Raw genomic sequence first — 112,496 nt, 5'->3', positions numbered from 1 at the left:
CTGTCAGGGGCGGGCAATGGCCCGCCAATTCAGTGTTTGACGGTGGCCGTGGCGGCCGGCTTGCCGCCCTGGCCCTGCAGCACGTAGCGCGGCAGGCTCTGTTGTTCGTTGAGTTCGAGCACGCCGAGCAGGTCGCGCTGGTCGTTGAGCCAGCGGCTGGCCTCGTTGAACGAGGAAGTCAGGGCGTTCAGCGCCGTGCCGATCTGCTCCTCGTCGGTGGCCAGCAGGGTCTGCTCGCGGATCAGGGCGATCTGCTGATCGATGCGCGCAAGCTCCGCGTCCACATGTTCCTTGCGCCGCAACCCTTCGGCATGGGCGGCCTGGCGCGCGTCGATCACCTGCTTCTGCTGCTCCAGGCTGCGGCGCAGCTCGTCGCCGAGGTCGCTGGCGGCCAGGCGCTGGTCGATCTGCTCTTCCTGGCGCTGCAGTTCGGTGCTGTCCTGGGCGGCGGTGTCGACCACCACGCTGAGCGCCTGGCCGGCCACCAGCAGGCGCAGGTTGAGCCACACCAGCTGCTCCAGGCTGTCGGCGTGGGATGCCATCAGCGGCGAGCGGGAGAGCAGCTGCAGCACCTCGCGGGCGCGGCCCTCGATGCGCTGCTGGCGCTGGCGCTGGCTGTCGCCGAGCTGGGCCAGGGTGCTCTCGTAGCGCAGCTCGGCCGGATCGAGCCGCACCTCGCCGGCATCCACCGCGTTGCGAAAGCGCTTGCTGCTGGCCAGCAGGCCCAGGTAGGCCAGCTCCAGGCCGGCGCCCAGCACCCAGAAACCGGGGCTGATGAACGCGCCGAGCAGGCCGACGGCGGCCAGCGCCAGCCAGTTCGGCGGCAGCGGCATGCCCAGCGGACGGGCATTGAAGGCGGACCACAGATAACGCCCGACACTCATGGACTGACGGTCTCCTGGGCAAGGTGGCGCAGCGCTTCGGGGACGAAGGCGACGTCGGTAGCCTCGCGGATGGCGAGAATCATCTGCTGCCGTAGCACCTGCTCGGAAACCGGCGGCTGATAGCCCTGCAGGCACTGCTTGAGCGCGGCCAGGGCCGACAGCTTGCTGGTGCGCACCTGGCGGTAGACCTTCACCGCCAGCGCCTCGGCGGCTCCGGGCGTGAGCAACAGCGGCAGGTCGAGTTTGACCAGCTCGGCCAGCTCCAGCTTGAGGTCGAAGCGCTTGAGCAACGCCTTGAGCAGCGCCGCGCTTTCCTCGACCGTGGTGCTCGGCAGCAGCGGGATCTTCACGTCGACCCGGCCGGGGCGCTTGAGGTCGACCTCGATCAGGTCCGGGCGCGAGGAAGCGAGAATCCAGATCACCTTGCCGCGGTTGTCGGCGTCGCCCATCTCCTGGGCGATCATCGAGTAGATGCGCCCGGACAGGCCGCTGTCGCCGCTGCCGCCGTCGCGCTTGCCGAGGCTCTGGTCGGCTTCGTCGATGAACACGATGCAGCGCCCGAGGCCACGGATCAGGCGGAAGATCTTCTCCAGGTTGCCTTCGCTGGAACCGACCCAACGGTCGCGGAAGTTCTTCAGCTTGACCACCGGCACCCCGGCCTCGCCGGCCAGGCACTCGACCAGGTAGGTCTTGCCGGTGCCCACCGGGCCGCAAAAGATGTAGCCCTTGGGCAAGGCGCGCAGGTCGGCGGCCTGCCACAGCGCCATGTCCTGGCGCAGCCAGGTCTTCAACGCATCCTGGGCGTGGTAGTCGTCGAGGGTGCGCGCGGACTCGATGAATTCGACCAGGCCGGCGCTGTCGGCTTCGACCAGCTCCTTCTTCGCCTCGGCCCAGTCCTGCGCGCCGAGCACCTTGCCCTGCTGGGCGCGACGCTTGACCAGGCTGGCCAGGGCGCTGAGGCTGACCCCGGCCAGGGCCTGTACCGCACCCGCGTCCTCGGCGGCGAAGGCCTTGGGATGATCGAGCCGCAGCTGAGCCAGGCACTGTTCTAGGCTGGCGGCATCCGGCAGCGGCACCTGCACCCGGTCGATGCGCGGGTTGTTGGCCACCAGCGGATGCAGGTCGTTGAGGTTGTCGGCCAGCAGCAGGCTGGCGAAGGCCATGTCGCAGAACGGCGGCTCGGCGGCCCAATCGCGTACCAGGCTGGCCAGGCTGGCGGTGGCGAAGTCGCCCTGCAAGCTGGCCGGCAGCACCAGCTCGGCGCCCCGCAGGATCACCGCCACATGCTCGCTGTCGCCGCGGCCGAGGGCGCGCAGGTTGGCGCGGTAGCGCAGGTAGCGGCTGATCAGCTCCACCGCCTCGCGCGGGTCGTGCGGCCAGGGCTGGATCTGCGCCGCGGCCGGCCATTCGGCAAAACGCTCGCCGCCGCGCAGCAGGCTCAGGCCGTTGCCCGGGTCGTAGAGGAAGACGATGTCGAAGGTGGCGAGCAGCCTGGCGTCCAGGTAACGGGTCAGGCTGACCAGGCGGCCGTCCAGGGGGAAGCGGTCGGCGACGTTGCCGTACAGCACGAACTGGCCATGGGCGCCGCTTTCATAGGCCAGGCGCAGTTCGTCGAGCCAGTTGGGTACTTCCTGTGCCCCACTCATGGCTTACTGGCTTTCCGACTGCGGATTGCCGCCCATGCTGCGGCTGGCTGCCGGGGCCTCGCTGCTGGCTTCGGCGCCAGGCAGGGCGATGCCTTCCTTGGCCGCGAACTCGGCCAAGGCCTGGTCGGCGAGGGCATCCATCTCGGCTTCCTTGAGGTTCACTTCGCTCATGTCCATCGAGTCACGGGCCATGCGCGCGCGGCCGGCGGCCTTGGTGCGTTCTTCCTCGACCATCTCGTGCAGGCGGTTGAGGGTGTCGCCGGAGCCGCCGATGGTGCTGACCATGCCGGCGGCCATCTCGTTCATCTCGGCCATGGCGGTCTTCATGCGCATGTCGTTGATCGCGCCCTTGAGCGCCTCGATCTTGCTGCGCGCGGCGTTCACCGCCACTTCGCGGGCCTTGGTCAGGTTCTGGTAGGTCTCTTCGGCCTGGGCCAGCTGGCGGCGATTCTCTTCCAGCTCGCGGGCCAGGCTCTGCAGGCGCAGGGCGTTCTGTGCGGCGGCCGACTTGTTGCCGGCACGCAGGTGGGCGGTGGTGCGCGCATGCAGCTCACGCTCCTCGGCTTCCTGCTTGCGCACCTGGCTCATCAGGCGCTCGGCCAGGCCGGCGTGGGCGGCCAGGCCCTGGTTGAAGTTGGCGATCTGCTTGCGCAGGTTCTCCTGCTCCAGTTCCAGCAGGGCTTCCGGGTTCTGGCGCTCCAGATCCTTGATGAACAGGGAGAGGATGCCTTTGAAGACATTGGCGAGGCGGCTGAACATGAACAACTCCTTGCGATCTGCATGCAATCCATCGTGCACCGGCGCCACGGCCGGCAGGGCTTGGGGCATTCTTCGCGAGCGGGCGGGGAGATGCAACCTCGCGGCTGATTTGTGCGAAGCGGCACGCCCCCTGCGCGAGTGCCGCCAATAAGGGGCCCGGCGCCAATGCCCCGAGCTTGCGCAGCGGTAGACCACAAGTGCCGGCGCGCAGGCGCCCGCCCCGCACAGACCGGCAACCAAGGGAAAAAGCGTCATAAAACAGGCTGGTGGCAAATTGACGGCCAAGGCACTTTGCCATTAGTGTTCGCGGGTATTTGTGCGCTGCCACACATGATTCGTGCTTGAAACACAAGGAAAACGCAGGATGCGGGGTGCTTTGCTACGCAGCGGTAAGAGTCAGACTTTTACCGCGTTGGGGGAGACTGGCCAGCCGGTCTATCGCGCTGCACTGCAGTTGCGTGAAGCGATCCGTCGCAAGAACCCGCAGTTGGTCGACCATCTGGCGATCCCGCAGAGCAACGAACTGGGCGACCAGATCGACTGGTACAGCGGCATTGAGGGTGATGTCGTGCCCTGGACCTCCGCCACCGAGGAAGAACGTGCGCCCGCACGGGCGCAACTGGAAGCCCTGAAGAGCTCCCTCGACGAGCTCAGTGCCCGCTTCCTGAGCGCCGACCCGGCTGATCGCCCGGGCGACAAAGCGATCTTCGGCAAGCTGCTCAAGCGCGTGATCAACTTCCCCGACGAGAGCTTCGTCTATCTGGTCAACGGCAAGCCAATCCTGACCTTCTGGGGCTTCGAGCACGCCAATGCCGATCGCAGCCTGGAACCTCTGCACTGCCTGTATCCGCGCAACGAACCCGCGGTGCCGTTGCCGAGCAGCGCCGCGCCCCTGCTCGAAGCGCAGGGCATGCCTGCGCCAACCACTGCTGATACGACCGAGCAGCGCCCCTGGTGGCGCCGCTGGTGGTGGCTGCTGCCACTCCTGCTGCTGCTTTTGTTGCTGTTGCTCGGCCTGCGCGCCTGCGCGCCCAGCCTGGGCCTGCCAGGCCTGCCCGGGGTGACGCTGCCCAACCTGCCTGCTGCCGGCCTGCCGGATGTCTCGCTGGGCAATGGCCTGCAGCTGAACGGGCCGGGCGGCGCCGTCGGCGAAGGCGCGGGCAACGCCCCGGGCCTGCCAGGCGAACCCTCGCCCCCCGAAGCCCCACCGGCGCCGGAAGAAACGCCGCCCGTCCCGCCGGAAGAGCAGGCGGAACCAGCCACCGCAGAACCGCCGGCCAGCGAAGCGCCGCCTGCCGAGGAGCCACAAGCGCCGGCAGAACCGCCACAGCCTCCACAGCTGCCCAACGAGCCGGCCGAGCCCTTGAGCATTCCCGAGCAGGCCGGCAACGGCCCGGCTGACTTCCTCAATGGCGACTGGCGCGCCGGAGCCGGCATTCAGGATCGCCGCACGGGCAAGCCGCTGCGCCTGGAATACCGCTTCAACGACGGCAAAGGTGAAGTCACCGTACGCCGCCCGGATGGCGTGGCCTGCTCCGGCCCGGTGGTCGCCGCCATGAACGGCGGCAGCCTCGGCATCGACAGCCAGGGCCAGGCCGCCTGCGCCGACGGCAGCAACTACGACATGCCGCAGGTCACCTGCGCCCAGGGCGCACAGAGCATTGCCGACTGCACCGGCAGCTATGGAAACGAACGCTTCCCGATGTCCATGCGCCGGGCCGGCGAATAAGACTGGATGAACCACGATGTTGCCTGAAATTACCCAATTCGAAGAAACCGTCACCCTGGTCAGCGACACCGGCATCCAGTTCATGGACTTTGCCCTCGCCCTCGATCTGCGCAAGGAGCCGCCGGGCGAGTTCGCCCCGCTCACCCACTCGCTGCCGATCCGCCTGCTCTACAACGAAGAGAAGGATTTCTACTTCTACGAGCCGGAGCCGGAGAAGATCGAGAAGGCCAAGCCGGTGTTCAGCATCGACATGAAGAGCAGTCTCGAGCTGCTCGACGGTCTCTGGCTGCCGATTCCGTTCTTCCGCTTCATGCCGCCGCACCGTTTCGACGAGGGGCCGAGCAACTGGGCGCGCATGCGCCTGGTCAAACTGCCGAGCCCCGATATCGACGGCAACAGCCATCGCCTGACCCTGGCCTTCGACAGCCGGGTGATGCGCAAGCAGGACGGCACGGCCTACCTGGCGCCCAACGAGGAGGACGTCAATTCCGGGGTGGCCTTCCGCATTGCCTGCAACACCCGCGACACCCAATGGTTCCTCGACCGCGACTGGGTTCGCGAATGGCTGCTGGAAATCTTCAACGAAGGCAACGCCCATCGTCCGCGCGAGGAAGTCGACGTCGAGGTGCGCGAGAACCATCACCTGGCCCACTATCTCAATGTGCTGAGCCTGCTCGCCCGGCCTTCTGCCGCGCAGCAGACCCAGGCCCGCGCCAAGGTGGAAATCCCCGAACTCAAGGTGGTCGCCAACGAGACCAACGGTCAGGTCAAGCCGATTCCAGTGGACCTGGTGCTGGACGTCGGCAACTCGCGCACCTGCGGCATCCTGATCGAGAACCACGGCCAGGCCGGATCGGGCCTCAAGCAGAACTACGTGCTGGAACTGCGGGACCTGATCACCCCCGAGCACACCTACAACCAGCCGTTCGAGAGCCGCGTGGAGTTCGCCCAGGCGTACTTCGGCAAGGACCACTTCTCGGTCAAGAGCGGCCGCCACGACGCCTTCCAGTGGCCGACCATCGCCCGCGTCGGCAGCGAGGCCGGCCGCCTGGCCAGCCGCCGCCGCGGCACCGAAGGCTCGACCGGGCTCTCCAGCCCGAAACGCTACCTGTGGGACGAGAACGCCTACGGTCATGGCTGGCGCTTCAACTGCTCCTACGTCAAGAGCGACAGCGAGCCCTACGCCACCGCCGCGCCCTTCTCGCACCTGATCAACGAAACCGGCGAGGCGCTCTACAGCCTCGACGAGGACGACCGCCTGCCGGTCTTCATGCCGCGCTACTCGCGCAGCTCGCTGATGACCTTCATGCTCGCCGAGGTGCTGGCCCAGGCCCTGTCGCAGATCAACAGCCCGGCCCAGCGCTCGCGCCAGGGCCACACGCGGGTGCCGCGTCAACTCAACAGCATCATCCTCACCGTACCGCCGGGCATGCCCCAGGCCGAGCGCAGCATCCTCAACGAGCGCATGCTGCAGGCCATCGGCCTGGTCTGGAAAAGCCTCGGCTGGCACAACGGCGAGGACGACCCGCACGCAGAGGAAGTCAGCCGCGCGCGCACGCCGATCCCGAGCATCCGCGTCGAGTGGGACGAGGCCTCCTGCGGCCAGCTGGTGTACCTGTATACCGAGGTCAACGAAAATTTCGCCGGCCACCCGGAAGAGTTCTTCGCCACCCTGGCCCGCCCGGACAAGACCGATCGCGAACGCATCACCCTGGCCACCATCGACATCGGCGGCGGTACCACCGACCTGGTGATCACCGACTACCGCCTGGACCGTGCCGGCAATGCCGGCAGCGGCAGCAACGTGCACATCGTGCCGGAGCAGCGCTTTCGCGACGGCTTCAAGGTGGCCGGCGACGACATCCTCCTCGACGTGATCCAGGATTTCATCCTGCCGAGCTTCGACAAGGCCCTGCAGGCCGCCGGTGTGCGCGCCCCGGCCGCGCTGATGTCGCGCCTGTGCGGCGACGAATCGGTCAGTGCCCAGGACGCCATCCTGCGTCAGCAGCTCAACCTGCAGGTCTTCACCCCGCTGGGCCTGGCCCTGCTCAAGGCCTACGAGCAGTACGACCCGGAACAGCCGCAGGAAGTCACCCGCTACAGCTACGCCGAGCTGCTTGGCGAGCGCACGGTCAGCGACACCGTGTGGGAGTACGTCAACAGCGCGGTGCGCCGCGAAGTCGGCGGGCAGCAGTTCGACCTGCTACAGGTGCCGATCGGCTTCGACCTGCAGCAGCTGCATGGCTCCTTTCTCAATGGCCAGATCAACCTGACCAAGATCCTCGGCGCGCTGTGCGAAGTGATCTTCCACTATCCCTGCGACGTGCTGCTGCTCACCGGCCGGCCGTCGCGCCTGCCCGGCGTGCAGGCGTTCATCCGCAAGATGCTGCCACTGCCACCGGGACGCATCCTGCCACTGCAGAACTACCGCACCGGCGGCTGGTACCCGTTCCACAAGAGCGGCCTGATCGACGACCCGAAGAGCACCGCCTCGGTGGGCGCCATGCTCTGCCTGCTGTGCGCCAACCACAGCGTGCCGAACTTCTACTTCCGCTCGGCGGCGCTCAAGCCGTATTCGACGGTCAAGCATATCGGTGTGATCGACCTGAACAACGTCATTAAGGACGCCGACGTGCTCTACCGCAACATCGAGTCGGAAGACGGCAAGATCCGTCTGCCGCTGGTCGGTACAGGTGATGATGCCGACACCCCGCAGCTGGAGATGCGCGGCGACCTGCGCCTGGGTTTCCGCCAGCTGGCGGCCGAGCGCTGGGCCGCCTCGCCGCTGTACACCCTGCGTTTCACCGCGGCCGGACGCGAGAAGTTCTCCCGCGCGGTGGGCGAGAACGGCGAAGCGCCGCTGCTGAAGGTGCGCCTGCAGGTCAAGACCCCGGATCGCCACACCAAGAAGCAGGGCCTGATCAGCGACCGCCTGGCCATCGCCAGCATCGAATCGAATAGCAGCAGGGTCTCCTTCAACCCGCGCAGTGACCTGGAGCTGGAGCTCAACACCATGCTCGATGCCGGGCTGAGCGAGACCAAGTATTGGCTGGACAGTGGAAGTGTGAAGCGCAAATGAGCAACCTGACCCCGGAACAAAACCGCCTGGCCCATGCCTGGTCCGCCGTTCACCAAGGTGCCGGCCAGACCCTGGAATGGATTCGCGAAGTACGCGGCAACGCGCCGCGCCTGGACAGCGAAGCCGACAGTTTCAACCTCAAGCTGCACCGCGCGCGCAACCTGGCAAGCAGCCTCGGACGGGTCGCCGGCACACCGATGACCATCGGTTTCTTCGGCCTGTCCCAGGCTGGCAAGTCGTACCTGATCTCGGCCCTGGCGGCGAGCCAGAACGGCAAGCTGGAAACCCTGTTCGGCGACGCCCGCCTGGACTTCATCCAGCACGTCAACCCGGTCGGCGGCGGCAAAGAGGCCACCGGCCTGGTCACCCGCTTCAGCCGTAGCGCGCAGAGCGGGCCGGCGGACTTCCCCATCGAGTTCAAGCTGTTCAGCGAGATCGAGATCGCCAAGATCCTGGCCAACGCCTGGTTCAAGGACTTCGATCAGGACAAGATCGACTACGAGATCGACGAAGCCCGCATCAACCGCATCCTCAAGCAGGTCGAAGGCAGCAGCGGCACCGCTCAGGCCGGGGTCAACGCCGATGATGTGGTGTCGCTGATGGACTACATCCACGGCCTCGCCGAAAAGATGACGCGCAAGCTCGAGCACGGCTACTGGCCCAAGGTGCTGGAACTGGCCCCGCGCCTGAATCATCAGCAGCGTGCCGAGCTGTTCTCGATTCTCTGGGGCGAACTGCCGGAGCTGACCCGCACCTACAGTCTGCTGGCCGGCGCCCTGCAGCGCCTGGGCTCGGCACCGCGCGTGTACGCCCCGCTGCAGGCCCTGGTGAGCCGCGAAGGCGACGACTTCAAGCAGCGCGACAGCATCATGAACGTCGACATCCTCGGCCGCCTGGGCACCAGCAGCGACCTGCCGATCGACGTGCGCCCGGCCCAGGGCGACAACCTGCTGGCGCCGGTCAGCGTGCCCACCGCGCAACTGGCCGCGCTGACCGCGGAAATGATCTTCCCGCTGGTCAATCCGACCCAGGACCCGCGCGTCGAGCAGGTCGACCTGCTCGACTTCCCCGGCTACCGCACGCGCAAGGGCTACCGGGCGATGGCCGACATCCACCAGGATGACAACGCCATCTCCCAGCTGATCCTGCGCGGCAAGGTCGCCTACCTGTTCGAACGCTACACCGACAACCAGGAAATGAACGGCCTGGTGATCTGCACCCGTTCCGATGCACAGATCGAGGTCAAGGACGTCGAGCCGGTGCTGACCCGCTGGATCGAGAAGACCCAGGGGCGCAACGAGAGCGAGCGCAGCAAGCGTGCCGCCGGCCTGATCTGGGCCATCACGGTGTTCGACCTGCGCATCCAGAAGGCTCTCGACCAGAGTGAAAACCAGTTCGAGGAGTTCTGGGAAAACCTGATCAAAATGACCCTGCAGGAGCGCTTCGGTCACGCCGACTGGATGAAGAGCTGGGCCGGGCAACCGTTCAACAACACCTTCCTGGTGCGCAAGCCACGCCTGGTCACGCCTTTCCTCGAACTGGAAAACGGCGAGGAACTGGCGATCCGCGAAAGTTGCCGGCCGGCCATGCAGCTGATGGCCAGCACCTTCGCCCAGAGCGCCAGCGTACGCCAGCACATCCATGCTCCGAGCGACGCCTGGCAGGCCATGCTGACCCTCAATGACGGTGGCATCCGCCGGGTCAGCGAATACCTCGGCAACGTGGCGAGCATCGACTTCAAGCTGCAGCGCATCAACGAGCAGCTGGAGCACTGCCTGGACGACCTGCTGCACAGCCTCAACGGCTGGTACCAGAAGGACGGCGAAGGCGCCCTGGCTCTCAAGCGCGCCCAGGCGCAGATGATCCTCCAGGAGCTCGGACGCAAACCGGCGGTGCTCGGTGAACTGATCGAGCACCTGCAACTGCCCGGCGACACCGTGCGCGACCTCTACCTGAGTGGCGCCTACGAGGTCGGCGACGAGGCCGGCGAGCAGACCGACAGCGGACAGCCCGCCGCACCGCAGAGCCTGTATGGCAACGATGGCGGCTTCGACTTCGGTGACGCATTCGCCAGCGCAAGCGGCAGCGCCCCGACCGGCAAGGTCGTCGTGACCGAGCAGCACAACAGCGAACAGCGCTTCGCCAAGGCGGTGCTGGCACTGTGGATCGGCCAGCTGCGCGACCTCGGCAACCGGCAGAACCTGCTCAACCTGCTGGGTCTCAACCGCAAGGTGGTGGAGGCCGTGGTCGATGAACTGATCACCGGCGCCTACCGTCTGGGCGTGCCCGCACAACTCAGCCAGGCGCTGCAGCAACGTGCCCAGAGCGGTGCGCGGCGCGACCAGCTGGTGCAGCGCCAGGTGCTTGCCGTGCAACTGGTGCTGCGCGATTACGTGTCCTGGTTCGGCAACCTGGCCAAGCCGCTCGACCAGCGCCCCAAGAGCCTGGTCGGCAACAAGGATCACCTGTTCGCCTTCTACCGCAGCCCGCAGCCGGGCCAACTGCCCGAACTGCCGCCGCAGCCGGCCAACCAGGCCCAGCTGTTCCTCGGCGACTGGCTGTCCGGCCTGGCCTGGGTCACCCAGGAGAACGCCGGGCACAGCGCCGGCCGCGAAATCACCCTTGAACAGAACGAATGGCTGGGCCGCGTGCTCCAGACCTTCCCCGCGAGATAAGTCATGCCCATACGTGTAGATCTGCTGGCCCTGCAGCCGAGCGTGCCTGGCCAAGCGCGCCTGGCAGTAAAGAAGTGGCAAGGCGCCAGCGAACAGCTGGAGTTCTCCATTCAGCGCAATCAGGACCACTACTTCCTGCAGGATGGTCGGCAGTGGAGCAATAACGCGTTCTGGTTCAAGGTGGCGCGCTTCACCCCGAGTGGCGATGGCGATTCGCTGGAAGCGCTGGTCGGCGCGGAAGTGGTCGACCCTCTGCTGGAGGGCAGCAGCAGCTCCAACTATCGCTTCGAGCTACGCAGCCAGGATGGCAGCCACAGTGACCAGGGCGTGGTGCGGCCCGGCCCGGGGCTGCTGCTGTCGTCCTCGGAAGGCGATACCCGCTCGACCGGGGGCAGCACCGAACTCAGCGAACCCCTCGACATTCCGCGCCTGCCCGAGCTGAACCTGGCCGAAGTGGCGCCGCCGGCACCCGTCACCGAGCCGGTCGCGGAGCCTGCAACAGAGCCGACGGCCACGGCAAGCAGCGAACCCGCAGCGCTGCCGCCCCCCGCGGCCGAACAGCAGAAGAAGGCCTGGCTGCTGCCACTGATCCTAGTGCTGCTGGTCCTGCTGGGCGCGGCGGCCGCCGCCTGGTTCTGGTTCAGCAAAGACGTCGTGGAACCGAGCGGCAGCGTGCCAGTCGCCAGCGAAAGCAACGCCGTGGCGCCTGCCGCGGCGCCGGCCGCCCCGTGCGCGGTGGAGAACATGGGCAGCCTGTCCGAACTGGCCTTCGTCCAGGGCTGCGTGAAGCAGGCGCCGAGCAGCGCCGAGCTGCTGGAAGTGATCGCCAGGGCCAAGGCCGGCAAGCACTGCGGCATCGCCCAGCGCCTGTACGCCAACCGTTCGCAGGCCGGCGATGTGGAAATCGCCAGGGCCTATGCCCGCGAGTACGACCCCAAGTATCACCAGGCCAGCGAATGCTTTGCCGAGCCGGATGCCGCCACAGCCGCCTACTGGTACGAAACCATCCTCGGTTCCATGCCGGATGACGCCGAAGCCAAGCAACGTTTCGAGGAGCTGAAGCCGTGAGCCTGCGCCGCCTGAGTCTTTCTTCCGCCGCCTTGCTGGCCCTGTGTGCCAGCCCCCTGCTGCAGGCCACCGACAAGCCGCTGCTGCAGGAAGGCAAGCAGACCCTGTTCCAGCGCGTGCTGACCACCCCGGGCTGCCAGCTGAGCCCCGCCGCCGGTGGCGTGCCGGGCGGCGAACAGCCGCCGTTCAGCCGCTTCTACGTGTACGAACGGACCAGCGCGGCCAATGCCGAGTGGCTCAAGGTCGGCCCGGACAGCTTCGGCCAGACGGTCGGCTGGCTGCCGGCCAGCTGCACCGTGGACTGGAAGATGCAGCTGACCCTGGCCTTTACCAACCCGGCCAACCGCGACCGCCTGATGTTCTTCAAGGAACGCAGCACCCTGGAAGGCATCCTCGATGCGCCGGACCCAGTCAGCCATGTCGCGCCGCTGCGCGCCAAGCTCAAGCAGGGCAAGCTGGCCGAAGGCGTTCTGGCCCAGGAGCCGGAGTTCTTCGTCGACCTGCAGAAGGAGTTCTACCTGCTGCCGGTACTCAGCGGCGAAGAAGTGATGACCGAGGAAGGCTTCCGCACGCGCATCCTCAACGTCGCCTCGGTAAGCAAAGCCGAGGCCGAGGCCGCCAGCGCCTCCACTGCCGCTGCCGGCAACGGTGCAAACGCGCAGGCCGTCACCAGCCAGTTGAAGGAGTTCAGCGCGGCGGTGGTGTTCGTGATCGACTCGACCATCTCCATGGACCCCTACATCCAGCGCACCCGCGATGCGATCGGCAAGGTCTATGCGCAGATCGAGAAGGAAAACCTCGGCAAACAGGTCAAGTTCGGTCTGGTCGCCTTCCGCTCCAGCACCGATGCGGTGCCGGGCCTGGAGTACGTCAGCAAGATGTACGCCGACCCGAACAGCGTGAAGGACGGGGCCGACTTCATGAGCCAGGTCGCCGACCTCAAGCAGGCCAAGGTCTCCAGCAGCAGCTTCGACGAAGATGCCTATGCCGGGGTGATGCACGCCATCGACCAGGTCGACTGGAGCCAGTTCGGCGCCCGCTACGTGGTGCTGATCAGCGACGCCGGCGCCATCGAGGGCGACAACAAGCTGTCGAAGACCGGCCTCAGCGCCGAACAGGTGCGCATCGAGGCCAGCAACCCCGGCGTGGCCATCTACAGCCTGCACCTGAAGACCAAGGCCGGCCTGAACAACCACGGCAAGGCCGAAGCCCAGTACCAGGCGCTGTCGACCTACCCGGGCACCAACACCTCGCTGTACTACCCGGTGGATGCCGGTGACCTGGACGCCTTCGGCCGCAAGGTGGACGCCCTGGCCGCCGCCATCACCGGCCAGGTCAAGGCCGCCTACATGGGCGACGAGGCGATCGGCAGCGCGCTGAACGCCAAGCAGGAACCGGCCGAGCAGAAGATGCTCGAAGATGCTGCGCTGATCGGCCACGCCATGCGCCTGGCCTACCTCGGCGAAAAGACCGGCAGCCAGGCGCCGCCCGTGTTCCAGGCGTGGATCGCCGACCGTGATCCGATCAAGCAGAACGTGCCGACCACCGATGTGCGCGTGCTGCTGACCAAGTCCCAGCTCAGCGACCTGAGTGACGTCCTCAAGCAGATCCTCGACGCCGCCAACGAAGGCCTGATCTCGCCGGCCGAGATGTTCGAGCGTCTGCGTTCGGTGGCCGCCACCATGGGCGCCGACCCCAACCAGCTGAAACAGAATGGCAATGCCAAGCTGGCCGACCTCGGCATGCTCGGCGAATACCTGGAAGACCTGCCCTACCAGAGTGAAGTACTCAACCTGGACGAGGAAACCTGGAAGAGCTGGGACGGCCTGGCCCAGGAGAAATTCATCCGTACCCTGAGCACCAAGCTGCGTCACTACCAGCGCTACAACGCCGACGTCGACCGCTGGGTGGCGCTGGCCAAGGACAGCGATGCGCGCGACAACGTGTATCCAGTGCCCCTGGAAATGATGCCCTGACATGCTCGACATCCAGGGACTGGAGGTACAGCGCGGCACTGATGCGCAGGCTCACCGGGTGAGCCTGCCGCACCTGCATCTGGAACCCGGTGAAGTGCGCGCGATCACCGGCGAGAGCGGTTGCGGCAAGAGCACCCTGCTGGAGGCCATCGGCCTGCTGCTGGCTCCCAGCGACCTGGGCGAATACCGCCTCGGCCGCGAGCGCCAGGACATCCGCGCCCTGCTGGCCGCCGACGACCAGCCTACCCTGGCTGCGGTGCGTTCGCGCCAACTCGGCTTCGTCCTGCAGAACGGCGGCCTGCTGCCCTTCCTCAAGGTGCGCGACAACATTGCCCTGCCGCGGCACCTGCTCGGCATGCCGATGCGCAGCGCCATGGTGGACAAGGCCGTGCGCGCGCTGCGCCTGGACAACCTACTCGACAAGCTGCCGCAGGCGCTGTCCATCGGCGAACGGCAACGCGTCGCCTGTGTGCGCGCCATCGCCCACGAGCCGCAACTGCTGCTGGCCGATGAACCCACCGCGGCCCTCGACCCGCACAGCGCCCGGCGCCTGTTCCAGCTGCTGCTGGAGCTGGTCGGCGAGCTGCGCCTGAGTGCCCTGGTGGTGTCCCATGACTGGGCGCTGGTGGATGAATTTTCCCTGGCGCGCCTCGGCGCCGTCAGCGTGGCCGGGGAGACTCGCTTTGCCGCGCTGGACTGAACGCCTCGGCCTGCTCGCCTGGCTGGCCATGCAGGACCTGTGGCACGACCGCAAGGTGTCCTTCTGCATCGCGGCCTCGCTGGTCGCGGTGATCGCCCCGCTTCTGCTGCTGTTCGGCCTCAAGCACGGAGTGGTCAGCCAGTTGCAGAACGAACTGCTGCGCGACCCACGCAATCTCGAAGTGAAGATGCTCTCCAGCGGCAACTACGACGCCGCCTGGATCGCGCAACTGCGCCAGCGGCCGGAGGTCGGTTTCGCCATCGGCCAGACCCGCTCGCTGAACACCCAGGCCGACCTGTTGGCCGGGCAGCGCTTTGTGGAAAGTGCCGAAGTGCTGCCCAGCGAAGCCGGCGACCCGCTGCTGGGTAGCCAGGCGCAGAGCCTCGTCGGCCAGCAGACCATCCTCAGTGCCCGCGCCGCCGAACGACTGGCGGTCAAGGTCGGCGACAGCATCCGCCTGCGCGCGATCCGCCACCTGGACGGGGTCAGCGAACGTGGCGAGCTGAACCTGCAGGTGCTGGCAATCCTCGAACCGGCGCGTTTCGGCCGTCCCGCCGCTTTCGTCGCGCCGGCGCTGCTGCTGCAGCTGGAGCAGTTCCGCGATGGCTATCGGCAGGCCAGCTTCGGCGTCGCCAGCGGCAAGCCACTGGCCGGAACCGGCGAGCTGTATGCCCGCGCCCGCGTGTATGCCCGCGACATCGATGCGGTCGCGCCGCTGGAACGCTGGCTCAACCAGCAGAACATCGAAACCACCAGCCGCCTGGCCGACATCGAGAACGTCAAGGCGATCAACCATGTGCTCGGGCTGATCTTCGGCATCATCGCCGGCGCCGCCCTGATCGGCTGCATCGCCTCGCTGGTCGGCGCCTTCCTGGCCAACATCGACCGCAAGCGCAGGAGCCTCGCCGTACTGCGCCTGCTCGGCTTCGGCAGCCCGGCCGTAGCCGGCTACATAGTGCAGCAGGCGCTGCTGCTCAGTGCGGTCGGCTACCTGGGTGGGCTGGCCTTCTATTTCGCCGGCGCCCAGCTGTTCGACCATCTGCTCGGCGGCGCCCAGGCCACCGGCAGCTTCGTCTGCCGGATCACTGTATGGCATGGCCTGGCGGCCCTGCTGCTGTCTCTGCTGGTCGCTGCACTGGTCGCCATGGTCGGCGCCATCCGGGCGATCAGCATCCAACCTGCGGAGAGTCTGCGTGAACTCTAAACACTGCTGGCGCTTCGGCGCACTGCTGCCCCTCGGCCTTGGCTGCCTGCTGCAGGCCCATGCGGCCGGCTGGGAAGAAAAACACTACAACCCGATGCCCGCCGCGGACGACGTGCTGCTGCCGATGCCCTGCGACGGCGCGATGGTCTTTCGCAAGGTCTTCATCCCGCTGGCCGGGCCGCTCGACGACTACCCGATCAACATCGGCCAGGACAGCGCCGAGTGGGGCTACGTGGAGCAGAGCCGCCCGGCCTTCATCGCCGGCAGCTTCAGCGCCGAAGACTCCGAGAAGTCGCGCTACTACCTGCTGGCCAAGTACGAGATGAGCCAGCTGCAGTACCGCTCCCTGATGGACGAAAAGTGCCCGACGCCCTCCAACAAGCAGCGCCTGCCGGTGGTGTCGCTGAGTTGGCTGGACGCCCTGCAGGCATCTGAAAAATACAACCTGTGGCTACGCCAGAACGCGGCCGACCAGTTGCCCAAGGAAGACGGCGTGGCCGGCTTCGTGCGCCTGCCCACCGAGGTGGAGTGGGAGTTCGCCGCACGCGGCGGGCTGGAAGTCGGTACCGCCGAATTCCGCGACAGCCGCTACCCGATGGCCGAAGGCCTGAATGCCCACGAGTGGTTCGCCGGCGCGCAGTCCGCCAATGGCCAGCTGCAGCTGGCCGGCCTGCTCAAGCCTAACCCACTGGGCCTGCACGACATGCTCGGCAACGTCGACGAGATGATGTTCGAGCCCTTCCGCCTGAACAAGCTCGACCGCCAGCACGGCCAGGCCGGCGGCTACGTGGTGCGCGGTGGAGATTACCGCACCGCTCAGGGCGAGCTGCGCACCGCTCTGCGCAAGGAGCGCGGCTACTACGAAGACAAGGCCGCCTCGAAGAGCAAGACCACCGGCCTGCGCCTGGCCCTGGTCTCGCCGACCCTGACCAGCCGCGAGCGGGTCGCCAGCATCGAGAGCAGCTGGAAGAAACTCGGCACCCAGGCCTCCGCCGAAGGCGAACAGAAAGGCACCGTGCAGGAACTCGAAGCCCTCGCCTCGGGCGTCGAAGACCAGACCCTCAAGGACAAGCTGAAATCCCTGGAAAACCAGCTGCGCGCCAGCAACCAGCAACAGGAAGAGGCCCGCGACCAGGCCATCCGCGCCAGCCTCAACCTCGGCGCCTTCCTCTGCACCAAGATGCTCGACGACGGTCAGTACCTGGACTTCCTGCAGAAGAACTATGACCTCAACTGCGCCGCAGACAGTGAGCAGGACCCCAGCTGCCCGATGCGCAAGGGCAAGCTCGACGAGCAGCAGGCGCGCCTGCACAAGCTCAGCCGCTATTACGCCAGCAGCCTGGTGGAATCCGCCAGCCTGTATGGCCAGCCGCTGCTGGAAAAACAGGTGCCGGTGATGGAAGAGATCGTCAGCCGCAACAAGCAGTTGCAGGAGCTGACCCCCTACCTGCGCACCCACTGGGCCAACCAGCAGGCTTTCCTGCAGAAGCAGAAGATCGACACCCAGGCCTGGCTGGACAGCTGCAAGACCGTATCCCGATAAGAAGCACCCAACCTACGCAAGGAGCAACACCATGAAACCGAGCCAGTGGTCCCATTCCAAAGCCCTGCTGAGCTTTGTCATGAGCGCCAGCATTCTGCTCTCCGGCTGCGCCAGCACCGGCAGCTCCCAGACCGATGCGTCCGTACCCGCTGCCGACCCCCGCCTGACCCAGGGCAATGACGCCAAGTTCTTCAGCAAATCCGGCTACCAGGCCTGCGCCGTAGCGGCCGGTGTCGGCATCCTCGGCTGCGCACTGTCCAACACCGGCAACAAGGCGCAGTGCGCCATCGTCGCCGGCATCGCCGCCTGCGGTGTGGCCATGGGCGCCAACTACTACCTGGACCAGCGTCGCTCGGAATACGCCAATACCACCGAGCGCCTGCAGGTGATGAGCCAGGAAGTGCAGCAGGACACCCAGAAGGTCGCCGCCCGTACCGAAACCCTGCAACAGGTGATTCGTGACGACCAGGAGCGCCTGGCGCAGATCAAGCGCGACATGGACGGCAAGACCATCGACAAGGCCAAGGCCCAGCAGGAAATCGCCTCCATCGACGAGAACATCGGGCTGATGCGCAAGGACCTGACCAACATGAAGGCCAAGGTCAGCGAATACCAGAAGGTCGCCGATCAGGAGCGTACCCAGGGCGCCGGCGACGAAGTCGCCACGCTCGACCAGGAAATCAGCAAGATGAACCAGAAAGTCGCCGCGCTGCAGAGCGAAGTCGACGGTCTGTACAGCCAGCGTTCGGCAATCACCCTGGGTTGAGGTGCAGATCATGAAGGCACGTCCTCCCCTCGCCCTGCTCGCTCTGCTCGCCCTGGGTGGCTGTGCGACCCAGCCGGGCAGCTGCAACTCGGCCAACGCCGATGCCAGCCTGCTGACCAAGGCCAGCTGCGACTACTCGGGCGGTTATGCCGAGCAGGTCCGCCGCCAGGAGCAGGAGCTGGCCGACGCACGCGCCGAGAACGAGCAGTTCCGCCAGGTCTATGAGCAGATTGCCGCCCAGCAGAGCGCCACGCGCGAAAGCCTGCAGGTTCAGCAGCGCAAGCAGGCGGAACTGGATCAGTCGCTCGGTCAGCTGCTGGGTCAGCTGAAGAATCGCCACGCCAACAAGGGCTCGGTGCAACAGCAGATAGCCAGCCTGGAGCAGCAACTGCAGGCCTCGCGCAGCGCACCAGCCAGCAGCGACCCGGCGGCAGTGGCAGCCCGGCAAGAGGAACTCAAGGCGCTGCAGCAAAAGGTCAGCCGCCTGCAACTCAGCCTCGGCTACGAGTAACCCCTAGCAGGCACCTTGCTGGTGCCTGCGCCCCTTTTCAGGAATTCAGTTCATGCAACGGGTCATACGCGATCCTGAAGCCAGCCAGGACGGCCTGGCGGCGCTCGAGGGCAAGGTCGCCCTGATACGCCAGCACTTCCCGCCCAGTGTCGCCAACCTGTATGCCATTCCGCGGCAGGGCAGTGGTGGCGTACTGGAGTGGTGGAGCGAGCTGACCGGGCAGCCGCTGCGCTATCACGAACTGAAGCCCGCCGAACAGCAGGCCCTGCTCGACAAGTACCGGCAGCGCCAGGAGTCCGTCACCCACCTCGCCGACGCCCTGCAGGCCCGCGGCCAGGGTAACGAGGCCCTGGCACTGCGCAGCCTGGTCGGCAGTCCCGACCTGAACAACCTCTACAGCCTCAATGGCGCCCCCCTGGTGGTGCGCTGGGGTCTGGCCCCGCGCGTTGCGGCCACGCCAACACCAGCACCAACAGCAGCACCAGTACCTGCGCCGCCACGCCGGCTGAATCTGTGGCCCTGGCTGCTCGGCCCCCTGCTGCTGGCCCTGCTCCTCGGCCTGCTGTGGTGGCTGTGGACATCGCGCGCCTATTGGTTCGGCCTGTTCCAGCGTCCGGAGATCGTTTCCTACGCCTGCCAGAAGGATCCCCAGGCCTTGCCACCGGAGTTCGCCGTGGTGCTGGACACCTCGGGCTCGATGAACGTCAACATGGATATTTCCAAGGCTGACGAAGAATGGTTCATGGAAATCGGCCAGGACCTGCCCGAGGACAATCCGCGCCGTCAGCGCCTGACCAGCGGACTGACCCGGCTGGATGTCGCCAAGCAGTCGTTCGCCAGCATGGTCGGCAACCTGCATGGCGACATCGACATGCGCCTGATCACCTTTGCCGGTTGCGACGCGCAGGTCGACCACGGCATCTTCGGCCAGGCCCAGCGGCCGGCGCTAGTCGGCGGCATCAGTGCCCTGCGCGCTCGCGGCGGCACGCCACTGGCCTCCAGCCTGGAAGAAGCCTCCAGCCTGGTCGACGGCCGCGAGCGCGATGCGGTGATCGTGATGTTCATCGATGGCGCGGACGGCTGCGAGAAGGACGTCTGCAGCGTGTCGAAACGCATCGCCCGCGAGCAGCCGCGCCTGCGCGTCAACGTGGTGAACATCAGCGACAGCGACGGCTCCGACTGCATCGCCGACAACACCGGCGGCCGTGTCTATGCGGCGGACAACGCCGAGCAGGTGGCCAGCATGCTGCGCGAGGCGACCGAGGAGGTCTCGCAGACCGCCAGTTGCAAATGAAAAGGGCGAAGTGCAGTAAACGGCCTGCGCCCGCGCAGCCGTTTACCCCTCAGGTTGATTCACCCAGGCCAGCCAACGGCAAACAGCTACTCCGTTGGCTTCGCGTAGTCGCAAAATATTGAAGCTGGAGTGCGCTGAATGAAGATTGTTAAGTGGTGGTTCATCCTGACCCTGATCTCGATGAGCATCTACACCCCGGTCTACCTGGTGGCCAACGATGCGCTGGATGCGCTGGATGAGGCGACGCTCGTGGATCTGTTGCCAACCGTCGGCATCATCAATCGCGACTACGAACGGGAAGCCGCGAGCATGGCGCGTCTGGGCATCGATACCGGCAAGCAGCTGGGCGACGCCCTGGACGACAACCCGCTGATCGATGATTACGAGATCGACTTCGTCGACAGCGAAGAGGCCCGGCAGGTACTCATGCTGAAAGGCCTGAAACTGGTCGAGATCAAGGCCGAGACCGAGAATGGCAACACCCTGTCCCTGGTCTTCGCCACCCTGGACAAGAAATTCCTCAAGCATTACGCCGCCATCGGCCCCATGACCCACTTCAGCGTTTCCAACGGCGAGGACAGCTACAACGTCGGCCCCGAAGAGATGACCACCTACCTGTCGGTGCTGTTTGCCGATGAAGACGAACACGCCGCCGAAGCGATTGCCAAACTGGAGTCCTTCCTGCCGTCAAAGGCGCAGAAGGCCCAGCAGGCCTTTGCCCAGGCAATGGCCTCCACCGAGGCCAGCAGCCCGGCCATTGCCGGCACAGCGGAACAACAGGCTTCCGAGCCCGTGCAGGCCGAACCCGTGGCCGCCCTCCAGGCGGCGATTGACGCCCATATCCAGCAGGCAACCGCACGTGACGGCGGCGCCGAGTACAGGGAGGCCCGCGTGGTGCGGAACCTGGATCTCAATGGCGACGGCGAGCAGGATGCTCTGGTGCTGTACAGCATCGAAGGACAGGGCGGCGGCAACGGCTCCTTCCAGACCCTGGCGGTTCTCCATGCGCAGGACGGTGGCTATGCCCTGCAGGCAAGCACCGTGGTAAACGGCAGTGCCACGGACGTCAAGTTGCTCGCTGCGCAAACCATCGGGGTCTCCTCCCTGACCCTCGGCCCGGATGACGCCATGTGCTGCCCGACGGTCGAGAGCCTGCAGAAGTTCTCCTGGGATGGTCGGCAACTGGTCGAAGTTCGCTGATGGCAGCCGGCCGAAGCGCCATCTGCAACGCGATGGCCGGCTGAAGGCGGGGGGAAGGTTTCACCGCCCCAGCTCCAGCTCGGCACAAGACCGGGAAAACCGGGCAATCTCGGCAGTTTCTCTTCAGAACAAGAGGAACTGCCCCTGTCCCCCTTCCTTCGGCGCCGGCAACGCCCCGGCCTCGACGGCAGCAGCCACGACGCCCAAGCGTTCGGCCAGCCCCGCCGCGCGCTCGGCCTTGGTATTCACCGCCTCGGCCAGGCGCGCCGGCAGGCCCCAGATTTCCACCTGGTGCTTGGCACGGGTGATGCCGGTGTAGAACAGCGCGCGGGTCAGCAGCGGGCTGGGCAGTTCGGGCAGGGCCAGCAGCACTTCGCTGAACTCCGAGCCCTGGCTCTTGTGCACGGTCATGGCGAAGGCGCTGTCGTGGCTGGGCAGGCGCGCCGGGGCGAAGGCGCGATAGCCGTCTTCGCCTGAGCCCCCGCTTTCAAAAAAGACGCGCAGGCCGTGCTCACCGTGCAGGCACAGGCCGATATCGCCGTTGAACAGGCCCAGCGCATAGTCGTTCTGCCGCACCATCACCGCCCGTCCTGGATACCAGCGTTCGCGTTCGGCCAGGCTGTAACGGCGCTTGATCCGCGCCTCCAGCGCCTCGTTGAGGCCGCTGACGCCCCAGGGCCCTTCGCGCTGGGCGGTGAGCGCGCGGAAGGCATTGAAGGCGGCGAAGGCCTGGGCCGGATCACCCGCGCGGGCCGCCTGCAGGTAGGGCCGATAACCCTGGTCCAGGCGTTCCAGCAGGGCGGCCGGGGTCGGCTGCGCCTGCCAGTGCAGGTCGGCGCGCTGTTCCCTGAGCAGGTTCAGCGTGCCGGGCGCGTCGCCGCCATTGATTCGTCGCGCCAGCTCACCGATGCCGCTGTCGCCGGCGAAGCGGTGGCTGTGGGTCAGCAGCACCACGGCGTCGCCCAGCCTGGAGCGCGGCGGCTCGACCGGCACGGTTTGCCCGGTGAGGCGCTGCAGCTCGGCCACCGCCTGGGCGTCGAAGCCGCGGCCCTCGCACAACTCGGCGAACACCGCGCCGGCTTCCACGGCGGCGAGCTGGTCCTTGTCGCCGAGCAGGATCAGCCGCGCATGGGGCGGCAGGGCATCGACCAGCTTGGCCATCAGTGCCAGGTCGACCATCGAGGCTTCGTCGACCACCAGCACGTCCAGCGCCAGCGGCCGCGCCGCGTCGTGGCGCACCTTGGGTGTGTCGCCACGGCTGCCGAGCAGGCGGTGCAGGGTGCGCGCCTCTTCCGGCAGGGAGGCCTTGATCGAGTCGCTAACCGGCAGAGCGGCTTTGGCATTGCGGATCGCCTCGGCCATACGTGCAGCCGCCTTGCCGGTGGGCGCGGCCAGGCCGATGGCCAGCTGGGCGCCACCCGGTTGTTCGAGCAGCGCCGCAAGCAGGCGCACCACGGTGGTGGTCTTGCCGGTGCCGGGGCCGCCGGAGATCACCGCCAGGCGCCGGCGCACCGCCTGGGCGGCGGCCAGGCGCTGCCAGTCCGGTTGTTGTTGATTGAAGGCAAACAGGCGCGCCAGGCTCTCCGTCAGCACCGCCTCGTCGACCTCTGGCAGATCGCCGGCGCGGGCCAGCAGCTGGCTGGCTAGCTGGCTTTCGTAGGCCTGGTAGCGGGCCAGATAGAGGCGCGAACCGTCGAGGATCAGTGGCGCAAACTGGCCCGGCGCCCCGACCAGGGTTGAGGCTTCCAGCTGCGTGCGCCATTCGCTCAGCGGCGGCAGGACGAAGGCGAATTCCGGCCAGGGTCGCCGCCCGGCCAGGCGCGCCAGCGGCAGGCACACATCGCCCTGGCCCAGCGCCTCGCAGCACAGGGCGGCGGCTGCCAGCACGCTATCGGGCGCAGTGGCATCGAGACGGCGCAGGCTATCGACCAGGGCCCGCTCCAACGGGCCGAGAGGCAGATCGGCGAGACTCATTGGCTTGCTCCGGCAAACAGACGATCCAGCGCATCCAGCAGCGCATCGCTGGGCCGGGCGAAGTACACCCCGGCCTGGGGCATGCCGCGCAGGAACAGGTAGTAGGCGCCGCCGAGCTGATCATTGCTGAAGTCGGCCAGGCGCTGGCGCAGGAAACGCCGCAGCGCTACCAGGTAGATCAGGTACTGCAGGTAGTAGTGCTCGCCGGCCAGGGCCTGCAGCAGGCGCTCGCCGCCGTAGTGGCTGGCGTCCGGGCCGAGCCAGTTGGACTTGTAGTCGAGGATGTACCAGCGCCCGTCATGCTCGAAGGTCAGGTCGATGAAACCCTTGAGAAAGCCCTTGAGTCCGTCGAACTCCAGGCGTTCGGCGGCCTGGCGCAGCGGCTCGGCCAGGCCCATGGCCGGGTCGACCAGAATCGCGCGCAGGCGCTGCACATCCAGATCGGCCACCGGGAAGGTGAAGCCCAGTTCGGGCAGACGCCGCGCCGCCTGCAGGCTGGCCAGGGTCAGGCCACTGCCGTCCAGGTCGCTGTCCAGCACCTGCTGCAGATGGGCGCTGGCGATGCTCGTCCACAGCTCGGCATTGATGCCGTGGGCGCTCAGCGCCGGTTCGACCAGTTCGGCCAGGGGCGCCTTGCCGCGCGCCCAGTCTTCGAGGATGGCGTGCAGGCAGGTACCGGCGCGGGCGCCACGGGGGAAGGCGAAGAAGCCGCTGCCCGGCTCGCTGGCGTCGGGCATCACCAGGCCATCGCGATCCGGTGCCTCCATATGCATGCCGGCGGCCAGGCCGGAGAAGCTGCCAATGCGCCAGGCGCTGTGCAGGCTGCGCTGGAACTGCTGCAACTGGGCCGGTGGCGCGGCGCGCTGCTCGCCGGCGGCGTTGGCCTCGCGGTTCCACAGCGGCACGCGGGCGATCATCCCTGTGCTGCCCTCGGCCAGCTGATCCAGCTCGCTAGCCAGGGCGCTGGCGGACTTGTCGTTGAGGTGGCCGGCCAGTTCGGTCAGGGCATCTTCACCGCCCAGCTCGCGACCGTGCAGCAGCCAGGCCAGGGCGCTGCTGTGCAGGCCTTCGTCGGGCAGACCGCCGTCCTTCTTCGGCTTGGGCACGGCGACCGGCCCCCAGTGCAGCCACAGGCGATGCTCGGCGCGGGTCAGGGCCACGTAGGTCAGGCGCAGCTTCTCGGCGAACACCTCGCGCCGGGCCGTCTGCAGGCGTTCGTCGAGGCGCGCGCTGCCCAGATCGAGCAGCGGCTGGCCATCTTTATCATGGCAACGGGCGCTGTCGGTGTGCTGGCCGAGCAGGCGGCCGTCCCACAGGAAGGGGCAGAACACCAGCGGGTATTCCAGGCCCTTGGACGTGTGGATGGTGACGATCTGCACCCGCTCGGCATCGCTTTCCAGGCGCAGCAGGGCGTCGTCGCCGGCGCCCTCGCTGGTGCGCTGGCCGTTGAACCAGGCGAGCAGGGCCTCCAGGCCGGGGCGCTGCAGGCTCTCGGTCTGCAGCAGTTCGGCCAGGTGCAGCAGGTTGGTCAGGCGGCGCTCGCCGTCGATGCCGGCCAGCAGGCGTTCGGCCACCTGTTCCTGATCCAGCCAGGCCCTGAATACGCGCATAAAGCCGTGCTGCTGCCACAGCTGATGGTACTGCTCGGCGTCGGCGCGCTCCTTGTCCCAGGCGCGCTCGTCGTCCTGGCAGCGCGCCAGTTGCGCGGCGTCGCGGCCGAGCAGGCGGCTGGCCAGGGCATAGCGCAGCACACCCTCGCGGCCCGGCTCGGCATAGGCGGCCAGCACCGCGGCCAGCTCGGCGGCCTCCTCGCTGTGCCACACGCTGTCGCGGCCCCGGCGCACGCTGGGCACGCCACGCACGGCCAGTTCCGCGGCGATGCTGGCCGCCTCGCGGTGGCTGGCGACCAGCACGGCGATATCGCCGCCGCGCAGCGGGCTGCGCACGCCTTTATCGTCGAAATAGGCTCGGCCCTCGCCACTGGCGGCCAGCAAGCCGGCGATGCGCTGAGCGGTGTCGAGGGCGGCGATCTCGCCGGCGCGGCCCTTGTTCAGGCCGTCGTCGCCCAGCCAGACCAGGGCCAGCGGCGCGGCGTTGTCTTCGTCCGGCAGCACCAGATCCGCCCGCGACTTTTTCCCGGCGCTGACCGGCGGGTAGTCCAGGCCGTGTTCGGCGAACGGCTGCGGGCGCTCGAACAGGCGGTTCAGCGCGTCGATCAACGCCGGCGTGGAGCGGTAGTTGAACGGCAGGTCGTAGCGCCGCGCGGCGGCATCGCGGGCTTTGAGATAGGTGGCCAGGTCGGCGCCACGGAAGGCATAGATCGCCTGCTTGGGGTCGCCGACGAAGCACAGGTCACCGCCCTCACGGTAGATGCGCTCGAAGATCTGGTACTGCACCGGATCGGTGTCCTGAAATTCGTCGATCAGCGCCAGCGGGTATTGCGTGCGCAGGGTCGTGGCCAGGTCGGCACCGGCCGGGCCGCTCAAGGCCTCATTCAAGCGATTAAGCAGGTCATCGAAGGCCAGCAGGCGCTGCGCCGCCTTGCGCGCCGGCAATTCGGCATTGAGCTGGTCGAGCAGCTCGACCTGCAGGGCGATCAGGCGCTGGCGACCGGCCGGCACGGCGGCTCCAAGCGCTTCGCTCAATACATCGAAGGCCTCGGCCAGGGCGCCCTGGGGCGTATCGAAACCTTTCTTGGTGGCCTTGTGCAGCGCCGCGGCACCGAACTTGGCCAGGCCATCGGGCTGCTCGAACAAGGCGGCAGGGTCGGCGAAATAGGCGTCCAGGCCGGCGGCCCACAGGGCGAACTTGCCGGCCTTGTGGGTGCTCTGGCTCAGCCCGCCATGCTCGCGCAGCATCGCGACAAAGGCCGTGCCCTGTTCGCGCCACAGCTGTTCGGCACGTTCCCAGGCATGGCTGGCGGCATTCAGCTCGTCGCCACTCAACGCCTCGCGCGGCTCGATACGCAGGTAGGGTTTGCCCAGGTGGCTGCGCAGGGCCTGGCGCAGGCTGCTCGGGGTGATCTTCTGCTTGGCCAGGAAGCGCGCCCAGGCCGGGTCGGCCGCCGCCAGCACATGGCGCCAGGCGTCGGCGAGCAGGGCGTCGAGCACCTCGCGGTCGTCCTGGGTCAGCTCGCTGTCGAAGTCGCCGCCGGCCTCGAACGCGGCGTCCTGCAAGGCGCGCTGGCAGAAGCCGTGGATGGTGAAGATGGCCGCCTCGTCGAAGCCGTGCACGGCCAGCAACAGACGCCGGCGCGCGTCCTCGCCGGGGTGGCGGCTGTGCAGTTCGCTGAGGAACGGGTCGTTACTCGGCGTGCCTTCGTAGAGCGCCAGCAGCTCGGCCAAACGCGCGCGGATGCGCTCGCGCAGCTCGGCGGTGGCGGCGGTGGTGTAGGTGACCACTAGGATCTGGCTGACGCTGAGTTGCTGCTCCAGCAGCAGGCGCGCGTACAGCGCGGTCAGGGTCCAGGTCTTGCCGGTACCGGCGCTGGCCTCGATCAGCGAGCGACCACTGAAGGAGGAGGTCTGCAGGTCAAGGCTCATGCGTCGTCCTCGTCGGCGGCCAGGGCCAGCAGCGCCGGGCCCAGCAGTTGTTCGGCCAGTTGCTCAAAGCGTTCGCCCAGCGGTTCGCGCTCGCGGAAGGCCAGGGCGTTCCAGGGGTCGAGGGCTTCGCCGGGGATCGGGCTGAAGTCGGCGCCGAGCCAGGCGCTTTGCGCATTGGCCCGCGCCGCGTCGAGGGGTTCCCTCTTGCTGCGCGCGCTGGGGGTGACCAGCGCCTTGGCGAATTCGTAGCTGCTGCGCGGCAGGAACGGCAGCGGCGCGCTGAGCGCCTCGCGGTAGGCGGCCAGCCAGGGCTCCAGCAGCTCGCGCGGGTTGGCCAGGGCGCCGAGCTGCCAGTCGCCGTCGGGGCTGACCAGCAGACTGTCGCGGGCGATGCCGTCGGTGACGGCGACATTCAGCAGCAGGTGGCGCAGCCAGAAGCCGGGCAGGTCCCAGGCGCTCGGCGCATTCAGGCGCCAGTCGAACAGACCACTGGAGGTCACCCCGTCCAGCCAGCCATGCAGGCGCACGCCGGCCAGGGTGATATCCACCAGCAAAGGTTGCGGCGCTTCTTCTGGCCGTGCCTCGAACAGCCGTGGGGCGAAGGCGCGCACCGGGCCGCGCAGCTTGCCCCACAGGGCGTGGCCCAGCTCGCCGGTGGGCAGCCAGCCGGCGGCGCGGGCGATGCGGCGTTCCTGCTGCTCGCTCCAGTCGCGCTCCACCGCCTGCAGGGCCAGGTGACGCAGGCCGCGGCGGGCCGGGCCTTCGAGGGCGAAGGGCTCGTCGGCGGCGATGGCCTCCTCGGCATCGGCCAGGCGCAGGCCCAGGCGCTGTTCGAGGAGGAAGCGCGCCGGATTACGGAAACACAGCAACAGCTGCGCCGGCTCGATGCACAGCCAGTCCTCGCCCGGTTCCGGCAGCTGGGTGATGAAGGGTGGCGGGGTCAACAGCGGCGCCTCGGCCAGGCGCTGGGCGGCGCGGAACCAGGCACTGGCGAAGCCCAGCTGCTGGCCCGCAGGCTGGAAGTTGCCGGGGGCAAACGGTTGCAGCGGGTGGGCGACGGTGATCGCGGCGCTGGCTTTGCCGCCAACGGGCAGCAGCGGTTCCCGACCGCTTGCTGCACTCCCCTCATCCCTGAGGGTCGCGGTGATGTCGACGGCTTCGAGCAGTTCGCTGACCAACACCGAGGGCGGCAGCACGGCGTTGTCGCGTGGGTCGCGGCCGACGTAGCTGAGGTACAAGCCGTCACGCGCCGAGAGCAGGGTTTCCAGCAGCAGGTAGCGGTCGTCCAGGCGCCGCGCGCGGTCGCCACGGCGCGGCTGGTGGCTGATCAGGTCGAAGCCGGCCGCCGGAGTACGCCGCGGCAGGGCGCCGTCGTCCAGGCCGAGCAGGCAGACCAGGCGGAACGGCAGGCTGCGCATCGGCACCATGGTGCAGAAGGTCACCGCGCCGGTGAGAAAGCCCGAGGCGCCGCCGCCGGCTTCCAGCGCGGTGCCGAGCTGCTGGCGCACCAGGGCCAGCTCCAGCGGCCGGGCGATGCCGGCATCCGCGGCCTGGCGGGCCAGGGCGGCGCAGGCCTGGCTGAGCAGCAGCAGGGTATCGCCGGCTTCGCGTTCGTCGAACAGGCTGTCGATCAGCGCCTGCAGATCCAGCGCCCAGTCGCCCAGCGGGCGGGCGCGCTGCAGGCTTTCGGCGAGGCCGGCGAGCTTGCCGACGAAGGCGCACAGGCGGCCGAGCAGCTGGCCGCGCGCGCCTTCCAGGGCGTCCAGCGGCAGGCTGTCGCCAAGCAGCGGGATGTCTTCGCCGGCCAGCTGCGGCGGGGCGGCGAAGCCCAGCAGCAGGCGGTCGAGGCCCTGGGCCCAGGTGAAGGCGTTGTCTGCCGGCAGGCCGAGGGCGGCGTGGTGGCCGGCATCGCGGCCCCAGCGCACGCCGGCGTCGCGCAACCAGTCGCGCAGCAGCGGCAGGTCTTCGGGCTCGATGCCGGCGCGGCGGGCGATGGCCGGCTGCTCCAGCCAGGCGAGGATTTCCTCGGCGGCGAAGCGGCTCTCGGGCAGGGCGAGCAGGTCGATAAAGGCTTCCAGCAGCGGCAGCTCGGCGCGCAGGCTGCGGTCGGCCAGGCTGAAGGGGATGCGCGGCGCGCCTTCGCGCGGCGCGAACACCGCCTCGATGTAAGGGGCGTAGCGCTCGATATCCGGGGTCAGCACCACCACCTGATCCGGCGTCAGGCTGGGCTCGACGGCGAAGCGGGCGAGCAGCTGGTCATGCAGGATTTCCACTTCGCGCAGCGGCGAGTGGGCGATATGCAGCTCCAGCGAGCGGTCGTCCGCGCGCAGTTCGATGCGCTCCTCGGGCTGGCGGGTACGCAGGCGCAGGATATCGTGCTGCAGGGCGTGCAGCAGGCTGTCATCAATCAGGTCGGCGTCTTCGCTGTACAGCCCGGTTTCCTGGCCACCTTCGGCCGAGGCCAGGCTGAACAGGCTGTCGAAGAAATCGCGACCCTGCTTGCCCAAGCTGGCTAACAAAGGATGACCGACATCCAGGTACCACTCGTCCGGGCTCAGCTCCGGCTGCCTGGCCAGCTCGCGGATGTCGCGAATCTCGCCCCAGGCCTCGCGGCACGGGTTGAGGGCGAAAATGATGACTTCCGTGTGCCGCGCCAGGCCTTCGAGCACGCGCAGGTGGTGCGGCGGCAGGCTGCTGATGCCGAATACCAGCAGGCGTTCGGGCAGCCCGGCGATGGGCGTGGGGTCGTACAGGCGCTGCAGCAGGTCGTCGAGCAGGCGTGCGCGGTGCGGGTGGCCGTCGGCGGTCAGCTCGCGCCAGAGCAGGGCCTGCCAGGCTTCGTCGGCGCCGAGGTCGCACAGTTCGCCACGTTCCCAGGCGGCCAGCCAGTCGTCTCGGTACAGCAAGTACTGGTCGAACACGTCGGCGATGCGGGTGGCCAGGGACAACCGGCGGCGCTCGTCGCCGCCCTCCAGATAACGTTGCAGGCGTGGCGCGCGCTCAAGATTGCTCGGCTCGCACAGCCAGTCGTACAGGCGCCAGCTCAGGGTCAACGGAGTGAAGGCGGACTGCTCGGGCAACTGACCCAGCACCAGCCGCGACAGCTCCCAGACGAAGGCCGAGGGCAGCTGCACCTCCAGTTGCATGGCAATGCCCTGTTCGCGCGCCAGCTGCAGGGTCAGCCAGCGGCCGATGCCCTGGCTCGGCACCACCACCCGCGCCGGGGCGAAGGGGTCGCGTTGCGGCTGGGCGAGCAGGCTCGTGGCCAGGGCGCCGAGGGTTTCCAGGTCAGGGGCGTGGAAGAGGTTGAGCATGGGCGGCCGGGCATGTTGAAAAGAGCGTCAGGTTACCAGCAAGGTGCGCGGGCCGGCACGGCGAAAGCGCGACACCCGGCCGCCTGGTCGAATGCCAGCGGATACACTCTACTGCAGGCAACTTTCCTGTTCGAACCGGGGGCACCATGACCGATCCGCTCACGCCAGCCACACAGCCGGATGTCTACCCACTGCTGCAGACGCTCTACGAAAAGGGCGGCTCGGACATGTTCTTCAGCGTCGGCACGCCGCCGCAGATCAAGTTCGAAGGCCATACCGTGCCGTTGCCGGTCGCGCCGCTGAAGCCAGGCGAGGTGCGGCAGATGGCCTACCAGCTGATGAACGAACGGCAGGTCGCCGAGTTCGAGCGCGACCTGGAGATGAACCTGGCGGTCAGCGTCGCCAGCTCCGGGCGCTTTCGCATCAACATCTACTACCAGCGCGGCGAAGTGGCGATGGTGGTGCGCCTGATCAAGAGCCAGATCCCCAGCCTGGAAGCCCTCGGCCTGCCGCCCCAGCTGGGCAAGCTGGCGCTGCTCGACCGCGGCCTGATCCTGATCATCGGCGCCGCCGGCTCGGGCAAGTCGACCACCCTGGCGGCCATGCTCGACCTGCGCAACCGCAACAAGTCCGGGCACATCATCTGCATCGAGGACCCGATCGAGTTCCTCCACCAGCACCAGCGCTCGGTGATCGACCAGCGCGAAGTCGGCCTGGACACCCACAGCTTCGCCGATGCCCTGCGCAACGTGCTGCGCGAGGCGCCGGACGTGATCATGCTCGGCGAGATCCGCGACCTCGACACCATGCAGCACGCCCTGCACTACGCGGAAACCGGCCACCTGTGCCTGGCCACCCTGCACGCCACCAGCACCAGCCATGCGCTGGAGCGCATCGTGCGCTTCTTCCCCGAGGAGGCGCGCGCGCAGATCCTCGCCGACGTGGCGCAGAACCTGGTGGCCATCGTCGGCCAACGCCTGATTCCGGCCCTCGACCAGCGCCGGGTGGCGGCGGTGGAACTGCTGCTCGGCACTGCGCATATCCGCGACCTGATCCAGCGCGGCCTGCTCGACGACCTGCGCGAGGCCATCGGCCGCGGCCGCGAGCAGGGCCTGCAGACCTTCGACCAGCACCTGTTCGAGCTGTTCGAGAGCGGGCGCATCTCGGTGGAGGAAGCCATCCGCAATGCCGACTCGCGCACCGACCTGACCCTGCGCATCAAGCTCGGCCACGGCACCGCCGGCGAGGGCGGCAACCTGCACCTGCTGCACGACGCCTGAAGCGGCGCCGCGGCGCGCCGGGCGTTGACCCAAGTCAAAACCGCCTGGCCAAGGGCCACCTAGAGTGCCTGTCCAAAATCCAGCGCTTGCCCCGTAGTCATGCCGCGAACGACCCCCACCATACTGGTCACCAACAGCGACCAGCAGATGGCCTGCCGCCTGCGCCGCCTGCTCCACGGCGAAGGCCTGGACTGCGCCGTGCTGACCCGCCCCGAGGACTGCAGCCAGGCCCCCCTGTGCGGCTGGCTGCAGGACCAGCCGCTGCCGGCCCACGCCAGCCTGCATGCCAGCCTGGCCGACGCCATCGAAGTGCTCGAGCGCTCCCGGCACGCCTTCAAGTCCCGCGACCTGGCCGACCTGCGCCAGCGCCTGGAACAATTGCTCGGCGAATTGTCAGCCGCGCCGGAATAAGGTAGAAAAGGCCGCAGTAGGTTCCGCCCACGGGCGGAGACCGGCTTTGCCGGGCAGGACACATGGGCCTGCAAGACGAAGCGCCGAGACGCCCCGTTCCCCGATGAACGCGCCGTCCGGCGCTTTTTTTATGCCCGCGAAAAACAACAACAGGGAGGGACACATGGGCGCAGTGGCAACACTCGAGGAACTGATGCGCCGCATCGGCCTCGACCAGGCAGAAGTCGACGAGCGCTGCCGCCTGCTCGACTGGCAGAGCCTGGACATACAGCAGCTGAACGGCGCCGCAGCGGCCATGGACAAGGCCCAGCAGGCGTTCGTCGAGCGCCTGTACCGGCACCTGGACGAGTTTCCCGGACCGGCCAGCCTGATCAGCGACGAGGCCACCCTGGCCCGCCTCAAGCACAGCCAGCTGGATTACTACCAGCGCCTGTGGCGCGGCCCCTACGACAGCGACTACGTGGCCAGCCGCCTGCGCATCGGCCTGATCCACCAGGTCGCCGGGGTCGAGCTGAAGTGGTACCTGGGCGGCTACCGCCTGTACCTCGACTCGATGCTCGCCGAACTGTGCCCCGACGCCACCCAGCGCACGCTGCTGGCCAGCCTGCTCAAGGTGGTGTTCTTCGACATGACCCTGGCCATCGACACCTACAGCGCCGCCCAGCGCAAGGCCCTGGAAGACAGCGAGGCGCGTTTCGCCCGGGCCCTGCGCGGGGCCAACGACGGCATCTGGGACTGGCACCTGGAACACGACCGGCTGTACGTTTCCGAGCGCTGGGCCGGCATGCTCGGGCTCAGCCGCGACAGCCTCGGCGAAGGCAGCGCCAGCTGGTTCTCGCGGGTCCATCCGGACGACCTGCCCGGCCTGCGCCAGGCCATCGACGCGCACCTGCGCGGCGCCAGCGCGCTGCTCCACCACGAATACCGCATGCGCCGCAGAGCCGGCGACTACCTGTGGGTGCTGGCGCGCGGCGTGGCGGAGACCGACGCCAGCGGGCAACGCCGCATCGCCGGCTCGCAGAGCGATGTCAGCGCACGCAAGGCGGTCGAGCAGCAGCTGCGCCATGCCGCCCGCCACGACCCGCTGACCGGCCTGGCCAACCGCCTGCGCCTCGACGAACTGCTGGCGCAGGCCCTGCAGCAGCTGGGCAAGGTCGGCGCGCGCCAGGCCGCCCTGCTGTTCATCGACCTCGACCGCTTCAAGCTGATCAACGACAGCCTCGGCCACTCGTGCGGCGACCAGGTGCTGGTCGAAGTCGGCCGGCGCCTCGGCCAGTGCCTGCGCCCCGGCGACCACCTGTGCCGCTTCGGCGGCGACGAGTTCGTCGTGCTGCTCACCGACATGGCCTGCGCCGGCGATGCCGAGCAGGTCGCCCAGCGCATGCTCGACAGCCTGCACCTGCCGCTGCACCTGGCCGAGCAGACCCTGGTGGTCAGCGCCAGCATCGGCATCGCCGCCCTGCAGGCCAGCGACGCCTCGCAGGATGCCCTGCAGGCCGCCGACCTCGCCCTGTACCGCGCCAAGCAGGCCGGCAAGGCGCAGTTCGCCCGCTACAGCGCCGAGCTGCAGACCCAGGCGCGGCACCAGCTGGAGCTGGAAAGCGCGCTGGGCCAGGCCCTCGACCGCGACGAATTCGTCCTGCACTACCAGCCGATCTGCCAGCTCGAACAGGGCGAGATCCGCCTGATCGGCGTCGAGGCCCTGCTGCGCTGGCGCCAGGGCGACAGCCTGGTGCCGCCGCAGGAGTTCATCCCCTCGCTGGAGGAGTCCGGGGAAATCCTCCGCGTCGGCGACTGGGTGCTGGCCCAGGCCTGCCGCCAGGTGCGCGCCTGGCAGCTGGCCGGGCAGACGCAGCTGCGCTGCGCGGTGAACCTGTCCAACCGCCAGCTGCAGCAGGACGATTTCGTCGCCCGGCTCACCGACATCCTCCTGGCCAGCGGCCTGCCGCCGGCCAGCCTGGTGCTGGAGATCACCGAGAGCCAGCTGATGCAGGACAGCACCGCCACCCTGATCACCCTGCGCGAGCTGGCCAGCCTCGGCGTGCGCCTGGCCCTGGACGACTTCGGCACCGGCTACTCCTCGCTCGGCTACCTCAAGCGCTTCCCCCTGCACATCCTCAAGGTCGACAAGAGCTTCATCGGCGGCGCGCCGCAGGATGCCGAGCTGGGCGCGATCAGCCGGGCGATCATCGGCCTCGGCCACAGCCTCGGCCTGGAGGTGGTGGCCGAGGGTGTGGAGCGTGCCGAACACCTGGACTTCCTGCACGAGCAGGGCTGCCGGCTGGCCCAGGGCTACTGGTTCAGCCGGCCACGCCCGGCCGCCGAACTGCAGCGCCTGCTCAGCGGCGAAGAGCGTTTCGAAGGATTGTGCGGCCAGCCGCCGCTGAACACCCCCCACCTCGTACCCGCGGAACTCCAACAATGAAAATCAACCTGCCGGTCAGCCAGCGTGCGGTGGACGTGCCCGCCCACGCCAACATCCTGTCCACCACCGACCTCAAGGGCGCGGTCAGCTACGTCAACCCGGATTTCATCGCCATCAGCGGCTACAGCGAGGCCGAGCTGCTCGGCCGCAACCACAACATCGTGCGCCACCCGGACATGCCGCCGGCGGCCTTCGCCCACCTCTGGCAGACCCTCAAGGACGGCCGCGCCTGGATGGGCCTGGTGAAGAACCGCTGCAAGAACGGCGACCACTACTGGGTCAGCGCCTATGCCACGCCGGTGGTGCGCAACGGCCAGGTGGTGGAATACCAGTCGGTGCGCACCCGCGCCGAGCCGGAGCTGGTGGCCCGCGCCGAACAGCTCTACGCCGAGCTGATCAAGGGGCGTACGCCACGCCAGTTGCGCCCGCCGCGCCTGGGCCTGGCCGCGCGCCTCGGCCTGCTGGTCGCCGCGCCGGTACTGGCCGCGGCCACGGCGCTCGGCCTGGGCGGCGCGCTGCCCCTGCTGCCGGCCCTGGGCGGCGGCCTGGCCCTGGCCGGGCTGCTCGGCGGCCTGCTGCAGCTCGGCCTGCGCCCGCTGGCGCAACTGACCCGCCAGGCCCGGCGCATCGCCGACAACCCGCTGAGCCAGTGGGTGTACACCGCGCGCAACGACGAGTTCGGCCAGCTGTCCTTCGCCCTGCGTAGCCTGCAGGCCGAATCCGGCGCGGTGGTCGGGCGCATCGCCGACTCGGCGCGCCAGCTCAGCCAGGAAGCCAGCGAACTGGCCGCCGCGGTGGACAGCAGCAGCCAGGCCAGCCTGCAGCAGCAGGGCGAAACCGCCCAGGTGGCCAGCGCCATCAGCCAGATGGCGGCCAGCGTGCAGGAAGTGGCGCGGCATGCCCAGCTCAGCGCCAGCGCCGCCAGCGAGGCGGACCTGGAGACCGCCAACGGCCTGCAACTGGTCGAGCAGACCCGCCAGCTGATCGCCGCGCTGGCCAGCGAAGTGCAGCAGAGCAGCCAGGTGATCCACCAGCTGGAACTGCACGGGCAGAAGATCAACCAGGTGCTGGACGTGATCCAGGGCATCGCCGAACAGACCAACCTGCTGGCCCTCAATGCCGCCATCGAGGCGGCGCGGGCCGGCGAGGCCGGCCGCGGCTTCGCCGTGGTCGCCGACGAAGTGCGCGGCCTGGCCTCGCGCACCCAGCAGTCCACCGCCGAGATCAACGCCATCATCGGCATCCTGCAACAGGGCACCGGGCAGGCGGTGGCGGCCATGCAGCGCAGCCAGCAGCAGGCCAGCGCCAGCGTCGAACAGGCCCTGCAGGCGGCCCAGGCCCTCGGCGGGATCAACCAGCGGGTCGGCCAGATCAGCGACATGAGCATCCAGATCGCCGCCGCCGTGGAGCAGCAGAGCGCGGTCGGCGACGATATCCAGCGCAACCTGTGCGGCATCCGCCAGGCCAACGAAAGCACCGTGGTGGCCAGCGACCAGAGCCGCAGCAGTGCCGAGCACGTGGCCGGCCTGGCCGAGCGCCTGCAGCTGCTGGTGGAGCAGTTCTGGGGCCGGCAACAGCCGGGCTGAGGCGCGCCGCTCGCGGGGGCGTCGGGCCCGCCGAGGCCTGACTGCCACCGCGCCGGCATGCGATGATGCGCGCCCCCGCCATACCGCACCCAGCACTCCCATGCCGCACTGGAAACCCCTCTTTCTCCGCCTGCTGTCCCTGCTGCAACGCTACCCCGGACTGATCGCCGCCTTCGGCTTCTGCTCCGGGGTGGCCAGCTTCATCCTGGTCGACCGCCAGGAAGGGGTCGGCCGGGTGATCGCCGTGCTGATGCTGCTGAGCTGGGCCTGGCTGCTGCTCGAAGGCCTGCTGACGCGCAGCGCGGCGCGCTGGCTGGGGCTGGAGATCCCGCCCAGGCTGCTGCGCTACCTGACCCAGCTGATCCACCAGGAAAGCCTGTTCTTCGTCCTGCCGTTCTTCTTCGTCACCACCGCCTGGAACAGCGGCCAGCTGGTGTTCACCAGCCTGCTCGGCGCCGCCGCCCTGCTGGCGATCACCGACCCGCTGTACTACAAGTGGCTGGCCGCGCGGCGCTGGCTGTACCTGAGCTACCACACCCTGACCCTGTTCGCCGTGCTGCTCACCGCGCTGCCGCTGCTGCTGCAGCAGACCACCGCGCAGAGCTACCGCCTGGCCCTGGCCACCGCCCTGCTGCTGGCCGTACCCAGCCTGGCCGGCGAGCTGCGCCTGCACAACTGGCGGCGCTGGCTGGCGATGAGCGGCCTGATCGCGGCGCTGGGTGTCGGCGCCTGGCTGGCGCGGCCGTGGATTCCCCCGGCCACCCTGTGGCTGACCGACGTGGCGGTGAGTGCCGAGCTGCAACAGCGCACCCCCGGGCGCAGCCTGCAGCAGGTCGGCGCGCAGCAGCTGCGCAGCGAAGGCCTCTACGCCTACACCGCGATCAGCGCGCCGCGCGGGCTGAACGAGCGCATCTACCATGTCTGGCGGCATGAAGGCCTGGAGGTCGACCGCATCGCCCTGGACATCAACGGCGGTCGCCAGGGCGGCTACCGCGCCTGGACGCACAAGCGCAACTTCCCCAGCGCGGTACTCGGCAACTGGCAGGTGCAGGTGGTCACCGAGACCGGCCAGCAGATCGGCGTGCTGCGCTTCGAGGTGGTCGAGTAGCGGGCACGCCGGCCGCCAGGCCGCCGGCGACCGGCACGCGCCTCAGCCCTCCAGCGCCGCCGCCGGGCCGAAGAACTCGTAGCGGGTCTGCTGCACCGGCACACCCAGTTCACGCAGCTCGCGCTTGAGCTGAGCCATAAATGGCTTGGGCCCGAGGAAGTAGGCATCCACATCGCGCTCGGCCGGCAGCCAGGCCTGCAGCTGCTCGCGGCCGAGGCGGCCGGTGGCATCGCCGCCATCGCCGGCGCGGCGCTCCTCGAAGCAGTAGAAGCGCTGCAGCTGCGGATGCTGCGCGGCCAGCTCGTCGACCCGCGCGGCAAACGCCTGCACCCCGGCATGCCGTGCGCAGTGGATGAAGCGAATCGGCCGGCCGTTGTGCACCGCGTCCTCCAGCATGGCCAACAGCGGGGTGATGCCGACTCCGGCGCTGATCAGCAGCAGCGGCTTGCGCGACGGCGTCAGGCTGAAGTCGCCGGCCGGGGCGAACAGCTCCAGCTGGTCGCCCACCTGCACCCGGTCATGCAGGTGGTTGGAGACCCGCCCGCCGACCTCGCGCTTGACGCTGATGCGGTACTCGCGGCCGTTCGGCGCCGCCGACAGCGAGTAGTTGCGGCGCACTTCCTCGCCGTCCAGCTGCAGGCGCAGGCCGATGTACTGGCCGGGGACGAAATCGACCACGGCGCCGCCGTCGCTGGGCTGCAGGTGGAAGGAGGTGATCTCCTCGCTTTCCGCCACCTTGCCCGCCACGCGGAACAGCCGGCCGCCGCGCCAGCCACCGGGGGCGCGTTCGGTGGCGGCATAGACTTCCTCCTCGGCGCCGATCAGCAGCTCGGCCAGCTGGCCGTAGGCGGCGGCCCAGGCGTCGATCACCGCGTCGGTGGCGACTTCGGCGCCGAGTACCTCGCGGATCGCCCGCAGCAGGCAGCTACCGACGATCGGGTAGTGCTCGGGGAGGATCTGCAGCGAGACATGCTTGTTGACGATCTGCCCGACCAGCGGGCCGAGTTCCTGCAGGCGGTCGATATGCCTGGCGTACATCAGCACGCCGTTGGCCAGGGCGCGCGGCTGGTCGCCGCTGGCCTGGTGGGCCTGGTTGAACAGCGGGCGCACCTCGGGGTACTCGCCGAGCATCAGGCGGTAGAAGTGGCTGGTCAGCGCTTCGCCGCCGCTTTCCAGCAGCGGTACGGTGGCCTTGATGATCGCGGTTTGTTCGCCGGACAGCATGGGGTAACTCCTTGATTGCACGCAGGTTTGAATTCTGCCGAGAACAATCCACGAAGCGTGCCAGTTATTTGCCCTATATAAATCATGGAGTTATGCGCTATGTTGTGTTTTAGACAGCGTCCGCTTCGCTGTCATTCAGACTGCATGGAGTCATCATGACTACGCCATTACTGCAGGCCCTGCTGCCGCTGGTGGACGACCTCAGCCGCGAGCTGAGCGAGGGCGAACGCTACCGCCGCCTGCTCAGCGCCCTGCGCACGCTGATCCCCTGCGACGCCAGCGCGCTGCTACGCCTGGAGGGCGAGCAGCTGATCCCGCTGGCGGTCGACGGCCTCAGCACCGACACCCTCGGCCGGCGCTTCCTGGTCAGCGAGCATCCGCGCTTCCAGGCCCTGCTGGCCCATCCGGGGCCGACCCGCTTCGCCGCCGACAGCGGCCTGCCCGACCCCTACGACGGCCTGGTCGAGCGCCACGCCGGGCAACTGGAAGTACACGACTGCCTGGGCTGCCCGCTGTTCATCGACGAGCAGCCCTGGGGCCTGCTGACCCTCGACAGCCTCGACCCGGCACGCTTCGCCCAGAGCGACCTGGACAACCTGGAAACCTTCGCCCGCCTGGCCGCCGCCAGCGTGCGCGCCAGCGGCCGGTTGCTCAACCTGAGCCGCCAGGCCGCCGCCGAACACCAGCTGGCCGAACGCTACCGCGCGGTGGCCGGGCAGGTCGCGCATGCCGAGCTGATCGGCCAGAGCGCCGCGTTCAAGCGCCTGTTGCGGGACATCGACACGGTGGCCGGCAGCGACCTGACCGTGCTGATCGGCGGCGCCACCGGGGTCGGCAAGGAGCTGGTGGCGCAGACCCTGCACGCCCGCTCGCTGCGCGCCGCCCAGCCACTGATCAGCCTCAACTGCGCGGCGCTGCCGGAAGCCCTGGTGGAAAGCGAGCTGTTCGGCCATGTGCGCGGCGCCTTCTCCGGCGCGCTCAGCGAACGCAGCGGCAAGTTCGAGCTGGCCGACGGCGGCACCCTGTTCCTCGATGAAGTCGGCGAGCTGCCGCTGGCGGTGCAGGCCAAGCTGCTGCGGGTGCTGCAGAGCGGCCAGCTGCAGCGCCTCGGTTCCGATCGCGAGCACCGGGTGGATGTGCGCATCCTCGCCGCGAGCAACCGCGACCTGGCCGAGGAGGTGCGCGCCGGGCGCTTTCGCGCCGACCTCTACCACCGCCTGAGCGTCTACCCGCTGCTGGTGCCGCCGCTGCGCGAGCGCGGCCGCGACGTGTTGCTGCTGGCCGGCTGCTTCCTCGAACAGAACCGCGCGCGCCTCAACCTGCGCGGCCTGCGCCTGAGCGCCGAGGCCCAGGCCGCGCTGCTGGCCCACGCCTGGCCGGGCAACGTGCGCGAACTGGAACACCTGATCGGCCGCGCCGCGCTCAAGGCCCTGGCCCGCCAGGCGCAGCGCCCGCGCATCCTCAGCCTGGAGGTGGCCGACCTCGATCTGCTGCCAACCGCCGCGGCGCCGGCCAGCAGCCCGAATCCGCCGCCCGGCAGCAGCGCCGTCGACCTGCGCCAGGCCGTCGACGCCTACCAGCGCCAGCTGATCCAGGCCGCCCTGCAGCGCCAGCAGGGCAACTGGGCCGCCACCGCGCGCGAGCTGGGCCTGGACCGCGCCAACCTGCACCGCCTGGCCAGCCGCCTGGGACTGAAGTAGCCTGCTCACGAGTAGGGTGTGCCGTGCGCACCATGAGCCCGCCCGGTGCCGGCCGGTGCGCACAGCGCACCCTACAAAAACGCAGCAGTCCCGGGAGGCGTTGGGAGCTTCGCGGCTTTAGCCGAAGAACCAGTAGCACACGCCGATGGCCGCCAGCACCCCGGCCAGGTCGGCGACCAGGGCGCAGCCCACCGCGTGGCGGGCGCGCTGGATGCCGACCGCGCCGAAGTACACGGCCAGCACATAGAAGGTGGTCTCGGTGCTGCCCTGGATGGTCGCAGCCACCAGGGCCGGGAAACTGTCGACGCCATGGGTCTGCATGGTCTCGATCAGCATGGCGCGCGCCGCGCTGCCGGAGAACGGCTTGACCAGGGCGGTGGGCAGGGCATCGACGAAGCGGGTGTCCCAGCCGGCCCATTCGATCAGGCTGCGGATGCCGTCCAGGCCGAAATCCAGGGCACCGGAGGCCCGCAGCACGCCGATCGCGCAGAGCATGGCGACCAGGTAAGGCAGCAGGCTCTTGGCCACGTCGAAGCCTTCCTTCGCCCCCTCGACGAAGGTTTCGTAGACCGGCACCCGGCGCAGCCAGCCGACCAGCAGGAACAGCAGGATCAGGCCGAACAGCACCAGGTTGCCGAGCAGCGACGACAGCGCCGCCAGGGCCGTGGCGGACAGCCCGCCGAGCAGGGCCATGAAGCCGCCCAATAACAAGGCCCCTGGCACCAGATAGGCCAGCACCACCGGGTCCCAAAGGCGCAGGCGCTGCATCAGCGCCACCGCCAGCAGGCCGGCCAGGGTCGAGGCGCTGGTGGCCAGCAGGATCGGCAGGAATACCAGGGTCGGGTCGTCGGCCCCCTGCTGCACCCGGTACATGAAGATCGACACCGGCAGCAGGGTCAGCGACGAGGCGTTGAGCACCAGAAACAGGATCTGCGCGTTGCTCGCCACCGTAGCGCTGGGGTTGAGCTCCTGCAGGGCCTTCATCGCCTTGAGGCCGATCGGCGTGGCGGCGTTGTCCAGGCCCAGGCCGTTGGCGGCGAAGTTGAGGGTGATGAAGCCGAGCGCCGGATGGCCGCGCGGCACTTCGGGCATCAGCCGGGCGAACAGCGGGCCGAGGGCGCGCCCGAGCAGGTCGACCAGGCCGGCCTTCTCGGCGATGCGCAGGAAGCCCAGCCACAGGGTCAGGGTGCCGAACAGCACCACCATCAGCTCGACCGAGACCTTGGCCATGGCGAACAGGCTCTCGACCATGGCCGCCCACACCGCCACGTCGCCGCCGATCCAGCGCACCAGCGCGGCGAGCGTCGCCACCACGAAGAATCCCAGCCACAGGCCATTGAGCATCGGTCACCCCCAGTCGATGGCGCGGATGATAGCGGGACCGGCCAGCGGCGGCCATCCAGCGGCCCCGACACCCGGCCGGCGCGGGCCGGCACGGCGAAAAAACCCATGAAAAGCGCACGCCGAATATGCCACTGTACCGGCAGCCACTCGCGTCGAATGACTTCTCAACCTCAGGAGTACAGGGATGAAACACTTGATGCTCGCTCTCGGCCTCGGCAGCGGCCTGCTGCTGGCCGGCTGCGCCAGCCAGACCACCCAGCCCGAGCAATACTCGGGCTTCCTCGGCGACTATTCGCAGCTGCAGGCGACCACCTCGGCCAGCGGCGCGCCGGTGATGCGCTGGGTCTCGCCGGACTTCAAGCTGGCAAACTACAGCTCGATCCTGGTGGAAGAGCCGCAGTTCTACCCGGCGCCGACACCGAGCGAGCAGGTCGGCCAGGGCGCCCTGAACGAAATCGCCAGCTACCTGCAGCAGGCCCTGAAGCGGGAAATGCAGGGGCGCCTGGTGGTGGTCGAACAGGCCAACCACGACAGCCTGGTGATGCGCAGCGCGATCACCGCGGTGGACGTCTCCGCCGAAGGCCTGAAAGTCTACGAGGTCATCCCCATCGCCCTGGTCGCCGCCGCCGCCAGCACCGCCGCCGGCACCCGCGACCGCACCACCGAGATCTATGTCGAGATCGAAGTGCTGGACGCCCGCACCAGCAAGCCGGTGGCCCGGGTGGTGCGCAAGGGCCACGGCCTGGACCTGGAAAACAAGAGCACCCAGCTGCGCCTCGACGACCTCAAGCCGGCACTGGATGTCTGGGCGCGCGACGCGCGCAACTTCCGCCCCTGAGTCGAACCCGGCAGGGCCCTCAGCCGCCAGGCTGGTTGAGCACCTGCAGGATGGCGGCGGTTTCCGCGTCTGGCTCGCCGTCGTAACGGGCCGGGCGGTACTTCATCTGCAAGGCCGCCAGCACGTTGCGCGTGGCCTCGTCCAGCACGCCGCTCTGCGGCGTGACGAAGCCCAGCTGCTGCAGCTGCACCTGGAACCAGGCCGCATCCGGCAGGGCCGTGGCGAAGCGCGCCTGCTCGCGGGCCACGGCGGCGGCATCCGGCCAGCGGATCAGCCCGGCCTCGGCCAGGCGCCGCCAGGGAAACAGCGGGCCCGGGTCGACCTTGCGCTGCGGGGCGATGTCGCTGTGGCCGATGATGCTGTCGGGCGGCAACTGGTGACGCTGCACCAGGTCCTTGAGCAGCGCGATCAGCGCATCGATCTGCGCCTCGCTGTAAGGCTGCCAGGCCCGCCCATTGGGTCCCTCGGCATAGCCCTGGTTGACCAGCTCGATGCCCAGGGTGCTGGCGTTCAGCCAGGTGCGCCCCTGCCAGGCACTGTCGCCGGCATGCCAGGCGCGGCGGTCCTCGTCGACCAGGCGGTAGATGGTCGGCGGGTTGGCGTCGATCAGGTAATGGCTGCTCACCTCGCCCTCGGTCAGCAGGGCCAGGGAATGGGCCAGGTCGGTCGAGGTGTAGTGCAGCACGATGTACTGCACCCGGCTGCTCTGGCTGCGGGCGCTGAAACTGTCGTTGATCGACGGGCCACTGCTGCAGGCGGCCAGGAGCAGGGCGGTGAGGGCGAGGAAGACGAGGCGCATCGGGGTCGGCACGGCTGGCGGTCGGGCCCGCAGTTTAACCCGCCGCCCGGCCGCTGCGGCACGGCTCAGGGGGCGATATGTAACACGCTTTGCAGGTTGTCCAGGAGCATGTCGACGCTGAGCATGATCAGCAGCATGCCGCTCAGGCGCTCCACCGCCGTCAGACCGCGCACGCCGAGGAAGCGCTGCAGCCAGGAGGCCTGCAGGAGGATCAGCGCAGTGCCCAGCCAGGCCAGGCCGACCGCCAGGTACAGCTCCCACAAGGCGCCTTCGTAGGTATTGCGCAGGGTCATCAGCACCGCCAGCGCCGAGGGCCCGGCCACCGCCGGGGTAGCCAGCGGCACCAGCATCGGCTCGCCGTCCGGCAGGTCGCCGAGCACGCCCTCGGGCCGCGGGAAGATCAGGCGCATGGCGATGACGAACAAGATGATGCCGCCGGCAATCGCCGTGGCCTCGCGCGACAGGCCGAGGCCGCTGAGGATCTTGTCGCCGAAGGTGAGGAACAGCATCAGCAGGGCCAGGGCGAACAACAGCTCGCGCAGCGCCACGCGCATGCGCCGCTCGGGAGCGACATTCTTCAGGGCGGCGAGGAAAATGGCGATGTTGCCGAACGGGTCGGTGACCAGAAACACCAGGACGGCGATGCCGAAAATGTCCATGTTCCACTCTCTTGCGCAAATGCCTAGTTTAGCCGGCCACGGCCCGGACGGCTGTGGCGGGCGCGGCATTCGCGGCCAGCCAGGCGACGCCTGCGGCAGGCGGGCACGCAGCAGGCATCGCACAGCTTCCTAGGCCACCAGGATGCGGTTGCGCCCTGCGCCCTTGGCCCGGTACAGCGCCTGGTCGGCGCGGTCGAACACCTGTTCGGCCGATTCGCCGGCGGCAAAGGCGGTGATGCCGCCCGACAGGGTGATGGTCACCCGCTCGCCGCGGAAGTGGAAGGGACAGGCCTCGATGGCCGTGCGCAGGGTTTCCATCAGCTGCTGGCCGCCCGCCAGCGGGGTGGTGGGAACCAGCAGGACAAACTCCTCGCCGCCGAAGCGGGCGATGAAGTCGGTCTTGCGCAGGCGCTTGCCCAGCTCGCTGGCGATGATCTTCAACACCTTGTCGCCAGCCAGGTGGCCGTAGCCATCGTTGATCCGCTTGAAGTGGTCGACATCCAGCACCGCCAGCAGCAACTCGCCGCCATAGCGCTGCCAGCGCGCCACCTCCAGCTCCAGGCGTTCGCTCCAGCCGGCGCGATTGGGCAGGCCGGTGAGCGGGTCGATCAGGGCCTTCTGCCGCTGTTCCTCGAGGTGATCGCGGAACACCTGGGCCTCCTGCTCCATCTCCGCGACCCGCTGTACCAGGGCCTGCAGGCGCTCGGCCACATCGGCCTCGCGACCCTCGCGCTGGCGCTGGTGCTCGGCGACGGTGGTCAGCAGGCCGTCGAGGCGCGTCTCCAGGACGTGCTTGAGGTCGTCCAAGTCGGCCGCCCCCTGCACGCTGGCCTGCAGCCCGCCGACCTGCTCGCGCAGCTCGCGGTTGAAGCTGCGCGCGCTCTCGATCGATTCGCTGTAGCCCTCATGGGCCTCGCTGAGGGTGCCGAGGAAGGCCGCCAGACGTTCGTTGAGCTGCTTCAGGTAGCCGGCAAACTCGCGCTGGCCGCTGTCGGTCACCGCCAGCACCAGCACCGCCAGATCGTCCAGCAGCGGCACCAGCTCGTACCAGTTCAGGCCACCCTGCAGGCGCTCGCGCAGGGCCTCGCCCTGCGGCTGGTGGCGCGCCGGCAGCTCCAGCTCGTCGAGCAGGCCCAGCAGGCTGTGCGCCACATGCACCGCCACCGCGCTGTAACCGGGCTCGGCCGATTCCGGCAAGGCATAGGCCGGGTCGTCGCTGCCGGTGAAGAAGCGCGCATCCAGCGGCAGGCTGTCGAGGGTGGCGACCGGCTTGAGCGGCGCCGGCATTGCACCGGGAACGGTCTGCGGCTCCGCTGGCGCCGCGGCCTCGGCCACCGGCACAGGGGCCGGCGGGACGGGCGGCGAACTCGGTGCGGCGGCCTGCGCCTGCTCGGCCGCCGCCGGCTCGGCGGCTTCTGCGGGCGCCGGTGCAGTGCTCGAGGCCTGAGCCTCGGGGGTGGCGGCCTCGTCGCGGCCGCCGAACAGGCGCTGCAGCAGGCCGGGGCGGGCCACCTGGTCGCTGCCCAGCACTTCCAGCACCTTGTGCTGCAGGCTGCTCAGCTCGGCCAGCAGGGCCGGCAGCTCGCGGGACTGGCTGGCCCGCTCGTCGATGCGCTTGGCGAACTGCTTGAGCGCCTTGCGCACCTCGCGCGGCAGCTCCAGGGCCAGCAGCTGCTCGGTCAGGCCGGTGATGCCGGCGACATTCTGCTCGCTGCGTTGCTGGCGGCGCTGCTCGGAGTCGAGCACGGCCTTTTCCAGACGCGGGATCAGCGCGGCTAGGCCGGCATCCATCTGCTCGCCGCGGATGATCTCGCGCAGCTCGCGCATGCACTGGTCGACCGCCTTGTCCGCACCCTCGGCGGCCAGGGAGCTGCGCACCAGGCCGCGGCGCAGCAGGTCGAGGCGGGCCTCCCAGCGCTGCTCCAGCCTTTCCTGCTGCTCCAGGTTCTCGAGGTACTTGGCTTTCCAGCGCTGAGCATCATCGGTCATGGCGGCGATCCAGTGGCGAGCGGTTTCGGCTGAGGGGCCAGCGTGCCGCTGAGCGCGGCGGGCAGGCGGATATCGACGGCGACCGGCAGATGGTCGGAAATCGGCTGGCTGAGCACCGCCACCCGCTCCAGGGCCAGGCCCGGGCTGAGCAGGATATGGTCGAGGCAGCGTTGCGGCCGCCAGCTGGGAAAGGTCGCCTCGACCTGCGGCGCGAGCAGGCCGAGGTCGCGCAGCGGCGAATGCTGCAGCAGGTCGAGGGCATGGGTGTTCATGTCGCCCATCAGCACCTGGTGGCGATAGCCGCCGATCAGCTCGCGGATGTAGGCCAGTTGGCGGGTGCGGGTGCCCGCGCCCAGCGCCAGGTGCATGACCACCACCACCAGGGCGTCGGCACCTTCGCCAAACGCCAGCAGGATCGCCCCGCGCCCAGGCGGGCCGGGCAGCGGATGGTCTTCCAGTCGGCACGGGCGCAAGCGGCTGAGTACGCCGTTGCTGTGCTGGGCGAAACGCCCGAGGTTGCGGTTGAGTTGCTGGTACCAGTAGGGGAAGGCACCGAGCTCGGCCAGGTGCTGCACCTGGTTGACGAAGCCGGAACGCAGGCTGCCGCCATCGGCCTCCTGCAGGGCCACCAGGTCGTAGTCGCCGAGCAGCGCGCCGATCTTCTGCAGGTTGCCGGCGCGTCCGCGGTGCGGCAGCAGGTGCTGCCAGCCGCGGGTCAGGTAGTGGCGATAGCGCTCGGTGCTGATGCCGACCTGGATATTGAAGCTGAGCAGGCGCAGCAGGCCGTCACAGGGCAGGCCGGTGGAATCCGCGCAGCGGCCGTTGACCTGCGGCGGGTGCAAGCCAATCGGACGCCCGGAACTCCAGCGGCGCAGCATGGCGGGATACTCAGCGAGCGGCGCGCTCTTTGTCGATGAGGAAGTCGGCCACCTGCAGCAGCTGCTCTTCGCCGCCGGCGCTGCGCACGTCGAAGCGGTACTTGCCGCCCACGATCAGCACCGGCACGCCGCTGATCTGGTAGGCCTTGGCCAGCTGGCGGGCCTTGGTCATCTGGCCTTTGACGGCGAAGGAGTTGTAGGTGCTGAGGAAGGCCTCGGCATCGACGCCCTGGTCAGCGAGGAACTCGGCCATCTCTTCCGGATCGGCCAGTTTCTTGCCTTCCTTGTGGATGGCGTCGAACACCGCCTTGTGCACCTTCTGCTCGACCTTCATCAGGTCGAGGGTGATGAACAGCTGGCCGTGGATATCCCAGGTACGCCCGAACAGGGCCGGGATGCGCACGAAGTTGACGTCGGCCGGCAGCTTCTCGGCCCAGGCATTGAGGGTCGGTTCGAGCTGGTAGCAATGCGGGCAGCCATACCAGAACAGCTCGACCACCTCGATCTTGTCCGGCTGCGATACCGGTACCGGCGTCGCCAGCTCGACATACTGCTTGCCGGCGGTGAACGGCACGGCTTCGATCGACTCGGCCTGGGCAGCGATGCCAAACAGGCTGAGGCTGGCGAGGGCGGCACTGAAAATCAGGTTACGCATGCATGACTCCTTGGCAAATGGATGCCGCTCGGGGCGGGCCTGGGTTCGACCGGCGGCCCGGGTGCGGGTTCCTGCATTGTAGCGGCGCCGCCCACAAAAAAGGGTGGCCTTGGCCACCCTTTTTCAGACGCTCGCGCAGGGCGTTAGAACCTGTTTACGATCTCGCGAGCTAGAGCCAGACAAGGAAAAAACAGCCGAGGAAGCGGAGTTTACGAGCTGTAAATGAGCATGACTCGTTTCACTCGCCCTTCGGGTCGCGCTGAAGCGCGTTAGCCGCAAGCGGCTTTCCGAGGCTGTTTTTAGCGCCGTATGGCCGACGCGCAGCAGATCGTAGGCAGGTTCTTAGTGCAGGCCCTGGATATAGCTGGATACCGCGGCGATGTCCTTGTTGCTCAGCTTGGCGGCAATGGCGCGCATGATCAGCGTGTCGCCGTCATTGGTGCGGTTGCCTTCGCGGAAGTCGGTGAGCTGCTTGGCCACATAGGCGGCGTGCTGGCCACCCAGTTGCGGGAAGCCCGCCAGGTCGTTGCCCGCGCCGTTCGGCGAGTGGCAACCGGTGCAGGCCGGCATGCCCTGATCCAGCTTGCCGCCGCGGAACAGTTCCTCGCCACGCGCCACCAGGGCCGGATCGGCAGCGCCGACGCTCATGCTCTGGCTGGCGAAGTAGGCGGCGATGTCGGCCATATCCTGGTCGCTGAGGTTGGTCAGCAGGCCGGTCATTTCCAGCACCTGACGCTTGCCGCCCTTGATGTCATTCAGCTGCTTGAGCAGGTAGCGCTCGCCCTGGCCGGCCAGTTTCGGGAAGTTCGGGGCGGCGCTGTTGCCGTCCGCAGCGTGGCAGGCGCCACACACAGCAGTCTTCGCCTTACCGGCTTCGGCGTCGCCGACGATCGCGGCATCGCCTGCAGCATACGCAGCAGAGGAAATGCCCAGGCTCAACAGCAGACTCACGAGTACTTTGTTCATCAGCTAATCCAATAACGGCTAGAGGTAAAAGAAATTTCTGCGGGACTACTCGCTCATCAACTTAATGACGGCCTGGTAATCCTCTGCAGTGCAATCCATGCACAAGCCACGCGGTGGCATGGCATTCAAACCATTGGTCACGCTCTGTACCAGCGCGTCCATGCCCTTGGCCACGCGTGGCTCCCAGGCAGCCTTGTCGCCACGCTTGGGCGCCATCGGCAATTGGCCATTGTGACAAGCCATGCAGGCCTTGGCATACACCGCCTCGGGGTCCTGCGCGGCCTGCACGTTAACGGACAGAGCGCAAAGTGCGGCGGCAACGATCAATACTTTTTTCATGGGCCAACCTCATCAGGGTTAGGAACGCTCTGCGTTCTATCGCGCAGCTAATTATGTCGTTCCCGGGACAACGGACGGGACAAAGCGCACACAAAATCTGCGGCATTATATACTGGCGTCGCTGAAACGGAAGCGACACCATGCCGCGCCCCACGCTGGCGCCCGGCTCAACCGGAAAATCCCCATGCAACCCAAGAATCCCATCATCGGTCTGTGCCAACAGGCTGCCTTCATGATCAGTGCGGCCAAGGTCGACCAGTGCCCGCCGGACGAGGGCTTCGAAGTGGCCTTCGCCGGGCGCTCCAACGCCGGCAAGTCGAGTGCGCTGAACACCCTGACCCATGCCAACCTGGCGCGCACCTCGAAAACCCCGGGGCGCACCCAGCTGCTCAACTTCTTCACCCTGGACGAAGAGCGCCGCCTGGTCGACCTGCCCGGCTACGGCTATGCCAAGGTGCCAATTCCGCTCAAACAGCACTGGCAGCGCCACCTGGAAGCCTACCTGAGCAGCCGCGAGAGCCTGGCCGGATTGATCCTGATGATGGATATCCGCCATCCGCTGACCGAATTCGACCGCATGATGCTCGACTGGTCCCAGGCCAGTGGCATGCGCCTGCATATCCTGCTGACCAAGGCCGACAAGCTGACCTTCGGCGCCGCCAAGAACGCCCTGCTCAAGGTGCGTCAGGATATCCACAAGGGCTGGGGTACGGACGCCAGCATCCAGCTGTTCTCGGCCCCCAAACGCCAGGGCGTCGAGGAGGCGCAGGCCGTGCTGGCCAGCTGGATGGGGCTGCTCGAGGAAGAAGAGGAAGACCAGCAGGACGCTGAGTAAGGCCTGGCTCGCGCGTCTCCGCGCAGCAAATCGTGAGCAAAAAATTGCCGGGAGCAATTTTTGACGTCGCTTGCGACGGCCCGGAGGGTCTCCGCCAGGGAGGGTGGAGACAAAAAAAACCCCGGACTTCGTATGGGGAGGAGAAGACCGGGGTTCAATTCTGAACCGCTAGGGCGGGGTTCAGAGATCTGCCAACACTAGAACACACATTAGGAGCATCGAAGGGCTACATGCCATTCGTAAACTCTGACCGGTGCCGGCAGCGGATAGTTCAGCCATTTTTTAAATCGCATTGCGATAAGCAGTGATTTAAAAGACCGAAAAGAGCTAATCAGCCGCACGACTGCGCCCCCATGCCGCAGCCCCTGGCCAGGTAATCAGTGCGCCTCGTCCCAGTTGTCGCCCACCCCGGCCTCGACCAGCAGCGGCACGTCCAGCGCCGCGGCGCCGCTCATCAACGGCAACAGGCCGGCCTTGAGCGCCTCGACCTGATCCTCGCGCACCTCCAGCACCAGTTCGTCGTGGACCTGCAGGATCACCTTGGCATCCAGGCCGGACTGCGGCAGCCAGGCGTCCACGGCAATCATCGCGCGCTTCATGATGTCCGCCGCGGTGCCCTGCATCGGCGCGTTGATCGCGGTGCGCTCGGCGCCCTTGCGCAGCGACGGGTTCTTCGCCTGGATGTCCGGCAGGTACAGGCGGCGGCCGAACAGGGTCTCGACATAACCCTGCTGCGCCGCCTGCTCGCGGGTGCGCTCCATGTAGGCCAGCACCCCGGGGTAACGATGGAAATACACGTCGATATAGGCCTGCGCCTGCTTGCGGTCGCAGCCGATCTGCTTGGCCAGGCCGAAGGCGCTCATGCCGTAGATCAGGCCGAAGTTGATCGCCTTGGCGCTGCGCCGCTGGTCGCTGGTCACCTCCTCCAGGGCCACGCCGAACACCTCGGCGGCGGTCGCCTTGTGCACGTCGCGGCCGTGGCGGAAGGCGTCCAGCAACCCCTCGTCCTGGGCCAGGTGGGCCATGATGCGCAGCTCGATCTGCGAGTAGTCCGCCGCCACCAGCTTGTAGCCCTTGGGGGCGACGAAGGCCTGGCGGATGCGCCGGCCCTCGGCGGTGCGGATCGGGATGTTCTGCAGGTTCGGGTCGCTGGATGACAGGCGCCCGGTGGCGGTGACCGCCTGGTGGTAGCTGGTGTGGATGCGCCCGGTGCGCGGGTTGATCTGCTCCGGCAGGCGGTCGGTGTAGGTGCTTTTCAGCTTGCTCAGGCTGCGGTACTGCATCAGCACCTTGGGCAGCTCGTAGTCCTGCTCGGCCAGTTCGGCCAGCACCGCTTCGGCGGTGGAGGCCTGGCCGGTGGCGGTCTTGCTGATGATCGGCAGGCCGAGTTTCTCGTAGAGGATCGCGCCGAGCTGCTTGGGCGAGCCCAGGTTGAACTCCTCGCCGGCGATGGCGAAGGCCTGGCGCTCCAGCTCGACCAGGCGCTCGCCCAGCTCGACGCTGTGCTGGCCGAGCAGCTTGGCGTCGACCAGCGCGCCCTGGCGTTCGATGCGCGCCAGCACCGGCACCAGCGGCATCTCGATCTCCTGCAGCACCTTGGCCAGCGCCGGGGTCTGCTGCAGTTTGGCCCACAGCGTCTGGTGCAGGCGCAGGGTCACGTCGGCGTCTTCGGCGGCATAGGGGCCGGCCTGTTCCAGGGCGATCTGGTCGAAGGTCAGCTGCTTGGCGCCCTTGCCGGCGATGTCCTCGAAACGGATGGTGCTGTGATCGAGGTACTTCAGCGCCAGGCTGTCCATGTCGTGACGGGTGGCGGTGGAATCCAGCACATAGGATTCGAGCATGGTGTCGAAAGCCACGCCCTGCACCATGATCGGCGTCGAGGCATTGGCCAGCACGTTGATGTCGTATTTGGCGTGCTGGCCGACCTTGGCCTTGGCCGGGTCTTCGAGCAGCGGCTTGAGTGCGCGCAGCACCGCGTCGCGATCCAGCTGCGCCGGCACGCCCATGTAGGAGTGGGCCAGCGGCACATAGGCCGCTTCATGGGCGCTGACGGCGAAGGACACGCCGACCACCTGGGCCTGCTGCGGGTCGAGGCTGGTGGTCTCGGTATCGAAGGCGATCAGTTCGGCGGCCTGCAGCTTGTCCAGCCAGGCATCGAAGCGGGCCTGCTCCAGCACCGTTTCATAGCGCGCCTCGCTGCCGGCCGGCGTTTCTGTCGGCTCGCCTTCTGCGGCGGCCGGTGCCGGCTCGTCGAACAGCCCGCCGCTGGCCGCGACCGGCTTGGCGGCTGCCCTGGCCGGCGGCTTGCCCTGCGCCTGGCCGCGCTGCAGTTCGTCCAGCCAGCCGCGGAACTCCAGTTCGCTGTACAGCGCCACCAGCGCCTCGCGATCCGGCTCGCCCGGGTGCAGGTCGTCGATGGCGATGTTCAGTTCGAGGTCGATCTTGATGGTCGCCAGCTGGTAGGACAGGTAGGCCATGTCCTTGTGCTCGATCAGCTTGGCCGGCAGGGTCTTGGCGCCGCGGATCGGCAGCTCCGGGACCTTGTCGAGGTTGGCGTAGAGCACGTCGAGGCCGCCGCCGACGCCGACCAGCAGGCCCAGCGCGGTCTTCTCGCCGACCCCCGGCACGCCGGGGATGTTGTCGACCTTGTCGCCCATCAGCGCCAGGTAGTCGATGATCAACTCCGGGCCGACGCCGAACTTGGCCCTGACCCCCTCGATGTCGTAGACGCTGCCGGTCATGGTGTTGACCAGGGTCACGTGCGGGCAAACCAGCTGGGCCATGTCCTTGTCGCCGGTGGAGATCACCACGTCGCGGCCCTCGGCCGCGCACTGGCGGGCCAGGGTGCCGATCACGTCGTCGGCCTCGACGCCCTCGACGCACAGCAGCGGGTAGCCGAGGGCGCGCACGCTGGCATGCAGCGGCTCGACCTGGCCGCGCAGCTCTTCCGGCATCGGCGGACGGTTGGCCTTGTAGTGCTCGAACATGGCGTCGCGGAAGGTCCCGCCCTTGGCGTCGAAGACCACCGCGAAGGGGCTGTCCGGGTACTGCTTGCGCAGGCTCTTGAGCATGTTCAGCACGCCCTTCACCGCGCCGGTCTGCAGGCCCTTGGAGGTGGCCAGCGGCGGCAGGGCGTGGAAGGCGCGGTACAGGTAGGAGGAACCGTCGACCAGAACCAGAGGGGTGTTAGACATGCGCAGGATCAACCTTTTGCCAGGGGCGGGCGCTAGAATGAACCCACCAACCAGAGAAAGGGACAAGGTTACCATGCGCGTACTCAACCGCCTGTTGCTCACCGGCCTGCTGGCCATCAGCCCGCTGTATGCCATCGCCGCCGAGGATGCACCGGGCGCCGACCCGGACGTGACCATCCGCCAGGATGGCGACAAGACCATCACCGAGTACCGGCAGAACGGCTTCCTCTACGCCATCAAGGTCACCCCGAAAGTCGGCAAGCCCTACTTCCTGGTGCGCGCCGACGGCAGCGAGGGCAACTTCATCCGCTCCGACCAGCCGGACATGCTGATCCCGGCCTGGGAAATCTTTAAGTGGTAACTGCCGGCGGCGGGCCACGGCCCGCCACCCCGCACCTCGGAGGCTAATGCCATGTCGGTCTTCACCCCGCTGGAACGCCACGAACTGCAAGCCTTCCTCGAGCCCTACGGGCTGGGGCGGCTGAAGGACTTCCAGGGCATCAGCGCCGGCACCGAGAACAGCAACTTCTTCGTCAGCCTGGACGGCGGTGAATACGTGCTGACCCTGATCGAGCGTGGCCCGCGCGCCGACCTGCCGTTCTTCATCACCCTGCTCGAGCGCCTGCACCAGGCCGGCCTGCCGGTGCCCTACGCGATCCCCACGCAGAACGGCGAAACCCTGCGCGAGCTGGCGGAAAAACCCGCCCTGCTGCAGCCACGCCTGGCCGGCAAGCATGTCGGCCAGCCCAACGCCCACCACTGCGCCGAGATCGGCAGCTGGCTGGCGCGCCTGCACCTGGCCACCCAGGGCGACATCCTCGAACGGCGCAGCGACCGCGGCCTCGACTGGATGCTCGAGGAAGGCCCGATGCTGGCCCTGGAGCTGCACGACGAACAGCTGCCGCTGCTGCGCGACAGCCTGCACGAGGTGGCCGAACTGAAGGAACGCATCCTCGCCCTGCCGCGCGCCAACCTGCACGCCGACCTGTTCCGCGACAACGCGCTGTTCGACGGCAACCAGCTGGCCGGGGTGATCGACTTCTACAACGCCTGCTCGGGGCCGATGCTCTACGACCTGGCGATCACCGTGAACGACTGGTGCTCGCAGGCCGACGACAGTATCGACCTGCCGCGCGCCCGCGCCCTGCTCGGCGCCTACGCCGCCCTGCGCCCGTTCAACCGCGCCGAGGCCGAGTTGTGGCCGGCCATGCTGCGCATCGCCTGCCTGCGCTTCTGGCTGTCGCGGCTGATCGCCGCGCGGCGCTTCCAGGGTCGCGACGTGCTGGTCAAGGACCCGGGCGAATTCCAGCGCCGCCTGGCGCAGCGCCAGCAGGTCAGCCTGACCCTGCCCTTCGCCCTGTAAGGCCCAGCCTCAGAGGCTTTCCAGGCAACCGGCCAGCTGCTGGCCGAGGTTTTCCAGCAACTGCTCGTAGCCCTGCGCCGATACCGCCAGGCTGCCGCCCAGGGCGTCCATTTCCGCCAGCTTGACCGGCAGGCCGGCGCTCAGGGTTTGCGCCAGGCGCGGGCGCAGCGGCGGCTCGCTGAACACGCAGCTCGGCCCGGCCGCCTGCAGGCGCTCACGCATGGCCGCCACGTGCCGCGCACCCGGCTGCACCTCGGCCGCCACGCTGAATACGCCGGCGTGCTGGAGGCCATAGGCGGCCTCGAAGTAGTCGTAAGCCTCGTGGAAAACGAAGTAGGGCTTGCCGACCACCTTGTCCAGGCGCGCGTGCAGGCGCTGGTCGAGGGCATCCAGACGCGCTTCGAAGGCGGCCAGGTTGCTCTGGTAGCGCGCCGCATTGGCCGGGTCGGCCTGGGCCAGGTCGGCGGCCATCTTGGCCGCTATCACCTTGGCGTTGTGCGGCAGCAGCCAGAGGTGGGCATCCAGCGTGCCGGGACGGTGGTCGTGGTCATGCTCATCGGCAAGCACCTCATCGTCATGCTCGTCATGCCCGTGTTCGGCGTGCTCGCCCTCGCCGCTGTCTACCTTGGAAAAATGGCGCAGCTGCAAACCCGGCAAGTCCTGCACGGCCACGTTCGGCAGGCTGCGGCCCTGCAGCACGCGCGGCAGGAAGCTCTCCATGTCCGGGCCGATCCAGTACAGCAGGGTGACGCCGTGGATCCGCCGCACATCCGAGGGGCGCAGGGCGAAACGGTGCGGCGAGGCGCCCGGCGGCAGCAGCACGGCGGGCGTGCCGACCCCCTCCTGCACGGCGGCGGCGATCAGCTGCAGCGGCTTGATGCTGGTCAGCAGCTGCACCTCGGCACGGGCGGACAGGGAAAACAGGCACAGCAGGACAACAGCAGACAGACGCGACACGACGGCAACACTCGGCGGATAAAGAGTTATAGAATAACGTCTCTTACCCCGGACGTCGCCGCCCATGCTCAAACCCCACACCGCCAAGACCCCGCTGGCCTGCCTGCCACACGACCATTCGCACTGCGTCAGCAGCGCCCTGGCCGAGGCCGATGCGCTGTGCAGCAAGCAGGGCACGCGCCTGACCGCCCTGCGCAAGCGCGTGCTGGAGCTAGTCTGGCAGAGCCACAAGCCGCTGGGCGCCTACGACATCCTCGGCGTGTTGAGCGAAGAAGACGGCCGCCGCGCCGCCCCGCCGACCGTCTATCGGGCGCTGGATTTCCTCCAGGAGAACGGCCTGGTCCATCGCATCGCCTCGCTCAACGCCTTTATCGGCTGCGTGCGCCCGGAGCACGCGCACCAGGGCCAGTTCCTTATCTGCAAAAGCTGCCATACGGCCATCGAACTGGAGCTGCCGAGCATCAGCCAGGCGATTGTCGCCGGCGCCAAAGAGGTCGGCTTCGTGGTGGAAAGCCAGACCGTGGAAATCGTCGGCCTGTGCGCCAGTTGCCGGGAGGCGGCATGAACGAGGTGCTGATCCAGCTCGACGGCGTCGGCGTCGGCTTCTCCGGGCAGCGCGTGCTGCAGGATGTGCAGCTGACCGTGCGCGCCGGCGAGATCGTCACCCTGATCGGCCCCAACGGCGCCGGCAAGACCACCCTGGTGCGCGCCGTGCTCGGCCTGCTCAAGCCCGACAGCGGCCGGGTGCAGCGCAAGCCGCGCCTGCGCATCGGCTACATGCCGCAGAAGCTGCACGTCGACCCGACTTTGCCGCTGTCGGTGCTGCGCTTCCTGCGCCTGGTGCCGGGCGTCGACCGCGCCGCGGCGCAGGCGGCGCTGGCCGAGGTCGGCGCCGAACAGGTGATCGACAGCCCGCTGCAGGGCATTTCCGGCGGCGAGCTGCAGCGCGTGCTGCTGGCCCGCGCCCTGCTGCGCGAGCCCGAGCTGCTGGTGCTCGACGAACCGGTACAGGGCGTCGACGTGGCCGGCCAGGCCGAGCTGTACCGCCTGATCACCCGCCTGCGCGACCGCCACGGCTGCGGCGTGCTGATGGTCTCCCACGATCTGCACCTGGTGATGAGCACCACCGACCAGGTGGTCTGCCTGAATCGCCACGTGTGCTGTTCCGGCCACCCGGAACAGGTCAGCAACGACCCGGTGTTCGTCGAGATGTTCGGCCAGGATGCCAAGAGCCTGGCCATCTACCACCACCACCACGACCACAGCCACGACCTGCACGGCGCGGTGGTCGATCAGCCCGGCCTGACCATCCACGGCCCGGCCCATGTCCACGGTCCAGGTTGCAAACACTGATGCCAGATTTTCTCCTCAACGCACTGCTCGCCGGCCTGGCCCTAGCCCTGGTCGCCGGCCCCCTGGGCTCCTTCGTGGTCTGGCGGCGCATGGCCTATTTCGGCGACACCCTGTCCCATGCCGCCCTGCTCGGCGTGGCCCTCGGCCTGCTGCTGGACGTCAGCCCGACCCTGGCGGTAACCGCCGGCTGCCTGCTGCTGGCCGTGCTGCTGGTGACCCTGCAACAGCGCCAGCCGCTGGCCTCGGACACATTGCTGGGCATCCTCGCGCCGACCACCCTGTCGCTGGGCCTGGTGGTGCTGAGCTTTATGGACGAGGTGCGCATCGACCTGATGGCCTACCTGTTCGGCGACCTGCTGGCCGTCGGCCCCGGCGACCTGGCCTGGATCATCGGCGGCGCCGTGCTGGTCCTGGCCCTGCTGCTGCCGCTGTGGCGCCAGTTGCTGGCGATCACCGTGCACGAGGAGCTGGCACGGGTCGAAGGCCTGCCGGTGGCGGCCCTGCGCCTGGCGCTGATGCTGCTGATCGCGGTGGTCATCGCGGTGGCGATGAAGATAGTCGGCGTGCTGCTGATCACCTCGCTGCTGATCATTCCGGCCGCCGCCGCCCAGCGCCATGCGCGTACCCCGGAGCAGATGGCGATCGGCGCCAGCGTGCTGGGCATGCTCGCGGTAGCCGCGGGCTTGAGCCTTTCCTGGTACCAGGACACACCCGCCGGGCCGTCCATAGTTGTGGCCGCTGCCGCACTTTTCCTGCTGAGTTTTGTACTCCCCCGTCGGGCCCGTTAGTATTGGCCGTTTTTTGCACAAACAAAAACGAACAAGAACCGACAGGTCACAAAATGAACGCTACTGCGCCGCGCTATTTCATAGCCCTTGCCCTGGGCCTGCTGCTCAGCGAAGCCCGTGCCGAGTACTGGACCATCGACGAACAGGTCAAGGACTTCAACGCCGTCTCCGCGCAGATCAGCCGCGGTGAACTGCAGGCCGCCGAGCAGGGCCTGGCCGCCCTGCAGCAGCAGACCGCCCGGAACGACGTGCGCATCGAGCAGTACCAGCGCGAACTGGCCGGCGCCTACCTGCGACAGGGGCGCCAGCAGTTGCAGGCCGGCGATACCGCCGCGGCCAATGCGACCCTGAGCCAGGGCGAGCGCCATCTGAGCGCCGCGTCTCCGGTGCTGCGCCAGGAATACCAGGCCAGCCTGACCGCCAGCGCTGTCCAGGGCGGTGCCAAGCCGGCACCGGTCGCCGCGGCCAAGCCGAAAGCCGAACCGAAAGCCGAGCCCGCCAAGGTCGCGGCCAAACCGGCAGTCGCCGCCGTTGCCGAGGACTCCGCCGAGCGCCGCGAGAACGTCGAACGGCGCCTGCGCGAGGCCGAGGCGATCATCGCCAAGAAGGAAGCCGAGCGCGCCCGCCAGCAGCAACTGGCCGAGGAGCAGGCCGCCGCCCTGGCCGAACGCGAAGCGGCCGCCGCCGAACAGCGCGCCGCCCGTGAGGCCGCCAGCGCCGCACCAGCGGTGGTTGCCGCCGCGCCTCAGGTGGTCAGCAAGCCGCAGGAAAGCGGCCGCGCCCGCCTGATCGACCCCAGCGCCAGCAGCAGCAGCGTGGCCATGCCGATGCTCGACGCCAACGACCGCGACAGCCTGCGCACCCTGCTCGACGCAGTCGCCGCCGATGTGGTCGCCTTCGACTGTGCGGTGCGCCTGGAGGTGCGCGAGGCCAAGGACTATCCCTTCGTCGCCGCCCTGCTCTCGGCCCGCATCAAGAAGCTCGACCCCAGCTTCAACCCGCAATTCTCGCCGGTGCTCAAGCCGGACCAGGAGCCGCGCCTGGTGCTCAGCCCGCAGAGCAACAGCTGAGCGGCACCTACGCCGCAACCGGGTAGGTTGTGGTTGAGCGCAGCGAAGCCCAACACAGGCGGTCACGACGCCAACCGTTGGGCTTCGGCGCTATGCACCTCAACCAACCGACATGCTTATGCCTGGCTGATCGCTATTCAGGCCAATAAAGACTAAGAACGCATAAACAAACCGGCTAAAATGCGCGGCTTTCGGCTAACCGCCTAGGCTAGAAGGAGTCGCCGCGCCCATCGGATGGCGGCAGTCACTCCCCCGTACCCACAAGGTTCGCTCCGTGATCGAGTTCCACCACGTCAACAAGACCTACCGGGTCGCCGGGCGCGACGTGCCCGCCTTGCAGCCCACCGACCTGCGCATCGAAGCCGGCCAGGTGTTCGGCCTGATCGGCCATTCCGGGGCCGGCAAGAGCACCCTGCTGCGCCTGATCAACCGCCTGGAGGAACCTTCCGGCGGGCGCATCACGGTCGACGGCGAGGACATCACCGCGTTGGATGCCAACGGCCTGCGCCGCTTCCGCCAGCAGGTCGGGATGATCTTCCAGCACTTCAACCTGCTGTCGTCGAAGACCGTCGCCGCCAACGTGGCCATGCCCCTGCAGCTGGCCGGCGAGCTGAGCCGCGACGCGATCAGCCAGCGGGTGGCCGAGCTGCTGGCCCGTGTGGGCCTCAGCGAGCACGCCAACAAGTACCCGGCGCAATTGTCCGGCGGGCAGAAGCAACGCGTCGGCATCGCCCGCGCCCTGGCCACCCGGCCGAAGATCCTGCTGTGCGACGAGGCCACCAGCGCCCTCGACCCGCAGACCACCGCCTCGGTGCTGCAGCTGCTGGCCGAGATCAACCGCGAACTGGGCCTGACCATCGTGCTGATCACCCACGAGATGGACGTGATCCGCCGCGTGTGCGACCAGGTGGCGGTGATGGACGGCGGGCAGATCGTCGAACAGGGCCCGGTGGCCCAGGTGTTCCTCCATCCGCAGCACGCCACCACCAAGCGCTTCGTCCAGGAAGACGAGCACATCGACGAGAACGAGCAGCGCGACGACTTCGCCCATGTGCAGGGCCGCATCCTGCGGCTGACCTTCCAGGGCGAGGCCACCTACGCGCCGCTGCTGGGCACCGTGGCGCGCGAGACCGGAGTGGATTACAGCATCCTCGCCGGGCGCATCGACCGTATCAAGGACAGCCCCTACGGCCAGCTGACCCTGGCCCTCACCGGCGGCGACATCGACGCCGCGCTGGCGCGCTTCCAGGCGGCCGACGTGCACCTGGAGGTGCTGCGATGATCGAATCCCTGCTGGCCAGCTGGCTACCCAATGTCGACTGGCAGGAGATCGGCTACGCCAGTCTCGACACCCTCAACATGCTCGGCGGCTCGCTGCTGTTCACCGTGCTGCTCGGCCTGCCGCTGGGTGTGCTGCTGTTCCTCACCGGGCCGCGGCAGATGTTCGAGCAACGCGCGCTGTACGCGGTGCTGTCGCTGCTGGTCAACGTGCTGCGCTCGGTACCGTTCGTGATCCTGCTGATCCTGATGATCCCGCTGACCGTGCTGATCACCGGCACCTCGCTGGGCGTGGCCGGTGCCATCCCGCCGCTGGTGGTCGGCGCCACGCCGTTCTTCGCCCGCCTGGTGGAAACCGCCCTGCGCGAAGTCGACCGCGGCATCATCGAAGCGACCCAGGCCATGGGCGCGACCACCCTGCAGATCATCTTCCGCGCCCTGCTGCCGGAAGCCCTGCCGGGGCTGATCGCCGCCGCCACCGTGACCGCCATTACCCTGGTCTCCTACACCGCCATGAGCGGCCTGATCGGCGGCGGCGGCCTCGGCGACCTGGCCGTGCGCTACGGCTACCAGCGCTACCAGCCGGACGTCATGGCGGTGACCGTGATCCTCCTGCTGGTGCTGGTGCAGGTGCTGCAGACCGCCGGCGACAAGCTGGTGGTGCATTTTTCTAGGAAATAAAAAGCTCGCGCAAGTAACCGACTGAATTCGCCCTACCCCATAGAACAGCGGGCGACCCGTTACCCACGGGACCCCGCGCCCCATCCCACAAGGAGTTGAACCATGAAGAAACTGCTGACCGCCCTGGCCGCCGCGGCCGCCCTGACCAGCGCCGCCGCCCAGGCCGCCGACACCCTGCGCGTCGCCGCCACCGCCGTGCCGCACTCGGAGATCCTCGAGTTCGTCAAACCGGCCCTGGCCAAGGACGGCGTCGACCTGCAGGTGAAAGTCTTCACCGACTACGTGCAGCCGAACGTGCAGGTGGCCGAAGAGCGCCTGGACGCCAACTTCTTCCAGCACCAGCCGTACCTGGATGAATTCAACGCTTCGCGCGGCACCAAGCTGGTGAGCATCGCCGGCGTGCACGTCGAGCCCTTCGGTGCCTACTCGAGCAAGATCAAGACCCTCGCCGAGCTGCCGCAAGGCGCCCAGGTGGTGATCCCCAACGACGCCACCAACGGCGGCCGTGCCCTGCTGCTGCTGCAAAAAGCTGGCGTGATCAAGCTGAAGGACGGCGCCGGCATCACCGCCACCGTCAAGGATATCGCCGAGAACCCCAAGGCGATCAAGGTGCGTGAGCTGGAAGCGGCCACCCTGCCGCGCGTGCTGGCCCAGGTCGACCTGGCGCTGATCAACACCAACTACGCCCTGGAAGCCGGCCTCAACCCGACCAAGGATGCCCTGGTGATCGAAGGCAGCGACTCGCCTTACGTCAACATTCTGGTGGTGCGCGAAGCCAGCAAGAACGACGCGGCCCTGCAGAAGCTGGCCAAGGCGCTGCACAGCGCCGAAGTCAAAACCTTCATCGCCGACAAGTACAAAGGCGCGGTAGTGCCGGCGTTCTGATCGCCTGCTTAGAACCTGTTTACGATCTCTTGATCGTCGGCCATGCTGCGTTGAAATTGGACTCGGGCTGCTCATTTACGGCTTGTAAACTCCGCGCCCTCGTCCACTTTCGCCTTGCCTGGCTCTAGCTCAAAAGAGCGTAAACAGGCTCTTAACCCGCCCAAGAAAAAGCCGCGCACTGCGCGGCTTTTTTCTGTCCGAATAGCGGGCGATCACTCTGCGCTCTGCAGCAATCCCGGCAGCTGCGCCGCCAGCTTGTCGTTGTTCAGCGGCGCACGGATGAAGCCGCGCTGGGTGCCGTCCGGGCCGAGGATCACCAGGTTGCCGCTGTGGTCGACGGTGTAGTTTTCCTGGCTGGTATCGGCCGGGATATAGGGAATGCTCACCGCGCTGGCCAGCTTCTGCAGATCCTCCTGGGCCCCGGTCAGGCCGAGGAAGGCCGGGTCGAAGAAGCCCAGGTATTTCTTCAGCTGCTCGGGGTTGTCGCGTTGCGGGTCGACCGTCACCAGCACCACGCGCAGCCTGGCCTGGGTCTCGGCCGGCAGCATGCCCTTGAGCTGGCGCAATTGGGCCAGGGTGGCCGGGCAGATGTCCGGGCAGAAGGTGTAGCCGAAGAACAGCAGGCTCCACTGGCCCTTGAACTGGTCCACGGCCTGCGCCTGGCCGTCCTGGTTGGTCAGTGACAGGCCCGGCAGGCTGCGGCTCTGCGGCAGCAGGACGATGCCGGCATCGAGCAGGGCCACCTTGTCGGTGCCGTCGCCCTTGCTGTTGAGCACCTTGTTGACGGTGAGGCCGAGCACCAGGGCAACGGCGGCGAAGAGGACAAAGACGGTTTTCTGCGTTCGGGTCATAGGTTCAGCAACAGGTAGTGATCGGCGAGGAGGGCGATAAACAGCAGGAACAGGTACCAGATACTGTACTTGAAGGTGTTGATCGCCGCGTGCGGTTTGCTGTCACGGTACAGCACCACGGCCCAGTACATGAAGCGCCCGCCGAGCAGCACGGCGCAGGCCAGATAGAGCAGCCCGCTCATGTGGATGGCATAGGGCAGCAGGGTCACGGCGATCATCACCGCGGTGTACAGCAGGATGTGCACCTTGGTGTAGTGCTCGCCATGGGTCACCGGCAGCATGGGAATGTCGGCCTTGGCGTATTCGGCCTTGCGGTGGATGGCCAGGGCCCAGAAGTGCGGCGGCGTCCAGGCGAAGATGATCAGCACCAGCAACAGCGGCTCGGCGCTGATGTGCCCGGTCACCGCAACCCAGCCGAGCAGCGGCGGCGCGGCGCCGGCCAGGCCGCCGATGACGATGTTCTGCGGCGTGGCGCGCTTGAGAAAGCCGGTGTAGAGCACCGCATAGCCGAGCAGCGAGGCCAGGGTCAGCCAGGCCGCCAGCTCGTTGGTGAAGGTCAGCAGCAGGGCCATACCCGCCACCGCCAGCAGCAGGGCGAAACCCAGCGCCGCCGCCGGCGACAGGCGCCCGGCGGTGACCGGGCGCTTGTGGGTGCGCGCCATGATCGAGTCGATGCGCCGGTCGACCACGTGGTTGACCGCCGCCGCCGCGCCGGCACACAGGCCGATGCCCAGGTTGCCGAACACCAGCACCGGCCAGGCCACCCCTGCACGGGTGGCGAGGAACATGCCGACCAGCGAGGTGATCAGCATCAGCAGCACCACGCGCGGCTTGGTCAGTTCCAGGTAGTCGCGCCAGCTGGCGTGCTCCCGGCGGGTTTGCAGCAGAGTAGCCATGGGGGTCTCTCCTTATCCTAATTTGCCGACCTGGGCCAAAACCGTAGGAGCGAGCTCTGCTCGCGAACCATCGGTGGCGCAGGATTCGCGAGCAGAGCTCGCTCCTACAGAAGCTGTACGCAGGCGGTAGTTGATCAGCACCAGCACCAGCAACAGGGCCGCGCCACCCGCGTTGTGCGCCACGGCCACGGCCAGTGGCAGATGCAGCAGCACATTGCTCAGGCCCAGGCTGACCTGCACCGCCAACGCCAGCAGCAACAGACCGCTGAGCTTGCCCTGGCCGGCGGCCCGCAGGCGCCAGGCCAGCAGCAGCAGAACCAGGCTGACCAGCAGGGCGCCGATGCGGTGGCTCATATGGATGGCGGTGCGCGCATCGCTGTCGAGCTGGCCACCGAGGTAGTTGGGGCCGATGTGCTGGGTCAGGTGGAAGCCGTTGGCGAAGTCCATCGCCGGCAGCCACTGGCCATGGCAGGCGGGCAGATCGACACAGGCCACCGCCGCGTAGTTGGAGCTGACCCAGCCACCCAGGGCGATCTGGCCGATGACCAGGACCAGGGCCACGCCCGCCAGCAGACGCAAGCGTCGGGAAATGCTCGGCAGGGTTGGCAGCGCGCCGGACAGGCGCAGGGTCAGCAGGAACAGCAGGGCCAGGGTGGTGAAGCCGCCCAGCAGGTGCGCGGTGACCACCTGCGGCCACAGCTTGAGAGTCACCGTCCACATGCCGAAGGCGGCCTGGGCGATCACCACACCGAGCAGCAACAGCGGCAGTTTGAGCGGCTGGCCCGGCTCGCCGCGCCGGCGCAGGGCCTGCAGCGCCAGGCCGAGAATCACCAGGCCAAGGCTGCCGGCGAAGTAGCGATGGACCATCTCGTTCCAGCCTTTCTGCGCCTCCACCGGCGCCTCGGGGAAGCGCGCCTCGGCATGGGCCAGTTGCGCCTCGCTTTGCGGCACGCCGATGAAACCGTAGCAGCCCGGCCAGTCCGGGCAGCCGAGGCCGGCATGGGTCAGCCGGGTATAGGCGCCGAGCAGAACCACCAGCACCGCCAGCAGGGTGGCGAACAGGGCCAGGCGGTAGCCGGGGCGGGTTGTGCGTTCAGTCATCCAGGGGCCTCGTTCTTGTTGTTATGCGGGCATGGGTTTGGCGAGTACGTCAGCCGATCTGCGACAGCTTCAGCAGCAGGCGCAGGTCATTGAGGATGGCCTTGCCCTTGACCGTGGCGTCGTAGCGCAGCACCAGGTTGCCGTGCGGATCGACCAGCCACAGCTGGGCGCCGCTGGCGCCTTTGCTGGTCTTCTCGTAGGCCGGTAGCGCCAGTTCATAGCGCCCCAGCTGCGGGTATTCGCGCTGCAGCTGGGCGTCGTAGTCGGCCGGCAGCGGGCTGCCGCTGGCCAGGCCATGGCTGGCGCGACTGGCATCGCGGTTGAGGCCGATCTGGATCTGCCGGGCGGTGTAGACCAGCTGGCGACAATCCTCGGCGCAGCCCTGCGGCGCGGTGACCAGGATCTGCCAGCGCTCCTGGGCGGCCCCGGTGACGCCGAGGTCGGCCAGGCTCTGGCCGTCGCCGATCAGCTCGCCGTGGTAGTTGCGCGCATCCGGTACCCAGAAGCGCCACTGGTACATGGCGGTGGCCAGGATCATCGGGCCGATCGCCACCAGCAGCAGCAGGATCAGCTGCAGGCGTCCGCGCAGGCGCGGCACGACCACCTCAGGAGTGCTGTTGGGGGGATTCATGGTTGTGCTCATCGTGCTGCTCCCGCGCATTGCGCCATCCGAGATAGAGATAAAGGCCACACAGTGCCGCCGCCAGGGCGAACCACTGCACGGCGTAGCCGGTGTGCTTGTCCGGGCTCATGGCCACCACCGGCCACTCGGCCAGGTAGGCGGCCGGGCCGGGTTCGAGACGCACTTCGTAGGCCAGGCCGCCGCGGCCGAGCTGCTGCCACAGGCGCTGCGGCTCGACCAGGGTGATCAGCCGCGGCCAGCTCTTGCCCGGCGGGTCGGCCTGCAGCTGGAAGCCGGCGCCCGGCGACAGGTAGACCTGCGCCACCAGTTCCAGGGGCTGCTCCGGGGTGCTGAACTGCGGCGGAATGCGCCGATCCGGCCAGGGCAGCCAGCCACGGTTGACCAGCAGCCACAGGCCGCTGGCCTGGTCATAGAAGGGTTGCAGCAGCTCGACGCCGACCTGGCCGCGGCGCTGGCGGTTGTCCAGCAGCAGGCTGTGGCCGGCATCGAACTGGCCCTGCAGGCGGATGCGGGTATGGGCCGGGTCGCGCAGTTGCTCAAGCTCGGCCAGGCTGATCGGCGCCGCCTGCTGACGGGCCGCATGGCTGGCCAGCAGGGCACGCTTCTGCTCGGCCCGCTCGAGTTGCCAGACGCCCAGGGTCACCAATAGCGGCAACAGCAGCGCCACCACCACGCTGGGCAGAATGCCGGGACGAAAGGCGCTCATCGGCACCTCCCGAAACCCGCAACGCGGCTGGCTATACTGCAAGTGCACCCCATTGCCCATCCCCTGGAGTCCCGCATGCTGAAAGCCGCGATCGTCCTCTTGCTGCTGGCCACCCTGGTCAGCCTGTTCAGCGGCCTGTTCTTCCTGGTCAAGGACGAGGGCCGTGGTATGCGAGTGGTCAATTCGCTGAGCCTGCGCGTGGCACTCACCGCCGTGACCGTGGCGCTGATCGCCTGGGGTTTCTACAGTGGCCAGCTGGCCAGCCACGCCCCCTGGTAAGGCCGCCGAAGCCGGCCGCCCGGCACTCGCCTCAAAGCACGTAGACGAAGACGAACAACCCCAGCCAGACCACATCGACGAAGTGCCAGTACCAGCTGGCCGCCTCGAAGCCGAAGTGTTTGTCACCGTCGAAATGACCCTTGAGGATGCGCACCAGCATCACCGTGAGGATGATCGCCCCCAAGGTCACGTGGGCGCCGTGGAAGCCGGTGAGCATGAAGAAGGTCGCGCCGTAGATGCCCGAGCCGAGGGTCAGGCCCAGTTCGGTGTAGGCCTCGATGTATTCCTCGATCTGCAATGCCAGGAAGCTCAGGCCGAGCAGGATGGTCAGCGCCAGCCAGGCCTTGAGCGGGCCGCGCTTGTTCTTCTTCAGCGCATGGTGGGCGAAGGTCACGGTGAAGCTGGAGCTGACCAGCAAGATGGTGTTGATCAGCGGCAGGTGCCAGGGATCGATCACTTCCTTGGGCGGCGGGAACAGCTTGGCATCCGGGTTGTTCAGCGCCGGCCAGGCGAACTCGAAGGCCGGCCAGAGCATGTTGGCCACGCCCTTGGCGCCCTCGCCGCCGAGCCAGGGCCCGGAGAAGTTGCGCACATAGAACAGCGCGCCGAAGAAGGCGGCGAAGAACATCACCTCGGAGAAGATGAACCAGCTCATGCCCCAGCGGAACGAGCGGTCCATCTGCGGGCTGTACAGGCCGCCGCGGCTCTCCTTGATCACCGCGCCGAACCAGCCGAACAGCATGTAGGCGAGGAACAAGCCGCCGACGAAGAAGATCAGCGGGCCGTTGGAGTCGGCACGCTCGGCCTTGAGGTCGTTGAACCAGGTGCCGAGACCGTAGACGGTCAGCAGCATGCCGAGTGTGGCGATGATCGGCCACTTGCTCTGGGCGGGAACGTAGTAGTGCTGGTGACTCGACATTGTTGTTCTCCTTATGGAGTCGTCTGCGCCACAGAAACCTGCGCCGCAGTGATATCGAACAGGGTGTAGGCCAGCGTCAGGTGCTTCACATCGGCAGGCAGGTCGCGGTCGACGATGAAGCGCACCGGCATCTCGATGCGCTCGCCCGGCTGCAGCACCTGCTGGGTGAAGCAGAAGCACTCGGTCTTGTGGAAGAACGCCGCCGCCTTGGACGGCGCCACGCTGGGCACGGCCTGGGCGGTCATCGGCTTGTCGGTCGGGTTGTAAGCGACGAACAGCATCTGGTTGCTCGCCCCCGGATGCACCACCAGGTCATCCGCCTTGGCATGGAACTCCCAGACCATGTCGGCGGCATTGGTGGCAAGGAACTGCACGCGCACCTGACGCTGCTCGTCCACCACCTGGCCGCCCTGGTAGGCCCCGGCGGTCTTGCCGTTGATGCCGAAGGCCTGGCACATCACGTCGTAGATCGGCACCAAGGCGAAGCCGAAGGCGAACATGCCGACCACCACCGCCAGCAGGCGGACGATCAGGCGACGGGTGGCCAGGGCTTCGCTCACGGCGGTGCTCCTACTTCACGTCCGGCGGGGTGGTGAAGGTGTGGTAGGGCGCCGGCGACGGCACCGTCCACTCCAGCCCTTCGGCGCCGTCCCAGGGCTTGGCCGGGGCGGGCTTGCCGCCACGGATGCACTTGATGACGATGAACAGGAAGAGGAATTGCGTCGCGCCGAAGGTGAAGGCGCCGATCGACGAGAGCATGTTGAAGTCGGCGAACTGCAGGTTGTAGTCGGGAATGCGCCGCGGCATGCCGGCCAGGCCGACGAAGTGCATGGGGAAGAACGCCAGGTTCATGCCGATGAAGCTCATCCAGAAATGCAGCTTGCCGAGGGTCTCGTCGTACATGTGGCCGGTCCATTTCGGTAGCCAGTAGTAGGCCGAGGCGAAGATGCCGAAGATCGCCCCGGGCACCAGCACGTAGTGGAAATGCGCCACCACGAAGTAGGTGTCGTGGTACTGGAAGTCCGCCGGGGCGATGGCCAGCATCAGCCCGGAGAAGCCGCCGATGGTGAACAGGATGACGAAGGCCACGGAAAACAGCATCGGCGTCTCGAAGGTCATCGAGCCCTGCCACATGGTGCTGGCCCAGTTGAACACCTTCACCCCGGTGGGCACGGCGATCAGCATAGTGGCGTACATGAAGAACAGTTCGCCGGTGAGCGGGATGCCCACGGTGAACATGTGGTGCGCCCAGACGATGAACGACAGGAAGGCGATCGAGGCGGTGGCGTAGACCATCGAGGTGTAGCCGAACAGCGGCTTGCGCGCGAAGGCCGGGATGATCGAGCTGACCGCACCGAAGGCGGGGAGGATCATGATGTACACCTCGGGGTGGCCGAAGAACCAAAACACGTGCTGGAACAGCACCGGGTCGCCGCCGCCGGCCGCGCTGAAGAAGCTGGTGCCGAAGTGGATGTCCATCAGCATCATGGTCACCACCCCGGCCAGCACCGGCATCACCGCGATCAGCAGGAAGGCGGTGATCAGCCAGGTCCAGACGAACAGCGGCATCTTCATCAGGGTCATGCCGGGGGCGCGCAGGTTGAGGATGGTGGCGATCACGTTGATCGCGCCCATGATCGAGCTGATGCCCATCAGGTGCACGGCGAAGATGAAGAAGGTCACCGACTCCGGCGCATAGGTGGTCGACAGCGGCGCGTAGAAGGTCCAGCCGAAGTTGGGCCCGCCGCCTTCGCTGAACAGGGTGCTGACCAGCATGCCGAAGGCCGCCGGTAGCAGCCAGAAGCTGAAGTTGTTCATCCGCGGCAGGGCCATGTCCGGCGCGCCGACCATCAGCGGGATCATCCAGTTGGCCAGGCCGACGAACGCCGGCATCACCGCGCCAAAGACCATGATCAGGCCGTGCATGGTGGTCATCTGGTTGAAGAACTCCGGCTGCACGATCTGCAGGCCCGGCTGGAACAGCTCGGCGCGAATCACCATGGCCATGCTGCCACCCAGCAGGAACATGGCGAAGCTGAACCACAGGTACATGGTGCCGATGTCCTTGTGGTTGGTGGTCAGCACCCAGCGCATCAGGCCCTTGGCCGGGCCATGGTGGTGGTCAGTATGACCGTGGTCGATCACTGCACTCATGTCCTTACTCCTGAGCCTGTTTGAACGCGAGGACGTCTTTCGGCGTGACCATGTCGCCCACCGCATTGCCCCAGGCATTGCGCTCGTAGGTGATGATCGCGGCGATATCGACTTCCGACAGTTGCTTGCCGAAGGCGGCCATGGAGGTGCCGGGCTTGCCGTTGACCACGATGCCTAGATGGCCGGCGACCGGGCCGGTGGCGATCTTCGAGCCCTTGAGCGCCGGGAACATCGGCGGCAGGCCTTCGCCGGTCGGCTGGTGACAGGCGGCGCAGTTGGTCTGGTAGGCCTTCTCGCCACGGGCGTAGAGCTCGTCGCGGGTCCACTCCTTGCTGGTCAGCTCCTTGACCTTGGCCGCCTCGGCCTTGCGCTCGGCCAGCCAGAGGGCGAAGTCTTCCTTGCTCTTGGCTTCCACCACCACCGGCATGAAGCCGTGGTCCTTGCCGCACAGCTCGGTGCACTGGCCACGGTAGACGCCGGGATTGTCGATGCGGGTCCAGGATTCGTTGACGAAGCCGGGGATGGCGTCCTTCTTCACCGCCAGAGCCGGCACCCACCAGGAGTGGATCACGTCGGCGGCGGTGATCAGGAAGCGCACCTTGGTGCCGACCGGCACCACCAGCGGCTGGTCCACCTCGAGCAGGTAGTGCTCGCCTTTTTCCGCCTGGTTGTTGATCTGCGCGGCGGGCGTGGCCAGGTTGCTGAAGAACTCGACGTCCTGACCCAGATACTTGTAGTGCCACTTCCACTGGTAGCCGGTGATCTGGATATCCAGCTCCGACTCGGAGGTGTCGTAGATGTCGATCAGGGTCTTGGTCGCCGGCACCGCCATCACCACCAGGATGGCGAACGGCACCACGGTCCAGAGGATCTCCACCGTGGTGCTTTCATGGAAGTGAGCGGCGACCTGGCCGGTGGAACGGCGGTGGATGATCATCGACCAGAACATCGCGCCGAAGACCACCACGCCGATCACGACGCATATCCAGAAGATGATCATGTGCAGGTCGAAGACTGAACGGCTGACCTCGGTGGCGCCGGGCAGCATGTTGACTGCCCACTCGGCCTGCGCCGAGCCGAATGCCAACCACAGCAGGAGGCCCATCCAGACTCGTGGATGTCGCATCATTGCGGGTTCCCCTTAATTGTTCTTGTTATCCCGCCGGCAAAGCCCGCGGCAAAGGGATCGACTGCCGATACAGCTGGCTGAAACTGTCGAAACCTCTCCGTGCCGCAGCCCGTCCGGTTCCATCAGGTAACGCCTTGCGATTTCGAGTATAGACAGCCACTGCGACATAACAACGCAGCCAGAAAAATGCCGCGGGGAATTTATCCTTGGCGCAGGGGCAGCAATGGCGGGGGCTGCGACCTAGAGCGGGGGCACGCTATATAGCAAGCAAGAATAAATATTTAATAATTATGACAATCCGATCTTAGTCAGCACCCGTGGCGAGCTAAGGTGAACTTTCGTTTGAATCATGTCCTCAACACAGGAGCCGTCATGAATACCCTCGCACTGCGCGAACAGATCCAGCAGGCACTGGCCCATGAAGCCGACAGCGGCGCCCTGGCGCAACAGCTGCAAGGCCAGCTGGCCAAGCTGCACCCGACCATCCAGCTGCCGGCCAGCGACGCCCGTGGCGTGCTCGAACGCTTCGTCGCCGCCTATATCGAGCAGGTCCCGGACGTGCTCGACGCCGCCTACAGCGTGGCCCGCGAGGCCGGCATCGAGGAGCAGATCAAGCCGGTGCTGAAGCTGGCCGAGCAGTTCTTCCTCAGCCCGCCGAGCGTCATGGAGGGCCATCAGGGCCTGGATGCCCTGCTCGACGAATCCTACCTGGCCCACCGCCTGGTCGAGGAGGTCAACGACCGCTACATCACCCACCTCGGCCAGCCGCTGATCCCGCTGGATACCACGGTGGCCAACCTGATCGCCCACCAGCTGATCGGCGAGCCCTTCGCCAACCAGCTGGACGAAGCGGTGCAGCACACCATGGACGGTCTGCTCGACGACAGCGTGTTCCAGCAGAGCTCGGTGCAGGACTACCGCGCCCGCCTGAGCAGCCCGCAAACCCTGGCGGCCTGGCAGAGCTGGCCGTGCCTGTCGCGCCAGCTCGGCGTGGAGCTGGGCCTGCCGGCCTGAAAACCCGTTCAGAAGCTGCTGCGCGTCGGCCATGCGTCGTCGAAAGCACCTTCGGAATGCTCATTTACCAGCAGTAAACTGCGCTTCCTCACGTACTTTCTCCTAGCCTGATCCTAGCTCGCGAGCTCCTGAGCGAGTTCTAATTGACGCCAGATGCAACAAGGCCCGCATTCGCGGGCCTTGTCGTTTCACTGCGCCGGGTAGCGCGCCCTGGGCGTGGCCATCGGCACCACCTCGCCGTCCAGCGGCAGGAAGTCCCCGCTCTCGGCGTGGTAGGCACGGATCGCGCTGCTCTCGATGTCGTAGACCCAGCCGTGGATGAACAGCTGGCCGCTGGCCAGCCGCGCCGCCACCGAGGGGTGGGTGCACAGGTGATTGAGCTGGGCGATCACGTTCTCCTCGGTGAGGATGCCCAGGGTGTCGTGGCCGCCGCAGCCGCAGTTCTCCTCGACCACCTTGAGCGCCACCTCGCTGTGGCGCAGCCAGGCCTTGACCGTGGGCATGCTCTCCAGGGTCTCGGGGGCCAGCACCGCCTTCATCGCGCCGCAGTCGGAATGGCCGCAGACGATGATGTGCTGCACGCCCAGGGCCAGCACCGCGTACTCGATGGCGGTGGAAACCCCGCCCATCATCTGCCCGTAGGGCGGCACCACGTTGCCGACGTTGCGGGTGACGAACAGGTCGCCCGGCGCGCTCTGGGTAATCAGCTCGGGCACGATGCGCGAGTCGGCGCAGGTGATGAACATGGCCCGCGGGTTCTGCGCGTTTGCCAGGGCCTTGAACAGCTCCTCCTGCTGCGGGAAGACCTCGCTGCGGAAGCGCTTGAAGCCGCCGACTATGGCGCTCAGCGCCTCGTCGGCGCTTTCCGGCGCGGTGCGCGCCTGCAGGGGAATGGCGTTGTGCTTGTAGGGCATTGCGTCTACCTCATGCTGAACCGTTGCGCTGGGCGAATTATCGACCCGGCATGCGGACAGCCGCCAGCCGCGAATAGTCACAAATTACAGCAAGGACAGCTGGCCGCCGGGCGGGGCGAACTGGCTGCAGTCGAGAGCGAAACCTTCGCGCCGATTCAGCCCCAGGCGCTTGAGCGCCAGGGCGAAGCGCTGCGCCAGCAGCTCGGCGAACACGCCCTGGCCACGGAAGCGCTGGCCGAAGCGACTGTCGTACAGCTCGCCGCCGCGGCTCTGGCGGATCAGGCTCAGCACATGCTCGGCGCGCTGCGGGTGGTGCGCCTGCAACCATTCCTCGAACAGCGGCGCCACCTCCCGCGGCAGGCGCAGCAGCATGTAGTTGGCGCTCTGCGCGCCGGCCTGCTGGGCCGCCTCCAGCAAGTTCTCCAGCTCCATGTCGTTGATCATCGGGATCATCGGCGAGCACAGCACGCCCACCGGGATGCGCTGTTCGCGCAGTACGCGAATCGCCCGCAAGCGTGCGGACGGTGCGGCGGCGCGCGGTTCGAGGATGCGCTTGAGCTCGTCGTCCAGGGTGGTCAGGCTGATGTACACCGAAACCAGGCGGCGCTCGGCCAGCTGACTGAGCAGGTCGAGGTCGCGCAGGATCAACGCGCCCTTGGTGACGATGGTCAGCGGGTGGCCATAGCGCAGCAGCACTTCCAGGCAGCGACGGGTCAACTGGTGTTCGCGCTCGATCGGCTGGTAGGGGTCGGTGTTGCTGCCTAGGGCGATCGGCGCACAAACGTAGCCCGGCTTGCTCAGCTGCTGCTCGAGCAGGGCCGGCGCGTTGCGCTTGGCGATCAGCTTGGTCTCGAAGTCGATGCCCGGCGACAGGTCCCAGTAGGCATGGCTGGGCCTGGCATAGCAGTAGATGCAGCCATGCTCGCAGCCGCGGTAGGGGTTGAGCGAGCGGTCGAACGGCAGGTCCGGCGACTGGTTGCGGCTGATGATGCTCTTGGCCATTTCCACCCGCACCTCGGTGGCGCGGCTGGGCGGCACTTCCTGGAACCAGCCGTCGTCCGTGGCGATGATGCGCTGCGGCGCGAAGCGGTTGTGCGGGTTGCAGGCGGTGCCGCGACCGCGCGGCGGCAGGGGGGTGGACATGGCGAGGCCCTTGGCAGATAACTGTACAAATATACAGTTATCTGCCGAGAGTGACAGTACCGTCCGGAAGTTACTCGGCGGGCTTTTTCAGCTTCGGGTTGGGGAAGAACTGCACCGCCTGCACCTTGGGGTTGGCCGGCTTGGCTGCGCTCTGGTTGACCCGCGTGCCAAGCTCCCGGGGCACCGACTGGCCCTGGGCGTTGAGGGTGTCGGCGTAGCCGCAGGCCACGCACTCGCGGTTCGGCGTGCCGTCGACATCCCACATCTGGATGGTGTCCATGGCGCTGCAGGCCGGGCACACGGCACCGGCGATAAAACGCTTCTTCACGCTGCTCATGCCGCCTCCCCGCTCAGGCCGGAATGGCGCAACAGGGCGTCGATGCTCGGCTCGCGGCCGCGGAAGTCGACGAACAGCAGCATCGGTTCCTGGGAACCGCCACGGGCCAGGATCGCCTCGCGGAAGGCGCGGCCGGTGGCCGGGTTGAGCACGCCCTCTTCCTCGAACCGGGAGAAGGCATCGGCGCTCAGCACCTCGGCCCACTTGTAGCTGTAGTAACCGGCCGCGTAACCGCCGGCGAAGATGTGCGCAAAGCTGTTGGCGAAGCGGTTGTAGGCCGGCGGACGCAGCACCGAGACTTCGGCGCGGATGCCTTCGAGCACCTCCAGCACGCTGCGGCCGTCGCCGTGAGTGGCGTGCAGTTCGAAGTCGAACAGGCTGAACTCCAGCTGGCGCACCATCATCAGCCCGGACTGGAAGTTCTTCGCCGCCAGCATCTTGTCCAGCAGGTCCTGGGGCAGCGGCTCGCCGCTCTCGTAGTGGCCGGAGATCAGTGCCAGGCTCTCCGGCTCCCAGCACCAGTTCTCCATGAACTGGCTCGGCAGCTCCACCGCATCCCAGGCCACGCCGTTGATGCCGGACGCGCCGGCATGTTCGACGCGGGTCAGCAAGTGGTGCAGGCCGTGGCCGAACTCGTGGAACAGGGTGGTGACTTCGTCGTGGGTCAGCAGCGCCGGCTTGCCGAGGGAGGCCGGGGTGAAGTTGCACACCAGGTTGGCCACCGGGCTGACCAGCTGGCCATCGGCGGCCCGGCGCTTGTCGCGGGCGCCATCCATCCAGGCCCCGCCGCGCTTGTTGGCGCGGGCGTAGAGGTCGAAGAAGAAGCGGCCGACGTGCTGGCCGTTCTCCTCAATCTCGAACAGGCGCACGTCCGGGTGCCAGCTATCAAAACCACTAAGCTCCTTGATCTGGATGCCGTAGAGCTTCTCGACGATGGCGAACAGGCCGCTGAGCACCCGGTCTATGGGGAACCAGGCGCGCACCTGCTCCTGGGAAATGCTGTAGCGCTGCTCGCGCAGCTTCTCGCTGTAGTAACCGACGTCCCAGCTCTGCAGATCGGCGCAGCCTTGCTCGGCGGCGAAGGCTTTCAGTTCCGCCAGGTCCTGGGCGGCGAAGGGCTTGCTGCGCACGGCCAGGTCGCGGAGAAAATGCAGAACCTGGTCGGTATTTTCGGCCATCTTGCTGGCCAGCGACAGCTCGCTGTAATTGCCAAAACCGAGCAGACGGGCCAGCTCCTGGCGCAGGTCGAGGATCTCGGCCATCAGCGGGCCGTTGTCGAACTGGCCGGCGTTCGGCCCCTGGTCGGAGGCGCGGGTGCAGTAGGCGGCGTAGACCTCTTCGCGCAGGGCGCGGTCGTCGGCGTAGGTCATCACCGCGAAGTAGCTGGGGAATTCCAGGCTGATCAGCCAGCCGTCCAGGCCCTTGGCCTCGGCGGCCTGGGCCATCTGCGCCTTGGCCGAGTCGGTCAGGCCGGCCAGGGCCGCTTCGTCGCCGACGTGCTTGGTCCAGGCCTGGGTGGCGTCGAGCAGCTGGTTGGAGAACTTGCTGGTCAGCTCGGACAGCTTCATCTGGATCTCGCCGTAGCGCTTCTGCTCGGCGGCCGGCAGGTCGATGCCGGACAGGCGGAAGTCGCGCAGGGCGTGTTCGAGGATGGTCTTCTGCGCTACGTCGAAACCGCCAGCCGCCGGGCTGCCCGCCAGCGCCTCGTAGGCCTGGAACAGCGGCTTGTTCTGGCCCATCTCGGTCCAGTACTCGGACAGCTTGGGCAGGCAGGCCTCGTAGGCCGCGCGCAGCTCGGCGTTGTTGCACACCGCATTGAGGTGGCTGACCGGGCTCCAGGCACGGCCCAGGCGCGCGTTCAGCTCGTCCAGGGCCAGCACCAGGCCGTCCCAGCTCGGCGCGGCACGTTGGCTTTCGAGGATGGACACCAGCGCTGCCCGGCTGTCGGCGAGGATGCTGTCGATGGCCGGCTCGACATGCTCGGGCTTGATCGCGGAATAGGGCGGCAGGTCGAAATCTTGGAGAAGAGGGTTGCTGGCGGACACGGCAAGGCACCTTTGATGCACGAATTCATGAACAGGTTATGGGGCCGCGGGCGGCAATTCACAACCGCAGTGCTGCGCATGTTAATTACAATCGGGGCAAACCGCAGCTTGGGAGCTTTTATCGTGGCGATTCGTAAATACCAGGGGGTGACTCCGCAGCTCGGCGCGCGGGTGTTTGTCGACCGTGCGGCGGTGGTCATAGGTGACGTGCAGCTGGGCGAAGACAGCTCGGTGTGGCCCTTCGCCCTGATCCGTGGCGATATGCACCGCATCCGCATCGGCGCGCGCACCAGCGTGCAGGACGGCAGCGTACTGCACATCACCCACGCCGGGCCGTTCAACCCAGACGGCTACCCGCTGATCATTGGCGACGACGTGACCATCGGCCACCAGGTGACCCTGCACGGTTGCACCCTGGGCAACCGCATCCTGGTCGGCATGGGCAGCATCGTCATGGACGGCGCGGTGGTGCAGGACGAAGTGGTGATCGGCGCCGGTTCGCTGGTGCCGCCGGGCAAGGTGCTGGAAAGTGGCTACCTCTACGTCGGCAGCCCGGTAAAGCAGGCGCGGCCACTGAGCGACAAGGAACGTGCCTTCTTCAGCTACAGCGCGGCCAACTACGTGAAGCTGAAAGACCTGCACCTGGCCGAGGGTTACGACCAGGCCGAGTGACCCGCATCACGCCGCCGACCCGGCTGGCTTTTGGCCCGCCAACCCTGCCGGCTATGCTGGCAGCGCGACGTCTACCGAGCAGAAAAGGATTTCCCCCGTGCACGCCAACCCTTTCGACCTACCCGTCAGCCAAACTCCCGCAGCAGCGTTGACGGCTCGGGCATCCGCCTTGCCCTTTGCCTTCATGGGCCTGGCGCTGCTGATCAGCCTGATCGGCTTTGTGATCAGTCTGCTCAGCGTGTGGCTGTTGCAGGACGAGCAGATTTTCACCAGCTACCTGGAGTACCTGCCGCAAATCCTCGCCTCGTTTGTCGAAGGGGCGCTGCTCAGCGCCGCCGCCGTCCTGCTGCTGAGCCGCAGCTACCTGGAGCGTCACGCCATCGCCGGCTTCGCGCGCCCCCGGCAGCTGCTGGCGCTGTTCTTCGGCATGGCGCTGGTGCTGTCGCTGGGGCTGGGTTTTGTTGCGGGGCAGGTGCTGTCACAGCTGTTGTCCCGGGCCTACGAATGGTTCGAGTCGCCGACCCTGGCGCAGCTGTTGGTCAGCGAGCCGATCAACCTGCTGCTGTTCGTCCTCGACACCCTGTTGCCGCTGTGGCTGAGCCTGCATCTGCTGCGCCGCCACGCCGTGCCGGGCGCGGCGCACACGGTCCGGCGCTGGGAGCCGGCCCTGGTCTTCGCCCTGTGCTTTGCCGTGTGCTACCTGAAGCTGGTGAGTCTGCTGCCGGAACAGCTGTTCTTCTACGACAGTACGTGGATCTACAGCCTGTTCCTGCTGGCGGGTCTGCTGCACACCGCCCTGGTCTTCGCCGCCGCCTGGAGCGCTCTGCCGGTGCAGCTGCGCCAGTGCAACCCGGGCCGACTGATCCTCGCCAGCCTGCTGTGCCTGCTGCTGTGGTTGCTGGCCTTCGTGCTGGTTGCCGTGGCCATCGCGCTGTATACCCTGAGCGGCAACGAGCTGTTCAGCGAAGCGCTGCTGGCGCTGCCCGGCCTGGGATTGCTGGCTCTGCTCTGGCCACTGACCCGCCTGAGCCTGCGCTGGGTGTACCGGCCGCAAGCCGCCTGATGGTCAGCCAAGCGCGCTAGTCGCCCGCCATCAGCCTGTTCAACCGGGCATGGCGCTGCTCGGCCGGCAACTCGCCCAGCTCGGCGGCGCGCGCGTAGAAGGCCGCCCAGTCGCTGCCGGCCTGGGCAAACAGCGCGGCGAAGGCCGGCACCCACTGGTCATACAGACCGAAAGGCAGCAGCTTGGCATTGTTCAGCGGCGCGTTGATCCAGGCATCGAAACGCCGGTCGCCGCGCCACTGGCTGTCGCGCAGCTGGCGGTATTCGCTGCGCAGGCGGGCGAACTCGGCGGCCTTGCCCTGGCGTTTCTCCTCATCGCTGCGCGGGCTGGCGTACAGCTGTTCGAGGCGCGCGCGGCTGGCCAGGATCAGCGCGATGAACTGCTGCTTGTGCCGTTCACCGGCGTCGTCCTGCTCCGGCAGGCCATGGCTGGCGCGCCACTGGCGCAGGCCCTGCTGCTCGACGAAGCTGGCGAAGGATTCGTTGAACGCGGTGTCGTCCTGCACATACAGCTGCTGGTGGGCCAGTTCGTGGAAGATCACCGCGGCCAGGCGCTCGTCGTCCCAGCGCAGCATGCTGTTGAGGATCGGGTCGTCGAACCAGCCTAGGGTGGAATAGGCCTCGATGCCGGCGACATGGGTATCCAGCCCCTCCTGACGCAGCAGCGCGGCGGCACCACGGGCGCGGCCCTGCTGGTAGTAGCCGCGGTAGGCCACGCAGCCGGCGATGGGGAAGCAGTGGGTCTGCGGCGCCAGGGATAGCTCGGCGGTGGCGAACACGTTCCACACCACAAAGGGCCGCTGCAGGTCGGCATACAGGCGATAGCTGCGGTTGTCCGGCAGGCCCAGTTCGGCGCTGGCAAAGCTGCGGGCCTGCTGGGCCAGGGCCAGACGCTGCTGCAGCTGCGGGTCGGCGTCCGGGTCGGCGAGAATCGCGCTGACCGGCTCACGCGCCTGCAGCAACCGCGTCTGCCCCACGGCCAGGTGGCTAAAATAATCCAGGTTGGCACAACCGCCCAGCAGCAGGCCGAGCAGCAGGGGAACCACGCGGCGGCGGGCGCGGTCGAGCATGACGAACGATGGGATCGGTAACATGCCCATGAGCCTATTGCATTGCCCCTGCCATACGCCAGCCATGAGGAAAACCGCCATGCGCCGCCTGTTGCTCTGCTGCCTACCCATCGTCCTTGCCGGCTGCGCCCTGTGGCTGCCGCGCCACGACCCCAGCCAGGCCTGGATCGAGCTACACGGCGGCGAAGATCAGCAGTTGCAGGCCCTGCAGGTGGACGGCAAGGCCCTGGAAGACGACCGCTACTTCCAGGTCAGCCCCGGGCGCCACGCCCTGCAGGTGCGCCTGCAGTTCCAGGTCGCGCCGGGCAATATCGGCCCGCTCAGCCAGGGCCGCCCGCGCACCTGCCTGCTGACCCTGGACTACGCCGAATTCGCCGCCGGCCAGCGCTACCTGCTGCGCAGCGGCAGCCATGGCTTCCGCCCCTGGGCCAAGCTCTACGATGCCCACGGCCGGCACCTGGCGCGGGCCCGCGAAGGTCGCTGCGGCGAGGTTTGATCGGCGTTATGCTGAAAGTTCGTCGCCCGGAGCCCTCCACCATGCGCCCGCACTTTCTCCTCGCCCTGCTCAGCCTCAGCGCCTGCGCCAGCCCGCTGCCCCCGCCCGACCCGCAGCAGGCCTGGGTCACCCTGTACGCCAGTGCCGGCTACACCCTGATGGCGCACAAGCTGGATGATCAGCAGACCCCCGACGGCCGCTACTTCCAGGTCAGCCCCGGCGCCCACACCCTGGACGTGCGCTTCCAGTTCGAAGTGGCCGGCGGCGGCGGTGGCAGCGACTTCAACAGCGAGCCGCTGCAGATGACCTGCCACCTGCGCCTGCAGTACGACGGCTTCGCTGCCGGCCAGCAGTACCGCATCGAGGCCCGGCCGCTGCTGATGAAGGCCCAGGGCTGGCTGTACGACAGCCAGCGCCGGGTGCTGGCGCGGGCCAAGGTACTGCGCTGCAACACCTTTGGCTGATGGCCCCGCAGAGGCACCCCGGTGCGCACGGCGCACCCTACGGGCTATGCGTGGGTCAGATACCAGCGCCAGTCCTGCTCGCCGACTTCGCCCATGAACTGGCGGAACTCGTTCCACTTGATCGCCAGGAACACCTTGAGGAAGTCCTCGCCCAGGGCCTCCTTGGCCCAGCTGGAGTTCTCCAGGGCACGCAGGGCGGTCAGCCAGTCGGTGGGCAGGGTCTCACGGGCCTGCTCGTAGCCGTTGCCGACTATGGCCTCGCCCGGGTCGATCTGGTGCTGGATGCCGTGATGGATACCGGCGAGGATCGCCGCCGCCGCCAGGTAGGGGTTGGCGTCGGCGCCGCAGATGCGGTGCTCGACATGCCGGCTGCCTGCCGGCCCGCCCGGCACGCGGAACGACACGGTGCGGTTGTTCACCCCCCAGCTCTTGGCCAGCGGCGCGTAGCTGTTGGCCTGGAAGCGGCGGAACGAGTTGGCGTTGGGGCAGAAGATCGCCAGGGCGTCGTTGAGGGTGGCCATCATCCCGCCAATCGCATATTTCAGCAGCGGCGTGCCCTGCGGGTCTTCCGAGGCCATCAGGTTGTTGCCGTGTTCGTCGGCCAGCGACACATGCATATGCAGGCCGCTGCCGGCCAGGTCGCCGAACGGCTTGGCCATAAAGCAGGCTTGTAATCCATGTTTATTGGCCACGCCCTTGACCAGGCGCTTGTAGCGCACACCTTCGTCGATGGCCTGCAGGGCGTCGAAGCGGTGCTCCAGGGTCAGCTCGACCTGGCCGGGGGCGTACTCGGAGATCGCCGTGCGCACCGGCAGGCCCTGCACTTCGCAGGCGGCGTAGAGGTCGTCGAGGAACGGCTGCAGCTGCTCCAGCTCGTACACCCCATACACCTGCGGTGCCTGTGGGCGCACGCCGTTGGCCTGCAGCGCCGGCTGCGGGCGGCCGTTGGCGTCGCGCTGCTTGTCCAGCAGGTAGAACTCCAGCTCCACCGCCATCACCGGATGGTAGCCGTCGGTCTTGAGGCGGTCGATGGCGCGCACCAGCACGTGGCGTGGATCGGCCGGGGCGGCCGGCAGGCCCTGGCTCGGGTGCATGCTGACCTGTAGCTGGCCGGTGGGTACCGTGCGCCAGGGTTGCAGAGTCAGGCTGCCGGGCAGCGGGTAGGTCCAGCAGTCGGCATCGGCGACTTCCCAGACCAGGCCGCTTTCTTCGACGTCCTCGCCCTGGATGGTCAGCGCCAGGATCGAGCTGGGCAGCGGCCGGCCGTTCTCGTAGATGGCCAGCAGCTCGTCGCGGTGCAGCAGCTTGCCGCGCGGGATGCCGTTGGCGTCGATCAGCATCAGCTCGATGCTGCGCACTTCGGGGTGGGCGGCGAGGAAGTCGCGGGCTTCCTGGGGGTTGGCGAATTGCATGGTGGTTTCTCACGTAGGGTGCGCCGTGCGCACCACAGGGTTAACGGTGCGCACGGCGCACCCTACGAATTATTCGCGGGCGCCGGGAATGGCCAGCAGCTCGGTCAGGGCCTGGTCGAGCATGCCGATCAGCTTGTCCACATCCTCCGCCGTGGTGCTCGGGCAGCACAGGGTCATGTTGTGGAACGGGGTGATCAGGATGCCGCGGTTGATCAGGTACAGGTGCAGGGCCATCTGCAGCTCGTCGTGGAACGCCGCTTCGGCCTCGGCGCCGGTTCTCGGCGACACCGGGCAGAACTGGAACTCGCTGCGCGCGCCCAGCTCGGTCACTGACCACTTCAGCTCGTGCTTGCCGATCAGCGAACGGAAGCCGTCGGCCAGGCGCTTGGCCAGCGGCAACATGTGCGCGTAGGCGGCCGGGGTCATCACCTGTTCCAGGTTGGCACGCATGCAGTGCATGGCCAGGGCGTTGGCCGACAGGGTGGTGCCCATGCCGCTGTGGCCGTGACCGTGGCTGCCCTCGCTGGCGCGCTGGCGCGCGGCGGTCATGGCCTCGGCCATCGCCGCGCTGCAACCGAAGATGCCGCACGGCACGCCGCCGGCGATCGGCTTGCCGACCACGAAGAAGTCCGGGTCGAGGTTCCACAGTTTGGTGCAGCCACCCATATCGGTGGAGATGGTGTGGGTCTCGTCGATGATCAGCAGCGCGCCGTATTTACGGGTCAGCTCGCGGCATTTCTGCATAAAGCCCGGTTCGGGCAGGACCATGCCGATATTGGTCATCGCCGGTTCGCACAGCAGGGCGCAGACGTCGCCCTGGGCCAGTGCCGCCTCCAGTGCGGCCACGTCGTTGAACGGGATCGAGCGGCTGTACTCGGTCAGGTCGTAGGCCTGGCCGACCAGGCCGGAGCGCGGCACGGTCTCGCCGTCGATGCAGCGCACCATCACGTCATCCACGGTGCCGTGGTAGCAGCCGTCGAACACCAGCAGGGTCTTGCGCTGGGTGATGGCGCGCGCCCAGCGCAGCACGTAGCGGTTGGAGTCGGTGGCGGTGGCGGTGACCTGCCAGAACGGCAGGCCGAAGCGCGCAGCCAGCAGCTCGCCGCAGACCACCGCGTCCTCACCCGGCAGCATGGTGGTCAGGCCGTTGTTGCCCTGCTCGGCGATGGCTTTGGCGATCGGGTCCGGCGAGTGGCCGAACATGGTGCCGGTGTCGCCCAGGCAGAAGTCGATGTACTCGTGGCCGTCGACGTCATAGAAGCGCGCGCCCTTGGCCCGCTCGACGAACAGCGGCACCGGGGTCGACCAGTCGGCCATCCAGTGCATCGGCACGCCGCCGTACAGGGAGTGCCGCGCACGCTCGGCCAGGGCCACAGACTTGGGGTTGCGCTCGATGAAGCGCTGGCGCTCGCGGCTGGCGAAAGTTGCTACGGCGGCTGGGCTGATGCCACTGGCAGTCATGTTGAACACCTCGTTCGAATTTCTGCACATGATTGTTTGTGATCACAAATAAGTCAATAGGTGTCTTATAAGCGGTATTGAGGTAGATTCCCCTAAATTTGTGATCACAGGTGGCGATGAAAATGGACAATACACAGCAAGTGGCCCTGATCAGCGGGGCCGGCAGCGACAGCGGTATCGGCATGGCCATTGCCCGCCGTCTCGGCCGCGCTGGTGTGCGGGTGCTAATCACGGCCAGCAGTGCGCGCATCCAGCAGCGTGCCGCCGAGCTGCAGGCTGAAGGTATAGACGCTCGCGCCATGGCCGCCGACCTCACCGACGAAGCGCAGGTCAAGGCGCTGGCCGAGTGGGCTCATGCTCAGTTCGGCCATATCGACATTCTGGTGAATAACGCCGGGATGGCCATGGTTGGCAGCCCGGAGCCGTTCGCCGACGTGGCGGACATGGAGCTGGCGACCTGGAACCTGTCGCTGGCACGCAACCTGACCAGCGCCTTCCTGCTCACCCGCAGCGTCTTGCCGGGGATGAAGGCCCGTGGTTACGGGCGCATCGTGCATATCAGCTCGACCACCGGCACCCGCGGCAGCAACCCCGGCGAGTCGGCCTATAGCGCGGCCAAGGCGGCAATGCTGGGGATGAACATGAGCCTGGCTCTGGAGGTCGGCAAGCAGGGCATCACGGTCAACAGCGTGGCGCCCGGCTGGATCGCCACGGGCTCCTCCACGGAAGAAGAACGGCATGCCGGCACCTATACCCCGATCGGCCGCGCCGGGCGCCCGGAGGAAGTGGCGGCGGCGGTGGCCTTTCTGGCCTCCCGCGAGGCCAGTTACATCACCGGCGAGGTCATCGTAGTGGATGGCGGTAACTGCCTGATCGAGAACAAGGCCCCGTAGGGTGCGCCGCGCGCACCAGCCAGCCCGAGTCGAGTCCCGGTGCGCACGGCGCACCCTACGCCTAAACCCTACAAGGACATCAACATGCGCAACTGCTCGCTGACTCTCGCCCAACTGCCCGCGCCACCGGCCAAGGGTGAATGACCATGGCCGACAATCTGCAGGACCAGCTCTACCAACGCATTCGTGAAGGCCTGCTGGCCGGGCGCTTCCAGCCCGGCGAGCGGCTGAAGATCCGCGACCTGGCCGCCGAGTGGGGCACCAGCCCGATGCCGGTGCGCGCCGCCTTGCAGCGCCTGGTCGCCGAGGGCGCCCTGGAAGGCGAGCCGCAACGCTCGGTGCGGGTGCCGCCGATGACCCGCCAGCGCTACCAGGACATCTTCCAGGTGCGCCTGGGCCTGGAAGGCCTGGCGGTGGAGCTGGCCACCCCGCGCCTGAGCCCGGCCGACCTGGCCGAGCTGCGCGACTGCGTGGCGCGCATGGACCAGGCCATCGAGCAGCGCCAGGTGCAGGCCTACCTGGACGCCAACAGCCAGTTCCACCTGTGCCTGTACGGCGCCTGCGGCAACCCGGTGCTGCTGCGCTCGATCGAGTCGCTGTGGCTGCAGATCGGCCCGTTCTTCAACCGCCTGTTCACCGGCGCCGACCTGTCGCTGCGCCTCAACGACTTCCACGAGGAAGCCTTCGCCGCCATCGAGGCCGGCAACGCCAAGGCCGCGCGCCAGGCCATGGAGCAGGACCTGATCTACTTCGCCCGGTTCCTCCTCAACCTGCTGGAGCTGGAGCAGGGCGGTTGAGGGGCGATTCATGCCTTACACTGCAGTGACTTTTGCGGCCGTACAAGGATCCAGCCGATGGCGGATTACAGCAGCACGCGCTTTCTGATCGTCGACGACTTTTCCGATTTCCGCAGCTCGCTCAAGGCCATGCTGCGCGATATCGGCGCCCGCGACGTGGACACCGCCGACCGCGGCGAAGAGGCCCTGGCCCTGTGCCGGCAGAAGCGCTACGACATCATCCTGCACGACTACAACCTGGGCGCCGGCAAGAATGGCCAGCAGGTGCTCGAGGAGTTGCTGGTCGGCAAGCTGATCAGCCACCAGTGCATCTTCGTCATGGTCACCGCCGAGAGCAGCCAGGCCATGGTCCTCAGTGCCCTGGAGCACGAGCCGGATGCCTACCTGACCAAGCCGTTCAACCGCGCCAGCCTGGTCCAGCGCCTGGACAAGCTGGTGGAGCGCAAGGCCGCGCTCAAGCCGATCCTGCAGGCCCTGGACAAGGGCGAGCCGGCCGCCGTGCTGGCCGCCTGCGACGCCCTCAGCCGCCAGGACCGGCGCTTCGTGCCGCTGTGCCAGCGCTACCAGGCCGGCGCCCTGCGCGAGCTGGGGCGCAACGCCGAGCTGGAGAAGCTGCTCAACGCCGTGCTCGCCGACCGCGCCATGCCCTGGGCCTACCTGGCCCTCGGCCGCCTGCTGCAGGCGCGCGGCGAGCTGGGCCGCGCCCGCGAAGTCTACGAGCGGGCGCTGCCGGCCTGCCCGATGCAGCCGGGGCTGTACGACGGCCTGGCCGCGGTGCTCGCGGCCCAGGGCGAGAACCAGCGCGCCCAGGCGGTGCTCGAGGAGGCAGTGAAACTGTCGCCGCTGGCCATCCGCCGGCAGATGCAGCTGGGCCAGCTGGCGCTGGACAACGAGGACTTCGCCAGCGCCGCCAAGGCCTATCGCCAGGCCATGGAGCAGGGCCGCAACTCGCGTTTCAAGAGCCCGGAAAGCTACCTGGGCCTGGCCCAGGCACTGCTGGCCGAGGCCGGCGACGAGAGCCTGGACAAGCGCGTGCAGGCCGAGATCGGCCAGGCCATGGGTGAGCTGGACAAATACTACGGCGAGGACCCGGCCCTGCAGGTGCGCGCCAGCCTGATGCAGGCCGGGGCTCTGGGCAAATCCGGCGAGCCGGCGCGGGCGGCCAGGCTGGCCGAGGAGGCGGTGGCGCGCATGGCCGAACTGCCGCAGTTCTTCTGCGCCGACGCGGCCCTGCAGGTCGCCGGCCAGTTGCGCGAGCTGGGCCAGGCGGCGGCCAGCGACAGCCTGCTGAAGAGCTGCATGGAGATCTACGGTGACGACCCGGCGGTGCTGCAGAAGGTCGCCAGGCAGACCGACGATCCGCAGATCCTCGGCGCCGGCCAGGAGGCCGTCGACTTCAATCGCCAGGGCGTGCGCGCCTACCAGCTGAGCCGCTTCGGCGATGCCCTGGAACTGTTCCGCCGGGCCCTGGCGCTGCAGCCGAAGAACATCAGCATCACCCTCAACGTCGCCCAGTCGCTGCTGCGCCTGGGCGGCGAGCAGCCGGCGGCGGGCGTGCTCGAGGAGTGCCGGCGCTGCCTGGATGCGGTGAACCGGATGCCGCCCGGCGACCCGCGCTACGAGCGCTACCAGCAGCTGCGCCGGCGGGTGTTCGGCGCATGAGCGGGGAACGCGACGGGCTGGACTTCTCCACGGTGATCGCCTCCACCGTGCACGACATGAAGAACTCCCTGGCCATGCTCACCCAGACCCACGGCCAATGGCTGCAGCAGATGCCCGAGGCCCTGCTGCACGGCCGCGAGCACGGCATCATCGAGTACGAGTTCGCCCGCCTCAACGGCATGCTGGTGCAGCTGCTCGGCCTGTACAAGCTGGGGGTCAACCAGCTGCCGCTGCGCCCGGCCTACCACGAGCTGGAGGACTTCATCGAGGCGCAGCTGGCGCGCCACCACGAGGTGCTGCAGAGCCGCCATATCGTTGCCCGCTGCGAGGTCGCGGAGTTCGACCTGCTGGGTTTCTTCGACCAGGAACTGCTCGGCTCGGTGGTGGCCAACATCATCACCAACTCCATCCGCTATGCGCGCAGTGCCCTGCTGGTGCGTGCCTGGCAGGAGCCGGGGCACCTGGTGCTGGCGATCTGCGACGATGGCCAGGGCTACCCGCCGGCCATGCTCGCCGAGCAGTCCGACTACGTGCTGAGCCTCAACCACAGCACCGGCAGCACCGGCCTGGGCCTGTACTTCGCCGGGCGCATCGCCGAGCTGCACGAGCGCAACGGCGTGCACGGGCATATCGCGATCAGCAACGGCGGCCCGCTGGGCGGCGGCGAGTTCCGCATCTACCTGCCCTGAGCGGCGGCGGCGAATAGCTACAAGGGTGCGCCCAACCCTTCCCACAAACAGAGCACGATATGAGCCAACCCGCTATCGCCCTGGCTAAAGTACAAGCCATTGCCCGGTGCCAGTTCGCGTGGAACGCAGGGCTGCTCCGCCGCAGTGCACGAGGCACCCAAAGGCAGCAGAAGCAACCGGCTGTAACGCAAAGCGGTGACCATCGGCGGCGCCTCCTGGCGGATGGCAAGCACGCGGCTTAGCGGGCCGCGGGCGGATCGGGGATACTGCGCGGCTGCCGCGGCCGCAAACTTGCATGGCCCGGCGCGCTGGCCCCGCGAAGATCACCCGCAGCACCTATAACAATAAGCAGACCCGCAGGACTGCACAGGCCAGCACTTTCTTACTTGCCTATGAGAAACGCATGGAACTTGGAACCAACAAACTGTCGATGACCGTCCTGATGACCCCGGACATGGCCAACTTTTCCGGCAAGGTGCATGGCGGCACCCTGCTCAAGTACCTCGACCAGGTCGCCTACGCCTGCGCCAGCCGCTATGCCGGCAGCTACGTGGTGACCCTGTCGGTGGACCAGGTGATCTTCCGCGAGCCGATCAACGTCGGCGAGCTGGTGACCTTCCTCGCCTCGGTCAACTACACCGGCCGCACCTCGATGGAGATCGGCATCAAGGTGATCACCGAGAACATCCGCGAGCGCTCGGTGCGCCACACCAACAGCTGCTTCTTCACCATGATCGCGGTGGACGACAACGGCCAGTCCCAGCCCGTGCTGCCCCTGCAGCCGACCACGGCCGACGAGCAGCGGCGCTTCTCCCAGGCGCAACAGCGTCGGGCCATCCGCGAGGAACTGGAGCAGCGCTACCTGGCCCTCAACGCCTGAGTCGCGCTTGAGCGGCACGGCGCGCCCGCGGCAACCACCACGGGCACGCATCGCTCAGAGCTGCACGCAGCGGCCGAAGTCCTTCTGCGGCAAGGGCCCCTCGAAGCACAGGCGCCCCTGCTTGTCGAGAAACGGCCGTTGCGCCGCCTCGTAGGGGTTGCCGGCATCCGCCAGGGTGGCCAGCTGCTCGGCACCGACCAGGCCCGGCGCGAGCTGGAAGCTCAGGTTCGCCAGCTTGATCTTGCTGTCCAGGTCCATCACCCGCCCGACGAAGTCGACGAAATCCGGATTGGCGATACTCAGCAGAATATTGCCGATGCGGTTGCGCAAGCCGGTATAGGGCACCTGCGGCCCGCTGCCCAGCTTGAGCAGCTGGGCGAAGCCCGCCGGGGTGACCTCGGAGCCCTGGCCGATCGCCTGATACAGGCCGAGGCTGGCGTTGATGGTCATCTGCGGCTTGTACTCGAACAGCAGCGACGCCTCTTCGAGCAGCGCCGGGATATCCTCCTCGCGCAGGTTCTCCAGCATTACCTTGCCCAGCAGGAACTCGCGCTGCATGGCGGCCACCAGCGAACGCTCGGCCTGGCTCAGCGGCGCAATCGGCGCCGGCCGCGGCAACCAGCCCTGGCGATACAGGCGCACCTGCCACTCCAGGTTGCGGTTGAGCATGGACACCAGGCCCATCTTCAGCACCAGGTGATCGGCCCGGGCCAGCTGCCGGCGCAGCCCGGCCTGGTCTTCCGCCAGCAGCGCCAGGGCCGCCGGGCCATTGCCGGACAGTGCCTGCTGCAGCGCCTGCAGGCTCAGCAGCTGCTGGCCGCGCATGAGGTACGGCAGCGGCGGCATGGGCTCGGCCATCCCCGGCGCACTCAGGGTGTGGTAGTCGTCCAGGCGCAGGAAGTGGCGATAGCGCCCGAGCAGCGCCGCATGCTCGGCCAGCAGTGCCGGCAACTCCTGCTGGCGTTGCCGCAGGCTGGCGAAGCAGGCGCCGGCTTCGATGGCGCAGAACGCCGCCCCGGCCGGCAGCGCCAGCTGGGCCTGGGGCGCCGGCGTGAAGCCCTGCGCCGGGCCATGCTGCGCCAGCCAGCTTTGATAGGCGCGCAGGCGGCTCTCGCCCAGCGCGGCCGGCGAGTGCCGCGGCGGCGCATCCAGCCCGGCGAGGAACAGGTAGGCGGCGCTCTGCGCCGGCCTGGCCTGAATCTGCTGCAACCAGGCCTGCACCTCGGCGCTGGGCGGCTCGTCGCGCAGCCAGAAGAACGCGCCGCTGGCGATGGCCAGCGCCAACAGGGTTAGGCACAGCAGCTTGATCACGCGCATCCGGGCACCCGCCGATGGTCTCGTCGGCCGACGCTAACCAAGAAGCCGGGCCGTCGCAAGGGCGGGGGCTGAGTTCTGCGGGCCGGTCGGTTAAGCTGCCGGGGTTGCCCGTGGAGTTGTCATGCTGAGCCTGGCCGATCTGACCCTGCTGCTGTTGTGCGCCGCCGTCGCCGCCTGGCTCTGGCGTGGCCACGGCATTCGCGAGCGCGCCCTGGAACTGGTCAAGCGCCACTGCGCCAAGCTGGATATCGAGCTGCTCGATGGCAATGTCGCCCTGCGCGGCCTGGCCCTGCGCCGCGACACCCATGGCCACCGGCGCCTGGCCCGGCTCTACGACTTCGAGTTCACCGTCACCGGCGAGCAGCGCCTGAGCGGCAGCATCAGCATGTTCGGCCAGCAGCTCGGGCGCATCGAGCTGGACGCCTACCCGATCAGCACCCCGCAGGAGGAGCCGGTGGCCACCCAGCACGAGGCCAAGGTGATCCAGCTGCAGGACTGGAAGCGCCGCCACGACCGGATGGACCACTGACGGGCCATCACGCCTCCCGGAGCCGCCGGCAGATCAGCCGCCAGTGCTCGATGCAGGCATGGGTCATCGGCCGGCGCAGCAGCCGGCATTTGCCGCGGTGCCAGCGCCCGCGCTGCTGGTTGCGCCGGCACTCGTCACGCAGCCACTGCGGGTCGAAAGCGTCCCACACACCGGCCACGCTCCAGGCGTTGAGCCAGACCACCGGCGCCACCTCGTAGTAGAAGATCCGCTCCAGCTCGGCAACCGCCAGGCCGCTGGCACCCAGGGTGCGCACGATGGAGTCGAGCGTGGCGGCATCGGTCTCGCTATCCAGCCACAGCTCGGCCAGCGCCAGCCAGACCGCCTCGCGTGCGGCGCTCATCTCAGCCGCGCGGCAGGAGGAAGTCGCCGACCCGTTCGGCACTCTGCGCCGGCTGCTCCTGCATGAAGCAGTGCCCACCCTCGACCTGCCGCTCGAGCACTGCCGGGTTGCTCGCCGCCAGGCGCCGCGCCGATTTGCCGACGAAGGGGTAGGTCTTGCCGCCGTGCAGCAGCAGGGTCGGCGTCTGTACCTTGGCCAGCGCCGGCCACAGACGCTTGGGGAAGGAACTGAAGATATCCACCTCGCGGCTGGGCCGGCATTTCAGCTCGACGCCGCCCCCGGCCACGTCCTTCAGCGCGTGGTCGACATAGGCCTGCAGCGCCGCGTCGGTCCAGCCGCGGAAGATGCCGCGGCCCTGCAGCAGGGCGAAGGCCGTGGCGCGATCCGGCCAGTGCCTGCGGCGCGCCGCCGACTTCTTCGCCATGGTGTTGCGCCGGTGCAGGCCGAGCAGTTCGGAGAGGCTCATGACGCCGATCATCGGCGGGCTGAACAGCACCGGATCGAGCAGCACCGCGCGCTGGAACAGCTGCGGGTGGTGCGCCAGGATCAGGCTGGTGAGGACCCCGCCGAAGCTGTGGCCGAGGGCGAAGCACGGCACCGCGCCGAAGATCCCGCGGCCGGCCTCGAAGGCCTCCACGGCCAGCTCGGCGCTGCGGTTCCAGCCATGGAAGCGGCCGCCGTGCTCGGTTTCGCCGTGGCCCTGGACATCGCACAGCCACAGGTCGAACCGCTCGGCCAGCAGCGCCAGCATGGGCTCGTAGGTACGCCCGCAGAAACCGTTGCCGTGCAGGAAATGCAGCAAGGGCTTGCCGGACGGCGGCGTATGCCAGCCGGTCAGGGTGAAGCCGGCAGAACTCGGGTGGGACCAGGGAAGCAGGTGCATGGGAAACGCCGCAGAGGAAGTCTGCGGCTAGTGTAACCAGCGCACCGGCACGCGTCAGGCGGGTAAAGCCGCCGAATGCTCGGCGATAAAGCCATCCAATAGCCGGTTCAGCGCCTCGGGCTGGTCCAGCGGCGTGGCATGCCCGGAGTCGGCGATCACCTCCAGGCGGGCGTTGCGCAGCAGGGCGACGTAGGCCTGCTTGTAGGCCAGCGGCGTGTAGTCGCGGTCGCCGGCCACCACCAGCAGGGGCGTGTCCACCGTTTGCACCGCCGGCAGGCTCGACCAGCCGGGAATCGCGCGCATGGCGTGCATGTAGGAGCTCTGCTCGTTGCCGGCGATGCGCTGGGTCACCAGTTCGCGCAGAGCCTGCTGCTCGGGTTTGGGGAACAGCTTGGCGGCCAGCATCCGCGCCAACCCCGGCAGGCCGAACAGGCGCACCAGGCCCAGGCGCAGCCAGACCTGGCAGCGAATGCGCCAGGAGTCGACGATGAAACTCGGCGCGCTGTTGATCACCACGGCCGCGCGCACCAGCTGCGGCTGGTCGGCAAGCAGCTGGAAGGTCAGCATGCCGCCCATGGAGATGCCGACCAGGATGCACGGCCCGATGCCCATGGCGGCGATGAAGTCCGCCACATCCGCGGCCAGTTCGGCCATGCTCACCGGCGCGCGCAACGGCTCGCTCCGGCCGTGACCGCGCACGTCCATCGCGTACACCCGGCAGTAGCGCGCCAGGTGCTCGATCTGCGGTTGCCAGTCGAGCAAGGACGAGCCCAGGCCGTGCAGCAACAAAACCGGCGTACCCTGGCCCTCGCAGAGATAGGCGAAGCGCCCGCCGGGCAAGTTTATATAGTCCATAGCGGTTTCCATTGATTAATCGAAGACAATAAAAGTGCATTACCCGGAAACTTTCGGATAAATAGAAAGTTGCTCTTATCGTTAATTAACTGAACTTTTCTAGCATTTTCCGGCTATTTGCCTTGCTCCGGTAAAGGCCCTAGAATCGGCCGGCGCCGGTTCGAGAATTGATCATGTACAGCATTGCCAGTCCCACCCAGGCCCGCAGCAAGAAAGCCCTGGAACGCTTCCTCAATGTCGCCGCCGAACTGCTGGCCAATAACCGTTTCGAGGAAACCGGCATCTCGCAGATCGCCCAGCTGGCCGAGTCCTCGGTCGGCACCTTCTACCGCCTGCTCGGCGACAAGGACATGCTGCTGTACGCCGTGCATGACCGCTTCGTCGAGCAGAGCCGCGCCGCCATCGATGCCCTGGTCGCCGAGGAACTCGGCCACAGCACCCTGCCGCTGCAGGCGCAGATCGAGGGATTCATCCAGGGCCTGATCCGCCTGTTCGATGGCAGCGAAGGCCTGCTGCGCGCCCTGATTCGGCGCAGCTCGGCCGACCTGCAGTTCCGCCAGCGCTTCCACCAGCTCAACGCCTACATCGGCCAGACCTTCTGCCGCATCGCCCTGGCCCGCCCCGGCGACCTCGGCCACCCGCATCCCGAACAGGCCGCCGATCTGGCCGCACACATGCTGCTGGCCGGCATGAACTACTTCACCATGGTCGGCAGTCTGGGCGTGACCCCCCGGGAAGTTGTGCCCGGGGAACTTTCGCGGCTGATCTGTAATTACCTGGAAGTTGCCAAGCACTAACGGCGACTGTCGCGGCGTAGTTGCGCCGGGGTGAAGTCTGAGGGTTTCAGGGCAATATCGAACTGATCCGCCGGTTCTTCATTGGACAATATGCCGATGACATAACGCCCGCCGATCAGGTCATATACCGCATCGCCCTTGGTCCAGATCAGTGGCTGGTCATACATGTTGATGGTGTAGGACTCACCCAGGCGCCAGAGGTTGTCGCGGTTGTCGTAATGATCGACCAGCAGGATCTGGTAGCTGTCCTCGTCGAAGTAGATGTCGCGCTGCTTGTACTGGTGGCGCTCGCCGGCCTTGAGGGTGGCGCGCACATGCCAGACGCGGTGCAGTTCGTAGCGCAGCAGGTCCGGGTTGACGTGGCCGGCCTTGACGATGTCGCGGTACTTGTTGGTTTTCGCGGCGAAGCGGTAGTTGTTGTAGGGCACGTACATCTCCTTCTTGCCCACCAGCTGCCAGTCGTAGCGATCCGGGGCGCCGGAGAACATGTCGAAGTTGTCGGTGGTGCGCATGCCCTCGGAGGCGGTGCCGGGCGAGTCGTAGGCCACGTTCGGGGTGCGCCGCACGCGGCGCTGGCCGGCGGCGTAGAGCCAGGCCAGGCGCGGCTCCTTGACCTGGTCGACGGTCTCGTGGACCAGCAGCTCGGTGCCGGCCAGGCGCGCCGGCGCCAGTACCGACTGACGGAAGTAGAACAGCACGTTGCCGTTGTCCTTGCTAGCGTCGCCGGCATCCTGGTTGAACAGGAACAGGTCCTCGATCTGGGTCATGAAGTAGTCGCCGCTGGCATGCGGCACCGCCTGGGCGTAGTAGCGCTTGACGCTGTCGCCGCGGTAACGCACCAGGTGGTTCCACAGCACTTCCAGGGCCGACTGCGGGATCGGGAAGGGCGTGGCGACCTTGAAGTCGGCGATGCCGTTGCCCTGCTCGATCAGCTTGGCGCTGCCGGCATTGGCCTTGATCGCCGCATACACCTTGTCCGGGTAGGAGGCCGAGCGGCGGCTCGGGTAGACCTGCAGCTTCCAGCTGTCCGGGTAGCGCTGGAGCATGGCCAGCTGGCCGGGGCTGAGCTGCGCGCGGTACTGCGCGGCGTTGGCGTGGCTGATGCTGAACAGCGGCTGGTCGGCGGCGAACGGGTCCTTGTAGCCGGCAACCGGGTCGAAGGCATCGCTGCGCCGCGCCAGGCCGCCCTCCCAGGGCGGGATGGTGCCGGCGGCATTGCCGGCCTTTTCCGCGCCCAGCGGCGTGAGATCCTGACCGAGACGGGCGGCCTGCTCGGCACTGACCTGGGCCTGCAGCAGGGGGGCGACCAGCAGGCTGGCGGCCAACAGGCCGGTGTGCAGAAGTGCGGATTTGTACATGACGGTTCGTCCCTTGTCAGAAGCTGTATTTGACGTTGAGGCTGAGGAAATCGCGGTCGCTGCGCTTGTTCGACAGACCGCCGCCGCTGTAGTCGACGTACTTGGCGCCGACGGTGAAGGACTCCTGGTAGATCGCGTCGAGACCCAGCGACCAGCTCTGCGCCTCTTCGTCCAGGCCGTTGGTCAGCTGCGGGGCCACGCCGTTGATGCTGTACTGGTAACTGACGCTGGGTACCAGGTTCACCAGGTTGAACACGTTGGGGTAGTTCAGCTGCAGGCTGGCCTGGGCACCGTAGGCGCTGCTGGTGGCTTCGTAGTAGTCGACATCCGACTCCAGGCCCTGCACGCGGCTGGCCACCAGCTCGGAGAACAGGGTCGCCGAGTCGGAACCGAGCACGCCGTTGAAGTTGTAGATACCGACCAGCGAGGCCTGGAACATGTCCTTCTCGCGGTAGCCGTCCAGCTGGCTGCCGACCGGCAGGCCGGCCAGGCTGCCAAGCAGGGCATCCGGCAGGTACTCGTTGAGGCCGAGGGCGATCGGCGTGTCCGGGCGGTAGCTCAACTCGCCGGCCAGCGACAGGCCGTTGAAGATGCTGTCGCCGCCGATCGAGGTGTTGAAGCTGATGCCATACAGGTCGCGCTTCTCCAGGTACTCGGCGTAGTAGCGCGAGCTGCTGGCATCGGGCAGCGCGCCGACCACCGGGATGGCCACCGGCTGGCCGACGGTCAGGCCGAGCATCGGCACCTGCATGTTGTAGCGCAGGTAATAGAAGCCCAGCTCGGTCTCGTTCAGCTCCGGCACGAACCAGCGCAGGGCGACGCCGTACTGCGGCGAATCATCGCCGTCGATGTCCTTGCCGCGCGGGATGAAGGTGCTGGGCAGGTAGCCGCGCAGCAGGTTGTTGACGAAGCCGGGCGCCAGGCCGTCGGCGTAGGCCTGGGCCGCCGCCGGGTTGTCGAACGCCAGGGGATCGCCGGCCAGGTCGGTCGCGGCCTCCTGCAGGGGCGAGGCCGACAGGTAGTCACAGCCTTCGCCGAGCACGTCGAGGGTCGAGTAGTAGGTGCCGCAGGGGTCGATCTTCGAGGCTTCCCAGGCCCAGCCCGGCTGCCAGTAGCCTTCCACACTGAGGTTGTCGCGCAGTTCAAAGGAGCCGTAGACCATGAAGGTCGGCATGTAGGCCTCCTTCACTTCCGAGCCGGGCGCGCGCAGGGCGTTGATGTCCACCGGGTTGGTGGCGCCGATGCCGTTCTGGTAGAACAGGCCCTCGCCCCAGTTGATCACCTGGCGGCCGAGCCGCGCGTTGAGGGCGCGCTCGTTGGGCGTCCAGCTGCCGTAGACGAAGGCGTCCAGCAGATCGGCGCTGGAGCCGGCCTCGTCCAGACCGTCGTTGCTGATTTCGCGGTGGCGACGCGAGTCGTCTTCCAGCTCGAAATCGTAGAAGGCCCGGCCGCGGACGAAGATGCCGTACTGATCCTGGTAGCGCAGATCCAGCTCGGACACCGCCTTGACCACCTCGGAGAACAGCTCGCCCTTGCGGAAGTTGAGGTTGCCGTCGTCCGAGTTGATCAGCCCGGCATTGCTGCCTCTGCCGCCATTGGCGCGGGCGATCAGTTTGCCATCCTGCCCCTCCATGCGGTAACTGACGCCATAGGAGAGAGTGGTATCCAGCGAGGTGGTCCAGTCCCCCGAACGCACCTGAAACGCCTGCGCCACGCCCACGGGCAGGGTGCCGAGCAGGGCCAGACCGGCGAGCGCCAAACCTTTTCCTTGGTAAGTCACGATGACCTCCAGCTGTTGTTTTTATCGGAATCGGAACATCGGTTCCGAATCAATTTAGCCGTACGTCTTCCTGCTGGCAAGCCCGAGCCGCTATTTTTTTGCCGCCACCCCTGTCACTTAGCGGCGCCGGCCGTCGCATGCCATGAATATGGCGCTGCTATTTCGAGAGTTTTCCCCTGCGCCGGCCTTTACTGCCCTGTGTCACTCACAGAAAGCAGGTGCCGTAGCATGCCGACTGTCCTCCTCCCCCGCGCCATCCTCGCCGCCAGCCTGCTCCTGGGCAACGGCGCCACCTGGGCCGAATCGCGCTGCAGCGAAATCACCAGCAGCCAGCCGGCCACCCTCAGCTGCAGCTACAAGACCCTGGCGATCGATTCCGGCAGTGCCGGCAAGCGCAAGGTGGTCTACCAGGTCCCGCTCGGCAAGGCGCCGGCGGGGGGCTGGCCGGTGGCGCTGCTGTACCACGGCGCCCTGGTCACGGTGTACAACTTCAGCTACCACAGCGACATGCCCTTCGGCGGCTATTACCAGGGCAAGCTGATCCAGGGCCTGCTGGACGGCGGCTACGCGGTGGTCGCGCCCAACGCCCTGACCGCCAAGGAGGCCTGGCAGACCAACGCCCCCGAGTACGCCAGCGATTACCAGCAGAGCAACGACTACCTGTTCCTCAACAACCTGTTCGGCGCCATCGCCAGCGGCAAGTTCGGCCCGCTGAACCGCAAGCGCCAATACGCCACCGGGATCTCCAGCGGCGGCTACAACAGCAGCCGCATGGCCGTGTCCTTCCCCGGCAAGTTCAAGGCCCTGGCCATCCAGTCGGCGTCCTACGCCACCTGCGTCGGTGGCGACTGCGCGGTGCCGGCCCTGCCGGCGGATCACCCGCCCACCCTGTTCATCCACGGCCAGCTCGACTGGATCGTGCCCTGGACCAGCATGCAGCCGTACCACGAGCGCCTGCTCTACCAGGGGCTGGAGACCAGCCTGCACAGCGAGCCCGACGGCGGCCATGCCTGGTTCGCCAGCAGCCCCGGCCTGGTGCTGGACTGGTTCAACAGGCACCCCTGAACCGCTCGTCGCCCGCTCGCCAGCGGCAGGCGCCGGCGTTGCCCGGGCGAACGCTCTAGCGCGCCACTGCGGCCATGGAGCCCGGCATGCACTGAGTCAAACCCACGGCCGGCATGGCCTGCAGCCACTTGACGGAATCGGAATTCCGGTTTCTATTAAAAAGGCAGTCCATAACAACAACGGAGAACCACTGCCATGCCCACTGCCCGCATTCGCCGCCTGACCCCACTGCTCGCCTTGCTCCTGGTCGGCCTGCTGCACGACACCGCCGCAGCCGATTCGCGCTGCAGCGAACGCAAACAGAGCCTGCTGCTGCCGGCCAAGGTCAGCTGCAGCTACCAGTCCACCTGGATCGACTCCGGCCTGGTCGGCCAGCGCCAGGTGATCTACCAGACGCCGCTAGGCACCCCGCCGGCCGGCGGCTGGCCCACGGTGCTGATCTACCAGGGCTCGTTCTTCCCGCTGGACAACTTCACCTACTACAGCAACCAGCCGTTCGGCGGTTTCTACGAAGGCAAGCTGGTGCAGACCCTGCTGGACAACGGCTACGCGGTGGTCGCGCCCAGCGCCCCGGCCGACCTGTTCTGGCAGACCAACATCCCCGGCCTGGCCCAGGCCTACGAGACGAGCACCGACTACGACTTCCTCGGCAACGTGTTCGCCGCCATCGCCAGCGGCCACTTCGGCCCACTGAACAGCCAGCGCCAGTACGCCACCGGGATCTCCAGCGGCGGCTACAACACCAGCCGCATGGCCGTGTCCTTCCCCGGCAGGTTCAAGGCCCTGGCGATCCAGTCCGGCTCCTACGCCACCTGCAGCGGGCCGCTGTGCGTGGTCCCCGACCAGCTGCCGGCCGACCATCCGCCGACCTACTTCCTGCATGGCTTCGCCGACCTCACCGTGCCGTGGTGGAGCATGGACCTGTACTACGACCGCCTGCTCTACCAGGGCATCGAAACCGCGCGCTACACCGAGCCCCTCGGCGGCCACGAATGGTTCGCCGCCTCGCCCGGCAAGATCCTCGCCTGGTTCAACGGCCACCCCTGACGGCGCTGCCCGCCTAGTCACCCAGCAGGCAGGCCTGCAGGCCGCGCTGCAGCTCGGCCGCGTTCTGCGTCTCGGTGAAGATCAGCTCCAGCCGCGAATCCTTGCGCCACTCGCTGTTCTGCCAGTGCGGCGCCTGGCCACCCAGGGCATTGGCCGACAGCCAGCCGGCATTGGTCTGCAGCACCAGCTTGGCCCGGCGCCAGGCCAGGCCGGCCAACCACTGCTGGACCCGCAGCAACTCGAAGCGCTGGCTGGGGTGCCAGCGCCAGCCGATGCTCCAGCCCTCGGCCTGCTGCCGGGTCTGGCAGATCGGCGTACGCGCATCGGTCCACACCGCCACCGGCGGCGGGGCGCCCCGGGGCAGCTCGGCTGCCGCGCCCGCTTGCCCGGCACGGCTTGCCTGCCCCGGCAGGTCGGCGAATGCCAGGCGTCCCTGGCTGGTCCAGCGCAGCGGCAGCGCCGGCAGACGCGCCGCCAGCTCGGCGCGGGCGGCCTGGTCCAGCCGCTCGGCCTTGTTCAGCAGCAGCAGGCCCATGGCGCCCAAGGCATCGGCCTGCACCACCGGCAGCGCCTCGCCGGCGGCCAGGGCGGCGGCATCCAGCACCATCACCGGCGGCTGCACGGCCAGCACCCCAGACCAGGGTGCCTCGGCCAGTTGCTGCAGCAGCTGCAGCGGATGACCCAACCCGGAGGGCTCGATCAGCAGGCGGTCGGGCTGCGCCTTGCGCAACAGCCGCCCGAGGCCGACCTGGAACGGCGCGCCGTTGACGCAGCACAGGCAGCCGCCGGCCACCTCGGCCAGGCTGATGCCATCGGCGTCGGTGGTCAGCAGCGCGGCATCCAGGCCGATCTGGCCAAATTCGTTGATCAGCACCGCCCAGCGCTCGTGCGCCGGCTTGTCCGCCAGCAGGTGGCGGATCAGGCTGGTCTTGCCGGCGCCCAGCGGGCCGGCGATCACATGACAGGGGATATTCGTCAGCATGGCCCTATGGTGCGGTTTTGCCGGCTGGCGGAAAAGGCTAAAGTCGGCACTTTGCTTTTCAAGGATAAGCGGGATGCGTTCGATTGCCGTCGTACTGTTGCTCGGGCTGGCCGGCCAGGCCTGGGGCGAGGCCTGCGTGGTGCACAGCCAGGGCAGCCAGGTGGATGTGAAAGTCTGCCAGCAGAACCGCAGCATCCCGGCCAACCTGTTCCGCAACGGCTTCTGCGCCCCGCAACTGCAGGGGCAGAAGGTCGAGGTCAGCTTCGTCGCGCAATGCCCCGCCGGCGCATTCGGCGAATGCCGCAATGCCCGGGTCAGCGGCACGCCCTACCAGCAGGACATCCACTACTACGGCGTCGCCAGCGACGCGCGCTACCTCAAGCCGGCCTGCGAACAGCAGAGCAAGGGCGTGTGGATGGCACGCTAGGCCGGCATCAGGCCGCCTCCTCGATCCAGGCGCCGAACGGATCGGGCAACCGCACCCAGGCCTCGGGGCCGGCGGCCATCTCGGCGTCGCTCAGCAGGCAGTCGTCCAGCTCGCGGCGCAGACGCGCGAAGTCGATGTGCTGGCCGATGAACACCAGCTCCTGGCGGCAGTCGCCGACTGCGGCATCCCACTTGGCCATGACGCCGCGCCGACCATCCTCGTCCTGCGGCCACTGCGCCTCGGGCACGAAGCGCCACCAGCGCCCGGCATGGCCATGGCGCATCAGGCCGCCGGCCTGGGACCAGCTGCCGGCCTCCTGCGGTTTGCTGGCCAGCCAGAAATAGCCCTTGGAACGCAGCAGGCGGCCGTTGCTCCACTCGCCGCCGAGGAAGGCGAAGAAGCGCTCGGGGTGGAACGGCCGGCGCGCCTGGTAGGCGGTGGAAGCGATGCCGTATTCCTCGGTCTCCGGCACATGCTCGCCGCGCAGCTCCTTGAGCCAGCCGGGCGCCCGGGCGGCAAGCTCGAAGTCGAAGCGACCGGTGTCGAGGATCTGCTTGAGCGGCACCTGCCCCATGACCATCGGCAGGATCTGCGCCTCGGTGTTCAGGCCGCGCAGGATGGCGGCCAGCTCCTCGCGCTCGGCGCCGGAGATCAGGTCGGTCTTGCTGATCAGGATGACGTCGGCGAACTCCACCTGCTCGATCAGCAGGTCGGTGATCGCGCGCTCGTCCTCCTCGCCCAAGGTTTCGCCACGGCTGGCCAGGCTCTCGGCGGCGTGGAAATCGCGCAGGAAATTCACCCCGTCGACCACAGTCACCAGCGTATCCAGCCGGGCCAGATCGGCCAGGCTCTGGCCCTGCTCGTCGCGGAAGGTGAAGGTCTCGGCCACCGGCAGCGGTTCGCTGATGCCGGTGGATTCGATCAGCAGGTAGTCGAAGCGGCCGTCGCGGGCCAGCCGCGCCACTTCCTCCAGCAGGTCCTCGCGCAGGGTGCAGCAGATGCAGCCGTTGCTCATCTCCACCAGCTTCTCGTCGGCGCGGTTGAGGCTGACATCGCGCTGCACCTCCGAGCCGTCGATGTTGATCTCGCTCATGTCGTTGACGATCACCGCCACGCGCAGGCCGGCGCGGTTTTTCAGCACATGGTTGAGCAGGGTGCTCTTGCCGGCGCCGAGAAAGCCGGATAGCACGGTAACGGGGAGACGCTTATCCATCGGGTTTACCTCATCGATCACGGAGCGCTTTGTCGCGCTGCTGCTGGTGCACCTTGGCCTTGCGCGCAAGGTCGCGCTCACCTTCGCTCGGCGCGGCTCAGCCAGGTCAGGCTTTTGAATTTACTTGTTATAACATAACATTAAATTCCAACCACCACCGACGGATTGCCGATGAACACCCTCACCCTGCCGGATGTCGCCCTGCACGGCGCTACCTCGCAACAGACACTGGACTGGGTCGGCATGCAGCGGATCGCCCTGCCCCTGCGCCTGGCCGGCCAGCCGCTGACGGGGCGAGCCAGCGCCGCCGTGAGCCTGGACGACCCCGCCGCACGCGGCATCCATATGTCCCGCCTGTACCTGGCGCTGGAGCAACTGGAAGGCTGCGAGCTGGATAGCGCGGCACTGCGCCAGGTGCTCAAACACTTCCTCGCCAGCCACCTGGGCCTGGCGCAGCAGGCGTACCTAGAGCTGGCTGGCGAGTTGCTGCTCAAGCGCCCGGCCCTGGTCAGCCCTCTGGCCGGCTGGAAAGGCTACCCCTTCGCGCTGTGCAGCCGCCTGGACGCCCAGGCAGGGTTTCACGTGGAACTGCAGCTGGAGATCGGCTACTCCTCGACCTGCCCGTGCTCGGCGGCCCTCGCCCGGCAACTGATACAGCGGCAATTCAGCAGCGATTTTGCGGGAAAGAGTCTCGATCATGCGGACATCATCGAATGGCTGGGCAGCGCCCAGGGCATTCTCGCGACCCCGCACAGCCAGCGCAGCAGCGCCACCCTGCAAGTGCGTCTGTCCCCCCATGCGGCCGAGCTGCCGCTGCTGGCGCTGATCGAGGGCGCCGAACAGGCGCTGGGCACCGCCCTGCAAACCGCGGTCAAGCGCGCCGACGAACAGGCCTTCGCCCTGGCCAACGGGCAGAACCCGATGTTCTGCGAAGACGCTGCCCGCCGCCTGCATGCCGCGCTACGCAAACAACCCGGCATCAGCGCCTTCCAGTTGCAGGTGGTGCATGCGGAAAGCCTGCACGCCCATGACGCCGTGGCGCGCAGCAGCTGGCACTGGTGATGGCGCTGACGGCGCGCGGCGGGCCTGCTACCGTGCAGCATCCCGACGCGCCACAGGAACTCCACCATGAACAGCCTGGCCCTGCTGATCCTCGCCCTGATGCTGTTGGCCGTGCTCGGCTGGGCGTTCTGGAGCTGGCGCAGCGCGACGCAACTGCAGCAGCTGGCTCAGCGCGCGCAGCAACAGCGCGAGCTGATCGACGCGATGAACGAGGTGCTGGACAACCCCAAGCTCAGCGAAGACGAGCAACTGGCACACAGCCTGCGCCTGGTGGAGAAGCTGAAAGCCACCAGGCGCTGAGCGCGCCGGCCGGGTTCCCGCACGCCGCCTTACCAGCCACCGCCGCCACCGCCACCGCCACCGCCGCCCGAGGAGCCGCCACCGGAAGACGGGCTACTGGACGAGGACGACGAGGAACCAGCCGAGCGCGGACTGGGCGGCGGCGTCGAGGCGCTGGCCAGGGTTTGCGTCAGGCGGCCGGTCAGGCCTTGGGTGGCACCGAAAGGGTCCCGGCCACTGAACCAGTCCGGCCGGTACTCGCGCAGTTCGGGCTCGATCGCGCCGCTCTGCAGGGCATGGCTGAAGCGCGCCGTCCACTGCGCCTCGACGCCCAGCGCCATGGCATAGGGCAGGTGCTGCTCGTACAGGGCAATGCTCATCGCCGGCGCGGTGCCGACCCGGGCCAGGCTGTCGCCCTCGGCCAGACGCAGGTACTCGCGGTAGCCCTCCAGCTCATCCAGCAGCTGCCGCGTCTGCCGGGTCGGGGCGCGCAGCAGGAAGCGAAACAGGATGACCTGCAGCCATAGCGCCAGCACCAGCCCCATCACCACATCGCCGACCCGACTGGCGACGATGACCAGCAGGATCAGGGCGACCGACACGCTGATGACCCCGGTAATCACGCCGTTGTCGCTACCGCTGTCGAAGGCGTAGACGGCAATGCCGCCGGTCACCGCACAGCCCAGCAGCAGCCCGAGCATTTCCCGGGTGTCACTGCCCTGCCCCGGGAGCAGCAACAACAGGCTGCAGCCGCTGGCGATGAACAGGCCGAGTCGCCAGATATCGCTGTTCGTGTCGAACCAGCGACTGGCGTACAGCTTGAGCCCGGCCGCACAGGTCTGCAGGGCTTGCGCCAGACGCGGCTCGTAGCGCCGGCGCAGCAGCAGCGGCTGGGCGTCGGCGGGAAACAGCTGATCCAGCAGCTGCTTCTCCTCGGCGCGGGCCTGCTCCCGGGCAACATCGCCCGGCAGCAGGCGCAAGCCGCCGGACTCCGGGTCGTCCGCCAGACGCAGCAGGCGGCGGATGGCCATATCGGTCAGGCTGATGCCCAGTTCGCGGCTGGCCGTCTTGCCCGCGGCAAATCCGCGATGCCACATAAAACAGGCCGCCGCCGGGCTGAGCCCTTCCGGTGCCGAGAAGCGCGCAATGATCAGGCCCTTGGCCGGATCACGCCCAAACTTGTTCCAGTGGTAGCCGTAGAAGGCCAGTAGTCCGAGCACACACAGACCGCCGAAGAGGATGGCAAGGTTGTCCAGCAGCACGCGCCACAGGCTGGCCCACGGCCCCGCGCGCTCGACCAGCCCGGCCGGCCAGGCGACGGCCAGGGTGAAGCCCTCGCCTGGATGCAAGGTACGCGTGGTGGCCAGCAGCAGGCGATTATCCTGGCGACCGAGCTCGCGGTAATCGGTGCCGCGACTGCCCCGCACGCCGGTGTAGCCGCTCAGTGCGCCGATCGTCGCGCCCACGGGCAGCACCACCTCGGCGCTGGCCGCCAGGATCGGCAGGCTCCAGGCATTGCCGGTGACGTTCCAGTACAGCTCGTCCTCGCCGTCGCGATGGGCCAGCTGGGCATCCAGGCGATAGCGCAGTTCATAGCGATAACGACCGGGGTCGAGCAGCCGATCGGCCGAGCCCAGGTAGAAACGCACGCCATGCCCCGACGACTCTTCGCGCACGGGTTCCGGCCGGCCGTCGCGGGTCACGCCGAGCAGGGCGATCGGCGTCTTGCGCTGCAGGCCATGCTCCAGGCCGTAGCGGGTCGGAATCTCGCGAAAGATACCGCGCCGAATCTCCTGGCCTTCGGCCAACACGGTAATGCGCTCGGTAACCAGCAGGTTGCCGTCGGGCTCGACCTGCAGGGTCGCCTCGAAGGACTCGATCAGTTCCTGCGCGCCGGCCAACCCCGGCAGCAGGCACGCACACAACAACAGGGATTTCAGCCATCCTGGCATGGGTAACGCTCTCCATAGCAAAGTCGGCGCCCGGCCGGGCGCCGCGGTTTCATCATTGGCTACCAGCCGCCTCCGCCACCCCCACCGCCACCGCCGCCCGAGGAGCCGCCACCAGACGAGCCGCCGGAAGAGCTGCCAGAGGATGACGGGCTGGGCGGCGGCGTCGAGGCGCTGGAGGTGGCACTGCTCAGGCCGCCGACCAGGGCCCCGGTCAACGCGCTGGGGGTGGCGAAGCTGCTGCGGCTGCGATACCAGTCCGGGCGGTACTCGTGCAGCTGCGGGTCGATCAGCCCGGCATCCAGGGCCGCGGTGAAGCGCGCTGTCCAGGCCGCCTCGACCTGCAGGGCCATGGCGTAGGGCAGGTGCTGCTCGTACAGGGCGATGCTCATCGCCGGCGCCGTGCCGGCACGCGCCAAGGTCTCGCTTTCGGCCAGGCGCAGGTAGTCGCGATAGCCCTCGAGCGCGTCCAGCAGGCGGCGCCCTTCCGCGGACGGCGCCTCCAGCCAGCCACGGAACAGGATCACCTGCAGCCAGAACAGCGCCAGCATCACCATCACCAGCGGCGCCACGTTGCTCAGCAGCACGCCCAGGCCGATCAGCCCGGGGATGACGAACACCGCCCCGGCAATGGTCAGGCCGACGCCGCCATTGCCCGGCCCGCCGTCGCGCCAGGACTGGATGCCGAAGATCAGCAGGAAGCTGCCGGCCAGGCCGAAGCCCAGGGTGAAGACCAGGCCGAAGATGACCAGGCCGACCTGCTCCTCGCCATTGGCGCTGGCAAACACGCTGACCAGGCTGCCGAGCAGCGCCCAGACCAGGCCCAGCCACCAGTAACCGCGGTTGAGGCTGAACCACTGCTTGCCGCGCTCGCTCAGCGCCGCGCCGTGGGCTTCCAGCGCCGCGGCCAGGCGCGGCACGTAGCTGCTGCCCACGCGCAGCGCCTTGGACACCTTGCCGTTGGGGAACAGTGCATCGAGCAGGGCCCGCTCGTGGCTCTGCAAGTCATCCGCCGTTGCCTCGACGGGGCTGAGGACGAAGGCCGCGCCGCGCGGGCTGTCGGCCAGGTTCAGCTGCTTGCGGATCGCCAGGTCGGTGAAGCTCACGCTCAGCGCCTCGGCCGGGCTGTAGCCGTTGCGCAAGCCGCGCTTCCACAGGTAGCCGACCGCGGCCGGGGCCAGGCCGTCGGGGGCGGAAAACAGCGGGATGATCACGCCCTTGCGCGGGTCGCGGCCGAGGTCGTGCCAGCTCCACAGGTAGAAGGCGAACAGGCCGAGCAGCATCAGCAGGCCGACGAACACGCCGGGGTTGTCCTCGATCAGCCGGGCGATCTGTTGCAGGCGTGTGGGGCGCGCCACCAGGCCGGCCTGCCAGTCCACGGCGATGGTGAAGCCTTCGCCGGGTTGCAGGATGCGTGTGGTCAGCAGCATCAACTGCTGGCCCTCGCGGCTGGCCACGCGGTAATCCGTGCCGTTGTCGCCGACCCCGCCGGTATAGCCGGCGACATCGCCGATGCGCGCTCCCGCAGGCAGCTGCACCAGGGCGCTGGCAAGCCTGATCGGGAAGCTCCAGTCATTGCCGGTGACGTTCCAGTACAGCTCGTCCTCGCCGTCGCGCTGCAGCAGTTGGGCATCGATCAGGTAATGCAGCTGGTAGGTGTAGCGCCCGGGCTCCAGCTCATGGTTGGCCGAGCCCAGATAATAGCGGATGCCGGCCCCCAGCGCCTCGCTGTGGAACGGCTCGGCCGCGCCGTCGCGGGTGACCTCCAGCATCTGCACCGGGGTGCGCCGCTCGAGGCCGTTGCCCAGGCTGTAGCGGGTCGGGATGTCGCGGTAGATGCCGCGGCGGATCTGCTCGCCCTCGGCCTGCACGGTGATCCGCTCCAGCACCTCCAGCATGCCGTCGGCACGCACCTCGAGGCTCACCGCGTAGCTCTCGATGACTTCCTCCGCCCAGCCCGTCGCGGGCAGCAGGCAGCACAGCAACAGCAGGGACTTCAGCCATCCTGGCATTTCAGAACTCCATCTTCGGCGACAGCCCCTCGCGGGCATCGTCCAGGGTGAAATAGGCGGCGCAGGTGAAACCGCAGCTGCGCGCCACCAGATTGCTCGGCACCGACTCGACCAGCACATTGAGTTCGCGCACCGCACCGTTGTAGTAACGGCGGGCCATCTGGATCTGCTCTTCGAGTTCGCTGAGGTTGCGCTGCAGGTCGAGGAAGGCGCCGTCGGCCTTCAGCTCGGGGTAGTTCTCGACCAGCGCGAAGGTGCGCAGCAGGGCGGCCGTGAGCTGGGTTTCGACCGCCGCGCGGTCCGCGGCGCCATCGCGCTCATGGGCCTGGGCCTCGCCGCGACGGCTGGTCAGTTCCTCCAGGGTGTCGCGCTCGTGCGCCATGTACGCCTTGAGGCAGCTGACCAGGCTGGGAATCAGGCTGGAGCGGCGCTTGAGCTGCACGTCGATGCCGCTCCAGGCCTCCGCCACCCGCGCCCGGTTGAACACCAGGCGGTTGTAGCAGTAGATGATCGCGACCAGCAGCGCCGCCGGCACGGCCACTGCGCCCCATAACCAGATTCCTTGCATGTCCTGCTCCCGCGCCGCTCCAAAGTGCCGCAGTCTACCTGCCGCGGCGGCAATCCGCCGTCGACTGCACCACAGGCATTCGGCGCCAGGCAAGGGCAACGCGGTTCAACGGTAGAGATCGGCGCGGCTCCAGGGCAGCTCGTGGCTGCCGTCGGCATGCGGGCGGCTCGCCAGCACCTGGTGCAGGTTGACCCAGCCCCGGCGGAAACCATGGGCGCAGCCGGCCAGGTACAGGCGCCAGATGCGCAGGGCCTTCTCCGGGACCAGGGCGGCCGCCTGCGCCAGGTGCGCCTCCAGGTTGTCGCTCCACAGCTGCAGGGTGCGCGCGTAGTGCAGGCGCAGGCTTTCCACGTCGACCACCTCCAGCCCGGCCGCACTGAGGTCGGCACTCAGCCGCGCCAGGTGCGGCAGCTCGCCGTAGGGGAACACGTAACGTCCGATGAAATCGCCGGCACCGCGGCCGACCTGGCGGCCATCGACATGCCGCGCGGTAATCCCGTGATTCAGCACCAGGCCGCCGGGACGCACCGCGCCGAACAGCTGGCGACAATACAGCGGCAGGTTGGCGTGGCCGACATGCTCGAACATGCCGACGCTGACCACCTTGTCGAAGCGGCCGTCCTGCGCCAGGTCGCGATAGTCGAGCAGCTCCAGATGCACCTGCCGCTGCAGGCCGGCCTGCGTCACCCGTCGCCGTGCCAGCTGCAGCTGCGCGCGGCTGAGGGTGATGCCGTGCACCTCGACGCCGTACTCGCGGGCGGCGAACAGGGCCAGGCCGCCCCAGCCGCAGCCGACATCCAGCAGGCGCTCGCCGGGCTTGAGGCGCAGCTTGCGGCACAGGTGCTGCAGCTTGGCGGTCTGCGCCGTTTCCAGGTCTTCCGTGCCGCTGGGGAAATAGGCGCAGGAATAGATCATCCGGCTGTCCAGCCAGAGGGCGTAGAAGTCGTTGGACAGGTCGTAGTGGTAGCTGATGGCCGCGGCATCGACGGCCTTGTCGTGGGCAAGGAATTCCACCGCGCCGGGGTTGTCGTCGCCAAGCAGGGCTTCACTGAGCCGGTCCGTCAGCTGCACCACCTGCATGATCGGCCCATCCAGCTCCAGCCGGCCCTCGACATAGGCGCTGCCCAGCGCATCCAGGCTCGGCCGCTTGAACTCGAGCAGCAGGCTCGGATCCTTGACGATCAGGGTCACCTGCGGCTTGGCGCCGAGATCCAGCTGCTCGCCGTTCCACAGGCGCAGGCGCAGCGGCAACTGCAGATCGCGCAGCTGGGTGGCTAGTCCGGTAAGCATGCTCGGCCTCCTCGCGCTTCGATCCTACAAACGATAGACCAGCGCAATGGCCCTTTGCCGCCCTGGCCGGCATGCCGGCAGGGGCTTCGCCGACCAACGGTAGCGCACGCGCCCGCGTCATGCGCCCGATCGCCGACGCAGGCAATACGCCAATTGGCAAAAGTTGTCCGCGGTCACACTAAGTTGCCCGTTCGCACCGACAATTGTGATGCACGCCCGATTAACCGGTAAGTATTTACTTACAACGTCAGCGGCATATTTCCAATCGTTATTAATGATTTAAGACAACTTGTCCGCTGCGTCAGTATTTCCCGACCAGCACTTCCGCCAGTCGTTCCCGGCAATCATCTTGGTTGCAATGCAAGTCACACTTTCTGCGCTTGCCCACCCCCACCCTCAGGTCTAGGATGCCCACCCCATAGGGATTGTGCGCAACTTGTTGCACACGGATATGCGCAACAAGTTGCGCACATGAGAAAACAAACACACTTATCAAGTGCGCTCGATGGGTGTTTGCAAGTTGCTCTGGTTAATTGAAAGGTCACGGAATGACTGCCGCCAACCCGCTCGCCGAACATTATCTGCACCTGGCCAACTCTCCAATTAAAGAAGGGGATTTCGCCGGTGCGGATATTCGTTATTCGCCGGAATACGAAGTGCTGGAAAGCGAGCTGGAAAAGGCCGCTGCCATGCACCAGACCGATGCCATCGACTGGCAGAAAGTCCGCGAGCAGAGCGAGGCGCTGCTGCGCGAACAGTCCAAGGACCTGCGCGTCGCCAGCTGGCTGACCTGGAGCCTGTACCAGCGCGAGCACCTCAGCGGCCTGCAGGCCGGTCTGGGCCTGCTGCACCAGCTCTGCAGCCAGCACTGGGACGAGCTGCACCCGCGCAAGGAACGCACCCGCGCCGCCGCCTTCGCCTGGCTCACCCCACGCCTGGAAAAGGCCCTCGGCGAAGACATTCCGGTGGCCACCCAGCTGCTGCTGTTCCGCACCCTCGCCGAGCTGCTGCGCAAGCTGGAAGGCTGCCTCTCCGCCCACCTCGGCGAAGACGCCCCGCTGCTGCTGCCGCTGTGCCGACGCATCGACGAGCAGATCAACCGCGCCACTCAGGGGCAGGCCGAACCGGGCGTGGTCGGCGCCGCCCTGGCCCAGGTCAAGCAGGCCGCCAGTCAGGTGTTCAGCGCCAGCACGCCGATCGACAACGAGCGCGACGCGCACAAGTCCCTGCGTGCCCTGCAGGACGGCGCGCGGCCGCTGTGCGGCTGGTGGCTGAAGCAGAAGGCCAGCGACATCCGCGCCCTGCGCCTGGCCCGCACCCTGCTGTGGCTGCCGATCGACAGCCTGCCGGAACGCAATGCCGAGCAGGTCACCGCCCTGCGCGGCCTGCCGGCAGACAAGCTGGCCAGCTACCGCGAACGCTTCGCCGCCGGCCAGTACGCCGATCTGCTGCTGGAGCTGGAAACCAGCATCGCCCGCGCGCCGTTCTGGCTCGACGGCCAGCGCCTGGCCTGGGAGTGCCTGCAGGAGCTGGGCGCCGAGCCGGCCATGGCCGAGGTGGAGATCCAGCTGGCGCTGTTCCTGCAGCGCGTGCCGGGCCTGGAAGAGCTGTACTTCCACGATGGCCTGCCGTTCGCCGACGCCGAAACCCGTGCCTGGATCGGCGCCCATGTGCTGCCGCATCTGCAGACGGCCAGCGCCGAGCCCGTCGTAGCAATCAGCGAAAACGGCAGCCTGCCGGCCTGGGAAGTCGCCCTGCAGGCGGTGCTGCCGCAGCTGCGCAAGGACGGCCTGAAAGCCGCCGTGCAACAGCTCAAGCAAGGCATGGCCCAGGCCCAGGGCGGCCGCGCGCGGTTCTTCTGGCAGCTAAGCCTGGCGCGCCTGTGCAGCGCGGCGAAGAAGCACGAACTGGCCAAGACCCAACTCGAATCCCTCGACCAGACGCTGCAGGCCTCCGGCCTCGGCGAGTGGGAACCCGATCTCGCCCTGGAAGTGCTGCGCCTGCTGCACAGCTGCTACGAGCTGCTGCCGCAGAGCCACGTGATCCGCGAACGCAAGGAAGAGATCCACCGCAGGCTGTGCCACCTCGACCTCGAAGTGGTGCTGGATTAAGGCCGCAAGGCCCGTACATACCGAAAACGTAAAGGAGAACAGCCATGGCCAAAGAAGGCTCGGTAGCCCCCAAGGAACGCATCAACGTCACCTTCAAGCCCGCCACAGGCGGCGCCCAGGAAGAGATCGAACTGCCACTCAAACTGATGGTCCTCGGTGATTTCACCCAGCGCGCCGACGAGCGCAAGATCGAAGACCGCAAGCCGATCAGCATCGACAAGAACAACTTCGACGAAGTGCTCGGCAAGCAGGAACTCAACCTGACCTTCAGCGTGGCCAACCGCCTGCAGGATGAGCAGGGCGCCGACGAACTGCCGGTGCAGCTGCGCATCAACTCGATGAAGGACTTCAACCCCGCCGCCGTGGTCGACCAGGTTCCCGAGCTGAAGAAGCTGATGGAACTGCGCGACGCCCTGGTCGCCCTGAAAGGTCCGCTGGGCAACGCCCCGGCCTTCCGCAAGGCGATCGAAAGCGTGCTCGCCGACGACGACTCGCGTGACCGCGTGCTGAGCGAACTGGGCCTGACCCAGCAAGACGCCTGATCCCTCGACAAGGAAGCCCGAGCATGAGCACCAGTGCAGTAGTGGAAACCACCCGGAATGTCGCCGAAGCCGGCATTCTCGACCGCATCATCGCGGAAACCCGGCTGACCCCGGACGACGAGGCCTATGACATCGCCAAGCGTGGCGTGTCCGCCTTTATCGAAGAGCTGCTGAAGCCGCACAACCAGAACGAGCCGGTGAAGAAGGCCATGGTCGACCGCATGATCGCGGAGATCGACGCCAAGCTCAGCCGGCAGATGGACGAGATCCTCCACCACGCCGACTTCCAGGCCCTGGAATCGTCCTGGCGCGGCCTCAAGCTGCTGGTCGATCGCACCAACTTCCGCGAGAACACCAAGCTGGAAATCCTCAACGCCTCCAAGCAGGACCTGCTGGACGACTTCGAGGACAGCCCGGAAATCACCCAGTCCGGCCTGTACAAGCACATCTACACCGCCGAGTACGGCCAGTTCGGCGGCCAGCCGGTCGGCGCCATCGTCGCCAACTACTTCTTCGACCCCAGCTCACCGGACATCAAGTGCATGCAGCACGTCGCCTCGGTGGCCTGCATGGCCCACGCGCCGTTCATCGCCGCCGCCGGGCCGAAGTTCTTCGGCCTGGAGAGCTTCACCGGCCTGCCCAACCTGAAGGACCTCAAGGATCACTTCGAGGGCCCGCAGTTCGCCAAGTGGCAAAGCTTCCGCGAGCGCGAAGACGCCCGCTACGTCGGCCTGACCCTGCCGCGCTTCCTGCTGCGCAACCCCTACGATCCGGAAGAGAACCCGGTGAAGAGCTTCGTCTACAAGGAGAACGTCGCTGCCAGCCACGAGCACTACCTGTGGGGCAACACCGCCTACACCTTCGCCTCCAAGCTGACCGACAGCTTCGCCAAGTTCCGCTGGTGCCCGAACATCATCGGCCCGCAGAGCGGTGGCGCCGTGGAAGACCTGCCGCTGCACCACTTCGAGAGCATGGGCGAGATCGAGACCAAGATCCCCACCGAAGTGCTGATCTCCGACCGCCGCGAATATGAACTCGCGGAAGAAGGCTTTATCGCCCTGACCATGCGCAAGGGCAGCGACAACGCCGCGTTCTTCTCCGCCAACTCCACTCAGAAGCCGAAATTCTTCGGCATCAGCGAGGAAGGCAAGACCGCCGAGCTGAACTACAAACTCGGCACCCAGCTGCCCTACCTGTTCATCGTCAACCGCCTGGCGCACTACCTGAAAGTGCTGCAGCGCGAGCAGATCGGCGCGTGGAAAGAGCGCACCGACCTCGAGCTGGAGCTGAACAAGTGGATCCGCCAGTTCGTCGCCGACCAGGAAAACCCCAGCTCGGAAGTGCGTAGCCGCCGCCCGCTGCGCGCCGCCCAGGTGATCGTCAGCGACGTCGATGGTGAGCCGGGCTGGTACCGCGTCAGCCTCAACGTGCGTCCGCACTTCAAGTACATGGGTGCCGATTTCACCCTGTCCTTGGTCGGCAAGCTGGACAAGGAGTAACAGCCAGTGAGTTACGGCAGCCTGTTCGAGCGCCTGGGTGGCGAAGCCGGCAAACGCGCCGGCTGGAGCCATGAGGTGTCCGCCATGGCCTCGGTGGCTGCCCACCTGGCGAAGATGCTCAGCACCCGGGCGGGCAGCGTGCAAACGCTGCCCGACTACGGGTTGCCCGATCTCAACGATATGCGCCTGTCGCTGCACGATGCCTTGCAACAGGCGCGTATCGCCATCGAACGCTTCATCGAAGCGTACGAACCGCGTTTGACCCAGGTGCGCGTGGTGTCACTGCCCCGCGACCACGATCCGCTGAGCCTGGCCTTCGCCATCGAAGGCCAGCTGGAGATCGACGGAGTCAAACGCCCCGTAAGTTTTGCCGCGCAGCTGGATGGCAGCGGGCAAGTGAAGGTCAGGTAAGGGCCTGTTCATAGGAGAGCATGGATGTCCGGTAAACCCGCCGCCCGCCTGGGCGACCCTACTGCTTGCCCGATTCCGGGCCACGGCACCAATCCCATCGCCGCCGGCTCGCCCGACGTACTGTTCGATGGCAAACCGGCCGCGCGCATGGGCGATGCCTCCGCCTGCGGCGGCGCCCTGGTCGGCAATGTGATCCCGACTGTGCTGATCAACGGCAAACCGGCGACCACCATCGGCACCGTGGGTAGCCACGGCAATGTGGTGGTGGCGGGGTCGGGGACGGTGTTGATCGGCGCCACTCACTCGCCTGCGCCATTTGCTGAGCCTCTTGGTTTGCCTGGCTTCTTCGATGAGTTCTTTGTCATCCAGGACGATAGCGGGAACCCCATCGCCAACTATGGCTACCGGATCGTGACCACCGCAGGAGAAGTGCATGAAGGCATCACGGACGGTGAAGGCAGGACCACTGTCATCAACACTGGCAAACAGTCTCAGGGATTGACCCTTTCACTGCTGCAACCAAACGGTGTCGCTCATGCCTGACGCAGCCCTGAAACGTGCCAATTCCACTCCTTCCAGCCAACGTACCGGACAAGTCGTCAACCTGAGGCTGGCCAAGCTGGCTCGTTACGAGCTGAACATCCGCTCGTTTCACCCAGCCAAGACTTTCGGCTGGAGCGGCTTCAATTACGAAGGAGACGCCCGCGGGTTCTCTCTGGGTGCCAGTGGCAAATCGGGTAGCAGCGGAGCGCAAGTCACCTCACGCATCTGGCATCGCTTTGCCGTCGATACCAACGCAGGTGAAGTGCTGGATGTGGAAACAGCGTCGAATGACTCGGGAAAACAAGGTGAAGCCCACACCCGCTATGACGGGGAACTGCAACCCAAAGGCGGTAGCTGGCCTCTGGTGAAAAAAGAAAGTGGTCCGGTGACAACCCTTTTTGTTGATGGCGGTTATGCCGGCGAGAACCATGCATTTCCACTCTCGGCGACGGCCAAAAAGACTACGGGGATGACCTTTGTTCCCAGCCTTGATGTTAGCTACAAGATTGTCATTACCGTGGATCGTGTTGCCAAGCATGTCGATATTGTCAGTTATATCAGCGGTGATGGTTTTCCTAATTGCGAAGCCTTTATTTCCGACAGCAAAGGAACTGCCGTTTTCCTTGGTATCCATGTACGTAAAGGAGCTGCCTCCTTCTCGCTGTGGGGAGACAAGAAATACCCCATGATTTCTTCTGCCATACGTCTAGGCATAGACGAAGATGGAAATTTTAATGGCCTGATCGCCAATGAACTGAAGCGCAGGAAGCTGAACAAAGAAAAACTGGAATTCCACCCTCTTGCCGAGTGGAACAATTTCTTCACCAGCCTTGATCCCAGTGCAGAGCGCTGGATGTGGATGTGGGAAGAGCCCATGCCTGAACAGTCGAAAGGTAGCTCAAGGTAATGAATCGTCTACATTTCTTCCGTACAGCAATATGGGCCCCATTCGTCCTACTTTCCCTCGTGTTACTGGGAGAGTGGCTGATAGAAGATCGGCAAGACATGCCTTTCGAACAACTATTTCTGATCTACGGGCTGGGTTTTGGAGTATTGGCCTATCCGGTCTTTGCATTCTGGGCCAATCGCCAAATAATTAATAAAAGTGAGCCGGAAATTATCCGACGGATCTGGCTGGCTCCACTTATTTTTATTCCTATCTACGGCACACCCTGGATCGTCTATGGACTGTTCAATCTCGTTATAGGCAACACCTCCGGAGTTGGCATGTTGTTTCTCTGGATCAGTTTCGTTCCTTACATTCTGGTTGTTGGCTACTGCGTTTCAACAATAACGTTTTTCATTAATAAACTTATTAGCCCGAAAACAACCGAATTATAGAGCTGCTTTACCGCAAGGATGCGACGCTGAAATGTCTTTCAACCACCACTACCAGAGCGAACTCACTGCCCTGCGCCAGCTGGGCAAGCGCTTTGCCGAGCGCAGCCCGGCGCTGGC

99 protein-coding genes and 2 pseudogenes (1 of these 101 only partly in view) are annotated in these 112,496 nt (G+C 67.4%); 56 read left to right on the top strand and 45 right to left on the bottom strand.

Translation table 11 applies throughout. The annotated features are described in order from the left end of the window. Positions 1 to 29 precede the first annotated feature (29 nt). The 3 genes from F3I16_RS02685 to F3I16_RS02675 are packed head-to-tail and all read right to left on the bottom strand — an operon-like array spanning position 30 to position 3,289. Complete coding sequence (locus F3I16_RS02685; RefSeq protein ID WP_160492214.1) at positions 30 to 884, bottom strand: hypothetical protein; 855 nt, start codon at positions 882 to 884, stop codon at positions 30 to 32. Next, positions 881 to 2,530 (bottom strand): ATP-binding protein, encoded by a 1,650-nt coding sequence (locus F3I16_RS02680; protein ID WP_160492213.1) that lies wholly within the window; start codon positions 2,528 to 2,530, stop codon positions 881 to 883. The genes F3I16_RS02685 and F3I16_RS02680 overlap by 4 nt, the downstream gene beginning before the upstream one ends. Before the next feature lie 3 nt (positions 2,531 to 2,533). Beyond that, on the bottom strand, positions 2,534 to 3,289 hold the full coding sequence (locus F3I16_RS02675) for a PspA/IM30 family protein (RefSeq protein WP_160492212.1): 756 nt from the start codon (positions 3,287 to 3,289) through the stop codon (positions 2,534 to 2,536). Positions 3,290 to 3,653: 364 nt separating this feature from the next. Here F3I16_RS02675 and F3I16_RS02670 point away from each other — a divergent pair, with 364 nt between their 5' ends. The 12 genes from F3I16_RS02670 (at position 3,654) to F3I16_RS02615 (ending at position 21,034) form a co-directional block, all read left to right on the top strand. After that, positions 3,654 to 5,018 carry an SrfA family protein gene (locus F3I16_RS02670; protein WP_160492211.1) on the top strand — a complete coding sequence of 455 codons (1,365 nt, stop codon included), beginning with the start codon at positions 3,654 to 3,656 and terminating at the stop codon, positions 5,016 to 5,018. Positions 5,019 to 5,034: 16 nt separating this feature from the next. Then, positions 5,035 to 8,097, top strand: coding sequence for a virulence factor SrfB (locus tag F3I16_RS02665; RefSeq protein ID WP_160492210.1), 3,063 nt, complete (start codon positions 5,035 to 5,037; stop codon positions 8,095 to 8,097). Beyond that, the gene (locus tag F3I16_RS02660) at positions 8,094 to 10,772 is read left to right on the top strand and encodes a putative virulence factor (protein WP_160492209.1); all 2,679 of its coding nucleotides are present in this window, start codon (positions 8,094 to 8,096) and stop codon (positions 10,770 to 10,772) included. The genes F3I16_RS02665 and F3I16_RS02660 overlap by 4 nt, the downstream gene beginning before the upstream one ends. A gap of 3 nt (positions 10,773 to 10,775) precedes the next feature. Then, the gene (locus tag F3I16_RS02655) at positions 10,776 to 11,840 is read left to right on the top strand and encodes a hypothetical protein (protein WP_160492208.1); all 1,065 of its coding nucleotides are present in this window, start codon (positions 10,776 to 10,778) and stop codon (positions 11,838 to 11,840) included. 11 nt (positions 11,841 to 11,851) lie between these two features. Continuing rightward, positions 11,852 to 13,816, top strand: a complete 1,965-nt coding sequence (locus F3I16_RS02650; protein WP_256670092.1) for a vWA domain-containing protein — start codon at positions 11,852 to 11,854, stop codon at positions 13,814 to 13,816. Position 13,817: 1 nt separating this feature from the next. Further along, a complete protein-coding gene (locus F3I16_RS02645) occupies positions 13,818 to 14,516 on the top strand; it encodes an ABC transporter ATP-binding protein (RefSeq protein WP_160492207.1) in 699 nt (232 codons plus the stop codon). Next, positions 14,500 to 15,720 (top strand): ABC transporter permease, encoded by a 1,221-nt coding sequence (locus F3I16_RS02640; RefSeq protein ID WP_178116635.1) that lies wholly within the window; start codon positions 14,500 to 14,502, stop codon positions 15,718 to 15,720. The genes F3I16_RS02645 and F3I16_RS02640 overlap by 17 nt, the downstream gene beginning before the upstream one ends. A gap of 94 nt (positions 15,721 to 15,814) precedes the next feature. Then, a complete protein-coding gene (locus tag F3I16_RS02635) occupies positions 15,815 to 17,263 on the top strand; it encodes an SUMF1/EgtB/PvdO family nonheme iron enzyme (protein ID WP_256670091.1) in 1,449 nt (482 codons plus the stop codon). 31 nt (positions 17,264 to 17,294) lie between these two features. Continuing rightward, positions 17,295 to 18,029: a hypothetical protein gene (locus F3I16_RS02630; protein WP_160492205.1), complete on the top strand. Its 735-nt coding sequence runs from the start codon at positions 17,295 to 17,297 to the stop codon at positions 18,027 to 18,029. 10 nt (positions 18,030 to 18,039) lie between these two features. Further along, positions 18,040 to 18,540 carry a hypothetical protein gene (locus tag F3I16_RS02625; protein WP_160492204.1) on the top strand — a complete coding sequence of 167 codons (501 nt, stop codon included), beginning with the start codon at positions 18,040 to 18,042 and terminating at the stop codon, positions 18,538 to 18,540. Between the two features lie 52 nt (positions 18,541 to 18,592). Further along, positions 18,593 to 19,834: a VWA domain-containing protein gene (locus F3I16_RS02620; RefSeq protein ID WP_160492203.1), complete on the top strand. Its 1,242-nt coding sequence runs from the start codon at positions 18,593 to 18,595 to the stop codon at positions 19,832 to 19,834. A 138-nt stretch (positions 19,835 to 19,972) separates the two neighbouring features. Continuing rightward, entirely contained in the window at positions 19,973 to 21,034 is a 1,062-nt protein-coding gene (locus F3I16_RS02615) for a hypothetical protein (protein WP_160492202.1), read from the top strand. A gap of 123 nt (positions 21,035 to 21,157) precedes the next feature. On the opposite strand, the gene recD is transcribed toward F3I16_RS02615, so the two are convergent. The 3 genes from recD to recC are packed head-to-tail and all read right to left on the bottom strand — an operon-like array spanning position 21,158 to position 29,864. Then, positions 21,158 to 23,008, bottom strand: coding sequence for an exodeoxyribonuclease V subunit alpha (gene recD, locus F3I16_RS02610; protein WP_160492201.1), 1,851 nt, complete (start codon positions 23,006 to 23,008; stop codon positions 21,158 to 21,160). Continuing rightward, on the bottom strand, positions 23,005 to 26,550 hold the full coding sequence (recB, locus tag F3I16_RS02605) for an exodeoxyribonuclease V subunit beta (RefSeq protein WP_160492200.1): 3,546 nt from the start codon (positions 26,548 to 26,550) through the stop codon (positions 23,005 to 23,007). The genes recD and recB overlap by 4 nt, the downstream gene beginning before the upstream one ends. After that, positions 26,547 to 29,864, bottom strand: coding sequence for an exodeoxyribonuclease V subunit gamma (gene recC / locus F3I16_RS02600; protein WP_160492199.1), 3,318 nt, complete (start codon positions 29,862 to 29,864; stop codon positions 26,547 to 26,549). The genes recB and recC overlap by 4 nt, the downstream gene beginning before the upstream one ends. Before the next feature lie 146 nt (positions 29,865 to 30,010). Between recC and F3I16_RS02595 the strand changes: the two genes are divergently transcribed. From F3I16_RS02595 to F3I16_RS02575, 6 genes and pseudogenes are all read left to right on the top strand, one after another. Next, complete coding sequence (locus tag F3I16_RS02595) at positions 30,011 to 31,144, top strand: PilT/PilU family type 4a pilus ATPase (protein ID WP_160492198.1); 1,134 nt, start codon at positions 30,011 to 30,013, stop codon at positions 31,142 to 31,144. Between the two features lie 99 nt (positions 31,145 to 31,243). Next, positions 31,244 to 31,555 carry a hypothetical protein gene (locus tag F3I16_RS02590; protein WP_160492197.1) on the top strand — a complete coding sequence of 104 codons (312 nt, stop codon included), beginning with the start codon at positions 31,244 to 31,246 and terminating at the stop codon, positions 31,553 to 31,555. 163 nt (positions 31,556 to 31,718) lie between these two features. Then, entirely contained in the window at positions 31,719 to 33,980 is a 2,262-nt protein-coding gene (locus tag F3I16_RS02585) for a bifunctional diguanylate cyclase/phosphodiesterase (RefSeq protein WP_160492196.1), read from the top strand. Next, positions 33,977 to 34,681 (top strand): annotated as a pseudogene (locus tag F3I16_RS21310) (PAS domain-containing protein); the annotation flags it as partial. The gene F3I16_RS02585 and the pseudogene F3I16_RS21310, both read left to right, overlap by 4 nt. A gap of 351 nt (positions 34,682 to 35,032) precedes the next feature. After that, positions 35,033 to 35,566: pseudogene (locus F3I16_RS21305) on the top strand (methyl-accepting chemotaxis protein); the annotation flags it as partial. Positions 35,567 to 35,666: 100 nt separating this feature from the next. Further along, positions 35,667 to 36,674 (top strand): DUF5924 family protein, encoded by a 1,008-nt coding sequence (locus F3I16_RS02575; RefSeq protein WP_160492194.1) that lies wholly within the window; start codon positions 35,667 to 35,669, stop codon positions 36,672 to 36,674. Positions 36,675 to 36,716: 42 nt separating this feature from the next. Here F3I16_RS02575 and hmpA read toward each other — a convergent pair whose 3' ends face one another. Further along, entirely contained in the window at positions 36,717 to 37,898 is a 1,182-nt protein-coding gene (gene hmpA / locus F3I16_RS02570) for an NO-inducible flavohemoprotein (protein ID WP_160492193.1), read from the bottom strand. 152 nt (positions 37,899 to 38,050) lie between these two features. On the opposite strand from hmpA, the gene norR reads away from it, so the two are divergent. Beyond that, the gene (norR, locus tag F3I16_RS02565; RefSeq protein ID WP_160492894.1) at positions 38,051 to 39,598 is read left to right on the top strand and encodes a nitric oxide reductase transcriptional regulator NorR; all 1,548 of its coding nucleotides are present in this window, start codon (positions 38,051 to 38,053) and stop codon (positions 39,596 to 39,598) included. 117 nt (positions 39,599 to 39,715) lie between these two features. Here the strand turns inward: norR and F3I16_RS02560 are convergent, their stop codons facing one another. Next, a complete protein-coding gene (locus F3I16_RS02560) occupies positions 39,716 to 40,942 on the bottom strand; it encodes a nucleoside recognition domain-containing protein (RefSeq protein WP_160492192.1) in 1,227 nt (408 codons plus the stop codon). A gap of 184 nt (positions 40,943 to 41,126) precedes the next feature. Between F3I16_RS02560 and F3I16_RS02555 the strand changes: the two genes are divergently transcribed. After that, a complete protein-coding gene (locus tag F3I16_RS02555) occupies positions 41,127 to 41,780 on the top strand; it encodes a DUF3313 domain-containing protein (protein ID WP_160492191.1) in 654 nt (217 codons plus the stop codon). Positions 41,781 to 41,799: 19 nt separating this feature from the next. Here the strand turns inward: F3I16_RS02555 and F3I16_RS02550 are convergent, their stop codons facing one another. From F3I16_RS02550 to F3I16_RS02520, 7 genes are all read right to left on the bottom strand, one after another. Further along, complete coding sequence (locus F3I16_RS02550) at positions 41,800 to 42,579, bottom strand: N-acetylmuramoyl-L-alanine amidase (protein ID WP_160492190.1); 780 nt, start codon at positions 42,577 to 42,579, stop codon at positions 41,800 to 41,802. A 65-nt stretch (positions 42,580 to 42,644) separates the two neighbouring features. Further along, complete coding sequence (locus tag F3I16_RS02545) at positions 42,645 to 43,238, bottom strand: MarC family protein (protein ID WP_160492189.1); 594 nt, start codon at positions 43,236 to 43,238, stop codon at positions 42,645 to 42,647. Between the two features lie 129 nt (positions 43,239 to 43,367). Then, a complete protein-coding gene (locus F3I16_RS02540; RefSeq protein ID WP_160492188.1) occupies positions 43,368 to 45,227 on the bottom strand; it encodes a GGDEF domain-containing protein in 1,860 nt (619 codons plus the stop codon). After that, positions 45,224 to 46,105, bottom strand: a complete 882-nt coding sequence (locus F3I16_RS02535; protein ID WP_160492187.1) for an endonuclease/exonuclease/phosphatase family protein — start codon at positions 46,103 to 46,105, stop codon at positions 45,224 to 45,226. The genes F3I16_RS02540 and F3I16_RS02535 overlap by 4 nt, the downstream gene beginning before the upstream one ends. Positions 46,106 to 46,115: 10 nt before the next feature. Further along, the gene (locus tag F3I16_RS02530; protein WP_160492186.1) at positions 46,116 to 46,760 is read right to left on the bottom strand and encodes a thiol:disulfide interchange protein DsbA/DsbL; all 645 of its coding nucleotides are present in this window, start codon (positions 46,758 to 46,760) and stop codon (positions 46,116 to 46,118) included. 342 nt (positions 46,761 to 47,102) lie between these two features. Continuing rightward, positions 47,103 to 47,726 (bottom strand): cytochrome c, encoded by a 624-nt coding sequence (locus tag F3I16_RS02525; RefSeq protein ID WP_160492185.1) that lies wholly within the window; start codon positions 47,724 to 47,726, stop codon positions 47,103 to 47,105. Between the two features lie 45 nt (positions 47,727 to 47,771). Next, positions 47,772 to 48,065 (bottom strand): cytochrome c5 family protein, encoded by a 294-nt coding sequence (locus F3I16_RS02520; protein WP_160492184.1) that lies wholly within the window; start codon positions 48,063 to 48,065, stop codon positions 47,772 to 47,774. A gap of 184 nt (positions 48,066 to 48,249) precedes the next feature. Between F3I16_RS02520 and yihA the strand changes: the two genes are divergently transcribed. Next, a complete protein-coding gene (gene yihA, locus F3I16_RS02515; protein WP_160492183.1) occupies positions 48,250 to 48,900 on the top strand; it encodes a ribosome biogenesis GTP-binding protein YihA/YsxC in 651 nt (216 codons plus the stop codon). Between the two features lie 377 nt (positions 48,901 to 49,277). On the opposite strand, the gene polA is transcribed toward yihA, so the two are convergent. Beyond that, positions 49,278 to 52,094, bottom strand: a complete 2,817-nt coding sequence (gene polA, locus F3I16_RS02510; protein ID WP_160492182.1) for a DNA polymerase I — start codon at positions 52,092 to 52,094, stop codon at positions 49,278 to 49,280. A gap of 73 nt (positions 52,095 to 52,167) precedes the next feature. Here polA and F3I16_RS02505 point away from each other — a divergent pair, with 73 nt between their 5' ends. Then, positions 52,168 to 52,455 carry a DUF2782 domain-containing protein gene (locus F3I16_RS02505; RefSeq protein ID WP_160077275.1) on the top strand — a complete coding sequence of 96 codons (288 nt, stop codon included), beginning with the start codon at positions 52,168 to 52,170 and terminating at the stop codon, positions 52,453 to 52,455. A gap of 51 nt (positions 52,456 to 52,506) precedes the next feature. Further along, entirely contained in the window at positions 52,507 to 53,457 is a 951-nt protein-coding gene (locus F3I16_RS02500) for a homoserine kinase (protein WP_160492181.1), read from the top strand. A 9-nt stretch (positions 53,458 to 53,466) separates the two neighbouring features. Here the strand turns inward: F3I16_RS02500 and F3I16_RS02495 are convergent, their stop codons facing one another. Next, positions 53,467 to 54,480 carry a zinc ABC transporter substrate-binding protein gene (locus F3I16_RS02495; protein WP_160492180.1) on the bottom strand — a complete coding sequence of 338 codons (1,014 nt, stop codon included), beginning with the start codon at positions 54,478 to 54,480 and terminating at the stop codon, positions 53,467 to 53,469. Here F3I16_RS02495 and zur point away from each other — a divergent pair. The 7 genes from zur (at position 54,479) to F3I16_RS02460 (ending at position 60,469) form a co-directional block, all read left to right on the top strand. After that, the gene (gene zur, locus F3I16_RS02490; protein WP_160492179.1) at positions 54,479 to 54,979 is read left to right on the top strand and encodes a zinc uptake transcriptional repressor Zur; all 501 of its coding nucleotides are present in this window, start codon (positions 54,479 to 54,481) and stop codon (positions 54,977 to 54,979) included. The two genes, F3I16_RS02495 and zur, sit on opposite strands and share 2 nt — an antisense overlap. Continuing rightward, complete coding sequence (gene znuC / locus F3I16_RS02485; protein ID WP_160492178.1) at positions 54,976 to 55,767, top strand: zinc ABC transporter ATP-binding protein ZnuC; 792 nt, start codon at positions 54,976 to 54,978, stop codon at positions 55,765 to 55,767. The genes zur and znuC overlap by 4 nt, the downstream gene beginning before the upstream one ends. Continuing rightward, complete coding sequence (gene znuB, locus F3I16_RS02480; protein ID WP_160492177.1) at positions 55,767 to 56,555, top strand: zinc ABC transporter permease subunit ZnuB; 789 nt, start codon at positions 55,767 to 55,769, stop codon at positions 56,553 to 56,555. The genes znuC and znuB overlap by 1 nt, the downstream gene beginning before the upstream one ends. A gap of 53 nt (positions 56,556 to 56,608) precedes the next feature. Then, positions 56,609 to 57,625: a hypothetical protein gene (locus F3I16_RS02475; RefSeq protein WP_160492176.1), complete on the top strand. Its 1,017-nt coding sequence runs from the start codon at positions 56,609 to 56,611 to the stop codon at positions 57,623 to 57,625. A gap of 274 nt (positions 57,626 to 57,899) precedes the next feature. Beyond that, the gene (locus tag F3I16_RS02470; protein WP_160492175.1) at positions 57,900 to 58,907 is read left to right on the top strand and encodes a methionine ABC transporter ATP-binding protein; all 1,008 of its coding nucleotides are present in this window, start codon (positions 57,900 to 57,902) and stop codon (positions 58,905 to 58,907) included. Next, positions 58,904 to 59,584 (top strand): methionine ABC transporter permease, encoded by a 681-nt coding sequence (locus F3I16_RS02465; protein WP_160488076.1) that lies wholly within the window; start codon positions 58,904 to 58,906, stop codon positions 59,582 to 59,584. The genes F3I16_RS02470 and F3I16_RS02465 overlap by 4 nt, the downstream gene beginning before the upstream one ends. A gap of 102 nt (positions 59,585 to 59,686) precedes the next feature. Then, the gene (locus tag F3I16_RS02460; protein WP_160492174.1) at positions 59,687 to 60,469 is read left to right on the top strand and encodes a MetQ/NlpA family ABC transporter substrate-binding protein; all 783 of its coding nucleotides are present in this window, start codon (positions 59,687 to 59,689) and stop codon (positions 60,467 to 60,469) included. Positions 60,470 to 60,681: 212 nt separating this feature from the next. Here the strand turns inward: F3I16_RS02460 and F3I16_RS02455 are convergent, their stop codons facing one another. From F3I16_RS02455 to F3I16_RS02435, 5 genes are read right to left on the bottom strand one after another with little or no spacing between them, the layout of a single operon-like run. Beyond that, entirely contained in the window at positions 60,682 to 61,320 is a 639-nt protein-coding gene (locus F3I16_RS02455; RefSeq protein WP_160492173.1) for an SCO family protein, read from the bottom strand. Next, positions 61,317 to 62,216: a heme o synthase gene (gene cyoE, locus F3I16_RS02450; RefSeq protein ID WP_160492172.1), complete on the bottom strand. Its 900-nt coding sequence runs from the start codon at positions 62,214 to 62,216 to the stop codon at positions 61,317 to 61,319. The genes F3I16_RS02455 and cyoE overlap by 4 nt, the downstream gene beginning before the upstream one ends. A gap of 12 nt (positions 62,217 to 62,228) precedes the next feature. Next, positions 62,229 to 63,317 carry a heme A synthase gene (locus tag F3I16_RS02445; RefSeq protein WP_160492171.1) on the bottom strand — a complete coding sequence of 363 codons (1,089 nt, stop codon included), beginning with the start codon at positions 63,315 to 63,317 and terminating at the stop codon, positions 62,229 to 62,231. Positions 63,318 to 63,366: 49 nt separating this feature from the next. Further along, positions 63,367 to 63,960: a hypothetical protein gene (locus tag F3I16_RS02440; RefSeq protein ID WP_160492170.1), complete on the bottom strand. Its 594-nt coding sequence runs from the start codon at positions 63,958 to 63,960 to the stop codon at positions 63,367 to 63,369. After that, positions 63,923 to 64,666, bottom strand: a complete 744-nt coding sequence (locus F3I16_RS02435) for an SURF1 family protein (RefSeq protein ID WP_160492169.1) — start codon at positions 64,664 to 64,666, stop codon at positions 63,923 to 63,925. Before F3I16_RS02435 ends, F3I16_RS02440 begins: the two co-directional genes overlap by 38 nt. Positions 64,667 to 64,741: 75 nt before the next feature. On the opposite strand from F3I16_RS02435, the gene F3I16_RS02430 reads away from it, so the two are divergent. Then, a complete protein-coding gene (locus F3I16_RS02430; protein WP_160077305.1) occupies positions 64,742 to 64,945 on the top strand; it encodes a twin transmembrane helix small protein in 204 nt (67 codons plus the stop codon). Between the two features lie 31 nt (positions 64,946 to 64,976). Here the strand turns inward: F3I16_RS02430 and F3I16_RS02425 are convergent, their stop codons facing one another. The 4 genes from F3I16_RS02425 to coxB are packed head-to-tail and all read right to left on the bottom strand — an operon-like array spanning position 64,977 to position 69,147. Further along, positions 64,977 to 65,864 carry a cytochrome c oxidase subunit 3 gene (locus tag F3I16_RS02425; RefSeq protein ID WP_160492168.1) on the bottom strand — a complete coding sequence of 296 codons (888 nt, stop codon included), beginning with the start codon at positions 65,862 to 65,864 and terminating at the stop codon, positions 64,977 to 64,979. Positions 65,865 to 65,875: 11 nt separating this feature from the next. Continuing rightward, positions 65,876 to 66,424: a cytochrome c oxidase assembly protein gene (locus F3I16_RS02420; RefSeq protein WP_160492167.1), complete on the bottom strand. Its 549-nt coding sequence runs from the start codon at positions 66,422 to 66,424 to the stop codon at positions 65,876 to 65,878. 10 nt (positions 66,425 to 66,434) lie between these two features. Beyond that, the gene (gene ctaD / locus F3I16_RS02415; RefSeq protein WP_160492166.1) at positions 66,435 to 68,018 is read right to left on the bottom strand and encodes a cytochrome c oxidase subunit I; all 1,584 of its coding nucleotides are present in this window, start codon (positions 68,016 to 68,018) and stop codon (positions 66,435 to 66,437) included. A 4-nt stretch (positions 68,019 to 68,022) separates the two neighbouring features. Next, positions 68,023 to 69,147 carry a cytochrome c oxidase subunit II gene (coxB, locus tag F3I16_RS02410; protein ID WP_160492165.1) on the bottom strand — a complete coding sequence of 375 codons (1,125 nt, stop codon included), beginning with the start codon at positions 69,145 to 69,147 and terminating at the stop codon, positions 68,023 to 68,025. A 372-nt stretch (positions 69,148 to 69,519) separates the two neighbouring features. Here coxB and F3I16_RS02405 point away from each other — a divergent pair, with 372 nt between their 5' ends. Next, positions 69,520 to 70,161: a hypothetical protein gene (locus F3I16_RS02405; RefSeq protein WP_160492164.1), complete on the top strand. Its 642-nt coding sequence runs from the start codon at positions 69,520 to 69,522 to the stop codon at positions 70,159 to 70,161. 188 nt (positions 70,162 to 70,349) lie between these two features. Here F3I16_RS02405 and F3I16_RS02400 read toward each other — a convergent pair whose 3' ends face one another. From F3I16_RS02400 to prlC, 4 genes are all read right to left on the bottom strand, one after another. After that, entirely contained in the window at positions 70,350 to 71,075 is a 726-nt protein-coding gene (locus F3I16_RS02400) for a carbonic anhydrase (RefSeq protein ID WP_160492163.1), read from the bottom strand. A gap of 84 nt (positions 71,076 to 71,159) precedes the next feature. Beyond that, complete coding sequence (locus F3I16_RS02395; protein ID WP_160492162.1) at positions 71,160 to 72,218, bottom strand: PA0069 family radical SAM protein; 1,059 nt, start codon at positions 72,216 to 72,218, stop codon at positions 71,160 to 71,162. A gap of 70 nt (positions 72,219 to 72,288) precedes the next feature. Continuing rightward, positions 72,289 to 72,555, bottom strand: coding sequence for a YheV family putative zinc ribbon protein (locus F3I16_RS02390; RefSeq protein WP_160492161.1), 267 nt, complete (start codon positions 72,553 to 72,555; stop codon positions 72,289 to 72,291). Next, a complete protein-coding gene (gene prlC, locus F3I16_RS02385) occupies positions 72,552 to 74,600 on the bottom strand; it encodes an oligopeptidase A (RefSeq protein ID WP_160492160.1) in 2,049 nt (682 codons plus the stop codon). Before prlC ends, F3I16_RS02390 begins: the two co-directional genes overlap by 4 nt. 123 nt (positions 74,601 to 74,723) lie before the next feature. Between prlC and F3I16_RS02380 the strand changes: the two genes are divergently transcribed. Then, entirely contained in the window at positions 74,724 to 75,272 is a 549-nt protein-coding gene (locus tag F3I16_RS02380) for a gamma carbonic anhydrase family protein (RefSeq protein ID WP_160492159.1), read from the top strand. A 169-nt stretch (positions 75,273 to 75,441) separates the two neighbouring features. Next, the gene (locus F3I16_RS02375) at positions 75,442 to 76,335 is read left to right on the top strand and encodes a hypothetical protein (protein ID WP_160492158.1); all 894 of its coding nucleotides are present in this window, start codon (positions 75,442 to 75,444) and stop codon (positions 76,333 to 76,335) included. Positions 76,336 to 76,351: 16 nt separating this feature from the next. Here the strand turns inward: F3I16_RS02375 and F3I16_RS02370 are convergent, their stop codons facing one another. Further along, entirely contained in the window at positions 76,352 to 77,428 is a 1,077-nt protein-coding gene (locus tag F3I16_RS02370) for an aminopeptidase (protein WP_256670054.1), read from the bottom strand. Between the two features lie 55 nt (positions 77,429 to 77,483). Between F3I16_RS02370 and F3I16_RS02365 the strand changes: the two genes are divergently transcribed. Both F3I16_RS02365 and F3I16_RS02360 read left to right on the top strand, forming a co-directional pair. Then, positions 77,484 to 77,900 carry a hypothetical protein gene (locus F3I16_RS02365; RefSeq protein WP_160492156.1) on the top strand — a complete coding sequence of 139 codons (417 nt, stop codon included), beginning with the start codon at positions 77,484 to 77,486 and terminating at the stop codon, positions 77,898 to 77,900. Positions 77,901 to 77,941: 41 nt separating this feature from the next. Then, positions 77,942 to 78,364 (top strand): hypothetical protein, encoded by a 423-nt coding sequence (locus tag F3I16_RS02360; protein ID WP_160492893.1) that lies wholly within the window; start codon positions 77,942 to 77,944, stop codon positions 78,362 to 78,364. Between the two features lie 44 nt (positions 78,365 to 78,408). On the opposite strand, the gene F3I16_RS02355 is transcribed toward F3I16_RS02360, so the two are convergent. Both F3I16_RS02355 and F3I16_RS02350 read right to left on the bottom strand, forming a co-directional pair. Further along, the gene (locus F3I16_RS02355; RefSeq protein WP_160492155.1) at positions 78,409 to 79,776 is read right to left on the bottom strand and encodes a glutamine synthetase family protein; all 1,368 of its coding nucleotides are present in this window, start codon (positions 79,774 to 79,776) and stop codon (positions 78,409 to 78,411) included. Positions 79,777 to 79,845: 69 nt separating this feature from the next. Next, positions 79,846 to 81,237 (bottom strand): aspartate aminotransferase family protein, encoded by a 1,392-nt coding sequence (locus tag F3I16_RS02350; RefSeq protein ID WP_160492154.1) that lies wholly within the window; start codon positions 81,235 to 81,237, stop codon positions 79,846 to 79,848. A gap of 116 nt (positions 81,238 to 81,353) precedes the next feature. Here F3I16_RS02350 and F3I16_RS02345 point away from each other — a divergent pair, with 116 nt between their 5' ends. From F3I16_RS02345 to F3I16_RS02325, 5 genes are all read left to right on the top strand, one after another. After that, complete coding sequence (locus F3I16_RS02345; RefSeq protein WP_372239592.1) at positions 81,354 to 82,130, top strand: SDR family NAD(P)-dependent oxidoreductase; 777 nt, start codon at positions 81,354 to 81,356, stop codon at positions 82,128 to 82,130. A gap of 146 nt (positions 82,131 to 82,276) precedes the next feature. Next, positions 82,277 to 82,927: a GntR family transcriptional regulator gene (locus F3I16_RS02340; RefSeq protein ID WP_160492152.1), complete on the top strand. Its 651-nt coding sequence runs from the start codon at positions 82,277 to 82,279 to the stop codon at positions 82,925 to 82,927. A 57-nt stretch (positions 82,928 to 82,984) separates the two neighbouring features. Then, a complete protein-coding gene (locus F3I16_RS02335) occupies positions 82,985 to 84,589 on the top strand; it encodes a tetratricopeptide repeat-containing response regulator (protein ID WP_160492151.1) in 1,605 nt (534 codons plus the stop codon). Then, on the top strand, positions 84,586 to 85,278 hold the full coding sequence (locus F3I16_RS02330; RefSeq protein WP_160492150.1) for a sensor histidine kinase KdpD: 693 nt from the start codon (positions 84,586 to 84,588) through the stop codon (positions 85,276 to 85,278). The genes F3I16_RS02335 and F3I16_RS02330 overlap by 4 nt, the downstream gene beginning before the upstream one ends. A 403-nt stretch (positions 85,279 to 85,681) precedes the next feature. After that, the gene (locus F3I16_RS02325; protein ID WP_160077529.1) at positions 85,682 to 86,158 is read left to right on the top strand and encodes an acyl-CoA thioesterase; all 477 of its coding nucleotides are present in this window, start codon (positions 85,682 to 85,684) and stop codon (positions 86,156 to 86,158) included. Positions 86,159 to 86,212: 54 nt separating this feature from the next. Here the strand turns inward: F3I16_RS02325 and F3I16_RS02320 are convergent, their stop codons facing one another. Then, positions 86,213 to 87,475, bottom strand: coding sequence for a hypothetical protein (locus F3I16_RS02320; protein WP_160492149.1), 1,263 nt, complete (start codon positions 87,473 to 87,475; stop codon positions 86,213 to 86,215). A gap of 121 nt (positions 87,476 to 87,596) precedes the next feature. Here F3I16_RS02320 and F3I16_RS02315 point away from each other — a divergent pair, with 121 nt between their 5' ends. Continuing rightward, positions 87,597 to 88,004: a DUF3301 domain-containing protein gene (locus F3I16_RS02315; protein ID WP_160492148.1), complete on the top strand. Its 408-nt coding sequence runs from the start codon at positions 87,597 to 87,599 to the stop codon at positions 88,002 to 88,004. Positions 88,005 to 88,011: 7 nt separating this feature from the next. Here F3I16_RS02315 and F3I16_RS02310 read toward each other — a convergent pair whose 3' ends face one another. The 3 genes from F3I16_RS02310 to F3I16_RS02300 are packed head-to-tail and all read right to left on the bottom strand — an operon-like array spanning position 88,012 to position 90,103. Beyond that, positions 88,012 to 88,365 carry a hypothetical protein gene (locus tag F3I16_RS02310; RefSeq protein WP_160492147.1) on the bottom strand — a complete coding sequence of 118 codons (354 nt, stop codon included), beginning with the start codon at positions 88,363 to 88,365 and terminating at the stop codon, positions 88,012 to 88,014. 1 nt (position 88,366) lies between these two features. Next, positions 88,367 to 89,248 carry an alpha/beta fold hydrolase gene (locus F3I16_RS02305; RefSeq protein WP_160492146.1) on the bottom strand — a complete coding sequence of 294 codons (882 nt, stop codon included), beginning with the start codon at positions 89,246 to 89,248 and terminating at the stop codon, positions 88,367 to 88,369. Between the two features lie 54 nt (positions 89,249 to 89,302). Beyond that, positions 89,303 to 90,103, bottom strand: coding sequence for an alpha/beta fold hydrolase (locus F3I16_RS02300; protein ID WP_160492145.1), 801 nt, complete (start codon positions 90,101 to 90,103; stop codon positions 89,303 to 89,305). Between the two features lie 173 nt (positions 90,104 to 90,276). Here F3I16_RS02300 and F3I16_RS02295 point away from each other — a divergent pair, with 173 nt between their 5' ends. After that, positions 90,277 to 90,900 carry a TetR/AcrR family transcriptional regulator gene (locus F3I16_RS02295; RefSeq protein ID WP_160492144.1) on the top strand — a complete coding sequence of 208 codons (624 nt, stop codon included), beginning with the start codon at positions 90,277 to 90,279 and terminating at the stop codon, positions 90,898 to 90,900. Here F3I16_RS02295 and F3I16_RS02290 read toward each other — a convergent pair. Next, on the bottom strand, positions 90,897 to 92,258 hold the full coding sequence (locus tag F3I16_RS02290; protein ID WP_160492143.1) for a DUF1329 domain-containing protein: 1,362 nt from the start codon (positions 92,256 to 92,258) through the stop codon (positions 90,897 to 90,899). The two genes, F3I16_RS02295 and F3I16_RS02290, sit on opposite strands and share 4 nt — an antisense overlap. A 16-nt stretch (positions 92,259 to 92,274) precedes the next feature. Continuing rightward, positions 92,275 to 94,038 (bottom strand): DUF1302 domain-containing protein, encoded by a 1,764-nt coding sequence (locus F3I16_RS02285; protein ID WP_160492142.1) that lies wholly within the window; start codon positions 94,036 to 94,038, stop codon positions 92,275 to 92,277. A gap of 228 nt (positions 94,039 to 94,266) precedes the next feature. Between F3I16_RS02285 and F3I16_RS02280 the strand changes: the two genes are divergently transcribed. After that, positions 94,267 to 95,103 carry a plasmid partitioning protein gene (locus F3I16_RS02280; protein ID WP_160492141.1) on the top strand — a complete coding sequence of 279 codons (837 nt, stop codon included), beginning with the start codon at positions 94,267 to 94,269 and terminating at the stop codon, positions 95,101 to 95,103. A 195-nt stretch (positions 95,104 to 95,298) separates the two neighbouring features. Beyond that, on the top strand, positions 95,299 to 96,150 hold the full coding sequence (locus tag F3I16_RS02275) for a plasmid partitioning protein (protein WP_160492140.1): 852 nt from the start codon (positions 95,299 to 95,301) through the stop codon (positions 96,148 to 96,150). Positions 96,151 to 96,163: 13 nt separating this feature from the next. On the opposite strand, the gene F3I16_RS02270 is transcribed toward F3I16_RS02275, so the two are convergent. Further along, positions 96,164 to 97,132 carry a GTP-binding protein gene (locus F3I16_RS02270; protein WP_160492139.1) on the bottom strand — a complete coding sequence of 323 codons (969 nt, stop codon included), beginning with the start codon at positions 97,130 to 97,132 and terminating at the stop codon, positions 96,164 to 96,166. A gap of 73 nt (positions 97,133 to 97,205) precedes the next feature. Here F3I16_RS02270 and F3I16_RS02265 point away from each other — a divergent pair, with 73 nt between their 5' ends. Next, positions 97,206 to 97,559: an NADH:ubiquinone oxidoreductase gene (locus F3I16_RS02265; RefSeq protein ID WP_160077521.1), complete on the top strand. Its 354-nt coding sequence runs from the start codon at positions 97,206 to 97,208 to the stop codon at positions 97,557 to 97,559. Positions 97,560 to 97,566: 7 nt separating this feature from the next. Here the strand turns inward: F3I16_RS02265 and zigA are convergent, their stop codons facing one another. Continuing rightward, a complete protein-coding gene (zigA, locus tag F3I16_RS02260; protein ID WP_160492138.1) occupies positions 97,567 to 98,772 on the bottom strand; it encodes a zinc metallochaperone GTPase ZigA in 1,206 nt (401 codons plus the stop codon). A 171-nt stretch (positions 98,773 to 98,943) separates the two neighbouring features. Here zigA and folE2 point away from each other — a divergent pair, with 171 nt between their 5' ends. Continuing rightward, positions 98,944 to 99,834 (top strand): GTP cyclohydrolase FolE2, encoded by an 891-nt coding sequence (gene folE2, locus F3I16_RS02255; protein ID WP_160492137.1) that lies wholly within the window; start codon positions 98,944 to 98,946, stop codon positions 99,832 to 99,834. A 66-nt stretch (positions 99,835 to 99,900) separates the two neighbouring features. Further along, positions 99,901 to 100,134, top strand: coding sequence for a hypothetical protein (locus tag F3I16_RS02250; protein ID WP_160492136.1), 234 nt, complete (start codon positions 99,901 to 99,903; stop codon positions 100,132 to 100,134). A gap of 29 nt (positions 100,135 to 100,163) precedes the next feature. Here F3I16_RS02250 and F3I16_RS02245 read toward each other — a convergent pair whose 3' ends face one another. From F3I16_RS02245 to cfaB, 4 genes are all read right to left on the bottom strand, one after another. Continuing rightward, positions 100,164 to 102,065 carry a DUF2207 domain-containing protein gene (locus F3I16_RS02245; protein WP_160492135.1) on the bottom strand — a complete coding sequence of 634 codons (1,902 nt, stop codon included), beginning with the start codon at positions 102,063 to 102,065 and terminating at the stop codon, positions 100,164 to 100,166. 59 nt (positions 102,066 to 102,124) lie between these two features. After that, a complete protein-coding gene (locus tag F3I16_RS02240) occupies positions 102,125 to 104,074 on the bottom strand; it encodes a DUF2207 domain-containing protein (RefSeq protein ID WP_160492134.1) in 1,950 nt (649 codons plus the stop codon). Position 104,075: 1 nt separating this feature from the next. Then, positions 104,076 to 104,642, bottom strand: coding sequence for a LemA family protein (locus tag F3I16_RS02235; protein ID WP_160492133.1), 567 nt, complete (start codon positions 104,640 to 104,642; stop codon positions 104,076 to 104,078). 105 nt (positions 104,643 to 104,747) lie between these two features. Then, complete coding sequence (gene cfaB / locus F3I16_RS02230; protein WP_160492132.1) at positions 104,748 to 105,932, bottom strand: C17 cyclopropane fatty acid synthase CfaB; 1,185 nt, start codon at positions 105,930 to 105,932, stop codon at positions 104,748 to 104,750. A 548-nt stretch (positions 105,933 to 106,480) separates the two neighbouring features. On the opposite strand from cfaB, the gene tssA reads away from it, so the two are divergent. The 8 genes from tssA to tssF all read left to right on the top strand — a co-directional run. Next, positions 106,481 to 108,043 carry a type VI secretion system protein TssA gene (gene tssA / locus F3I16_RS02225; protein WP_160492131.1) on the top strand — a complete coding sequence of 521 codons (1,563 nt, stop codon included), beginning with the start codon at positions 106,481 to 106,483 and terminating at the stop codon, positions 108,041 to 108,043. 44 nt (positions 108,044 to 108,087) lie between these two features. Further along, on the top strand, positions 108,088 to 108,585 hold the full coding sequence (gene tssB, locus F3I16_RS02220) for a type VI secretion system contractile sheath small subunit (protein ID WP_160487984.1): 498 nt from the start codon (positions 108,088 to 108,090) through the stop codon (positions 108,583 to 108,585). Between the two features lie 23 nt (positions 108,586 to 108,608). Continuing rightward, a complete protein-coding gene (gene tssC / locus F3I16_RS02215; RefSeq protein WP_160492130.1) occupies positions 108,609 to 110,084 on the top strand; it encodes a type VI secretion system contractile sheath large subunit in 1,476 nt (491 codons plus the stop codon). 6 nt (positions 110,085 to 110,090) lie between these two features. Then, entirely contained in the window at positions 110,091 to 110,495 is a 405-nt protein-coding gene (gene tssE, locus F3I16_RS02210; protein WP_160492129.1) for a type VI secretion system baseplate subunit TssE, read from the top strand. 24 nt (positions 110,496 to 110,519) lie between these two features. After that, complete coding sequence (locus F3I16_RS02205) at positions 110,520 to 111,038, top strand: PAAR domain-containing protein (RefSeq protein WP_160492128.1); 519 nt, start codon at positions 110,520 to 110,522, stop codon at positions 111,036 to 111,038. After that, positions 111,031 to 111,945, top strand: coding sequence for a hypothetical protein (locus F3I16_RS02200; RefSeq protein ID WP_160492127.1), 915 nt, complete (start codon positions 111,031 to 111,033; stop codon positions 111,943 to 111,945). The genes F3I16_RS02205 and F3I16_RS02200 overlap by 8 nt, the downstream gene beginning before the upstream one ends. Positions 111,946 to 112,043: 98 nt before the next feature. Continuing rightward, positions 112,044 to 112,379: a hypothetical protein gene (locus F3I16_RS02195; protein ID WP_160492126.1), complete on the top strand. Its 336-nt coding sequence runs from the start codon at positions 112,044 to 112,046 to the stop codon at positions 112,377 to 112,379. Positions 112,380 to 112,410: 31 nt separating this feature from the next. Continuing rightward, positions 112,411 to 112,496 carry the 5' end (the start) of a type VI secretion system baseplate subunit TssF gene (gene tssF, locus F3I16_RS02190; protein ID WP_160492125.1) on the top strand. Its footprint extends 1,705 nt past the window's final position, so only the first 86 of its 1,791 coding nucleotides appear in the window; its start codon is at positions 112,411 to 112,413; the stop codon falls past the right edge of the window.

This window comes from Pseudomonas sp. L-22-4S-12, assembly GCF_009799935.1.
GTDB lineage: Bacteria > Pseudomonadota > Gammaproteobacteria > Pseudomonadales > Pseudomonadaceae > Aquipseudomonas.
The sequence above is the reverse complement of the archived record's forward strand: the minus strand, read 5'-3'. Positions and strand labels throughout refer to the sequence as shown.

Bases quoted from the DNA above. Each gene is read 5' to 3' on its own strand.
- F3I16_RS02685 (WP_160492214.1), bottom strand. From the start codon at position 884: ATGAGTGTCGGGCGTTATCTGTGGTCCGCCTTCAATGCCCGTCCGCTG.
- F3I16_RS02680 (WP_160492213.1), bottom strand. From the start codon at position 2,530: ATGAGTGGGGCACAGGAAGTACCCAACTGGCTCGACGAACTGCGCCTG.
- F3I16_RS02675 (WP_160492212.1), bottom strand. From the start codon at position 3,289: ATGTTCAGCCGCCTCGCCAATGTCTTCAAAGGCATCCTCTCCCTGTTC.
- F3I16_RS02670 (WP_160492211.1), top strand. From the start codon at position 3,654: ATGCGGGGTGCTTTGCTACGCAGCGGTAAGAGTCAGACTTTTACCGCG.
- F3I16_RS02665 (WP_160492210.1), top strand. From the start codon at position 5,035: ATGTTGCCTGAAATTACCCAATTCGAAGAAACCGTCACCCTGGTCAGC.
- F3I16_RS02660 (WP_160492209.1), top strand. From the start codon at position 8,094: ATGAGCAACCTGACCCCGGAACAAAACCGCCTGGCCCATGCCTGGTCC.
- F3I16_RS02655 (WP_160492208.1), top strand. From the start codon at position 10,776: ATGCCCATACGTGTAGATCTGCTGGCCCTGCAGCCGAGCGTGCCTGGC.
- F3I16_RS02645 (WP_160492207.1), top strand. From the start codon at position 13,818: ATGCTCGACATCCAGGGACTGGAGGTACAGCGCGGCACTGATGCGCAG.
- F3I16_RS02635 (WP_256670091.1), top strand. From the start codon at position 15,815: ATGCCCGCCGCGGACGACGTGCTGCTGCCGATGCCCTGCGACGGCGCG.
- F3I16_RS02630 (WP_160492205.1), top strand. From the start codon at position 17,295: ATGAAACCGAGCCAGTGGTCCCATTCCAAAGCCCTGCTGAGCTTTGTC.
- F3I16_RS02625 (WP_160492204.1), top strand. From the start codon at position 18,040: ATGAAGGCACGTCCTCCCCTCGCCCTGCTCGCTCTGCTCGCCCTGGGT.
- F3I16_RS02620 (WP_160492203.1), top strand. From the start codon at position 18,593: ATGCAACGGGTCATACGCGATCCTGAAGCCAGCCAGGACGGCCTGGCG.
- F3I16_RS02615 (WP_160492202.1), top strand. From the start codon at position 19,973: ATGAAGATTGTTAAGTGGTGGTTCATCCTGACCCTGATCTCGATGAGC.
- recD (WP_160492201.1), bottom strand. From the start codon at position 23,008: ATGAGTCTCGCCGATCTGCCTCTCGGCCCGTTGGAGCGGGCCCTGGTC.
- recB (WP_160492200.1), bottom strand. From the start codon at position 26,550: ATGAGCCTTGACCTGCAGACCTCCTCCTTCAGTGGTCGCTCGCTGATC.
- recC (WP_160492199.1), bottom strand. From the start codon at position 29,864: ATGCTCAACCTCTTCCACGCCCCTGACCTGGAAACCCTCGGCGCCCTG.
- F3I16_RS02595 (WP_160492198.1), top strand. From the start codon at position 30,011: ATGACCGATCCGCTCACGCCAGCCACACAGCCGGATGTCTACCCACTG.
- F3I16_RS02590 (WP_160492197.1), top strand. From the start codon at position 31,244: ATGCCGCGAACGACCCCCACCATACTGGTCACCAACAGCGACCAGCAG.
- F3I16_RS02585 (WP_160492196.1), top strand. From the start codon at position 31,719: ATGGGCGCAGTGGCAACACTCGAGGAACTGATGCGCCGCATCGGCCTC.
- F3I16_RS02575 (WP_160492194.1), top strand. From the start codon at position 35,667: ATGCCGCACTGGAAACCCCTCTTTCTCCGCCTGCTGTCCCTGCTGCAA.
- hmpA (WP_160492193.1), bottom strand. From the start codon at position 37,898: ATGCTGTCCGGCGAACAAACCGCGATCATCAAGGCCACCGTACCGCTG.
- F3I16_RS02560 (WP_160492192.1), bottom strand. From the start codon at position 40,942: ATGCTCAATGGCCTGTGGCTGGGATTCTTCGTGGTGGCGACGCTCGCC.
- F3I16_RS02555 (WP_160492191.1), top strand. From the start codon at position 41,127: ATGAAACACTTGATGCTCGCTCTCGGCCTCGGCAGCGGCCTGCTGCTG.
- F3I16_RS02550 (WP_160492190.1), bottom strand. From the start codon at position 42,579: ATGCGCCTCGTCTTCCTCGCCCTCACCGCCCTGCTCCTGGCCGCCTGC.
- F3I16_RS02545 (WP_160492189.1), bottom strand. From the start codon at position 43,238: ATGGACATTTTCGGCATCGCCGTCCTGGTGTTTCTGGTCACCGACCCG.
- F3I16_RS02540 (WP_160492188.1), bottom strand. From the start codon at position 45,227: ATGACCGATGATGCTCAGCGCTGGAAAGCCAAGTACCTCGAGAACCTG.
- F3I16_RS02535 (WP_160492187.1), bottom strand. From the start codon at position 46,105: ATGCTGCGCCGCTGGAGTTCCGGGCGTCCGATTGGCTTGCACCCGCCG.
- F3I16_RS02530 (WP_160492186.1), bottom strand. From the start codon at position 46,760: ATGCGTAACCTGATTTTCAGTGCCGCCCTCGCCAGCCTCAGCCTGTTT.
- F3I16_RS02525 (WP_160492185.1), bottom strand. From the start codon at position 47,726: ATGAACAAAGTACTCGTGAGTCTGCTGTTGAGCCTGGGCATTTCCTCT.
- F3I16_RS02520 (WP_160492184.1), bottom strand. From the start codon at position 48,065: ATGAAAAAAGTATTGATCGTTGCCGCCGCACTTTGCGCTCTGTCCGTT.
- yihA (WP_160492183.1), top strand. From the start codon at position 48,250: ATGCAACCCAAGAATCCCATCATCGGTCTGTGCCAACAGGCTGCCTTC.
- polA (WP_160492182.1), bottom strand. From the start codon at position 52,094: ATGTCTAACACCCCTCTGGTTCTGGTCGACGGTTCCTCCTACCTGTAC.
- F3I16_RS02505 (WP_160077275.1), top strand. From the start codon at position 52,168: ATGCGCGTACTCAACCGCCTGTTGCTCACCGGCCTGCTGGCCATCAGC.
- F3I16_RS02500 (WP_160492181.1), top strand. From the start codon at position 52,507: ATGTCGGTCTTCACCCCGCTGGAACGCCACGAACTGCAAGCCTTCCTC.
- zur (WP_160492179.1), top strand. From the start codon at position 54,479: ATGCTCAAACCCCACACCGCCAAGACCCCGCTGGCCTGCCTGCCACAC.
- F3I16_RS02495 (WP_160492180.1), bottom strand. From the start codon at position 54,480: ATGGGCGGCGACGTCCGGGGTAAGAGACGTTATTCTATAACTCTTTAT.
- znuC (WP_160492178.1), top strand. From the start codon at position 54,976: ATGAACGAGGTGCTGATCCAGCTCGACGGCGTCGGCGTCGGCTTCTCC.
- znuB (WP_160492177.1), top strand. From the start codon at position 55,767: ATGCCAGATTTTCTCCTCAACGCACTGCTCGCCGGCCTGGCCCTAGCC.
- F3I16_RS02475 (WP_160492176.1), top strand. From the start codon at position 56,609: ATGAACGCTACTGCGCCGCGCTATTTCATAGCCCTTGCCCTGGGCCTG.
- F3I16_RS02465 (WP_160488076.1), top strand. From the start codon at position 58,904: ATGATCGAATCCCTGCTGGCCAGCTGGCTACCCAATGTCGACTGGCAG.
- F3I16_RS02460 (WP_160492174.1), top strand. From the start codon at position 59,687: ATGAAGAAACTGCTGACCGCCCTGGCCGCCGCGGCCGCCCTGACCAGC.
- F3I16_RS02455 (WP_160492173.1), bottom strand. From the start codon at position 61,320: ATGACCCGAACGCAGAAAACCGTCTTTGTCCTCTTCGCCGCCGTTGCC.
- cyoE (WP_160492172.1), bottom strand. From the start codon at position 62,216: ATGGCTACTCTGCTGCAAACCCGCCGGGAGCACGCCAGCTGGCGCGAC.
- F3I16_RS02445 (WP_160492171.1), bottom strand. From the start codon at position 63,317: ATGACTGAACGCACAACCCGCCCCGGCTACCGCCTGGCCCTGTTCGCC.
- F3I16_RS02440 (WP_160492170.1), bottom strand. From the start codon at position 63,960: ATGAGCACAACCATGAATCCCCCCAACAGCACTCCTGAGGTGGTCGTG.
- F3I16_RS02435 (WP_160492169.1), bottom strand. From the start codon at position 64,666: ATGAGCGCCTTTCGTCCCGGCATTCTGCCCAGCGTGGTGGTGGCGCTG.
- F3I16_RS02430 (WP_160077305.1), top strand. From the start codon at position 64,742: ATGCTGAAAGCCGCGATCGTCCTCTTGCTGCTGGCCACCCTGGTCAGC.
- F3I16_RS02425 (WP_160492168.1), bottom strand. From the start codon at position 65,864: ATGTCGAGTCACCAGCACTACTACGTTCCCGCCCAGAGCAAGTGGCCG.
- ctaD (WP_160492166.1), bottom strand. From the start codon at position 68,018: ATGAGTGCAGTGATCGACCACGGTCATACTGACCACCACCATGGCCCG.
- coxB (WP_160492165.1), bottom strand. From the start codon at position 69,147: ATGATGCGACATCCACGAGTCTGGATGGGCCTCCTGCTGTGGTTGGCA.
- F3I16_RS02405 (WP_160492164.1), top strand. From the start codon at position 69,520: ATGAATACCCTCGCACTGCGCGAACAGATCCAGCAGGCACTGGCCCAT.
- F3I16_RS02400 (WP_160492163.1), bottom strand. From the start codon at position 71,075: ATGCCCTACAAGCACAACGCCATTCCCCTGCAGGCGCGCACCGCGCCG.
- F3I16_RS02395 (WP_160492162.1), bottom strand. From the start codon at position 72,218: ATGTCCACCCCCCTGCCGCCGCGCGGTCGCGGCACCGCCTGCAACCCG.
- F3I16_RS02390 (WP_160492161.1), bottom strand. From the start codon at position 72,555: ATGAGCAGCGTGAAGAAGCGTTTTATCGCCGGTGCCGTGTGCCCGGCC.
- F3I16_RS02370 (WP_256670054.1), bottom strand. From the start codon at position 77,428: ATGTTACCGATCCCATCGTTCGTCATGCTCGACCGCGCCCGCCGCCGC.
- F3I16_RS02365 (WP_160492156.1), top strand. From the start codon at position 77,484: ATGCGCCGCCTGTTGCTCTGCTGCCTACCCATCGTCCTTGCCGGCTGC.
- F3I16_RS02360 (WP_160492893.1), top strand. From the start codon at position 77,942: ATGCGCCCGCACTTTCTCCTCGCCCTGCTCAGCCTCAGCGCCTGCGCC.
- F3I16_RS02355 (WP_160492155.1), bottom strand. From the start codon at position 79,776: ATGCAATTCGCCAACCCCCAGGAAGCCCGCGACTTCCTCGCCGCCCAC.
- F3I16_RS02350 (WP_160492154.1), bottom strand. From the start codon at position 81,237: ATGACTGCCAGTGGCATCAGCCCAGCCGCCGTAGCAACTTTCGCCAGC.
- F3I16_RS02345 (WP_372239592.1), top strand. From the start codon at position 81,354: ATGAAAATGGACAATACACAGCAAGTGGCCCTGATCAGCGGGGCCGGC.
- F3I16_RS02340 (WP_160492152.1), top strand. From the start codon at position 82,277: ATGGCCGACAATCTGCAGGACCAGCTCTACCAACGCATTCGTGAAGGC.
- F3I16_RS02335 (WP_160492151.1), top strand. From the start codon at position 82,985: ATGGCGGATTACAGCAGCACGCGCTTTCTGATCGTCGACGACTTTTCC.
- F3I16_RS02330 (WP_160492150.1), top strand. From the start codon at position 84,586: ATGAGCGGGGAACGCGACGGGCTGGACTTCTCCACGGTGATCGCCTCC.
- F3I16_RS02325 (WP_160077529.1), top strand. From the start codon at position 85,682: ATGGAACTTGGAACCAACAAACTGTCGATGACCGTCCTGATGACCCCG.
- F3I16_RS02320 (WP_160492149.1), bottom strand. From the start codon at position 87,475: ATGCGCGTGATCAAGCTGCTGTGCCTAACCCTGTTGGCGCTGGCCATC.
- F3I16_RS02315 (WP_160492148.1), top strand. From the start codon at position 87,597: ATGCTGAGCCTGGCCGATCTGACCCTGCTGCTGTTGTGCGCCGCCGTC.
- F3I16_RS02310 (WP_160492147.1), bottom strand. From the start codon at position 88,365: ATGAGCGCCGCACGCGAGGCGGTCTGGCTGGCGCTGGCCGAGCTGTGG.
- F3I16_RS02305 (WP_160492146.1), bottom strand. From the start codon at position 89,248: ATGCACCTGCTTCCCTGGTCCCACCCGAGTTCTGCCGGCTTCACCCTG.
- F3I16_RS02300 (WP_160492145.1), bottom strand. From the start codon at position 90,103: ATGGACTATATAAACTTGCCCGGCGGGCGCTTCGCCTATCTCTGCGAG.
- F3I16_RS02295 (WP_160492144.1), top strand. From the start codon at position 90,277: ATGTACAGCATTGCCAGTCCCACCCAGGCCCGCAGCAAGAAAGCCCTG.
- F3I16_RS02290 (WP_160492143.1), bottom strand. From the start codon at position 92,258: ATGTACAAATCCGCACTTCTGCACACCGGCCTGTTGGCCGCCAGCCTG.
- F3I16_RS02280 (WP_160492141.1), top strand. From the start codon at position 94,267: ATGCCGACTGTCCTCCTCCCCCGCGCCATCCTCGCCGCCAGCCTGCTC.
- F3I16_RS02275 (WP_160492140.1), top strand. From the start codon at position 95,299: ATGCCCACTGCCCGCATTCGCCGCCTGACCCCACTGCTCGCCTTGCTC.
- F3I16_RS02270 (WP_160492139.1), bottom strand. From the start codon at position 97,132: ATGCTGACGAATATCCCCTGTCATGTGATCGCCGGCCCGCTGGGCGCC.
- F3I16_RS02265 (WP_160077521.1), top strand. From the start codon at position 97,206: ATGCGTTCGATTGCCGTCGTACTGTTGCTCGGGCTGGCCGGCCAGGCC.
- zigA (WP_160492138.1), bottom strand. From the start codon at position 98,772: ATGGATAAGCGTCTCCCCGTTACCGTGCTATCCGGCTTTCTCGGCGCC.
- folE2 (WP_160492137.1), top strand. From the start codon at position 98,944: ATGAACACCCTCACCCTGCCGGATGTCGCCCTGCACGGCGCTACCTCG.
- F3I16_RS02250 (WP_160492136.1), top strand. From the start codon at position 99,901: ATGAACAGCCTGGCCCTGCTGATCCTCGCCCTGATGCTGTTGGCCGTG.
- F3I16_RS02245 (WP_160492135.1), bottom strand. From the start codon at position 102,065: ATGCCAGGATGGCTGAAATCCCTGTTGTTGTGTGCGTGCCTGCTGCCG.
- F3I16_RS02240 (WP_160492134.1), bottom strand. From the start codon at position 104,074: ATGCCAGGATGGCTGAAGTCCCTGCTGTTGCTGTGCTGCCTGCTGCCC.
- F3I16_RS02235 (WP_160492133.1), bottom strand. From the start codon at position 104,642: ATGCAAGGAATCTGGTTATGGGGCGCAGTGGCCGTGCCGGCGGCGCTG.
- cfaB (WP_160492132.1), bottom strand. From the start codon at position 105,932: ATGCTTACCGGACTAGCCACCCAGCTGCGCGATCTGCAGTTGCCGCTG.
- tssA (WP_160492131.1), top strand. From the start codon at position 106,481: ATGACTGCCGCCAACCCGCTCGCCGAACATTATCTGCACCTGGCCAAC.
- tssB (WP_160487984.1), top strand. From the start codon at position 108,088: ATGGCCAAAGAAGGCTCGGTAGCCCCCAAGGAACGCATCAACGTCACC.
- tssC (WP_160492130.1), top strand. From the start codon at position 108,609: ATGAGCACCAGTGCAGTAGTGGAAACCACCCGGAATGTCGCCGAAGCC.
- F3I16_RS02205 (WP_160492128.1), top strand. From the start codon at position 110,520: ATGTCCGGTAAACCCGCCGCCCGCCTGGGCGACCCTACTGCTTGCCCG.
- F3I16_RS02200 (WP_160492127.1), top strand. From the start codon at position 111,031: ATGCCTGACGCAGCCCTGAAACGTGCCAATTCCACTCCTTCCAGCCAA.
- F3I16_RS02195 (WP_160492126.1), top strand. From the start codon at position 112,044: ATGCCTTTCGAACAACTATTTCTGATCTACGGGCTGGGTTTTGGAGTA.